The organism is Chryseobacterium vrystaatense (assembly GCF_000737765.1).
GTDB classification, from domain to species: domain Bacteria; phylum Bacteroidota; class Bacteroidia; order Flavobacteriales; family Weeksellaceae; genus Chryseobacterium; species Chryseobacterium vrystaatense.
Genome location: NZ_JPRI01000001.1, coordinates 288,357 through 403,699 on the forward strand (window position 1 = coordinate 288,357; position 115,343 = coordinate 403,699).

The 115,343-nt window shown below is 36.9% G+C and carries 100 protein-coding genes and 1 riboswitch (2 of these 101 cut by a window edge); of the genes, 60 read left to right on the plus strand and 40 right to left on the minus strand.

The features are described 5' to 3' along the window. The 7 genes from IW16_RS01355 to IW16_RS01380 all read right to left on the minus strand — a co-directional run. A protein-coding gene (locus IW16_RS01355) for a Fur family transcriptional regulator (RefSeq protein ID WP_034740450.1) crosses the window boundary here: on the minus strand, window positions 1–190 show its beginning. It extends 230 nt beyond the left edge of the window; 190 of the gene's 420 nt are visible here — the first part of the coding sequence; its start codon is at window positions 188–190; its stop codon lies beyond the left edge, outside the window. Window positions 191–205: 15 nt separating this feature from the next. Further along, window positions 206–1,102: a cation diffusion facilitator family transporter gene (locus IW16_RS01360; protein WP_034738920.1), complete on the minus strand. Its 897-nt coding sequence runs from the start codon at window positions 1,100–1,102 to the stop codon at window positions 206–208. Between the two features lie 20 nt (window positions 1,103–1,122). Then, the gene (locus IW16_RS01365; protein ID WP_034738923.1) at window positions 1,123–2,004 is read right to left on the minus strand and encodes a bestrophin family protein; all 882 of its coding nucleotides are present in this window, start codon (window positions 2,002–2,004) and stop codon (window positions 1,123–1,125) included. Further along, window positions 1,961–2,125 (minus strand): hypothetical protein, encoded by a 165-nt coding sequence (locus IW16_RS26495; protein ID WP_165571939.1) that lies wholly within the window; start codon window positions 2,123–2,125, stop codon window positions 1,961–1,963. Before IW16_RS26495 ends, IW16_RS01365 begins: the two co-directional genes overlap by 44 nt. A gap of 9 nt (window positions 2,126–2,134) precedes the next feature. After that, window positions 2,135–3,394, minus strand: a complete 1,260-nt coding sequence (locus tag IW16_RS01370; RefSeq protein ID WP_034738926.1) for an efflux RND transporter periplasmic adaptor subunit — start codon at window positions 3,392–3,394, stop codon at window positions 2,135–2,137. A 1-nt stretch (window position 3,395) separates the two neighbouring features. Beyond that, the gene (locus IW16_RS01375; protein ID WP_084694477.1) at window positions 3,396–7,757 is read right to left on the minus strand and encodes a CusA/CzcA family heavy metal efflux RND transporter; all 4,362 of its coding nucleotides are present in this window, start codon (window positions 7,755–7,757) and stop codon (window positions 3,396–3,398) included. Between the two features lie 134 nt (window positions 7,758–7,891). Beyond that, window positions 7,892–8,215: a DUF6660 family protein gene (locus IW16_RS01380; protein WP_034738928.1), complete on the minus strand. Its 324-nt coding sequence runs from the start codon at window positions 8,213–8,215 to the stop codon at window positions 7,892–7,894. Window positions 8,216–8,351: 136 nt separating this feature from the next. On the opposite strand from IW16_RS01380, the gene IW16_RS01385 reads away from it, so the two are divergent. The 9 genes from IW16_RS01385 (at window position 8,352) to IW16_RS01430 (ending at window position 15,389) form a co-directional block, all read left to right on the plus strand. Next, entirely contained in the window at window positions 8,352–8,825 is a 474-nt protein-coding gene (locus IW16_RS01385) for a hypothetical protein (protein WP_131327820.1), read from the plus strand. A gap of 605 nt (window positions 8,826–9,430) precedes the next feature. Next, window positions 9,431–9,994 carry a hypothetical protein gene (locus IW16_RS01390; protein WP_034738934.1) on the plus strand — a complete coding sequence of 188 codons (564 nt, stop codon included), beginning with the start codon at window positions 9,431–9,433 and terminating at the stop codon, window positions 9,992–9,994. An 84-nt stretch (window positions 9,995–10,078) separates the two neighbouring features. Next, window positions 10,079–10,549, plus strand: coding sequence for a hypothetical protein (locus IW16_RS01395; RefSeq protein ID WP_051889826.1), 471 nt, complete (start codon window positions 10,079–10,081; stop codon window positions 10,547–10,549). Window positions 10,550–11,442: 893 nt separating this feature from the next. Then, window positions 11,443–11,799 carry a hypothetical protein gene (locus IW16_RS01405; RefSeq protein ID WP_131327821.1) on the plus strand — a complete coding sequence of 119 codons (357 nt, stop codon included), beginning with the start codon at window positions 11,443–11,445 and terminating at the stop codon, window positions 11,797–11,799. A 16-nt stretch (window positions 11,800–11,815) separates the two neighbouring features. Next, window positions 11,816–12,631 carry a hypothetical protein gene (locus IW16_RS25525; RefSeq protein WP_051889828.1) on the plus strand — a complete coding sequence of 272 codons (816 nt, stop codon included), beginning with the start codon at window positions 11,816–11,818 and terminating at the stop codon, window positions 12,629–12,631. A gap of 154 nt (window positions 12,632–12,785) precedes the next feature. After that, a complete protein-coding gene (locus IW16_RS01415; RefSeq protein WP_034738942.1) occupies window positions 12,786–13,271 on the plus strand; it encodes a hypothetical protein in 486 nt (161 codons plus the stop codon). A gap of 35 nt (window positions 13,272–13,306) precedes the next feature. Further along, complete coding sequence (locus IW16_RS01420) at window positions 13,307–13,702, plus strand: RHS repeat protein (protein WP_034738944.1); 396 nt, start codon at window positions 13,307–13,309, stop codon at window positions 13,700–13,702. A 562-nt stretch (window positions 13,703–14,264) separates the two neighbouring features. Continuing rightward, a complete protein-coding gene (locus IW16_RS01425) occupies window positions 14,265–14,735 on the plus strand; it encodes a hypothetical protein (RefSeq protein WP_034738946.1) in 471 nt (156 codons plus the stop codon). Window positions 14,736–14,954: 219 nt separating this feature from the next. Further along, window positions 14,955–15,389, plus strand: a complete 435-nt coding sequence (locus IW16_RS01430) for a hypothetical protein (RefSeq protein WP_034738949.1) — start codon at window positions 14,955–14,957, stop codon at window positions 15,387–15,389. Window positions 15,390–15,467: 78 nt separating this feature from the next. Here IW16_RS01430 and IW16_RS01435 read toward each other — a convergent pair whose 3' ends face one another. Further along, window positions 15,468–16,961 carry a RagB/SusD family nutrient uptake outer membrane protein gene (locus IW16_RS01435; protein WP_034738951.1) on the minus strand — a complete coding sequence of 498 codons (1,494 nt, stop codon included), beginning with the start codon at window positions 16,959–16,961 and terminating at the stop codon, window positions 15,468–15,470. Between the two features lie 18 nt (window positions 16,962–16,979). Continuing rightward, window positions 16,980–19,913: a SusC/RagA family TonB-linked outer membrane protein gene (locus tag IW16_RS01440; RefSeq protein ID WP_034738953.1), complete on the minus strand. Its 2,934-nt coding sequence runs from the start codon at window positions 19,911–19,913 to the stop codon at window positions 16,980–16,982. An 83-nt stretch (window positions 19,914–19,996) separates the two neighbouring features. Next, a riboswitch (SAM riboswitch) is annotated at window positions 19,997–20,093 on the minus strand. Between the two features lie 243 nt (window positions 20,094–20,336). Between IW16_RS01440 and IW16_RS01445 the strand changes: the two genes are divergently transcribed. Continuing rightward, complete coding sequence (locus IW16_RS01445; protein WP_034738955.1) at window positions 20,337–20,747, plus strand: type II 3-dehydroquinate dehydratase; 411 nt, start codon at window positions 20,337–20,339, stop codon at window positions 20,745–20,747. 114 nt (window positions 20,748–20,861) lie between these two features. On the opposite strand, the gene pckA is transcribed toward IW16_RS01445, so the two are convergent. The 11 genes from pckA to rimP form a co-directional block, all read right to left on the minus strand. Beyond that, a complete protein-coding gene (pckA, locus tag IW16_RS01450; protein ID WP_034738957.1) occupies window positions 20,862–22,478 on the minus strand; it encodes a phosphoenolpyruvate carboxykinase (ATP) in 1,617 nt (538 codons plus the stop codon). 127 nt (window positions 22,479–22,605) lie between these two features. After that, on the minus strand, window positions 22,606–23,511 hold the full coding sequence (locus tag IW16_RS01455; RefSeq protein ID WP_034738960.1) for a GYDIA family GHMP kinase: 906 nt from the start codon (window positions 23,509–23,511) through the stop codon (window positions 22,606–22,608). A gap of 9 nt (window positions 23,512–23,520) precedes the next feature. After that, the gene (gene fabD, locus IW16_RS01460; RefSeq protein ID WP_034738963.1) at window positions 23,521–24,396 is read right to left on the minus strand and encodes an ACP S-malonyltransferase; all 876 of its coding nucleotides are present in this window, start codon (window positions 24,394–24,396) and stop codon (window positions 23,521–23,523) included. Between the two features lie 70 nt (window positions 24,397–24,466). Next, the gene (locus IW16_RS01465) at window positions 24,467–26,410 is read right to left on the minus strand and encodes a LysM peptidoglycan-binding domain-containing protein (RefSeq protein ID WP_051889829.1); all 1,944 of its coding nucleotides are present in this window, start codon (window positions 26,408–26,410) and stop codon (window positions 24,467–24,469) included. Window positions 26,411–26,447: 37 nt separating this feature from the next. Continuing rightward, the gene (gene bshC, locus IW16_RS01470; RefSeq protein WP_034738968.1) at window positions 26,448–28,034 is read right to left on the minus strand and encodes a bacillithiol biosynthesis cysteine-adding enzyme BshC; all 1,587 of its coding nucleotides are present in this window, start codon (window positions 28,032–28,034) and stop codon (window positions 26,448–26,450) included. Window positions 28,035–28,047: 13 nt separating this feature from the next. Next, a complete protein-coding gene (locus tag IW16_RS01475) occupies window positions 28,048–29,988 on the minus strand; it encodes a putative porin (protein WP_034738970.1) in 1,941 nt (646 codons plus the stop codon). A 112-nt stretch (window positions 29,989–30,100) separates the two neighbouring features. Then, window positions 30,101–31,654, minus strand: a complete 1,554-nt coding sequence (locus IW16_RS01480; RefSeq protein ID WP_034738972.1) for a RagB/SusD family nutrient uptake outer membrane protein — start codon at window positions 31,652–31,654, stop codon at window positions 30,101–30,103. Window positions 31,655–31,665: 11 nt separating this feature from the next. Next, window positions 31,666–34,677: a SusC/RagA family TonB-linked outer membrane protein gene (locus IW16_RS01485; RefSeq protein WP_051889833.1), complete on the minus strand. Its 3,012-nt coding sequence runs from the start codon at window positions 34,675–34,677 to the stop codon at window positions 31,666–31,668. A 675-nt stretch (window positions 34,678–35,352) separates the two neighbouring features. Continuing rightward, complete coding sequence (gene infB, locus IW16_RS01490; protein ID WP_034738974.1) at window positions 35,353–38,322, minus strand: translation initiation factor IF-2; 2,970 nt, start codon at window positions 38,320–38,322, stop codon at window positions 35,353–35,355. Window positions 38,323–38,402: 80 nt separating this feature from the next. Beyond that, window positions 38,403–39,638, minus strand: coding sequence for a transcription termination factor NusA (gene nusA / locus IW16_RS01495; RefSeq protein ID WP_034738976.1), 1,236 nt, complete (start codon window positions 39,636–39,638; stop codon window positions 38,403–38,405). Window positions 39,639–39,653: 15 nt separating this feature from the next. Beyond that, window positions 39,654–40,121 (minus strand): ribosome assembly cofactor RimP, encoded by a 468-nt coding sequence (gene rimP / locus IW16_RS01500; protein WP_034738979.1) that lies wholly within the window; start codon window positions 40,119–40,121, stop codon window positions 39,654–39,656. A gap of 217 nt (window positions 40,122–40,338) precedes the next feature. Between rimP and IW16_RS01505 the strand changes: the two genes are divergently transcribed. The 25 genes from IW16_RS01505 (at window position 40,339) to IW16_RS01625 (ending at window position 65,543) form a co-directional block, all read left to right on the plus strand. Further along, on the plus strand, window positions 40,339–41,655 hold the full coding sequence (locus IW16_RS01505; protein WP_034738982.1) for a UDP-glucose dehydrogenase family protein: 1,317 nt from the start codon (window positions 40,339–40,341) through the stop codon (window positions 41,653–41,655). After that, entirely contained in the window at window positions 41,656–42,735 is a 1,080-nt protein-coding gene (gene rfbB, locus IW16_RS01510; protein WP_034738983.1) for a dTDP-glucose 4,6-dehydratase, read from the plus strand. It abuts the gene before it with no gap. Next, the gene (locus IW16_RS01515) at window positions 42,728–43,195 is read left to right on the plus strand and encodes a hypothetical protein (protein WP_223878113.1); all 468 of its coding nucleotides are present in this window, start codon (window positions 42,728–42,730) and stop codon (window positions 43,193–43,195) included. Before rfbB ends, IW16_RS01515 begins: the two co-directional genes overlap by 8 nt. Before the next feature lie 3 nt (window positions 43,196–43,198). Continuing rightward, on the plus strand, window positions 43,199–44,062 hold the full coding sequence (rfbA, locus tag IW16_RS01520; RefSeq protein ID WP_034738985.1) for a glucose-1-phosphate thymidylyltransferase RfbA: 864 nt from the start codon (window positions 43,199–43,201) through the stop codon (window positions 44,060–44,062). A gap of 192 nt (window positions 44,063–44,254) precedes the next feature. Then, window positions 44,255–44,668: a sugar 3,4-ketoisomerase gene (locus IW16_RS01525; protein ID WP_034738988.1), complete on the plus strand. Its 414-nt coding sequence runs from the start codon at window positions 44,255–44,257 to the stop codon at window positions 44,666–44,668. A 31-nt stretch (window positions 44,669–44,699) separates the two neighbouring features. Next, window positions 44,700–45,479, plus strand: coding sequence for an acyltransferase (locus IW16_RS01530; RefSeq protein WP_034740458.1), 780 nt, complete (start codon window positions 44,700–44,702; stop codon window positions 45,477–45,479). Then, complete coding sequence (locus IW16_RS01535; RefSeq protein ID WP_034738991.1) at window positions 45,472–46,572, plus strand: DegT/DnrJ/EryC1/StrS family aminotransferase; 1,101 nt, start codon at window positions 45,472–45,474, stop codon at window positions 46,570–46,572. The genes IW16_RS01530 and IW16_RS01535 overlap by 8 nt, the downstream gene beginning before the upstream one ends. A 258-nt stretch (window positions 46,573–46,830) precedes the next feature. Continuing rightward, the gene (locus tag IW16_RS01540) at window positions 46,831–47,679 is read left to right on the plus strand and encodes an ABC transporter permease (RefSeq protein ID WP_034738993.1); all 849 of its coding nucleotides are present in this window, start codon (window positions 46,831–46,833) and stop codon (window positions 47,677–47,679) included. 16 nt (window positions 47,680–47,695) lie between these two features. Further along, the gene (locus IW16_RS01545) at window positions 47,696–48,952 is read left to right on the plus strand and encodes an ABC transporter ATP-binding protein (RefSeq protein WP_034740460.1); all 1,257 of its coding nucleotides are present in this window, start codon (window positions 47,696–47,698) and stop codon (window positions 48,950–48,952) included. Between the two features lie 260 nt (window positions 48,953–49,212). Continuing rightward, on the plus strand, window positions 49,213–50,190 hold the full coding sequence (locus tag IW16_RS01550) for a hypothetical protein (protein WP_131327822.1): 978 nt from the start codon (window positions 49,213–49,215) through the stop codon (window positions 50,188–50,190). Window positions 50,191–50,205: 15 nt separating this feature from the next. Next, window positions 50,206–51,102: a glycosyltransferase family 2 protein gene (locus tag IW16_RS01555; RefSeq protein WP_034738999.1), complete on the plus strand. Its 897-nt coding sequence runs from the start codon at window positions 50,206–50,208 to the stop codon at window positions 51,100–51,102. 1 nt (window position 51,103) lies between these two features. Further along, entirely contained in the window at window positions 51,104–51,973 is an 870-nt protein-coding gene (locus IW16_RS01560; protein WP_051889835.1) for a glycosyltransferase family 2 protein, read from the plus strand. Between the two features lie 3 nt (window positions 51,974–51,976). Further along, window positions 51,977–52,909: a glycosyltransferase gene (locus tag IW16_RS25530; protein ID WP_051889837.1), complete on the plus strand. Its 933-nt coding sequence runs from the start codon at window positions 51,977–51,979 to the stop codon at window positions 52,907–52,909. A gap of 86 nt (window positions 52,910–52,995) precedes the next feature. Next, a complete protein-coding gene (locus tag IW16_RS01570; RefSeq protein ID WP_034739001.1) occupies window positions 52,996–53,664 on the plus strand; it encodes an NAD-dependent epimerase/dehydratase family protein in 669 nt (222 codons plus the stop codon). 6 nt (window positions 53,665–53,670) lie between these two features. Then, complete coding sequence (locus IW16_RS01575; RefSeq protein WP_034739003.1) at window positions 53,671–54,591, plus strand: glycosyltransferase; 921 nt, start codon at window positions 53,671–53,673, stop codon at window positions 54,589–54,591. An 83-nt stretch (window positions 54,592–54,674) separates the two neighbouring features. Further along, the gene (locus tag IW16_RS01580; RefSeq protein ID WP_034739005.1) at window positions 54,675–55,592 is read left to right on the plus strand and encodes a glycosyltransferase family 2 protein; all 918 of its coding nucleotides are present in this window, start codon (window positions 54,675–54,677) and stop codon (window positions 55,590–55,592) included. Then, window positions 55,582–56,271, plus strand: a complete 690-nt coding sequence (locus tag IW16_RS01585; RefSeq protein ID WP_165571945.1) for a GNAT family N-acetyltransferase — start codon at window positions 55,582–55,584, stop codon at window positions 56,269–56,271. The genes IW16_RS01580 and IW16_RS01585 overlap by 11 nt, the downstream gene beginning before the upstream one ends. After that, window positions 56,258–57,379 carry a dTDP-4-amino-4,6-dideoxygalactose transaminase gene (rffA, locus tag IW16_RS01590; protein WP_034739009.1) on the plus strand — a complete coding sequence of 374 codons (1,122 nt, stop codon included), beginning with the start codon at window positions 56,258–56,260 and terminating at the stop codon, window positions 57,377–57,379. The genes IW16_RS01585 and rffA overlap by 14 nt, the downstream gene beginning before the upstream one ends. 22 nt (window positions 57,380–57,401) lie before the next feature. Beyond that, entirely contained in the window at window positions 57,402–58,205 is an 804-nt protein-coding gene (locus IW16_RS25535) for a class I SAM-dependent methyltransferase (RefSeq protein ID WP_084694478.1), read from the plus strand. Continuing rightward, window positions 58,202–59,779, plus strand: a complete 1,578-nt coding sequence (locus tag IW16_RS01600; protein ID WP_034739011.1) for a hypothetical protein — start codon at window positions 58,202–58,204, stop codon at window positions 59,777–59,779. Before IW16_RS25535 ends, IW16_RS01600 begins: the two co-directional genes overlap by 4 nt. A 5-nt stretch (window positions 59,780–59,784) precedes the next feature. Then, on the plus strand, window positions 59,785–61,581 hold the full coding sequence (gene asnB / locus IW16_RS01605) for an asparagine synthase (glutamine-hydrolyzing) (protein WP_034739013.1): 1,797 nt from the start codon (window positions 59,785–59,787) through the stop codon (window positions 61,579–61,581). Next, the gene (locus IW16_RS01610) at window positions 61,581–62,519 is read left to right on the plus strand and encodes a glycosyltransferase family 2 protein (protein WP_034739015.1); all 939 of its coding nucleotides are present in this window, start codon (window positions 61,581–61,583) and stop codon (window positions 62,517–62,519) included. Before asnB ends, IW16_RS01610 begins: the two co-directional genes overlap by 1 nt. Beyond that, on the plus strand, window positions 62,516–63,514 hold the full coding sequence (locus IW16_RS01615) for an acyltransferase family protein (protein WP_084694479.1): 999 nt from the start codon (window positions 62,516–62,518) through the stop codon (window positions 63,512–63,514). The genes IW16_RS01610 and IW16_RS01615 overlap by 4 nt, the downstream gene beginning before the upstream one ends. Window positions 63,515–63,560: 46 nt before the next feature. Further along, window positions 63,561–64,511: a glycosyltransferase family 2 protein gene (locus tag IW16_RS01620; protein ID WP_228376893.1), complete on the plus strand. Its 951-nt coding sequence runs from the start codon at window positions 63,561–63,563 to the stop codon at window positions 64,509–64,511. 90 nt (window positions 64,512–64,601) lie between these two features. Next, on the plus strand, window positions 64,602–65,543 hold the full coding sequence (locus IW16_RS01625) for a glycosyltransferase family 2 protein (protein WP_034739022.1): 942 nt from the start codon (window positions 64,602–64,604) through the stop codon (window positions 65,541–65,543). On the opposite strand, the gene IW16_RS01630 is transcribed toward IW16_RS01625, so the two are convergent. From IW16_RS01630 to IW16_RS01675, 10 genes are all read right to left on the minus strand, one after another. Next, window positions 65,535–66,461 carry a hypothetical protein gene (locus tag IW16_RS01630; RefSeq protein WP_228376894.1) on the minus strand — a complete coding sequence of 309 codons (927 nt, stop codon included), beginning with the start codon at window positions 66,459–66,461 and terminating at the stop codon, window positions 65,535–65,537. The two genes, IW16_RS01625 and IW16_RS01630, sit on opposite strands and share 9 nt — an antisense overlap. 1 nt (window position 66,462) lies before the next feature. Beyond that, on the minus strand, window positions 66,463–67,878 hold the full coding sequence (locus IW16_RS01635) for an MBOAT family O-acyltransferase (RefSeq protein ID WP_034739024.1): 1,416 nt from the start codon (window positions 67,876–67,878) through the stop codon (window positions 66,463–66,465). 21 nt (window positions 67,879–67,899) lie between these two features. After that, complete coding sequence (locus tag IW16_RS01640) at window positions 67,900–68,613, minus strand: SDR family NAD(P)-dependent oxidoreductase (RefSeq protein ID WP_034739026.1); 714 nt, start codon at window positions 68,611–68,613, stop codon at window positions 67,900–67,902. Continuing rightward, window positions 68,610–69,008, minus strand: a complete 399-nt coding sequence (locus tag IW16_RS01645) for a MaoC/PaaZ C-terminal domain-containing protein (protein WP_051889841.1) — start codon at window positions 69,006–69,008, stop codon at window positions 68,610–68,612. Before IW16_RS01645 ends, IW16_RS01640 begins: the two co-directional genes overlap by 4 nt. Continuing rightward, window positions 69,008–69,244 carry an acyl carrier protein gene (locus IW16_RS01650; protein WP_034739028.1) on the minus strand — a complete coding sequence of 79 codons (237 nt, stop codon included), beginning with the start codon at window positions 69,242–69,244 and terminating at the stop codon, window positions 69,008–69,010. Before IW16_RS01650 ends, IW16_RS01645 begins: the two co-directional genes overlap by 1 nt. A 20-nt stretch (window positions 69,245–69,264) precedes the next feature. Continuing rightward, window positions 69,265–70,989, minus strand: coding sequence for an HAD-IIIC family phosphatase (locus IW16_RS01655; protein WP_034739031.1), 1,725 nt, complete (start codon window positions 70,987–70,989; stop codon window positions 69,265–69,267). Between the two features lie 178 nt (window positions 70,990–71,167). Beyond that, entirely contained in the window at window positions 71,168–72,196 is a 1,029-nt protein-coding gene (locus IW16_RS26020; RefSeq protein WP_084694481.1) for an acyltransferase family protein, read from the minus strand. 96 nt (window positions 72,197–72,292) lie between these two features. Next, on the minus strand, window positions 72,293–73,141 hold the full coding sequence (locus tag IW16_RS01665) for a hypothetical protein (RefSeq protein ID WP_131327823.1): 849 nt from the start codon (window positions 73,139–73,141) through the stop codon (window positions 72,293–72,295). Window positions 73,142–73,258: 117 nt separating this feature from the next. Next, window positions 73,259–74,692: an MBOAT family O-acyltransferase gene (locus IW16_RS01670; RefSeq protein ID WP_034739036.1), complete on the minus strand. Its 1,434-nt coding sequence runs from the start codon at window positions 74,690–74,692 to the stop codon at window positions 73,259–73,261. 30 nt (window positions 74,693–74,722) lie between these two features. Continuing rightward, window positions 74,723–75,493: a class I SAM-dependent methyltransferase gene (locus tag IW16_RS01675; protein ID WP_034739038.1), complete on the minus strand. Its 771-nt coding sequence runs from the start codon at window positions 75,491–75,493 to the stop codon at window positions 74,723–74,725. A gap of 99 nt (window positions 75,494–75,592) precedes the next feature. On the opposite strand from IW16_RS01675, the gene IW16_RS01680 reads away from it, so the two are divergent. Together IW16_RS01680 and IW16_RS01685 are read left to right on the plus strand one after the other, a co-directional pair. Further along, complete coding sequence (locus tag IW16_RS01680; RefSeq protein ID WP_034739040.1) at window positions 75,593–76,432, plus strand: glycosyltransferase family 2 protein; 840 nt, start codon at window positions 75,593–75,595, stop codon at window positions 76,430–76,432. A 2-nt stretch (window positions 76,433–76,434) separates the two neighbouring features. Beyond that, window positions 76,435–77,598 carry a glycosyltransferase gene (locus IW16_RS01685; RefSeq protein WP_034739042.1) on the plus strand — a complete coding sequence of 388 codons (1,164 nt, stop codon included), beginning with the start codon at window positions 76,435–76,437 and terminating at the stop codon, window positions 77,596–77,598. Here the strand turns inward: IW16_RS01685 and IW16_RS01690 are convergent. Genes IW16_RS01690 through IW16_RS01700 form a run of 3 tightly spaced genes read right to left on the minus strand, consistent with a single transcriptional unit; the run spans window position 77,595 to window position 79,605 of the window. After that, window positions 77,595–78,353 carry an SDR family NAD(P)-dependent oxidoreductase gene (locus IW16_RS01690; RefSeq protein ID WP_034739044.1) on the minus strand — a complete coding sequence of 253 codons (759 nt, stop codon included), beginning with the start codon at window positions 78,351–78,353 and terminating at the stop codon, window positions 77,595–77,597. The two genes, IW16_RS01685 and IW16_RS01690, sit on opposite strands and share 4 nt — an antisense overlap. Beyond that, window positions 78,353–78,586 (minus strand): phosphopantetheine-binding protein, encoded by a 234-nt coding sequence (locus IW16_RS01695; RefSeq protein WP_073171393.1) that lies wholly within the window; start codon window positions 78,584–78,586, stop codon window positions 78,353–78,355. Before IW16_RS01695 ends, IW16_RS01690 begins: the two co-directional genes overlap by 1 nt. A 44-nt stretch (window positions 78,587–78,630) precedes the next feature. Beyond that, entirely contained in the window at window positions 78,631–79,605 is a 975-nt protein-coding gene (locus IW16_RS01700; RefSeq protein WP_034739048.1) for a 3-oxoacyl-ACP synthase III family protein, read from the minus strand. 43 nt (window positions 79,606–79,648) lie between these two features. Between IW16_RS01700 and IW16_RS01705 the strand changes: the two genes are divergently transcribed. From IW16_RS01705 to IW16_RS01735, 7 genes are all read left to right on the plus strand, one after another. Then, the gene (locus tag IW16_RS01705; RefSeq protein WP_034739050.1) at window positions 79,649–80,218 is read left to right on the plus strand and encodes an acyltransferase; all 570 of its coding nucleotides are present in this window, start codon (window positions 79,649–79,651) and stop codon (window positions 80,216–80,218) included. Window positions 80,219–80,265: 47 nt separating this feature from the next. Then, window positions 80,266–81,417, plus strand: coding sequence for a glycosyltransferase (locus IW16_RS01710; protein ID WP_034739053.1), 1,152 nt, complete (start codon window positions 80,266–80,268; stop codon window positions 81,415–81,417). An 11-nt stretch (window positions 81,418–81,428) separates the two neighbouring features. Then, on the plus strand, window positions 81,429–81,980 hold the full coding sequence (locus IW16_RS01715; RefSeq protein ID WP_034739055.1) for a serine O-acetyltransferase: 552 nt from the start codon (window positions 81,429–81,431) through the stop codon (window positions 81,978–81,980). 410 nt (window positions 81,981–82,390) lie between these two features. Continuing rightward, window positions 82,391–83,059, plus strand: a complete 669-nt coding sequence (locus tag IW16_RS01720; RefSeq protein ID WP_034739059.1) for a carbonic anhydrase — start codon at window positions 82,391–82,393, stop codon at window positions 83,057–83,059. A 22-nt stretch (window positions 83,060–83,081) separates the two neighbouring features. Then, window positions 83,082–83,381 carry a hypothetical protein gene (locus IW16_RS01725; protein WP_034739061.1) on the plus strand — a complete coding sequence of 100 codons (300 nt, stop codon included), beginning with the start codon at window positions 83,082–83,084 and terminating at the stop codon, window positions 83,379–83,381. A 140-nt stretch (window positions 83,382–83,521) separates the two neighbouring features. Then, window positions 83,522–85,114, plus strand: coding sequence for a SulP family inorganic anion transporter (locus IW16_RS01730; protein ID WP_034739063.1), 1,593 nt, complete (start codon window positions 83,522–83,524; stop codon window positions 85,112–85,114). A 42-nt stretch (window positions 85,115–85,156) separates the two neighbouring features. Beyond that, window positions 85,157–85,792, plus strand: coding sequence for a carbonic anhydrase (locus IW16_RS01735; RefSeq protein WP_034739065.1), 636 nt, complete (start codon window positions 85,157–85,159; stop codon window positions 85,790–85,792). A 142-nt stretch (window positions 85,793–85,934) separates the two neighbouring features. On the opposite strand, the gene pth is transcribed toward IW16_RS01735, so the two are convergent. The 7 genes from pth to mfd form a co-directional block, all read right to left on the minus strand. Then, a complete protein-coding gene (pth, locus tag IW16_RS01740; RefSeq protein WP_034739068.1) occupies window positions 85,935–86,498 on the minus strand; it encodes an aminoacyl-tRNA hydrolase in 564 nt (187 codons plus the stop codon). An 85-nt stretch (window positions 86,499–86,583) separates the two neighbouring features. Further along, window positions 86,584–87,522 carry a hypothetical protein gene (locus IW16_RS01745; protein ID WP_034739070.1) on the minus strand — a complete coding sequence of 313 codons (939 nt, stop codon included), beginning with the start codon at window positions 87,520–87,522 and terminating at the stop codon, window positions 86,584–86,586. 97 nt (window positions 87,523–87,619) lie between these two features. Then, complete coding sequence (locus tag IW16_RS01750; RefSeq protein ID WP_034739072.1) at window positions 87,620–88,492, minus strand: hypothetical protein; 873 nt, start codon at window positions 88,490–88,492, stop codon at window positions 87,620–87,622. Window positions 88,493–88,646: 154 nt separating this feature from the next. Then, window positions 88,647–89,384 carry a hypothetical protein gene (locus tag IW16_RS01755; protein ID WP_034739076.1) on the minus strand — a complete coding sequence of 246 codons (738 nt, stop codon included), beginning with the start codon at window positions 89,382–89,384 and terminating at the stop codon, window positions 88,647–88,649. Window positions 89,385–89,392: 8 nt separating this feature from the next. Further along, window positions 89,393–90,208, minus strand: a complete 816-nt coding sequence (locus tag IW16_RS01760; RefSeq protein ID WP_034739078.1) for a hypothetical protein — start codon at window positions 90,206–90,208, stop codon at window positions 89,393–89,395. 3 nt (window positions 90,209–90,211) lie between these two features. Beyond that, complete coding sequence (locus IW16_RS01765) at window positions 90,212–91,033, minus strand: hypothetical protein (RefSeq protein ID WP_034739080.1); 822 nt, start codon at window positions 91,031–91,033, stop codon at window positions 90,212–90,214. 345 nt (window positions 91,034–91,378) lie between these two features. After that, window positions 91,379–94,747 (minus strand): transcription-repair coupling factor, encoded by a 3,369-nt coding sequence (gene mfd / locus IW16_RS01770; protein WP_034739083.1) that lies wholly within the window; start codon window positions 94,745–94,747, stop codon window positions 91,379–91,381. Window positions 94,748–95,001: 254 nt separating this feature from the next. Here mfd and IW16_RS01775 point away from each other — a divergent pair, with 254 nt between their 5' ends. The 16 genes from IW16_RS01775 to IW16_RS01850 form a co-directional block, all read left to right on the plus strand. Continuing rightward, complete coding sequence (locus IW16_RS01775) at window positions 95,002–95,394, plus strand: hypothetical protein (protein WP_034739085.1); 393 nt, start codon at window positions 95,002–95,004, stop codon at window positions 95,392–95,394. Between the two features lie 182 nt (window positions 95,395–95,576). Then, the gene (locus tag IW16_RS01780) at window positions 95,577–95,822 is read left to right on the plus strand and encodes a hypothetical protein (protein ID WP_034739087.1); all 246 of its coding nucleotides are present in this window, start codon (window positions 95,577–95,579) and stop codon (window positions 95,820–95,822) included. A 129-nt stretch (window positions 95,823–95,951) separates the two neighbouring features. Next, on the plus strand, window positions 95,952–97,451 hold the full coding sequence (locus IW16_RS01785) for a GH3 auxin-responsive promoter family protein (RefSeq protein WP_034739089.1): 1,500 nt from the start codon (window positions 95,952–95,954) through the stop codon (window positions 97,449–97,451). A 69-nt stretch (window positions 97,452–97,520) separates the two neighbouring features. Then, window positions 97,521–97,883 carry a hypothetical protein gene (locus tag IW16_RS01790; protein WP_034739091.1) on the plus strand — a complete coding sequence of 121 codons (363 nt, stop codon included), beginning with the start codon at window positions 97,521–97,523 and terminating at the stop codon, window positions 97,881–97,883. Window positions 97,884–97,976: 93 nt separating this feature from the next. Next, window positions 97,977–99,212 (plus strand): MFS transporter, encoded by a 1,236-nt coding sequence (locus IW16_RS01795; protein WP_034739093.1) that lies wholly within the window; start codon window positions 97,977–97,979, stop codon window positions 99,210–99,212. Window positions 99,213–99,303: 91 nt separating this feature from the next. Next, window positions 99,304–101,442, plus strand: coding sequence for a T9SS type B sorting domain-containing protein (locus IW16_RS01800; protein WP_034739095.1), 2,139 nt, complete (start codon window positions 99,304–99,306; stop codon window positions 101,440–101,442). A 104-nt stretch (window positions 101,443–101,546) separates the two neighbouring features. Continuing rightward, window positions 101,547–103,664 (plus strand): T9SS type B sorting domain-containing protein, encoded by a 2,118-nt coding sequence (locus IW16_RS01805; protein WP_034739098.1) that lies wholly within the window; start codon window positions 101,547–101,549, stop codon window positions 103,662–103,664. A 271-nt stretch (window positions 103,665–103,935) separates the two neighbouring features. Next, window positions 103,936–105,525 (plus strand): replicative DNA helicase, encoded by a 1,590-nt coding sequence (dnaB, locus tag IW16_RS01810; protein WP_034739102.1) that lies wholly within the window; start codon window positions 103,936–103,938, stop codon window positions 105,523–105,525. An 86-nt stretch (window positions 105,526–105,611) separates the two neighbouring features. Further along, entirely contained in the window at window positions 105,612–106,088 is a 477-nt protein-coding gene (gene rnhA / locus IW16_RS01815) for a ribonuclease HI (protein ID WP_034739104.1), read from the plus strand. Window positions 106,089–106,247: 159 nt separating this feature from the next. Continuing rightward, window positions 106,248–108,500 carry a T9SS type B sorting domain-containing protein gene (locus tag IW16_RS25540; protein ID WP_051889843.1) on the plus strand — a complete coding sequence of 751 codons (2,253 nt, stop codon included), beginning with the start codon at window positions 106,248–106,250 and terminating at the stop codon, window positions 108,498–108,500. 243 nt (window positions 108,501–108,743) lie between these two features. Continuing rightward, window positions 108,744–111,002 (plus strand): T9SS type B sorting domain-containing protein, encoded by a 2,259-nt coding sequence (locus IW16_RS25545; protein ID WP_051889845.1) that lies wholly within the window; start codon window positions 108,744–108,746, stop codon window positions 111,000–111,002. Window positions 111,003–111,133: 131 nt separating this feature from the next. Then, window positions 111,134–111,760 carry an NAD(P)H-dependent oxidoreductase gene (locus IW16_RS01830; protein WP_034739106.1) on the plus strand — a complete coding sequence of 209 codons (627 nt, stop codon included), beginning with the start codon at window positions 111,134–111,136 and terminating at the stop codon, window positions 111,758–111,760. Window positions 111,761–111,790: 30 nt separating this feature from the next. Continuing rightward, a complete protein-coding gene (nadB, locus tag IW16_RS01835) occupies window positions 111,791–113,362 on the plus strand; it encodes an L-aspartate oxidase (RefSeq protein ID WP_034739108.1) in 1,572 nt (523 codons plus the stop codon). 91 nt (window positions 113,363–113,453) lie between these two features. After that, window positions 113,454–114,023 carry a hypothetical protein gene (locus tag IW16_RS01840; RefSeq protein WP_131327824.1) on the plus strand — a complete coding sequence of 190 codons (570 nt, stop codon included), beginning with the start codon at window positions 113,454–113,456 and terminating at the stop codon, window positions 114,021–114,023. A gap of 10 nt (window positions 114,024–114,033) precedes the next feature. Next, entirely contained in the window at window positions 114,034–114,894 is an 861-nt protein-coding gene (gene nadC, locus IW16_RS01845; protein WP_034740474.1) for a carboxylating nicotinate-nucleotide diphosphorylase, read from the plus strand. Between the two features lie 209 nt (window positions 114,895–115,103). Then, a protein-coding gene (locus IW16_RS01850; protein WP_034739111.1) for a TonB-dependent receptor crosses the window boundary here: on the plus strand, window positions 115,104–115,343 show its 5' end (the start). Its footprint extends 2,334 nt past the window's final position; only the first 240 of its 2,574 coding nucleotides appear in the window; it begins with the start codon at window positions 115,104–115,106; its stop codon lies beyond the right edge, outside the window.

Below are 115,343 nucleotides of genomic sequence, written 5' to 3' on the forward strand. Positions count from 1 at the left end.
CAATTCCTTTTTCTTCAAAGGTCTTCAGGGTCCGGTAGATAGTAGTTCTGTCTGCATTGTCAAAATGATTTTCCACTTCAGAAAGGGACAATGCCGCTTCCTGTGTACTCAAAAAATCATACACCAATATTCTCATGCTGGTAGGCTTGGTGTTTTTATCGATAAGTTTGGTTTCTATGTCTTTTTTCATTTTTAACATTCATTTTTAAAGATGTACTTCCTGTTCTTCATAGCCTTCCTCTTCAATCTGAAAAGTAGTATGACTGATTTTAAAATTTTGAGTTACTGCTTCTGTTAAGGTTTTCAACAATTGATTCTGAACAGTTCCCTGATCCTTGACAATATGCGCACTCATTGCATTAACACTTGATGTCAGGGACCATACATGAAGATCATGAACGTCTTTTACTCCCTGAACTTCTTCTAATGATTTCCGCAACTGGTGGATATCAACATCTCTCGGAGTTCCCTCCAATAAAACATTAACGGCTTCTTTGAGTAAACGCCATGTTCTGGGGAAAATCAGAAGTCCAATAGCTGCTGAAATGATCGGATCTGCATAATACCAACCTGTTGTCAGCATAATAACTCCTGCAATCATCACTCCAATAGAAGTTAGCATATCAGAAAGTACTTCAAAATAAGCACCTTTCATATTCAGGCTTCCTTCAGAGTCTTTTCTCAGGATCATCATTCCGATAATGTTGACAACAAGTCCTATTCCTGCTACAATCAACATTGTTTTACTCTGAACTGCCGGAGGATTCTGAAATCTTTGGTATGCTTCATACAGCACATACAGTGAAATACCAAGCAATACAACAGCATTGATTACTGCGGCCAATATTTCCGTTCTGTAATACCCGAATGTTTTAGAAGTATCTGCTTTTCTTTCTCCTATTTTAATGGCGATCAGTGCCAAAAGTAACCCGACCACATCGGTCAGCATATGTGCGGCATCAGCCATTAGTGCCAGGCTTTGAGTGATTACACCTCCAATAACCTCAGCAATCATATAAGTTCCGCTTAGCAGCAGGACAAAAATGAGATTCTTTTTATGTCTGCTTGCGGGTGAACCTGTCTGTGTTTTTATTTCTTCCATGTTTTTGAAATTTTAATGGATCACATTTCGTAATACAAAGAATTATCTTTTTTGGCAGGAACATTCTCGTCTCCTGTCATCTGTCTGATATTAATTTCGATGGTCTGTGCCAAAGCGGTCACAGGTGTATCGACAGGTCCGTTTTCAAATGGATCCTGCATAATGATGGATGTTTTCTCGATGGCAAGAAACATTACCGGAATAAGGAATGTTACAATGATTTCAACGGCCAACTGGGAATCGTCCAGTCCAAAAGGAAGTATGGCCGCAAAAACGTAGATCAGGGTATGCAGCAAAATACTGTATGACCTTGGAAAAACTGTATTTTTCAGTCTCTCACATTTTCCCATACTGTCACAGAGTCTGGTGATAATATCATTCAGCTGCATCTGCTGAAAGTCTGTTAAGCCTTTTGACGAAGCAGCCTCTTTAAGCTGTTGAGAATGGGCATCTAAAAGGGCATTCGGAATATTGGCCGCTTTGATCTGATGCTCATCCAGGTATTTCTGAACTCGATCTGAGAATGGCTGTCGTCTCAAAGACTGTCCGAGTGCATAAGTCCAGATAATCTGTCGTTCTGCAAATTCCTTTATCATTTTATCTTCTCCTCCAGGAAAAAACTGAATAATCAGTCTTATCAATGTCCTTGAATCATTCACTATAGCCCCCCAAACCGTTCTCGCTTCCCACCATCTTTCATAGGACTGCGAAGTCCGAAAAGCGAGTAGTAATGAAACTGCCGTTCCTAAAAGAGCAGGAATATTGAGCGGAAGGGAAATCTTGCGGAACCATGGGAGAAGGTCTAATAGTCCTATGGATACAGCAAATATTCCCATATACAGGATCTGGTTTTTTATTTCACGGATGAAATACCAGATGGATATTTTCTTGTTTAGCAGCATAAGTGAATAAGGTATTAGATTGTTTCTTGCCTATCTGATCCTGAACATTTACCGTAAGTACCTCTAAATTAAACATAAAAATCGGTACTTCTTCCGGTCTGCTTCTGTAATCAGTAATCATTTCCCGATTTTAATGCTCATGCTCCCCTGAATTGGAAAGTTTTGCGTTTACAAAAAAGGCTCCTTTTACTACAATTCTTGCATCTGCAGGAATTTTCCCAACAGGCGTTATCGCCGTATATCCCATATCGGATGTTCCTTTTATCACTTCTATCTTTTCGAAGTTCAAAGTCTTTTTATGTTCGGCAGGTTCTTCTTTTTCATTTTTATGATCGTCTCCGGACTCTTCTGCATGCTCTTCAGCTTTTTTATCTGTGCGGATAAAGACATAATATTTTCCATCGGCTTCTACGATAGCTTCGGCAGGAACAGCAGGTGTTGTATTTTTATCAAGACTTACGATACCGGTGATATTCATTCCGTCGATCAGACCCGCCTTGTTTCCAGTCACCGTGCCGTGTACAGAAACCGTTTTACTTTCGTTTTCAAAAGAAGATCCTACACTGTATACCATTGCATCATATTCCGTTTCGGGATTATTGGTCAGTTTGAAATGAACAATCTGCCCAACTCTCATTTTGGGAAGATCTTTTTCAAAGACCTGCAGATCCAGATGGATGGAATTGTTATCAATAATCTCAGCCACAGGTGACGAAACATCGACATAACTTCCAATCTGTGCTGAAATACTGCTGACTGTTCCACTGATCGGTGCTGTAATAACCAACCCTGATCTCATATTTGAATTATTAACTTTGCCGGGGCTTATTCCCATCATCTGAAGCTGTCTTAGAAGAGAGGCTCTCCTTGTTCTCAATGTTTTCAGTTCTGCATCTGAACTCTGAAGATTTTTCTTTGCCCCTGCATCATTGTCGAACAGTTCTTTTTGTCTTCTGTATTCCTGTTCTGCATAGGTAATTCTGCTGTTCGTCGTCAGATAATCTTCCTGAAGCTGGATAAACTCCGGATTTGCTATGGTTGCAATTACCTGTCCCTTTTTAACAATGCTTCCTACCTGTACATTAAGGGTTTTGATCACTCCTCCATACAGGGAAGTGATGGTGGCTTTATTATTATTGGGAACTCTCAAAAGACCGTTCGCTTTGATTGTGGAAGTAAGTTCTTTCATTTCCAGCGGGCCCAGAGATATCCCAACCGACTTGATCTGTTCTTCCGTTAATGAAGCAATAGTCTGTGGTGATTCTTCATGACCGGCTTCCGTTTTTTCTGTTTTTACTTCGGGAGTTTCTTTCGGCGTTTCTTTTTTTCCACAGCTTATGAGTAAAAAGGCGGTGACGGTCAGATATATGATATTGTGCTTTAGTTTCATGTTATTTATTGATGATTGAATTAATGGTAACCACAGATTGATTAACCTGTTGAATGGATTCTAAGTATTTTAACTGAATATTGGTGGCGGTCTGCAGGGCAAAAAGATATTCTACATAAGAGATCTCCCCTGTTTTGTACCCTAACTGAGCTGCTTTTACGATTTTCTCTGCGTTAGGAATAGCCTGACTTACATAATACTCATACTGCTGTATATCCTGCTGATACTGACCAAGAGCATTATCCAATTGTGTTGAAAGTTGCTTTTGCTGCATTTTGGCATTGGTTTCAGCGGCTAGCTTTTCATATTCCAAAGACTGCATTCTTGCTTTTGTGGCTCCGAATGTCAAAGGAATAGCAACGCCAACAGAGAATGAATTGAATCGATCGCCTGCATTATAGAATTTCTCCTGTCCGTTTTTGGTATGAAAACCAATCAGTGACTGGCTTGTCAGTCCCAAACTGAATTCCGGAAGCCCCTGTGATTTTTCTACATTTTTATTCTTTTCGGCGATTTCCATTTCATGATAGAAAGCTTTAACGGACGGATTATTTGCTACAGATGAACTGTCAAGAATATTTTCTGTTCTCAAAGGCTCGTAGTCCCTTTTAAAAGGAACTTCAAGATCTTCAGAAGTATTTAGCAATGTCTTTAAATTCTTATAGGCATTCTTTAAATAGACCTCATTCTGTTTCAGCAGAAGGTTGATCTCTCCCTTTTGAGTTTCTGCGGTATTAATTTCAATCTTCTTGATATCTCCTGCTTTAAATCTTACACTGGCAATTCTGATAAAATCCTGATAAAGACTGTCGAGATCTTTCAGTTTAAATTGATTGTACTGAAGGTATTCGATCTGATAATAATAGCTCCTTACCTGTTTGGTCAGCTCGTTTGCCGACACTTCTTTATCGATCTGTCTGCTTCTGATATTTTCTGTAATCAATTCTCGCCTTGCTTTGAATAGTGTGGGAAAAGGAATACTTTGTGAAATGGCAAATGACTGGTCGAATTTAGGACTGTTGTACTGTCCCAGCTGCGCTTCAAAATTCAGCTTGGGAAGTTCTTTTGCTGTTCCTTTAAGCGCTTCTGCAGATTTTATATTCAGTTCTTTTGACTTTAACATTAAATTATTTTCAGCTGCCATTTCTACTGCCTGTTCCACAGAAACCTGACGGGTCTGGGCTTTAAATGTCTGTCCAAACATTAAAACCCCCAAAATAAGAATGGTCGTGACCGGTTTGATCTTATTCATCTTTCCTGAAATCTTTGAATTAAAGATAATATAGAGCATTGGAAGTACAAATAAGGTTAGGAATGTAGCGGTTACCAATCCTCCGATGACTACGGTTGCCAAAGGTTTCTGTACCTCAGCACCAGCTCCCGTAGAAATCGCCATCGGCAGAAATCCTAGTGAAGCCACCGTTGCAGTCATCAGAACGGGTCTCAATCTTGTTTTTGTTCCTTCATATACTCTTTTCAACACATCTGTTTCCCCATCTTTTTCAAGCTGGTTAAAAGTTCCGATCAAAACAATTCCGTTAAGAACTGCGACTCCGAAAAGAGCAATGAACCCGATTCCGGCACTGATACTGAACGGCATATCTCGTAAGAGAAGAGCAAACACGCCTCCGATGGCACTCATTGGAATGGCTGTAAAGATCAATGCAGCCTGCTTAAACGAGTGGAAGGTGAAATAAAGTAACATAAAGATCAGAAACAGGGAAACCGGAACAGCGATCATAAGACGTTTGCTGGCTTCCTGCAGATTTTCAAACTGTCCTCCGTACGTAAAGTAATATCCTGAAGGCAACTTGATCTGTTGATCCAGCTTAGTCTGAATATCTTTCACGACACTTTGTACATCACGACCTTTAACATTAAAACCTATAACGATTCTTCTTTTTCCCTCTTCACGGCTAATCTGTGCAGGTCCCAGTTTATAGCTGACGTTAGCAACCTGAGAAAGCGGGATCTGCGCTCCCGTACCTGTTGAGATCATTAAATTATTCACATCATCGATATTGGTTCTGTGAAGGCTGTCAAGACGGACCACAAGATCGAAGCGTCTTTCATTTTCAAAAACCTGACCGGCTGCTTTTCCGGCAAAGGCTGTACTTACGGCATTATTGACGTTTTCTATATTTAAACCATAGTTGGCCATTCTCGTTCTGTCATATTCTACATTGATCTGAGGAAGGCCACTTATTCTTTCGATCTGAGGAGGAGTGGCTCCGTCAACGGTCTGAATGATTTTCCCTACTTTATCTGCATAAATGGATAATGAATCCAGATTTTCACCAAAAATTTTAACAGCAACGTCCTGTCTGATCCCGGTCATCAGCTCATTGAAACGCATCTGGATAGGCTGGTTCTTTTCAAAAAACACACCTGGAATCGTTTCTAATTTCTCACTTATTTCATCGGCCAGTTCTGTATAGGATTTTTTCGATTTCCATTCGTTTTGTGGTTTTAATACCACAATCAGGTCAGTTGCTTCAGGAGGCATAGGATCGGTCGGAACCTCAGCGGAACCGGTTTTTCCTACTACCATTTTCACTTCATCAAATTGTTTGATAATTCTTGAAGCCTGCATGGAGGTTTCGATACTCTGGCTGAGTGAACTTCCCTGCGGCAGGATACAGTGGAATGCGTAATCCCCTTCCTGCAGCTGCGGAATAAATTCGCCCCCCATATTTTTGAAAATAAAGGCACTGATGACGAAAATGAAAATCGTGGCAGAAACGATGATGTATTTTACTTTCACCGCTTTCTGCAGCATCGGTTGATAGATCTTCTGAAGGAAGTTCATCATTTTATCTGAAAAAGTTTCTTTATGTGAGATTTTTTTAGACAAAAACAAAGCACTCATCATTGGAATATAGGTCAGTGAAAGGATCAAAGCCCCTAAAATCGCAAACCCAACAGTTTTCGCCATCGGTGTAAACATTTTTCCTTCTACTCCTGCTAATGTAAGAATCGGAATATAAACGATAAGGATAATGATTTCCCCAAAAGCGGCACTGCTTCTTATCTTTGATGCCGAAAGGAAAACTTCTTCATCCATTTCATTCTGAGTAAGATTTCGCACTGATTTCCTTAAACCTAGATGATGTAAAGTGGCTTCGACAATAATCACCGCCCCATCTACGATCAGGCCAAAATCTATAGCTCCAAGGCTCATTAGATTGGCACTTACCCCAAAAACATTCATCATTCCCAAAGCAAACAACAGGGACAGCGGAATGGCAGAAGCCACAATAAGTCCTGCTCTGAGGTTTCCAAGGAAAACGACCAATACGAAAATAACGATCAGGGCACCTTCTATCAGGTTTTTCTCTACCGTATTGATGGCTCTTCCAACCAGATCTGTTCTATCTAAGAAGGGCTCTATGACCACATCATCAGGAAGCGATTTCTGGATGGTTGGGATTTTAGCTTTAATAAGGCTAACCACATCGTTACTATTGGCACCTTTCAACATCATTACAACCCCACCTACCGCATCTACCTTTCCGTTATAAGTCAGTGCTCCATAACGAACAGCACTTCCAAAACGTACGTCTGCCACATCTTTTATAAAAATAGGAACGCTTCCTGTTTCATTTTTGACAGAGATATTTTTAATATCTTCCAACGAGGTTACAAAGCCAATTCCTCTGATAAAATAGGCATTCGGCTTTTTGTCTATGTAAGCACCTCCGGTATTTTGGTTATTCTTTTCTAAAGCTGTAAAAATATCGGAAATACTTACGCCCATTGCTTTAAGGCGGTCAGGATTTACGCCTACTTCATACTGTTTCAATTCTCCTCCGAAACTGTTGATTTCAGCAACCCCCGGTGTTCCGTTCAATTGTCTGCGGACAATCCAATCCTGCATGGTACGGAGTTCTTTCGCTGAATATTTTTTTTCACTGCCTTTTTTGGGATGGAGAATATACTGATAAACTTCTCCAAGACCTGTACTTACAGGGGCAAGCTCAGGAGTTCCAACTCCTTTAGGAATCTCTTCCACTGCCAGTTTCAACTGTTCATTGATCAGCTGTCTGGCAAAATAAACATCTACATTTTCTTTGAATACTACAGTGATTACGGAAAGTCCGAATCTGGAGATACTTCTAGTTTCCTCGATGTCCGGAACATTGGCAATACTCTGCTCTATGGGAAAGGTCACAAGCTGCTCTACTTCCTGTCCTGCCAGTGTAGGACATGCAGTAATGATCTGTACCTGATTATTGGTAATATCAGGAACAGCATCTATAGGAAGTTTTGTGGCACTCCACACTCCCCATATGATCAAAAGCAGGGTCATTATACCAACGACCACCTTATTTTTGATACTGAATTTTATGATTTTATCTAACACGATCTGTATTTAATTTTTATGGGTAATAACTGTACACGGCAATAATGCCGGCACAAAAATATCACGGGAATCTCTGCAATGAAATTGCAAAGTTCAATGAATAGAAAGCGGGGCTTTCTAATACTCAATAAAAATTAAATTTTAGGAGGCTGCCAGATATGATCATACATCTGGTACGCAAAATTGTTTTTCTGAAAAAGAATTTTCTTGGAAAAGTAAACCTGAACCTGGTTGGGGATCTCTAATAAAGGATTCATTTTGAAAGAAGATACAGTCATCTGACAACAGCTGCATGTACAAAGTGGTGAACAGATATCTCCTTTATCTTTTGAGTGGGAGTCCTGAGTACTGAAGGATAACATTGTGTCTGCCGGTCCTGAAGGACCGTGCACATCTTCGCAGGGCATCAGTGACAATGCCATGAAATAAAATGCTAGTATCCATCTTAACAGGTTCATATCGACAAAGGTAAAGTTTTTTTCTAAAATGGAAAGGCTACATGCTGCATTTAATATATTCCTGACATTGCAGTCTTATTTGAAAGGTTGGCATATTTTCTTTATTTTTGAGTGTAGGACCCGCATGATACAGCTTATGAAAAAACTGTTTTTAATTCCTTTATTTTTAACTCTGTTCTCCTGTATAGGTTCTGATACTGAATTTTTGCCAGGTACTATTTCAGAAGCTAATAGTAAAAAGCTTTTAATCAAAGAATACCGTCCCACTTATAATAAAGTGACCATTAATCAGGGAGAGTATGAGATTGTAGAAGCGTTTACTACTTTTAAGTTGAATTCAAAAAATGATCAGACGATCAATAAAAGTTTTTTTGCCTTCAGTATAAGAATTAAAAATCTTAAAACCGGTGAGGAAGGCCTTTCCCTTGAAGACAGTGATCATAGTGAATTTCTTGATTTTCACTGTGATTTCTGCGGAGGTATTAACAACGATAATTTTGTACTCTATTATGATGACATCAGTAAAAGAGAAAGCCTGGACAGCATAAAAATCGGTTTTAAAGACCGGAATAGAAATGAGAAGGTTGTTTATTTTATTCAGAAAAAATAAGTGGGAAATATTTACTTATGCTGTTTTACTATTCTTTTATTGATGTTATATTGTGATAACAAACAAAAATCGGATGAACAAATTGCCATCAATATAATCAATCAAAATTTTGAAAGATTTTCCGTCCCTTTTACTTACACATCTTAGAATCTACGATAATCAGAATTTGTTACAGCCAAATTCAAGGTCAGATGCTCTTCAGAAACTTCCAAAGAAATAAGTTTACCTTTATACAATTCCGCATCAGATATAGGGTTTTTACTGTACGAATTAAAAAATGACAAAAAATACACTTTGCAACTGCATTTTACTAGTACCAAAAAATACTACAAAAATATTCAAGTATTTTCAGATAAATACAAACTGTTTTCGGGAACTATTGTATCAAATAAAGCATCTTTTATCCTTGTAGAAAATTCTTCAGAGTAGAGCTCTAAGCTTGATCAAGCCCATCATTAATTCATCGGTGATTTCATTAAAATTTATATAGAGAACTCTTCAGGACTTTATGATCGTTGATTTGCCGAAAATAAAATCACAAAATCAGATTGACAAAGCACAAGATTTAAAATCTGGTTTCAAGATAATCTAAATTACTAACTATTATGATTGAATTCAAAACAGAAGTTAAAGAACTTCTTCCTTACGATAGAAAACAATATCTATTATTAAACAAATGGTATGGTGCATCATTTCAATTATCTAATGATGCAAAAGAAATAACATCACCAGAATTTATTCTTAATTATGAACCTCTTCTTAAAAAATTGATAGAACAACTTGATAATGGTTACGCATGGATTGCCAATCATGATTATAAGTACAAAAATTGGTTTCCTAATGAGGATAACACCTTAATTTCGTTACGGGATTTATTCAAAAAAAACAATATCCCCAATACGTTTATAGGTGCTTTAGTCTTTTCAAAGGATGAGCTGTTGAAATTTACTAGAGATTTAATTTCGTATCCTCATGCTGTATTTGATCAAAAGGAGATTTTATACAATGATATCGATATTTCAAATAATAAAATACCGTTTGTTATCAAAATATCAGGGCACATGAATATAGATCTATTAAGCACAGATATGGAATTATTAAAAAAAATTGTCAATTCTAATTCTTCAGGTAATTTTATTATAAAAGAATATAGAGGAACTCAACTATAGCAAGATAGCTATATAGCAGTATTCTTTTTGATGATCATAAATATTATAGTGAACATAAGATAGAATAAATTTTGAAAATGTACCATGGTAAAGGAAAATCAAAATATTGACATTCTAAATCAGGATGATTTAAATGGTCACAGCACTTATCAATTAATCGACTGCTTTATCAACACTATTGATTTAGTTGGAGTATTCGAATTAAATGTTAATTTAATCATTGAGAATTGTATCATCAATAATTTGCAAATTCATTCGTGTTGGTTTGTAAATGGATTATCAGTAAAAAACACTATTGTCAAAAATTCTGTTGATTACCAAATGGGAGGTCATAATATAAAACCTATCATCATTGAAGGAAGTATTTTTAAAAGTTTTTTTAGTTTCTTTGATTGTCAGTTTGAAAACGTTATTGAATTAAAAAATAACATCTTCGAAAAAGGAACTAACCTAATAGGTAATAAAGGAGAAGGTTTTGAAAACAGTTTTGCAGCTGGTTTCCTGATTGATAATAACATAGGAAAAATTGATGTTAGTGAGGTTGGAATTTTATAATATAATGACAAATATCAGGAATCTCAAACTGCAAAACATGAATATTACTTTCAAATTCTTAATAAAGAATGAAAAAATAGCAGTAGTATTGATACTTTTTTGTTATTTCTACAGACACACAAAAATCGTTTATACTAAGTATTAGTGACCAAAAATTCCATAAACAGCTAAAAAATGATACAGCCATAATCAGGTATCAAAAAAATAAGAAATGGTTCATGGAAAAGTTCGTGATCATAAATGACAGTAAGCCCTTAATTAATAGTTAAAATTTTAATTTTGTGAACTAAATGAAGTATCTCTTATTTATGCCTTTTACCATATATCAGTTTTTGAAGAAGCGAAATAAAACTGATAGTGATGCCTATATGATCGCCAAATATGATGTTTTACCAGTTTAAAGATAATTCTGGGGGGAACTGAATACACCGTTTAATAAGATTGCTACTGATTTGTACAATTCTTATAAGTTGCACAAATGAAAAGATCAATGGAGACAATACAAGCGATTCAATTGCTGAAGTAAAAAAGAATAATGTTTTTCTTCAAGAATTGACACCTCAGAATAATATAATTAATCAATTAGAAAATTATATTTTAGAAGAGTGTGTTGGTTATAGCAACGATGGAATTATAAAAATCAAAAATTGGATATTCGTAAATTACCAAACTATCGATTAGTTTTAAAAGTTAACAATAAAGATGAAAATGTATTTATAGATCTTCATACAAATGAAAATGTTGTAAAAATCAATTCCGATTTTGGATATAGAATCCCTTTCCTACGAACAATGGATCTAAAAAATTTCAATATCAAGGATTCTCTAATATTAGATTTTCGTTTTCAAGGAAAGAATAGCAGAAAAGTTTTACTCATTAAAAATACAAAATAAATGAAAAATCACACATTATTTACATTCCTTATTTTCATATTAACACTTCATTCTTGTTCAATAAAGATGCACAATTTTGAAACTCTTAATAGCAATAAAGACAACGCTAATTTAAGTGTAATTTCTTCCTTGAGATATAAGGAGTTTATTTTAAGCGGACTTGAAAATAATAACAAAGAAGAAACTTACATAACTCTTAAAAAAAAGGGGTCCTATCAAATGGTATATGATGACAATAGAAAGTCTTTTATATTGGGCTTAGAAATAAGTGATTACAATTTCTATAAAAAAATAGTAATTGATACCATACTTATTAAACAAGGAGATAATAAAATAAAATTTAAATTCATAAAGTAGAAACACATACTATTATTTGAGCAGCCTGTTTTATTATTCTTCTATTAAAATTGATATCTCTTCATCACAAAAAAAAGCCACCATATTTGGAGCTGTTTCAGGAGCCGTCACTTTTGGTATTGGTCAGCTCTTTCAGCCTGCCCTGCAGGCGGCAGCTGGTTTTTCAGGAGCTATGATGGAGGCAGGCCTAAGTGTTGCACAGGCAGGTTTACACGGTTACGCACAGGGAATATTATCTTTAATGCAGGGTGGCACTTTTAAACAAGCCTTTGTAGCAGGAGCATTAGGAAGTTTAGAAGCATCTGCCTTCAGAGTTGCAGCAGGTAGCTTTTCAAAAAGTGCTGTTGGAACAGTATTGTTTGGAGCTGTTTCAGGAGGAATCGGTTCGGAACTTTCAGGAGGTAACTTTTGGCAGGGAGTATTGATTGGAGGTATTGTTGCCGGATTGAATCACGTGGCGCATAAACCCAAGACTTCTTTTAAAGTTTATGATGATGATGGTAATTATGTTGGTAAGATGAGAATTGAAGAATATAGGACTGTTAAGTATGACGACGGTTCTATGTCTACTGAAATTGATTTACGTTTTACTCCTACAAAAAATAGTGGCTATGATTCTTTTCAATGGATACAAACAGTGTTTAAAAATGAATATGGAAAGTATACTGTATTTAATGATCCGTTACCAACAAGTAGTGGTCACGATTCTTCTCCTTATTACTGGAATAAAACATATCAAGCAGAAATGTATAATGCAAAAACAAATACCTACCGATTTTATGATAGCCCTAGAAGAGAAGTTAATAGTATGTATAATGCTTATTGGCGTTGAGAAGTATCACTTGTCGGTATAAATAGCTCCGGAGCACACGCTTTGAGCACTTTCAAATGGGGTTTCAATTATTACCAAAATAATCACTATTTAAGCATGCCACTTATGTCAATTTCATATTCGGGAAGGTACAAATGGTTAAAATAAAGCAACTATGAAGAAAATTTTAATATTAGTTTTGAGTGCAATTTTCCTTTTAGGAGGTTGCCAAAATAAAACAGAAAATATATTGATTAATATTAGATATATTGGAAATTATGATCGCGCAATGGATATTTTTTTATCAAACTATAAACCCAACATTAAAATAGATAATGCTTACCAATCAATTTATGAAGTGAAAAATGAAAAAATTTTAGAAGAGGTAGAAAAATATATAATCAAAAATCAAACGGAAAAAACTTACAGAACTAACAAATTAAAAGTTACCATAATAAAAAATAAGAAAGCAGAAATATTTTTTTTCAATTCTGAAAAAGGGATAAACTTTATTGATTATTTAATAGAAAATATAAAAGTTAAGAATAGTGAAACTAATAAATATAAAACGAATCAATACTTTATTGAATCTGAATTACCTCCTTTTAGAAATCAATTAAAAGTCTACTCTGGTAGAGAATGGATGAATGAGGAAAAGTAGGAATTATAGTTGCTGGATTTAACCATACGATGCACATGGATGATATGCAGCCGGACAATGGCTATGATAAAAACGGTAAGAAGATCAATAATAATGGTGGTGATACGACGGATTATAGATATGACGATAACGGAAATGTTATCTCGTCTACGAATGTAAAAATAAGCACTTTTGAAGCCGGAGAAGTAAGCTCTAATATGGAAGGCTACGGATATAGGATGAGAACTATTGGAAGTGGTGGTGCTTTGTATGACCCAAGTATGGATATGTTTCAACTTTATGTAGGTGCAGGTGAGTTGAAAGCAGGTTATGGTTTGTTAAAAATGGGAGTAACGAATCTTAATAAAGCAAAATTAGGTATGCTCCTGACCATGTTGCAATTCAAAAGATGGGGAGTGAGTTTTTGCAAAAAAACAACTGGGGGAATTTGAGTTTAAAAGGAGTTTTTGATGTTTTTTTTATTGGTGGTAACACTCCTGAGAACGAATTAATGAAGCTACTTAAAAATTAAATTATCAAAATAAAATATGAAAACATTTAAAATATTATTTATTCCAATCATATTCTTATTCATAGCCTGTAAGGAAGAGAATTTAATAATAGTAAAAAAATAAGTCAGGATAAAACAAATAACGAAGTAAATGTCGAATTAGAAAATCCAAGTAATAAAAACTACTATGTACTAGCCCCTCAATGCCAAATTGAAGGTAACGGTTATTATTTTCATGGGAAATTATTATGTGAAACAAGATGTCTTCGGGCATGAATATATTCACGCGTACATAGATATATTGGTATAGTGGCAAAATATGGAAGTAAGTATTCAGGTTATACAGAATCCTCTGCTTATGATTTTACAATTAATTAATTGAAATCTCATGGACTTCATTTTAGTGGACATTTACATGGCCTTTCTGCATATGGTACAAAATTTCCAAGGATTTTTAATTGGAGGGACGCAATTAAGGATATAGTTAATTTTAAAAATAAATAATGAAATATTTTATATGTGTATTTTTTCTTCTTTTATTAAATTGTAAACAAGAAAAAAACGAATTAAATGAGAATGATATTATAGGTGTTGTTCATAAAAGTAATAATATTGTTAATAACGTTACAGATAATTATTATATCCTTGATAATAGATTTAAGAATCCGGGAAAACATAGTTTAGAGATGACTTCTAATGACATTACAACAATTAAGAAAAAAATTATTGAAGAAGGTATTGACAAATTAGATAGTAATCTGAAATTTATTAAATCATGTAAAAAAGTTTGTTTATCAGAAATTACTATAAAATACAAATCAGGAAAGGTACAGCATTTTATTTTTGATAATTATCTATATAAATCTCAAATTAATAATAGAGTTTACAAAAAGATAGCTAGTCTTGAAGAGGTTATAGCAGAAATTATCATGAAAAAGAAAATTGATCCTGAATCTGCTAATGTAAATATTTGAATTCATCATCTATTTTTTGAATGAATCTAATATTGGTACTAGTTAAAACCAAATGGAATGACTTTAAGCTATAGTTTTTAACACTAACTTTAATATTCTTCAAACTCCTGTATCAATTGATGCAAGAGTTTTTCATTGTAAATTCGAGCTCTAACTTCAAGATGTACAATCAACAAGTTTGGAACAAACTAAAAGGAACTGATATAAATTTTAAATAATATGAAAAATATTGTAATAGTATTTCTACTATTAATTTTAACTTCCTGCTCAAAAAATGAGGATTATCAAATTATTAATGATTTTTTAGAAACTGATAACAGCAAATTAAAAAATCTTTCTAACGAACCTTATTATTTGGAAAAATCTTTAAAGCATTGGAAAGAAAAAGAATTTGCAGATCTACATTTTACTATTAAGAGAAATGAAAATTATACAATTGACACTTCTTTGATAAAAAATAAACTTTCAGATAAATCTACATTTAAAACTAAAATATCTCGCCCATTAATATCTAATGATGCAAAGAAAGCATTAATAGGTGTAGAAAAGACTTGGGGATCATATGAAGATTTAACAATATATCTTTTGAAAGAAAGTGAAAACGGTTGGGTTTTAGAGACAAGTATAACTTCTACGAGGACACTTTCTCATTAATGATAAATTGATGTTCCTCCATCACAAAAATAGCCACCGCAAACACGGTGGCTTTTCAAAAAAATCAAATCTAAATAATTACAGGTTCGGATTATTATCAAACTCCTTCTGAGGAATAGTGAATAACAAATATCTGTTATTGGGGGCAAAAGCCTCCTGTTCCGGGAAAGTAAAGACTGTATGCCCTCTTCCGTTCACTGATTTCACCGTCCCATCAGGAGTAGTAATCTGTACTTTTATAGGTTGACCATTGGCATCTACAAATGGTTTTCTTACTACTGTACCCTGTGTTCTGATAATATCTGAAAGTGAGAATCCTTCTCCAAAAAGCTCTTTTCTTCTTTCGATCAATATTTCTTTTACAACATCATTTTGAGCAAGAGGACCTGTGTAAAGATTAGCATTTCTTGCAGTTTTCAATTGGTTTAAAACGGTTATTGCATTAGTAACATTTCCAATTCTGGCTTCTGCCTCAGCTTCGATCAAGTACATTTCGGCTGCCCTCATTAACACAATATCTGCGATAAGACCAGTTTTAAATTTAAACTTGGAATATCTTAACAGACCTTCCCTACCCTGCAGACCATCCCACTGAAAAAGCTGAGATCTGATATCATTAGCATCAAACAGATCTTTGAAAAAAGGATCCGCCATAAAGCTGTAGTAATAGCTACCCGAAGAAGATACATCAAGAAAGTGGAAAGCATAGCTGGCTCCCGACTGCTCCTGAGTTTGTCCATGTCCCCAAATCCATTCTCCGTTACTGATATCATTGAAACCTTCTTTGTATTTTTCAGCAGTCATTAAAGGATAACCCGCCCGAGCTATTTTTGCAGCAGCAATCGCTTTGCTCCATTCACCTGTATTCAGATAAGTTCTGGCTAAAAGTCCATTGACTACAGCTTTGTTGATTTTATCTTTATTATTTCTTGTATAATCCACCAGAAGGTTGTCTGCTTCGGTAAGATCACTTTTGATCAGCGTATAAATTTCTTCAAGGCTCGCTTTTTTCTTTGGAACAGAACTGATTGTGGATGGCTCTGTATAAATAGGTGCGGTAAGTGCTGTTTTATCTTTCAGGTAACTGAACTGATAAAAGCTTGCCACATTTAGATAACAGAAAGCACGCAAAGCTTTAGCCTGTCCTTTTACCTGGTCTTTTTTTGCCTGGCTCCCCTCTGTCTGGTCAATACGGGCAATCACATTATTCATATTATTGATCGTAGAATATAAAGAAGACCATATATATTGTGGACGGGAGAGGGTATTGTTCACCATCTCTGTGAAAGCATAAGTAGATGCAAAACCATATTTGTTGGTAAGAACGGCAACATCACTTCCCATCGCATCACTCGCTCTTAAAACAGTTGAATAACCGAGATTAGCATAAGTAGGACCATCATCGTTGAATTTTGCCCAAGCTCCATTAATCACCGTTTCGGCACTTTCGGCCGTTTTGAAAACCTCCGCACCATTAGCCTGATCCGTGGGAGCTGTTTCCAGTTCATTGGCACAGCTTGTCAGCGACCATGCGGCAATCAGGGCAATAGATATATATTTACATTTTTTCATTGTTTCAATTTTAAAGGGTTAAAGAGTTGCCTGAAGACCGAAAGTTATCGTTCTCATGGCAGGATATCTGTAATACGTGGTTCCATCCAGTGCCTGCTCAGGATCCATTCCTTTATGTTTGTAGAAAGTCAAAAGGTTTTCTGCCTGAACATAGATCCTGAATTTTTTTAGTCCCAGTTTTTCAAAATAGTCCGAAGGAAGCGTATACCCCAGACTTACATTTTTAAGCCTTGCATAGGTTCCGGAATATAAGAATCTTGAGGAAGATGAATTCCAGTTATTCGTTGTAGTACTCAGTGCAGGTACATCTGTATTGGGGTTTTCCGGAGTCCACCTGTTCAGCATTTCTACACTCCAGGCACGTCCTGCAGCACTTCCGTTAGACATCAGCGATGTGTAATCTGTATCAAGGATCTTTCCACCGATACTGAACGTCAGCAATCCGGAAAGGTCAAAGTTTTTATAAGCAATACTTGTGGTAACGCCTCCTGTTACCTTAGGCAATGCAGATCCCTGTAAAGTTCTCGTAGCTTTCGAATACTCAGAAGTCGTTCCATCTACCGTATTTCCCTTTTCATCCTGATAAATACGTCTCCATAAAGGTTTTCCATTGGAAGGATCTACTCCCATCCATTCCTGAAGATAAAAATCATAAACAGACCCACCTACTTCCAGACGTTTCGTTCCGGATATCACAGCTCCTTTCGGCAGCTTGGTAATTTTATTACGTAAAGTACTCAGGTTGACATCTACATTCCACTGGAAATTATCATTCTTGATTGGTGTGGTAAACAGTGAAAATTCAAAACCTGTATTCTGTATTGTTCCTACATTAAATGGGAAATCACTGATTCCTAACGATGGAGCAACCGGCATATTAAACAGAAGATCCTGGCTTTGACGTTTAAAATATTCCACATTACCTTTCACCCTGTTATTAAGAATGGCAAACTCCAAACCTACATTTAAATTAAGATTGGTTTCCCATTTAACATCGTTTGTCTGTACTTTTTCAAGAACAGTTCCCGGTTCCCCAAGATTATTATAAAATTTGTACAATTCCTGATAAGCGTAATAAAGTGAAGATCCACCTGGTTTACGCAATTTATCATTACCCTGCCCACCGTAACTAGCACGTAAGGTCAACTGATTGAAGAAATTCAGATTTTTAACAAATTCTTCGTTTGAAACTTTCCATGAAGCTCCTACTGACCAGAACTTCCCCCATCTGTTATCTTCAAAGAATCTTGAAGAAGCATCTGCTCTTCCTGATACCGATAAAAAGTAAGTATTGTTAAAATCATATTCTGCTCTTCCCAGGAAACTTAACAGAGAAAGCTTATCACTGTTTCCACTAAAACTTCCTAACAGCGCCGCTGCATCAGGTTCATAGTAGTAGGGAAGAGAAAACTGGCTTCTGGAGCCTGAAATTGTCTGATAATCGTATTTATAAAATTCCTGTCCTCCTAAAATGTTGATATGATGCTTTCCAAATTTTTTGTCATACGTTAGAATATTACTCGTGGTATAAGAAAGTGTTCTGCTGTTTGATCTCGTTACTGAACCCCCGATTTCACTACCCTCTCCAAGAAGTGGATTCGAATAATAGTGTCCGTTGTAATTCACTAAATCAACAGAAAAGCTGGTTTTAAATTTAAGTTCCGGAAGGAAAGTAAATTCTAAAAATCCTTTTCCGGAGAAGTTATCTTCTTTATTTTCATTTTTATCCAAAGGCAGTGTGGCTGCGGCATTCTGGTTCTGCAATGCACTGGTAGGTCTGTATTTTCCGAAATCATAAATCATGTTTCCGTTTGCATCCAGTCTGTAGCTTCCATCATCATTTCTTTCATAGTAAGGATAGAAAGAAGGAACAACTCTCGCTGCCTGAATAATATTATCCTGTCTGGAATCTGAGGATGGCGGTGCATTTTGGATACTGTTGGTATAACTTAAATTAACACCGGCATTCAGCCATTTTTTAACTTCTGAATTCACCTTTAATCTGGTGGCAAATTTTTGAAATCCGGACTGGATCGCAATTCCCTTATCATCCAGATACCCCAATGAAAAGAAATAATTGCTTTTTTCGCTTCCTCCGCTGATATCAAAATCTACCTGACTTCTCGATGCTGTTCTTTGAAGAATATCTCTCCAGTCGTCATTCCATAAAGGTTTGGCCCCCGGGAGAAGTTTTCCGTCCGATCCTACAGGGTTGGGATATGAACTTCCGTAAGGGTTGATACCAAGAGCATTCACAAGATTATCACTTGCCATCTGCCCTGCCTGCTGTAAAGAAATCTTATCAGATTTATATCCGTTTCTTAGTGCTTCCCAATACAGCTGAAAATACTGATCTGTACTTACCTGCTTATAATCTTTTACAGCTCTGCTGGAAAACCCCTGGCTGATATTAAAATTTACTCTTGATTCTCCTTTCTTACCGGATTTTGTTGTAATGATAATAATCCCATTAGCACCTCTTGAACCGTATAATGAACTTGCGGTAGCATCTTTCAAAACACTGATCGATTCGATATCATTAGGACTGATAGAGTTGATGTTTCCATCAAAAGGAATTCCATCAACAACATAAAGAGGATCACTGGAAGCACTTATCGAACCTACCCCCCTTATTCTCACTGAAGCTGTAGCTCCTGGCTGTCCGGAAGCACTTACTGCCTGAACGCCCGGAACCTGTCCTTCCAATGCTTTTGTAATATTGGTAACGGGCCTGTTGTTGATCTTATCACTGGAAATAGTGGCTACTGAACCGGTATAGCTAGTTCTTTTAGCCTTACCATAAGCAATCACGACTACTTCATCAATTTCTTTTTCGTTGATTGTATCTTTTTTGGGCTTGATTTCCTGTGCCTGCACGCTGATGATCCCCAGGAAAAATACAGCAACAGATGGAATCCAAACTTTAGAATTAATTAAATTTTTACTAATCATAATCAATTTTATTTATCATATATTAAAAATTAACCCTTTGCAGAAAAGTCAGCAAAGGGCATCGATAAATACGATTAACCAAATGCTTATTTTTCCTTTAAGGCTGAATGTAACACCTTGCGCAGGGGCAGGTTGTTAAGATTTCACTGGGTCAGTTCCCTCCATCTTTCTTTATAAGCCGATCGAAATATGTCTGCAAATCTAAAAACAATTAGTCTACAAAACAAGTAGACTTTAAAGTTTTTTATGATATGTTTTCAAAAATTAAGTTAATTTTTAACTAAAACACGCTCCAGTAAAGCATTACATCATTATGACATCGACAAACATGATAAATATCATTACAGATACTACAATGAAACAAAATTGAAATTAATCTCAAAAAAAATATTATTATACTTCTAAACTTTTTAAATTTATATCATGAAAGTTTTAATTGTAAACGGCCCCAATTTGAATCTTTTGGGAACAAGAGAACCTGAGATCTATGGAAACACCTCCATGGAATCCTGCATGGAAAAGCTGAGATCTGAATTTACATCTGATGAGCTGGATTATTATCAGTCCAATATTGAAGGAGAAATTATTAACAGACTTCAGGAGGATAATTTTGACGCTTTAGTAATCAATCCCGGTGCATATACCCATTACTCCTATGCTATTGCAGACTGTTTAAAGAATATCAGGAAACCGAAGATCGAAGTTCACATCAGTAATATTTACAAAAGGGAAGAATTCCGTCAGAAATCTGTAACAGCAGCAAATACGGATGCAGTCCTGTCTGGTTTTGGGATGAATGGATACAGACTGGCTTTGCTAAGTTTAAAATCTTAGTTACATTCTCTGATTCCAGAGATTGATGCAGCCTTCTGGATGGTACTTCCTATAATAAGTAATGGACAGCTATAGAAATAAAAAAGCCTCATCGATGATGAGGCTTTTGTTTTATTAAGTAGTTTGCTGTTGAAGCTGAGGTCCTGAAGAAATTAATTTCTTCCCTTCTTCAGTATCACAGTACTGTTCAAAGTTTTTGATATATCTTGCAGCAAGATCTTTTGCTTTTTCTTCCCATTCTGCCGCATTGCTATATGTTTCTCTAGGATCTAAGATACCTTCAGAAACATTTGGAAGCTGCGTAGGAATTTCAAGGTTCATGATTGGAACCTGAGTTTTAGGAGCATTTTCGATAGACCCGTCAATGATCGAATCGATAATCGCTCTTGTATCTTTAAGAGAAATTCTCTTCCCTGTTCCATTCCATCCTGTATTTACTAAATAAGCTTTAGCTCCGTGTTCCTTCATTTTTCCGATCAGTGTCTTAGAATACATCGTCGGGTGAAGGGTAAGGAAAGCTTCTCCAAATGCAGGAGAGAAAGATGGTTCCGGTTCAGTAATACCTCTTTCTGTACCGGCCAGTTTGGAAGTATATCCACAAAGGAAGTGATACTGAGCCTGGTTTTCATCTAAAATTGAAACCGGAGGCAATACTCCGAATGCATCAGCAGAAAGGTAAACGATCTTCTTAGCATGTCCGGCCTTAGAAGGAAGAACAATCTTATTGATATGGTAAATTGGATAAGATACTCTTGTATTTTCGGTAATAGATCCGTCAGTATAATCAGCAACTCCATCGTTCACCATTACATTCTCAAGAAGTGCATCTCTTTTGATTGCTCTGAAAATATCCGGCTCTTTCTCTTCAGAAAGATCAATTACTTTAGCATAGCATCCTCCTTCATAGTTGAATACTCCATTATTATCCCAACCGTGCTCATCGTCACCAATCAGGAATCTTTTTGGGTCTGCAGATAAAGTTGTTTTTCCAGTTCCTGAAAGACCGAAGAAAAGAGCAACATCTCCTTCTTCTCCTACGTTTGCAGAACAGTGCATAGAAGCCATCCCTTTCAATGGAAGGTAATAGTTCATCATGGCAAACATTCCCTTTTTCATTTCACCGCCGTACCATGTACCTCCGATGATCTGTATTTTTTGGGTAAGATTGAACATAATGAAGTTTTCAGAATTCAATCCCTGAGCTTCCCAGTTAGGGTTGGTTGTTTTAGAACCGTTGATCACTGTGAAATCCGGCTCTCCGAAGTTTTCAAGTTCGTAATGAGACGGACGGATAAACATATTAGTAACGAAATGCGCCTGCCACGCTACTTCAACGATGAACCTTACTTTAAGTCTTGTATCTGTATTGGTACCACAAAAAGCATCAACAACATAGATTTTTTTAGCCTCAGAAAGCTGGTTCAGCACTAATCCTTTACAAGAATCAAAAGTTTCTGCTGTGGTAGGAAGGTTTACTTTCCCGTCCCAGAAAATTGTATCTCTTGTAACATCATCCTGAACTATATATCTGTCTTTAGGTGAACGACCTGTGAAAATTCCAGTTTTAACTGATACTGCACCGGATTCCGTAAGTTCAGCTTTCTCAAAGCCTTGATTTTCAGGAGACACTTCAGCCTGGTATAACTCTTCGTAAGATGGGTTATAGACTAATTCATAATTTCCTTTAATCCCTAATTTTTCTAAATCCTGGATGATTTTAGCGTGTTTCATTTTACTTATATTTTCTATTTCTTTATTGGGTTCAACAAAATTAATATTAATTATTTGTTAAAGGTGGTTTAAATATAATGATATAAGTCAGAATGACAAATAAAAAAAAAGGATTGTAAATTATTGATTATAAATTAATTATATCAGACCATTGAAAAACCGCATTAAAACCTTTTCCCCAAAAATAGTCCTCATAGCCGTGAAATTTGGTACTCATTACAAAATCTCCGCCCCAGGCTCCTAAACTTTTAACAAAAACCGGGCAGTCTGCAAAAAACCTGTCTTTAACTGTAGAAATTTCAAGGAATTTTGATATTTTTTGTTCATGAATCAACATGAGCTCGGAAAACATTTCCAATTCGTTGCATAACAAAACTTTTTTTGTGATATCCGAAAATTCGTCAATGAGAATTTGAGACTTAGGTTTTGACTTGTAAAAATTAATCCCTTCTCTACTGTCCTGTTTCTGATTTAAATGAATAAAGATCAGTTCATTTTTAAACGGTGGATCAAAGACTACCGTTTCATAAGAGATCTCAGGCTTACTTCGGAAAATAATGGCTGTTTTTTCTCTGGCAACAGCAATATCATATCCACTGCCTCCTAAACTAATACTGTTGAGATGGAAGGGATCGATACCTGCCCATTCAGCCAGATTGTTCATTAGGGTAGAACTGCTGCCGAGTCCGTAATCTGCAGGAAACTGAAGATTGGTCTTCAGATGGTATGTACAGTTATTTTTGAATTTGATTTGAGAAAGCTGCTGAACATTTTTTAAAGTTTTAAGAATAAATTCAGCGCTTGAAAGAATATTGGACTCTACAATCTGCCAATTGTTATAATCAATGACAGCCTTAAGCCATAATTTGTTTTGATGATAAGCCTCCCAATAGATCAGGGATCCTGTATCATCTTTTTCTTCAAAAAAAAACTCTTGTCCAAGCTTGGTAGGTACCGCCAGGACAAGAGCTCCGTCTATTGCGAAATATTCTGAAGTAAGCATAAGCTTTCCCGGTGAAAATATTCCGCTCATATTTTTTTATTAGATTGCTGAAGCAACATCTACAGAACCGTCAATTTTCTTGATCAGTCCCTGAAGTGTTTTTCCTGGTCCTACCTCCACAAAGTTAGATGCACCGTCTTTGATCATGTTCTGAACAGACTGCGTCCATTTTACAGGACCTGTAAGCTGAGCGATCAGATTTTGTTTGATCTCTTCAGGATTGGTCACCGCTGTAGTCGTGATATTCTGGTATACCGGAATTGTTGCTTTTCTGAATTTCGTTTTTTCAATGGCTGCTGCGAGTCTTTCTTGTGCAGGCTGCATCAGTGGAGAATGAAACGCTCCGTTTACAGGAAGTAACAATGCTCTTTTTGCACCTGCTTCTTTAAGTTTTACACAGGCTTCTTCTACTGCAGAAGTTTCTCCTGAGATCACCAATTGACCAGGACAGTTATAGTTAGCCGGTACTACAATACCGCTGATCTGTGCACAGATCTCTTCAACTTTTGCGTCTTCAAGACCTAAAATTGCGGCCATAGAGCTCGGATTTGCATCACAGGCTTCCTGCATCGCTTTTGCTCTTTCGAATACCAGTTTCAGACCGTCGTCAAAAGATAAAACTCCGTTGGCAACCAGTGCTGAAAATTCTCCTAAAGAATGCCCTGCAACCATTTCGGCTCCAAGACCGTTCACTGCTTTTAGAGCAGCTACTGAATGTATAAATATTGAAGGCTGGGTAACCTCTGTTTTCTTAAGGTCTCCATCCGTACCGTTGAACATCAAGGAAAGAATATCGAAACCTAAAATTTCATTGGCAGATTCCATTAAGTCCTTAATGTCTTTTCTAGAATCGTACAATTCTTTTCCCATTCCTACGAACTGAGAACCCTGCCCAGGAAATACAAGTGCTTTCATGTAATGAATTAAATATTATGCAAATATAAAGATAATGTTAAAAATATTCCTTTAAAAAGGCATAAATCAGTTAAGGTACTAATCTAATCACGCGATAGCCAGTATTTACATACGCCCCGTTTGCTTTAGATTTTACAAACTCAAACTTGGTAGCAAGCTGGGTCTGCACTTTATTCATCTGCTTAAAAATCTCTCCTTTTTTATTTTCTCTGGTTAGCATGTCATTCACAACATCAAAACCAACGATGGCATATTTGGGAGGTATTTTGCAGTATTTACTTTTATAAGCGGCCAGAATTTCTTTTTCGAAACTACCGTCTGCATTGATCTTTCTGTCCATAAGATAAACAAGGCTTGCCTGGCTCAGATCGTCTACTTTCTTCTCGAAAACCGAAGAATAATACATACTGAAAGCTTTCACTCCCTGTACTTCTTTGGAAAGCGCTATCACTTTATTGGCAAAAGCTTCTCCGGCAGCATCATTATCACTGGCTAAGATCGCAATAACCGGAGCAGACTGCCCAGTCATCATGTTCTTATCCAGCTGAATCTCTGAAGGAGAATTTACTATAATAATATTTGGATTTTTAACTGCTTTTTCGAGACCGCTTTTGATGTACCCGGCAATTTCTTTTTTGCTGTCTGCTACTACATAGATTTTCTGATCTGAGTAAATTCCTTTTACTTCTTCAACGATTTTATCTGCGTAGGTCTGATCATTGGTTTCAACAATAATCAGGTTGCTGTAATTGTACAGTTCCGGAGAGTTGGCAAATGGTGCTACAACCGGAATTTTCTGATTTTTGGTAAAATCAAGAACATCAATCACATTTGACTTGAAGAAAGGACCAATAATCAAATCTGTGTTATCAGGATTGATCTGAGCCATTGAATTTTTAAACGAAGCTTCATTTCCTGAATCAACAATTTTGATATCAAGCTTCTGTCCGCCTCTTGCATTTCTTTCGATAGCAAGTTTTGCTCCTGTCAGGAAATCCAGTGCCATTCCTCTGTATTGAGTTTCGTTGGTACTGTATCCGAAAGGAAGCATTAAAACAACGCTCAATGCATCACCGTTTTTCTTCACATATGCAGGATCCTGTTTTTTGATCTTTAAGACCATTCCTGCTTTCAGTCCTTTTGAAAGATCGGGATTCAGAGCAATTAATTCATCGATTGAAACTCCGAACTTATTAACGATAGAGAACACGGTGTCTCCCTGTTGAACGGTATAAGTCACGTAGTCATCAACTACAGCAGTTGATGCTGCAGTCGTAGATCTATCGTTTCCTGAATCTATTTTAGTTTTTGGATTCACAGGTTCAGAAACTGAAGCTGTATCCGTTTTTACTTTCTTTACTTTTATGGTTTCACCAGGTTTCAGTCCTTTTTCTTCCAATCCCGGATTTAAGGTATACAATTCCTGTTGGCTGATTCCAAACTGTTTTGTAATTCTGTAATAATTATCTTTTGACTGGATCACATAAGTTTCTCCCTCAGCTGCTGCTGGTGAAGAAGTTTCCGTATGAGTTTCTGTCTGTTTAGGGGTTATCGCTGCAACAGGAGCAGTCTGCTGATCTCCGCCATATTTTTTGATACTGTCTAATGGCAAAATGATCTCATCCCCAATTTTCATATGGGTATCAAGTTCAGGATTCAGTTTTCTCAGATCTGTTTCTGAAATATGGTACTGTTTTGTAATTCCGTAAATCGTCTGCTTAGGCTGAAGAATAATTTTTCCGGCCTGAGCACTTGAATGATTTGATTTTGCTTTTTCAGCGACTGCAGGCTTAGAAACGGGAGCGGTCTTCTCAGCTTTCACTGTTACTACATCTCCTATCGCCAGCTTACCGTCTTTGAATTTTGGATTCAGCTTTAACAATTCATCTACAGTTATCCCGTATTTCTTTGCAATATTATATGGATTATCTCCTTTTACTACGGTGTGCGAGTTCTGGGCAGACACCCCCAAAACCATACATAAACTGGACAAAATAAAAAACCTCTTTATCATACTCGATAATTATATTTACAAAAATACTTCTTTAAAATTAAATGGCAACAATTATTAATTTGGATTCTTGAACCACCATTTCTTCCCAACAATTTTCAAGCCATGAATAGCCATAATCTGAAAAGAAAACACTGAAGTTATACACTCTTTCCTGCCATGTTTTGGAAGGGTGAACATCTAAAAACAATTTTTCCAATCTTTCCAACAGCTCACTCTGTTTTATCTTTTCTGCATGAAGCAGACGCTTTTTCATTCTTTTAAATGATTTCAGCTGCCTTACTTCTTCTGCTGTCACCATATCCCCGAAAGAACGTTCTGTGGTTTCTGCTATGGATCTCAATTCGGAGAATCCTTTTTCCAAAAGTATTTCTTTTTCCTCAAGCAGTGATAATATACTGTTGTTTTTTAGAATTTTCTGATTGGTAATTGCTGTAAAACTTCCGAAGAAGTCTTCAATATTCAAATCAAGTTTCTCAATTTTTCCAACCGTTTTTTCTTTGATAAAAAGCATGGAGTTCCTTGGAATCAAAACCGGAAAAGGAATATTAACTGCTGCGAAATAATCTTTAAGTTCCAGCCAGTACATGATCTCAGCATTTCCTCCGATATAGGCCAGATTGGGAAGTACCTTTTCCTGGTACACGGGACGCATTAATGCATTAGGACTAAATCTTTCCGGATTATGTTCCAGTTCGTGAAGTATTTCTTCCCTGCTAAATCTTTTATCTGTATCTACAATATTATATTTTTCTCCGTCAAAATCGATCCTGTCTCTGGTTTCAGAAAGATAAAAAAGATTGATTTCTCGTGGATTAACCTGTACTTTTCCGTATTTTTCAGTGAGAAAATCTACTTTTTCTTTTGAATTTTTCTGTAAACTGAAATGCATCAGTTCATCCTTGAAAATATCTTTGATCTGTTCTTTAAGTTCTTTGGAATCACCATCCATGATAAGCAGGCCAAATTCAGAAAAAAGTCTGTTTACTAAGGTCTTAATAGCCTCCGTAAGTGTATTTCCAACTTTATAAGCTTCTTTCATCATCAGGATCAACTCTGTTCCAAATACGGAATCTTTAAATTCCTTTTCAAATTCAGAGATGAAAAAAGTATCACTGATCGTGATCCTGCCTACCGGCCCGCCAGACTTTTCATTGATCTCATAATAATTGTTTTCCGTCTTAAAATGATTGATCTCTGCAAAATCATGATCTTCCGAGGCCATCCAATATATGGGAACAAAATTAAAATCAGGAAAATTTTCCTTCAGGTAAGCACATGTTTTAATGGTCTGTAATATTTTATAGACAAAGAAAACCGGACCTGAAAATAAATTAAGCTGATGTCCTGTCGTTATGGTAAATGTATTGGGTTGTTTAAGGTTTCCAAGATTTTCCTTCTGCTTTGACGAGAGGGTAAGAGCAGAAAGCTGTTCTTGCAATACATCCGATAAAATCTGCCTCTGACCTAAGGTAAAAGAATTTTGTTTAAGGTTAATCTGGTCTTTAAAGTGGTCTAAAGAAAAGGTGCTGTTTTCAAATCCTTCAATTTTTTGGTTCAGAAAATCCTTTACCAATTGAGGAATGCTTTCTATATCGTTAAATGATATCTTATTTATTGTTTTCAACTTCGTTTGGCTTTTAGTTGAACAAATACCACACAATTCCGATGTTTAGTCTAAAATCATAAACCGGATAATGTGGAAATGCATATGCTTTATTAGTAGAGATAAAAGTTCCTATTTGCTGCCCTTCTACATAGAAGAACATTTTTTTAACCTTCATATTAATATAAAGATCCGCGACAGGCTGTCCTCCGATAGAAAATGAATCTGCCCTAGGCATAATATATTCGTTGAGAATTGGAAAATACTCTCTCGACGCAAATTTTGAGAAGTAATAGATCTTAACCCCCATTTGAAGTTCAGCTGCATCTTTAAAGGCTTTACTCTGGAAGAAGAAATTGGCTCTTCCGATGAAACTTGGCATTGGAAGAAGTTCTTTATTTGTCAATGCATTCTGGAAATGAAGTCTTGTATTCAGATGGAATTTTCCAAAACTGAATGTAGCGTCTCCACCGATCTGAGAAATGTTCAGCGAGCTGCTGCTTTGTTGTGGTGCTCCGTCTGAATTGAAATACGTGTAATTATCGATTCTGAAATAGTTGGCAAAAATCTCTGTTTTAAACCATTTCAGATTAACACTTCCTCCGATTTCCGTTACTGTCTGGTTTTTGGCATTTTCGAGGTAGTAATTATATTTATTGTAAACCGAAGTATTTAAAAGGTAGTTAAATGAAGGATAGGCACTCTGGAAATTTACTTTTGCGTTGACAAAGTAATCTTTTATTGGCTCGAACTTGATGTTGTTGGCTGTTCTAAGATAACTTCCAAACTGGCTTCCATTTGAAAATTCTAAAAATGATTTCAACTGGAATTTGTCCCAAAGTTTAATCTGTAAATTTCCTACAGCTCCGATTCTGTTTTCTTTAAATTCACCGGGAAGGGCTACCCCATTTACCGTAGCAAGATCTCTAACTCCAAATTTCAGCATCTGATATCGTACGCCCCCATCAAGTTTGAATTTCTCATTATTGAAAACAAGGCTTACGGTATTGCTGAAATTATCTGAATATTTTTTGGTGGTAAGTGGAAAACCGTTCATCAGTTCTGTAGCGGCATCATCATACCAATAAGGTTCTACACTACTTTGATTGTAAAAATATTTATTTCCCTGATGAGACAGCGTATGTCTGATGCTGAAGGGAAACTTTTCTGAATTAAATGGTGTGAACTGATGGGTAAGGTAATATCTTCTGTAAGAGTATTGTGAACTTGATGAAGCCAGATTAACCTGAGCATTCTGTCTGTTTTTATAGTTACTGTCACCGCTCTGGAAAAGATCATCTTCAAGGATTCCTCCACTTTCCTGATTGTTTACATTCTGATGAAGGTAGTGGGCAAACAGCTCATAGTTTCCACTTTTAGACACATAATGTCCTGAGAAGAGCGTATTGTTATTCGATGCTAATGAATTTCTGTAAAATCCCTGAGACCGAAGCCCCATATACTCGATGGCAAAATTGAATCTTTTCCCGATATTCTGTGTATAGGTAGATTTCAGTGCAGCCCCGTTTTTCATAGCAGTATGGTAAACGAAAGTGGCAGTAGGTGTTTTTACATCATAATATTTTATTTCATCAGCCCCCATGATCATGTATGATTTATTGGAAGGCAATAAAGACAGATTCTGTTCCGGATTCACTTCATAAACGAGAGGATTGAATCCTGCTCCGATATTGGCTACCTGAGCTCTACCAAAGTTATCGGTATTATTATATTGTGAAAAGATATGTGTTTTTTCAAAAGTCATTACGGTATCAAAGATTTTCTTTTCAGAAAACTGGGTCTGATACAGATAATCATTAATGGTAGGTTTAAAGATTTTAAGGGAATCTTTTCTTCCCGTGTCTATGACAAGGGTGTCTTCTTCTTTCTGTGGACTCTTTATATCTGTTTTATTCACGACTTGAGCCTTCGAGACAAAACCGAAGAAGATGATTATAAAAAGGATGTACTTCATTATAGATTTTTGTACCGCAAATTTAATAAAAAAAAGCGGTCCTATTTTTTGGGACTGCTTTTTAGTTTAATAAAAAAAGAGACTGTCTTTTGGACAGTCTCTTAAATATTTATTAGAAGTTTGGATTGTTATCCACTTCTGATTGTGGTATTTTAAAATACATACGATTGTCATCATATTGAATTGGAACACCTACTAAGAATTTGTGGTTAGCACCTCTAACCATTGTTCCTTGGTTTCTCTTCATGGCCATGTAAGCTTTTCCTTCACCCCATAACTCAAGTCTTGTCTGCTTATAGATTTCTTTCTGAAGAGCTACACCAGATAATGCGTTTATATAACCAGTTACCTTCTCTTCTGTACCAGCAGCATTAAATCCATACATTTTCACATCCAACAATTGTTTAAGGATTGTCTTAGCTTCCGCTTCCTGTCCACTTTTTGCAAGAGTTTCTGCTGCAAGCAAATAAAACTCATCAACTCTCATAAATAAATAGTCATCACTGATCTGTCTCTGTCCCTGCTCTATTCTTTTTGCGTTAAAGAATTTGTTCATAGGAATATAATCACTATAATCACCATTGTCTGTATTACTGAACTGAAGTTTCCTAACATCTACTATTGGATTACCTTGAGAATCCAATATAGGATTACCAGCAGCATCCTTACCGATAGAGTCATATAAATTTGCATCGATTCCTTTAGCATCACCAACACTAGCATATCCGTAAGTGAAAATATCTATCATACCCCACCAGCTTACAAGATCTAAACCGTTAAGGATAACAATATCATACCCCCACATCCAGCTCTTTGTATTGACATCATTAAATCCACCACCACCACTGGTAGCTACATCATAATAAGTTTCAGTTCTAGTCGTAAGTGGATAACCATAATCACTAATTACAGACTTAGCCAAAACAGCAGATTCTGCATTTTTCCCCATAGCAGCATAAACATATGCTAATATTCCTTTAGCTACACCCTGATCTATCTGTCCTTTAAATTCTCTTGTAAATCCATTAAAATAATCAATAGACTTGGTAAGATCATCTACTATTTGAGCATATACTTTTTCCTGAGTAGCCTTTGGTCCTGCCTGTGGATTAAAACTTGTATAAAGAGGAATTGACTCTGCTGTTGCATTATATTTAGGCGTATACATCTGCAAAAGGTTGAAATAAGCGTATGCTCTAATCGCCTTAGCCTGTGCCATCTGCTGCTTTGTTTCAGCTGTTGTAGGCACTGCATTGGTTCCTCCTAAAATATCAATAATTTCATTGGCAGCATTGATCATTCTGTAATAAGATCTCCATACTTGTCTGCTGTCATTATTGGTTGGATTCACCTGACCATCTGTACTTGCTATCGTTGAATACCATCCGTAATTCAAACCTTCCAAAGCCATATCACCAGACATCATATCTGTATAAATATCCCAGCCTTTCTGTCCAAAATCCGTATGGTCAGGACTAGCACCAGTATAGTTAATCTCATTATTCCCCGTATTCATACGGATCATCAATGTGTAAAGTCCTTTAACCTTTTGCTCTACAGTCGCCGTAGAAAGAGTTTCCGTCGGACTGCTCTCTAAAAAGTCATCTTTACATGACACTAAGCTTAAAGTTGAAATAGCTAATAGACTATATAATATTTTCTTCATTTTTCTAAATTTTAAAAGTTAATCTTTGCACCAAAAGTAATTGTAGATAGAGGGTTATAAGTATACTGGCTTGTACCACCTGTTTCAGAAACCGAAGGATTATACCCCTTTCTCTTACTACCGATCCATAAATTATCTCCACTTACATATAAAGTAAGTCCTGTAATACCAATGCTCTTAATATAATCCTGTGACAAATTATAAGCAAGTCTCACATTATTAAGCGCTAAATAGTCTGATTTAGTTAAGAATCTGCTTGAAACAGAGTTATATTGAGTATCACCAGCTCTGTTTGAAGTAAGTCTTGGTACATCTGTAATATCACCAGGGTTCTGCCATCTGTTAAGGATATCAGTACTCCAGTTATTTCCTCCTACCTGTCTGTTATGCATCAACCCTGCGTATGTAGAATCATATCCATAACCTCCCATACTGTACAGGAACTGAGCACTCAATTCAAATGCTTTGTAACCTACACTTAGGTTAAATCCTCCACTGATATCAGGAATAGCAGATTTACCTACAAACTTTTGCGTTGCAAGAGCATAGTTTTCTGTTTTTCCTTCTAATATATTAGCTCCCGGATTGTTCGCCATATAATCAGTTAAACTTGTGATGTTCTCACCAGCATCCATTACACCGTTTCCGTTACCATCTACCCAGTTTACAGTCCATTGAGCAGCACCTGTTGCAGAATTAACACCCGCCCAGTCTCTCATATAATAATCGTACACTGAATGTCCAACCGCTCTTCCGTATCCACCAGAAATATCTACGATTTTATCTCTTCCGGTAGCAATATCAATTGGCATTGCTGTCAGTTTGTTTTTCATCAACTGTCCGTTAATACCAAAATCAATGAAGAAGTCATCTTTGTTAATGATGTGCGCCTTAAGATCAAATTCAAGACCTCTGTTCACCAATACTCCACCATTTAGTTTATCAAATGTATTACCTGTAGAAGGAGCAGTACTTGCGTTAAATATCAGATCAGTCGTTCTCTTTTGATAGTAATCAACATTCAACTCAATGATTTTCTTTTTAAAGAATGCTAATTCTAAACCTCCCTGTGCAGTTGTTGTTCTCTCCCAACCTAAAGCAGGGTAACCTCTACCTAACAATGGTGCTCCTGCAGTGTCATAGAAGTTATCTGCAACTGATACAGTATAACCAGGATAGAAACCTACTCCTGCCTGATCACCAACAGAACCATAACTTGCTTTAACTTTTAAGAAGCTAATGACTTTATTATCAGCAAGGAAATTTTCTTTAGATGCTAACCAAGAAGCACCCACTGATCCAAAAGTTCCCCATTTATTATTTAAGAATCTTGATGAACCATCTCTTCTTACCGTACCTGTAAGGAAATACTTTGATTTATAGTTGTAATCAACTTGTCCAAAGTAACTTTCAAGGGTATATCCCTCTTTGTATGAGCTTGCCTGAATCGCTCCGATACCCTGATTAAGTTCCGGGATCATTTGAATAAGATTCGCTCTTCCTGCGTTAAATGTACTTAATTCCCAAGTGTTACTTTCATGAGCAGCAAATGCATGAATACCATGGTCTCCAAACTTTCTAACGTATCTCAACATCTGCATCCAGTTATACACCATCAATTCCTTCTTCTCTTTGTATACATAACCATTTGAAGATGCCTGCGAACCATAATATTGGTTATTAAGCTGATCCTCGCTTTGGTTATAATACTGTCCACCAATTCTGGTTTCAAAGCTTAATCCTTTAGTAATATCAGCCTTCCAGAATGAGTTCGCATTAATTTCGTGCTTGTATCTGTTATTCTGATCGTAGGTAGCATCAGCAATTGCATTCGTAAGAGCACCAAATCCTCTTCCTTGTCCGTAATCATATTGATTACCTCCAAAATATGGATCAGGAACCATACCTCCCTGTGCATTTCTAAGGAACAACGGATAGATTGAAGGGATGTTGTCTACAAACCAGAAAATACTTCCAGAATCCGCTGACTGTCCATTTCTTTTTGTCTTAGCATAAGTATACCCTAAGTTAAATTCTCCTTTCAACCAAGGTTTAGCCTGATGAGATACATTTAATCTTCCTGTATATCTTTCATATCCTGAATTGATAGAATATCCTTCATCTTTCAGGTAACCGATATTGGTATAGTATGTTGTTTTATCAGAACCTCCACTTATTGTAAAGTTATTTTCAGTTCTTACTGAAGTCTGGAATGCATAATCTTCCCAGTTTTCAGGGTCATATCTACGTCCAACACCTGGTCTTACTTGTTTAGTATTAGGATCAATTAAGTTAGCGGCAGTAAGCCCCCACATATTGTATTTGTTGTTAATACCCGCACTACTGAATAATCTTGCATTAGCATATGCAGTAGGGTTAGCATTACCATTGAATTTACCTTGGTTATATAAAGCTTCCCAGCTTAAACCAATATATTCTTCAGGAGATTTGATTACTTCATATCTTGGAAGTAATGACATATTAAATCCAACTTTAGATTCAATCTGCACTACGCTCTTATTAGCCTTACCTTTTTTAGTGTTAATAACGATTACACCATTCGCTCCTCTCGCACCATAAATTGATGTCGCAGTAGCATCTTTCAATACTACCATTGATTCGATGTCATCAGGGTTGATCGCTGAAACATTTCCTAAGTATGGCATCCCATCTACAACATATAGTGGGCTTCTGTTACCATTTACAGAACCAAAACCTCTAATTCTGATTGTACCTTCCGTACCTGGCTGTCCGGAAGTATTAATTACTTTAACACCCGCTACTTCTCCAGCTAGAGCTTGTGAAACAGTAGAAACGCTTTTCGCGTTAATAGATTTCACATCTACTTTGGAAGCAGTCCCAACATAAGTATCTTTAGGAACGGCACTATATCCCACAATTACTACCTCATCAATTTCTTTTGTTGTAGGAATTGTGTCTTTACCATTTTTTTGTGCGGACAAAGTTTGGGCTCCTATAAAGAACAAAACTCCTGCACTTAATACACGTAGTTTAACATTCATATTAACAAATTTTAATATATTTAATTCGCAAATATGTTAATAAATATTAACACTCACAAATATTACACTTATGTAAGCATCTGCTTTCTTTTGTATATTGTTTTTAACTATTCCGTGATATAATACAGATTAAACAATTATATACAGCTTTATTTGCAGAAAATATTTTTTTTTCACCCTTGTTATTTTTTTTAACAAATTATCGCCAATACATGAAAAATTATTTAGAACCATTATAAATTAAAGAAAAAAAATTATATAAAGAAAAATATTATGTAAAAAAGTGATTTTCATGTATTTATAACTATTATTTTCATTGTACACTTTCTTATAATAACTACTCGTATAGGTGCACTGAAGGGCTAAAACTCAACAATTTGACCTCTTTCTCTTCATTCATTATTTGTAATGCCTCATATTTCAATCACTTTAATTTTAAGATATTCATCATCACTTATTTCTTTCTCTTATTTACATTCATCATCTTAACTCAAAGAAATTAAGAATTCACTATGTTATTTTGGTATATGGGTTAAAATTTACATACATCAAATGTTAAAAATTACAGATATGAAAAATATTAAGCTGGAAAAGTAAAAAACACATAAATAAATACAACAAAAAAAAACCACTTTTTACAAAGTGGTTTTCATTATTTAAATAGTTAAAAAACTACTATTTCAATTTCTTTTTAACAGCTACCTGTTCGTAAACTTCAAGAATATCTCCGATCTCAATATCGTTGTAACCTTTCAGGTTCAATCCACATTCGTAACCTTTGGTTACTTCTCTTACATCATCTTTGAAACGTTTCAAGCTTTCAAGTTCTCCGTCAAATTTAACAATACCGTCTCTAAGTACTCTCACTTTCGAGCTTCTCGTTACTTTTCCTGAAAGAACCATACATCCTGCAATTGTTCCAACTTTAGAGATTTTAAATACCTCTCTGATCTCAACGTTACCCATTACCTGTTCTTTGATCTCAGGAGAAAGCATACCTTCCATGGCTTCTTTAACCTCATCAATAGCAGCATAAATTACTGAATATGTTCTGATCTCGATTTCCTCTCTATCTGCCAGTTCTTTAGCATTAGCACCGGCTCTTACATTAAATCCGATGATAATAGCATCCGAAGCAGTTGCTAAGTTAACGTCAGATTCAGTGATCTGTCCAACTCCTTTATGCAGGATATTTACATTGATCTCTGCTGTAGACAATCTTTGTAACTGATCAGATAATGCTTCTACAGAACCGTCCACGTCACCTTTAAGGATAATATTCAATTCCTTGAACTCTCCTAAAGCAATTCTTCTTCCAAGTTCTTCCAGCGTAGTATGCTTTTTAGTTCTTATCGAAAGTTCTCTTTGTAGCTGCTCTCTCTTATTAGCAATAGTTTTAGCCTCTCCTTCATCTGCATATACTTTAAACTTATCACCAGCTGTTGGTGCTCCATCTAAACCTAAGATCGTAACAGGAATTGAAGGACCAGCTTCTTTAAGGTTTCTACCTCTTTCATCAAGCATTGCTTTTACCTTACCGTGGTTTTTACCGGCAACTACATAATCTCCAACCTTTAATGTTCCTGTCTGTACTAACATTGTAGCAACATATCCTCTTCCTTTATCAAGTGAAGCCTCAATAACAACACCCTGAGCTGCTCTATCCGGATTCGCTTTAAGATCAAGCATTTCTGCCTGAAGTAATACTTTCTCCAATAGAACATCCATATTATTACCAAACTTCGCAGAAATTTCCTGCGCCTGAACGTTTCCACCCCATTCCTCTACAAGGATATTCATCCCAGAAAGCTGTTGACGGATATTATCAGGATTAGCACTTGGTCTGTCCACTTTGTTTAATGCAATGATCATTGGCACTCCTGCAGCCTGCGCGTGAGAAATTGCTTCTCTCGTTTGCGGCATTACATCATCATCCGCTGCAATCACAATAATTGCAATATCGGTGATCTGAGCACCTCTGGCTCTCATCGCGGTAAACGCTTCGTGACCCGGTGTATCTAAGAATGTAATTCTCTGTCCGTTTTCTAATTTTACGTTATATGCTCCAATGTGCTGCGTAATACCTCCTGATTCACCAGCAATAACATTTGTCTTTCTGATGTAGTCAAGCAGGGACGTCTTACCGTGGTCAACGTGACCCATTACTGTTACAATTGGTGCTCTGGAAGAAAGATCTTCCTCAGTATCCATATCTTCTTCAGACTCGACTTCTTCCAAATCAGCATCTGAGAATTCAATTTTAAAACCAAATTCATCTGCAACCAATAATAAGGTATCGGCTTCCAGTCTTTGGTTCATTGTTACCATTACTCCAAGGGAGAAACAAGCAGAAATAACTTCTGTAGGAGAAACGTTCATTAAACTTGCCAATTCACCTACTGTGATGAATTCAGTTACTTTTAATGTTCTGTCCTGAGCATCAATCTCCTGCTGGCGTTCATCCTGTTCTCTACGGTAAGTTCTCTTGTCTTTTCTGTGCTTAGCAGATTTAGACTTACCTCCTTTGTTAGTAAGTTTTTCAAGAGTTTCCTTGATCTGGTTTTTAACCTGTTCATCGGTAAGCTCAACAGGCATTGTTCTTTGCCCTGGTCTGTTGTTGTTTGCTCCTCCCGGACCTTTTTTGAATCCGCCTCCCTGACCTGGTGGACGATTTCCTTGGTTGTTTCCAAAACGGTTACCTCCTGGGCCTCCCTGTCCTGGCGGACGGTTACCTCCCGGACCTCCCTGTCCTGGTGGACGGTTACCTCCCGGACCTCCCTGACCTTGCGGGCGGTTCTGACCACCTTGGTTATTGTTATTATTTCCAGAGTTTTGATTATTCCCTTGGCCCTGTTGGTTTGGACCTCCCGGCTTTTCAATTCTCTTTCTTTTCTTTTTAGCGCCTGAACCAGGTTTTGGTGCAAATTGCGTTAAGTCTATTTTTTCACCTACGATCTTTGGACCGTCAAGTTTCTGATAAACAGTTTCTATTTTCTGAGGTTCCTGAGATTCAGGTTCAGCTGGTTTTTGAGGCTCTGCCTTCTTTTCAGCAGCGGGCTCTGGCTGCTTTGGAGTTTCTTTCACAGGTTCTGCCGGTTTTTCCTCTTCTTTTTTCTCCTCCATTTTGGGTTTATCTTTTTTTACAGGTCTATTTCTAGATTCTATTTGGGACAGATCGATTTTATCCAGAACCTTAAATTCCTGCTTTTCAGGAGCAGCTTTAACTTCCGGTTCAGCCACCACTTCTTCTTTCTTTTCTTCAACCGGTGGTGCCGCCACAGGTACTGGCGCAGGCGCTGGTACAACAGGCACTTCTTCCACTTCAGGAGCTTTAGATTCAAGATCTATTTTACCTAAAATTTTAGTTTCTGGTTTATTTGCTTTAGCTCTTATTACTTCAGGGGTTTTCTTTTCCTCAATTTCCAGTTTTTCTTCCGGAACTTTCGTGATCACCACCTCATGGGAAGCCTTTCGTTGTTCACCGTCTTTGGCAAACTCAGCCTCCAATGCAGAATATGCCGCTTCTTCTAATTGAGCGTTAGGATTGTTTTCAACTTCGAAATCCCTTGACTGTAAAAACTCTACTAATCTGGACATCGAAATATTGAATTCCTTAACCGCTTTATTTAATCTTATTTTTGGCATCTATATTATTTACTATTTTTTTTAATTCTTAAAATTAAAGTATTTCCTTTTTACTGTTTATTAAAATTTATAAAAAAATCTTAATCTTCAAATTCTTCTTTTAGAATACGTTTTACGTCTTCGATAGTTTCCTCTTCAAGATCCACCATATTTAAAAGACTCTCTGTATCCTTATCCAATACTGATTTCGCAGTAGTAAGACCTACTTTCTTAAATTCATCCAAAATCCACTGCTCGATATCGTCGTTAAATTCTCTCAAATCAACATCGTCATCCTCGCTAGCTTCTCTATACACATCAATTTCATATCCTGTTAACCAAGAAGCCAGTCTGATATTCTGACCTTGTTTTCCGATTACTTTAGAAATCTCTTCAACTGGTGTATAAACTAAAGCATAGTTTGAATCCTCGTTGATGTCAATTTTGTTGATGGTAACATTTCCTAAAGCTCTCTTTACCAAAATTTCAGCGTTTTTAGACCACTGAATAACATCGATGTTTTCATTTCTCAACTCTCTTACAACTCCGTGAATTCTGGATCCCTTCACACCCACACAGGCACCAACAGGATCAATTCTGTCATCGTAAGCATCTACTGCAATCTTCGCCTTTTCTCCAGGAATTCTCACTACTTTTTTAAGCATAATCGTTCCATCCTGAATCTCAGGAATTTCCAGCTCTAATAACTTCTCTAAGAATTTAGGTGCAGTTCTGGAAATAATAATTTGTGGTTTTGAACCTTTAAAATCTACTGTTTCAACAATAGCTCTGATATTTTCGCCCTTTTTAAAGAAGTCAGACGGGATCTGATTTTCTTTTGGCAAAATGAATTCATTTCCTTCATCATCCAACAAAATCACATGTTTGTGACGGATGTGGTGAATCTCTCCAATAACAATTTCCCCGATCTTGTCTCTGAACTGCTCATAAAGCATTGCATTGTTATGCTCCTGAAGTTTTGTAGCCAGGATTTGCTTTAAGGTAAGGATATTTCTTCTTCCCAATTGGGCAACAGGAATCTCCATTGTAAAATCTTCACCCACTTCAAAAGTAGGGTCAATTTTCTTAGCTTCAGAAAGTTCTATTTCCAGATCATCATCTTCAGACATTTCGTCTTCTACAATCGTTTTATTTAAAAATATCTGAAAATCTCCTTTATCAGGGTTCACAATTACATCAAAATGATCATCTGAATCAAATCTTTTTCTCAAAAGTGTTTTCAGTGAATCTTCAATAATTGCCATAAGATCAATCTTACTGATCCCTTTTTCGTCTTTAAAATCACCAAAGGATTCAATCAACGCTATATTATCCATCTATTCTTTTTTCTTTTAAAATTTAATTACTACTAACGCCTTTTTTATCTCAGAGTAAGGAATTTCCTTTTCCTCCTCCACATCCACTTTCCCTTTTCCGATATCTTTCGGTTTTCGGTAGCGTAAAATAAGTGTGATCTTCTCATCATCTACTTTGGCCAGTTCACCTTCAATTTTGGTAGAATCATTCAGCAATACTTCAATCTCTCTTCCAAAATTTTTCTTGAACTGTCTGGGAGCCGAAAGTGGCTCGCTCAGTCCTGCAGACATCACCTGAAGGCTAAAATCATGCTCTTCACGGTCCATATTAAACTCTATCGCACGGCTTGCATCAAGGCAGTCCTGAAGAGTCACCCCATTATCACCATCCAAGATCACAGTAATATCATCTCCTGCAGAAAACTTTAGGTCAACAAGAAACAAATCCTCTCTGGTACCAAGGAATTCGTTTAATAATTCTTCAATTCTTTTTCTAAACTCCATACATTAAATATCTTGATTTACCAGTACGAAAAAAGGCTTTCTTCCGAAGCCTTCCCATTTTTTCCTGTAAATCCACTGCAAATATACGTATTTTTTCTAAAAAAGCAAAATCCTCTTAATTATCAAGTAAATACCCTGAAATTTTCATTAAAGTAAATTAAAGAAGCAGGTGAAAGTATTTTTATTATTTTTGTCTTAAAATTTAAAAACAGACATTTTGAATATAACAATTGTAGGAACGGGTTATGTAGGGCTGGTTACAGGTACTACCCTGGCAGAACTTGGCAATTCAGTATACTGTGTTGACATTGATGAAAAGAAAGTAGAAGGTATGAAAAACGGCATTGTTCCCATTTATGAGCCGAACCTTGAAGAAATGTTTTTAAGAAACATTCAGTCGGAAAGATTATTTTTCACCACCAATCTTAAAGAAGCTTTAGATAAAAGTGAAGTCATTTATCTGGCATTACCAACACCTCCGGGTGAAGATGGCTCTGCAGATCTTTCATATGTCATTCAGGTTGCCAACAATATTGGAGAAATGATGACGGAATACAAAGTGATCGTCAACAAAAGTACCGTTCCCGTAGGTACTGCGGATAAAGTAAGAGAGGTAATTGCTTCGAGAACGAACCTTCCGTTCGACGTCGTTTCCAATCCTGAATTCTTAAGAGAAGGCTTTGCTGTAGAAGACTCCATGAACCCTTCAAGAGTCGTAGTCGGTGCAAGCTCTGAAAAAGCAAAAAATATTATGGCTCAAATTTATCAGCCATTTACCAACACAGGAATTCCTATCATCTTTATGGATGAAAAATCCTCAGAACTTACAAAATATGCCGCCAACTCTTTCCTTGCCGTAAAAATTACGTTCATGAATGAGATCGCCAATTACTGTGAAAAAGTAGGTGCAGATGTAGACAAAGTAAGACTGGGAATGGGTAGTGACGACAGGATCGGCCACCGATTTTTATTTCCCGGGATAGGATATGGAGGAAGCTGTTTCCCGAAAGACGTAAAAGCGCTTATCAAATCCGGAATACAGGAAGATTTCAATTTTCAGATTCTTGAGGCTACAGAAAAAGTAAACACAACTCAAAAAGTAATTCTTGTTTCAGAAATAGAGAAGTACTTTGGGGGGAATATCAAAGGGAAGAAAATTGCCATGTGGGGTCTTGCTTTTAAAGCAAACACAGATGATATCCGAGAAGCTTCATCGCTGGATAACATTGCTCTTTTATTAGAAAAAGGTGCAGAAATTGCTGCATATGATGCGGTAGCAGAACGTAATGTACAGAAACTTCTTGGCGACAAAATACATTACGCAAAAGGAATGTATGATGCTCTTGAAGATGCGGACGCTTTGTTCATTGCCACTGAATGGCCTGAATTTAAAAACCCTAACTTTGAACTGATGGCCAAAAAGATGAAAAACAAAGTCATTTTCGACGGAAGAAACATGTATCCACTGGAGATCCCCGAACAAAACGGATTCCATTATAAAAGTATAGGAAGAAAGACCATAGAAAATAAATAGATGAAAAATATAATTATTACCGGAGGAGCTGGATTCATAGGCTCTCATGTCGTTAGAGAATTCGTGAAAAACAATCCGGATACTACGATCATTAATCTTGACGCCCTCACTTACGCAGGAAATCTGGAAAATTTGAAAGATATCGAAAATGAGCCTAATTATGTTTTCGAAAAAGCGGACATTACAAAACCTGAAGAATTAAGAAAAGTATTCGAAAAATACAATCCTGACGCAATAGTTCATCTGGCAGCAGAAAGTCACGTAGACAGAAGCATCACAGATCCTATGGCATTCATCAATACCAATGTAAACGGTACAGCCAATCTTCTTAATTTATGTAAAGAATTCTGGACAATGAATCCTGATCATACCCACGGAAGATTTCCTGATGAAAAAAGGAATAATCTGTTCTATCATGTTTCGACAGATGAAGTGTATGGAAGCCTTGGTGAAACCGGATTTTTCCTGGAAACAACGGCTTATGATCCACAATCTCCGTATTCAGCTTCAAAAGCAGCTTCTGATCACTTGGTAAGAGCATATGGAAATACCTACGGAATGCCGTTCATCGTATCCAACTGCTCAAACAACTACGGGCCGAATCATTTCCCTGAAAAATTAATTCCACTTTGTATTTCAAATATCATTAATGAAAGACCATTGCCAATTTACGGCGACGGAAAATATACAAGAGACTGGCTATACGTGATCGACCATGCCAAAGCAATCCATCAGATATTTAACGAAGCAAAAACCGGAGAAACCTATAACATTGGAGGTTTTAACGAATGGCAGAATATCGATCTTGTAAAAGAACTGATCAGGCAGATGGATGAGAAACTGGGTAAACCGGAAGGCTATTCTGAAAAACTGATCACCTTTGTAAAAGACAGACCTGGGCATGACAAACGTTACGCTATCGATGCTGATAAACTCAATAAAGCTTTGGGTTGGAAACCATCCGTAACTTTCGAGGAAGGTTTAGGAAAAACCATCGACTGGTATCTTGAAAATAAAGAATGGCTTGAGAATGTAACCAGCGGCGATTATCAGAAGTATTACGAAAAACAATATGACTAAGGGTCTTATGAAGCAGGTTCTTCTATTTCTTTCGATTACGCTTTCTTCTCTGGCAGGAGCTCAGACACTCCCTCCACCTCCTGCTATGGCCAATTTAGCTCAAAAAAGTCTCATCGACGAATTTATAAAAGTTTCGCATTACCGGGAAGCGCTGATTAATTATGCCAAAGACTATATTGAGCTTAAAATGTTTGATTACAGTGTAGATCCTCCAAAGGAACTGCTTACTGAAGAACAGGCCATAAAGATCATTGAGAATTTTGATTTTGACGCATTTAAGGTTTCATTATACAGCTCGCTCTCTTTTATTTCGGATGCAAACTTAAAACAGCTGATCAAATTTCATAAGAGCATAGGAGGCCAACTGTCGAAAAACGACTCTATTCTTTTAATGAATTCAACTATTGATCTGAATATCAAAAATCAAATAGACTACGCAATAGAAAACATAAAAAAATAACTGATGAAAGGAATCATATTAGCCGGAGGATCCGGAACAAGACTTTACCCTCTTACAATCGCAGTAAGCAAGCAGCTGATGCCTGTTTATGACAAACCGATGATCTACTATCCTCTTTCAACGCTGCTTTTGGCAGGGATTAAGGACATCCTGATCATCACCACACCACATGATCAACCGGGATTCATTAAGCTTTTAGGCGACGGATCTCAGATCGGCTGCAATATAGAGTATGTGGTACAGCCAAGCCCTGACGGGCTGGCACAAGCCTTTATCTTAGGAGATACATTTATTGGAAATGATCCTGTCGCACTGGTACTGGGAGACAATATCTTCTATGGCTCTGAAATGGGTACATTACTAAAAAACAAGACTAATCCTGATGGAGGTGTCGTTTTTGCTTATCATGTTTCCGACCCTGAAAGATATGGTGTCGTAGAATTTGATGACGATTTCAAGGCTGTTTCTATTGAGGAAAAACCTTTACATCCAAAATCAAATTACGCTGTTCCGGGACTGTATTTCTATGACAATGAAGTCGTTGATATCGCCAAAAATATTCAGCCTTCTGCGAGAGGAGAACTTGAAATTACTGATGTCAACAATGTTTATTTAAGCAAAGGAAAACTTGAAGTAGGCGTTCTGGACCGTGGTACTGCATGGCTTGATACGGGAACTTTCGATTCCCTGAATGACGCTTCTGAATTCGTGAGCGTTATTGAAAAAAGGCAGGGCTTCAAAATTGGATGTATTGAAGAAATAGCCTTCAGAAATAAATTCATTAACGAAGAAAAACTTCTCGAAACTGCTGAAAAATATGGCAAAAGCGGCTACGGTGAATACCTGAAGCAACTGGTGAAAAAATAATAATATTATCCCATAATTTCAATGACTATTGGCTTTATAGCCGATAGTTTTTTAATATAAAATCTTCCGCCACCTTATCATCTGAATTTTAATATAAATTTTTAGGCACCTGTATATAATAATAACACGCTTCTTTCCGATAGTAATTTTATAATTAACTTTGAAGACTGTAAGAATTATTTAGAAACATTAATGGAATACAATAAACCACAAATCATCACATTCGACAAAATAGGATCATCACAACTTGGCTATATTACTATTGCTGAAACGCAGAAAAATGTTCCTTTTGAGATACAGCGTGTCTATTGGACTTATTACACTCCCCACGATGTGACAAGAGGCGGACATGCCCATAAAGAGTTGCAGCAGATCATATTTGCTGTATCCGGGACTATTGTCTTTAATACGGAAGATAAGAATGGGCATAAAGAAACTTTCACATTAGATCATCCTACGAAGGGGCTGTACATTCCAAAACTGGTGTGGAGGGATATTCAGTTTTCGCACAACGCGGTACTGCTGTGTCTTGCTTCGGAATTATACGAGGAGGAAGATTACTTCAGAGATTTTGAGGAGTTTAAAAAGGCTGCAGAAGAAAGGTAAAAAATTCAAAAATCATAATAACAAAAAATATATGAAGTTCAATAATAGGAATGTATATATTAGTGAAAAGGCTACAATAGGTAAAAATGTAAGGATTGGTGATAACACTGTTATATATGACAATGTAGTAATCGGTGACAATTCTATTATCTCCAACGACTGTGTGATCGGTGAACCTGTCAATGACTACTATTTTACTGAGGGGTATGAAAATCCCGAAACAGTTTTAAAGGAAGGTGCTTTTATCAGAAGCCACAGCATCATTTACGCTGGTTCTTTTTTTGGAAATAATTTTTCAACAGGACATCGAGTTACTATAAGAGAACACTCAAAATTCGGAAACAACTGCAGAATTGGAACAGTTTCGGATATTCAGGGATATGTAGAATTTGGAAACAACTGCTGGCTGCACAGTAATGTACATATAGGACAGCAATCTAAAATAGGAAATTTTGTATTTATCTACCCTTATGCGGTCTTTACGAATGATCCTACTCCACCTTCGGATACGTGTATTGGTCCTACTGTGGGCGATTTTTCACAAATTGCTGTAGGAACAGTTCTTCTGCCTGCTGCAGAAATCGGTAAACACTGTCTGGTGGGTGCTCAGTCTCTGGTAGGAGGAAAATATGACGATTACTCTCTGATCATTGGAAATCCTGCAAAAAAAATCAAGGATGTACGTGAGCTTAAATCGAGAAATGCAGATAAATCTCATTATCCATGGCCTTATAGCTTTTCAAGAAATATGCCTTGGGAGGATGAAGGTTTCGAAAATTGGAAATTAAAAAACGGTTACGAAAATGATTAACTTTTTAGATTTAAAAAAAATAAACCTTCAATATCAGGAAGAAATAGAAAACAAACTTCTGGAGGTTTTCCGAAGCGGATGGTATTTATTGGGTAGTGAGCTTAAAAATTTCGAAGCCAATTTAGCCGCTTATATCGGTTCGCCATATGCGTTAGGAGTAGCCAACGGTCTTGATGCACTTCGTTTGATCTTCCGTGCCTATATTGAACTTGGCATTATGAAACCCGGCGATGAAGTTATTGTCCCAGCCAATACATACATCGCTTCAGTTCTTGCTTTATCTGACAATGGTCTGGTGCCTGTGTTTGTAGAACCGGATGCCAATACCTATAATATCGACATCGCAAAAATTGAAGAAAAAATAAGTCCGAAAACAAAAGCGATCATGATTGTTCACCTTCAGGGAAGAATTGTTTTCTCTGAAGAGCTTAAAAATATTGCCCAAAAGCATGATTTAAAAATCGTGGAAGATAACGCACAGGCTATTGGAGCAGAATGGAACGGTATCAAGTCCGGAAACCTTGGTGATGCTGCAGGGTTCAGTTTTTATCCCGGCAAAAATCTTGGAGCTTTAGGGGATGCAGGAGCAGTAACAACCAACGATAAGGATTTGTTTGAAGCTATCCGTGCGATCGCCAATTATGGTTCCAATCAGAAATATGTTAACATCTATAAAGGACTGAATTCAAGGTTAGATGAAATTCAGGCTGGTGTTTTAGATGTGAAACTAAAATATATTGGTCATGAAAACGGAACACGAAGAGAAATCGCTAAGAGATTTATCGCAGAGATCAATAATCCCAAGATTACCCTTCCTGAAAATCCGGCGGATGAAAACGAACATGTATGGCATGTCTTTGTAATCAGAACCCAAAACAGAGATCAACTTCAAACTTATTTAACGGAAAAAGGAATCCATACCATTATTCACTATCCTACTCCACCACACAAGCAGGAGGCTTATAAGGAATATAACGGTCTTTCATTTCCTATTACTGAAAAAATGCATAACGAAGTACTGAGCCTTCCTATTTCTTCTGTTTTGGAGGAAGAAGAAATTCAGACTATCATTAAAGCAGTCAACGAGTTTTAGTTTGATATCAATCATACCTGATATACATTTTCACATCAATGAAAAAAGTTGTGGTAAATATTCTAAAAATGGCATCAATAAATAAATATTATTATTATAAATTTTAATGACTATTGGCTTTATAGCCAGTAGTTTTTTGTTCATAATAACAAATAGTAATATATTAGTAACTGTTTTAAGCCATACATGAATAATTATTCACTATCAAGAAAATTTGAATAAGATTAAAATATTTTAAATTTGCATAAACTTACACAAATGAATGAACCACAACAGAAGTGGACAGAAACGATTGATGCCGACCATTCTCTCTTCGATCTAAGGCTTAAAGAGGTATGGAGATACAAGGATCTTATATATATGTTTGTCAAAAGAGACTTTATTTCAAGTTTCAAACAAACTATTTTAGGACCGGTATGGTTTTTTATCAATCCCATTTTAACAACAATTGTATATCTGATTGTTTTTGGTAAAATCGCCAACCTACCCACCGACGGTGCTCCGCCAATACTTTTTTATCTAGCTGGAGTCACCCTCTGGAATTATTTTTCGGGATCGCTCACCGGAACATCCAATACATTTGTCGGAAATGCAAATATATTCGGAAAAGTATATTTTCCGAGACTCGTCACTCCCATTTCCATTGTTATCTCAAATTTAATGCGACTGGGGGTTCAGATATTATTATTTATAATCGTCTGGGCATACTATTTGTCTAAGGGTGAAATCCATCCTAATATCTGGGTATTGGCAACTCCCTTTTTAATTGTATTAATGGTAATTTTTGCTTTAGGTGCAGGAATGATTTTTTCTTCGCTTACGACAAAATATAAAGACCTTGGAATGCTGCTAGGCTTTGGTGTAAGTTTATATATGTACGCAACACCGGTGATTTACCCAACCTCTTCCCTGTCCGGACCGTTCAAAAAGCTGGCTTATTATAATCCTCTGACGGGAATTTTTGAATGTTTCAAATATGGCTGGCTGGGAGCTGGAGATTTCTCTCCTCTTATGCTGGGAATAAGTACCGCTATTATCCTTATTCTTTTCGCTATAGGACTTGTCATTTTCAATAAAGTTGAAAAGACATTCATGGATACTGTATAATTTAAACTTAAAAAAAATGCTAGCTCTAAAAGCAGAAAACATATCAAAACAATACCGTTTAGGACAAGTGGGAACAGGAACGCTTTCTCATGACCTCAACAGGTTCTGGCATAAAGTAAGAGGGAAAGAAGATCCTTATCTTAAAATTGGTGAAGCCAATGACAGATCAAAGAAGGGAGACTCGGAATATGTCTGGTCACTAAAGAATATCGATTTCGAAATCACACAGGGAGATGCTGTAGGAATTATAGGAAGAAACGGGGCAGGAAAATCTACGTTGCTAAAACTGTTAAGTAAAGTGACCAAACCTACTACAGGGAGAATTTATACCAAAGGAAGAATTGCATCGCTGCTGGAAGTAGGAACAGGTTTCCACCCTGAAATGACGGGGCGCGAAAACGTATACCTTAATGGTGCAATCCTGGGAATGACCAGAAAAGAAATCACAAGAAAATTTGACGAAATAGTAGACTTTTCGGGTGTAGAAAGATATATTGATACTCCGGTGAAAAGATATTCTTCAGGAATGTATGTGCGCCTTGCATTTGCTGTAGCAGCCCACCTGGAATCCGAAATTCTGATCGTTGATGAAGTGCTTGCTGTAGGAGATGCAGAGTTTCAAAAGAAGTGTCTGGGAAAAATGGGTAGTGTAACAAAAGGAGAAGGCCGAACTGTTCTTTTTGTAAGCCACAACATTACGGCAATCAAAGAACTATGCAACACCGCATTGCTGCTTGACAAAGGCAGCCTAATCTCTCAGGGTGATGTGAATAAATGTATCATCGATTATCAGAAAAACAGCGACACCAAACTGTCTTACAACTATCTGGAAGATCCTGTCGTTCTGGAGAATAAAAATATTTTCATCAAGTCTTATAAAGCTTTGCCTATAAACGGAGATATGATTACTACAAAATCCGGTATTAGGATCACTGTAGGGTTCACTTCGAAGATGGAGGGTGTGGATATCGACCTGTCATTTTTTCTTAAAAACAGCCATGATCTTACAATAATGAGTACCGGCTTAATGATCAGCCAGAATAAGGATACAGAAAAAAGGGATTATACGGTAAGTTTTGAAATACCACCTTATACTATTAATGAGGATTCTTATTATTTTGATTTTTTCTGGGGAGTAAACAGAACAGATATCGCATTCAGAACAGAATTATTTGGTTTTGAAGTGCATGGAACACAGAATGAATTTGGAGAGATTGTAAAGTCGCCGGGAATCCTTTTTCCGAAAATTACACATTCCATAGATAAATTATAACACAAGACTAAACCTTGCTTTTATGGCACAGGCTTTACATAAATAATTTCTTAAAGCCTGTGTTTAACACAAATCAATGATCATAAAATTTTAAGCCTTTTAATAATATGTTCTAAGTATGTAAGTCGCGTTACCGGATACTTAAACTTATTAAAAATTGAACTTTGAAAAAATTATAGGATATATATTAAAATAATCCTTTAAGTCATGACAGATAAGAATATAACCAAAGTACTACACCTATTAAATTCCCACAACTTATGATACTTAACGTAATATTTTCTTTCAATCGGGTAATGCAGCTGGACTATTTGCTGCAATCTTTCTTAAAACGTTTTAAAACAGATTCAAAGGTTGTTATTCTATACCATACCACCGGAGCCCATAAACAGGGGTATGACCTTTTGAAAAAAAAATATTCCGGATATAAGAACATCTCTTTTGTTGAAAGGAAACATGTCCTTTTTGATCTTTCTTACAGACACGCTCTCAATACAAAAAGAGACTGGGAGTTTTTTAAAGAAAGAAATCTGTTTAAGAAAAATGGAGACAATTTTAAAGGTGCTTTGCAGAAAATCATCAGAACCAGCGGGTGTGAGTTTGTAATGTTTAATACCGACGACAGCATTTTCTTCGAAGATGTAGAGATTCCGGATGAAATATTAAATATCATAAGAAGCAATCCTGAAAACACCTCCTACCGCCTATATGTAGGAGAAAATCTTGAGGGGCAGCCCGATTATGTTGAGAAAAAAAACAATTACTATCAATGGGACTATTATGCAGACACTAATTTCCATCACTGGTCTTATCCTTTTGCAGTAGATGGTACAATCTACCATTCTGAAGCGCTCCTTAAGCATATGAAACCAATGGTTTATCACAATCCGGTCACATTGGAACATAATGGTTACTCCTACATCCGATACCGCAAGCTGTTCCGTACCGGGATGAGCCCGATCACATCAAAATTAGTGGCTACCAAACTGAACAGGGTATCTGTAGACAGCCTCAATCCGACCTTGCATATCCAGCCTGATTTTCTTAATGAAAAATTTGTGGATGGATATACACTGGACCTTGCCATTCCCGAACATATTGATAATTCAAACATCGTCCCTTCAGAGATCTATTTGGTAAAAGGAGAGATTCGGGAGCTTATTTATTCGATGAATGAAGAAGGAAAAAAAGTACAGAGCCTGCTGGGTATTGAAGGTGCAAAAGAACAGTTAGATTAAATATTGAGCATAGCAATGGAGCAGCCGTTAGTAACCGTCATAGTCATTTCCTATAACCATTCAAAGTTTGTTAAGGAAAGTCTGGACAGTATAAAAAATCAAACTTACAAAAACATTCAGTTAATTGTAGGTGATGACGCTTCACCTGACCTCTCGGCTGAAGTTATTAAGCAATGGCTGCAGACGAATTCATTTTCTGCAGAAAAAAATTTCCATACCCAAAATACCGGAGTGGCTGCGATGCTTAATGAATGTATTGCTCTCGCCAAAGGAAAATATATTAAACTCATTGCAGCAGATGATTTTCTTCATCCCGAAGCTATCGAAAAATCTGTTCGTAAACTGGAAAGTTTAGATAACGAATACGGTATGGTCTTTACCAATACACATACAATAGATAATGACAGTCTGATTATAGGTGATATTGCTGATTATGATGCGTTAGGAAATGTAGATCCGTATATCTTCAGAAAAGAATTGATCAAAGGCAATAGAATTCCGGCTCTGACAGTATTATTAAGAACGGAAGCTTTAAAGGAAACCGGGGCATATGACACAAAATTTATTGTGGACGACTACTATCGCTGGTTGAAAATCAGTGAAAAATATTTAATTGCCTACATTCCGGAGAAGCTTGCCTATTACCGGATGCATGCCGAAAACATTTCCAAGATTAGAAAAGAAAAAATCGAAATAGAGACTACCCTTCTGCAAATGACATTTGATAAAGAAGGATTGGTCAAAGAAAGAGTGAACGGGCTGACCCAGAAATATTATTTCTCAGACCTACAACTTCCTTCTGAATATAAGAGTGCTTACCATCAATATCCTTTTCGGGTAAAAAGACTGGATCTTGCTATACAAAACAGACTCCCGGTCTTCTTTTATAAACTTTTAAATAAAATCATTTAAGATGAATCCTAAAATTTCTGTCATCGTTCCCTGCTATAATCAGGCTGTCTATCTGGACGAGTGCCTGCAGTCTGTCCTGGATCAAACCTTTCAGGACTGGGAATGTATCATCGTTAATGATGGTTCTACAGACCAGACAGAGGAAACAGCAATCAAGTGGACAGAAAAAGACAAACGATTCATATATATATCGAAAAAAAACGGAGGACTGTCTTCCGCAAGAAATGCCGGACTTGAAAAGGCTTCAGGAGAATATATTCAGTTTTTAGATTCGGATGACATGATACACCGGGAAAAATTCTCAAAAAGTCTTTCCGGAACTAAGGAATATCCATTGGCAGTAAGCCAGTTTACAATCTACAAAAACCATACACAGCATCCCGGATATAACCGCGTTGAACAGAATTTCCTTTCATTTGAAGGAATAGTATTGGGTTGGGATCTGAAATTCAGTATCCCTATTCACTGTGCCCTTATTTCGAGAAAACTTCTTGAAGGTTTCCGGTTTGACATTACCTTAAAAAGCTGTGAAGACTGGCTGATGTGGATCTATATCACTCAGAACAATCCGGAAGTACTTCTCATCAATGAACCACTGGCACATTACCGTAAAGAAGATAACAACAGCAGTATGTCATCTGATTTATATAAAATACTTCAACAGAGAATCAAAATATTCCCGATACTGAAAAAATTATACGGTGATGAAATCCATGATAAACTTGTCTATCATATCATAGAAGTGCGCTCTACCCAATTCATACAACAAAGAAGTGAATTTAATAAAATTACGGGAGGCAAAGCAATTTCAAGCTATCTTGCCCTGAAAAGATATTATTACAATCTTTTCCAGAAAAAAAACAAGAAATAGACTATGACCTCATCTGTAGCACTTTGCACCTATAATGGACATGCCTATATTGCCGAACAGCTGGACAGCATTCTGAACCAGACCCAACCGGTATCTGAGATCATTCTCTGTGATGATGGTTCCACGGATGATACCTGGCCAATCATTTCAGGTTATACCGAACAATATCCAGGGTTGATCAAAGCTTATCAAAATCCTGAAAACCTGGGTTATATAAGTAATTTTGAAAAAGCTATGAGCCTGTGCTCAGGTGACATTGTACTTCTCTGCGATCAGGATGACCGCTGGCACAATAATAAAATTGAAGTTATCACCGAGATTTTTGAAAACCATAAGAACATTAATGTTATCGGTCATAATATCAGTCTGTTTGGAGAGTCTTTAAAAAATGCTCAAGAAAAGGAAATGGTATATTGGCAGATAGAAAATTTCGATCCTGAAAAATTCACACCACCGGGTGATCTGATCAAAAGGCTTCTATACGAAGGAAATGTATTTCCGGGAATGAGTATGGCTGTCAGAAATACATTTCTTAAAGCTCATTTACCTTTAAAAAGAGTAAATCCGGTGATCATTCATGATTATGAACTTCTCCTTATTGCCGCCAATCAAAATTCTTTATGGATTGAAAAAACTGTTTTAGGAGAATACCGCATACATCCCAAGCAGAATATTGGATATAAAGCATTTTCTGAATTCGATGATTCTGCAGTAAAAACATTGTCACGAGACGATCTTTTCAACATATTCCGAAGATATTCTTTCGTGAAAAAAGCCGTCGTTGGATTGAACCTTGATAAAAATCTTGATGCCGGTTATATACAATACTGTCATCAGAAATATAAAGATTATCTTCAAAAGCTTTCCCTTCCTGATCGTCTTGTCAACCAAATAAAAATGACATACTATTTTCATATATTTGATTACCTGAAATAAATAGCATTGCTGATTTTAAGCTTCACAGGCGAAGTGCATGATATAGCAATTTTAATGAGACACAATTAATTGAAAACACTTAACACATGATTATTGGAAATGGTATTATAGCCAACGCTGTAAAATCTTATGACGCGGACGATACCGTCTTCTTTGCTTCAGGAGTCTCCAATTCACTGGAAACAAGACCTTCAGAATTTGAAAGGGAATTTTCTCTTCTGAAATCTGCAATTGAAGAAAATAAGAATAGAAAACTAATTTATTTTTCTACCCTAAGCATTCATGATCAATCTAAACAAAACAGTCCGTATGTCCTCCATAAAAAAGCAATCGAGGACTATATAACAACCTTTTCTGATCATTTCCTAATTCTAAGAATAGGCAATATCGTAGGAAAAGGCGGAAACCCAAATACCCTTTTTAATTTCCTCGCGGCCCAAATCAATAGTAACAGCAAATTTACGCTTCACCTAAAAGCGAGAAGGCTGCTTTTGGACATTGAAGATATCTCCCGCTTTCTTGGCTCTCACTGTCTGGATATACAAAACAAAACGATTAACCTGGCCTTTCCATATTATTATGACTTGAAAGAGATCGTCAATGCAATAGAAAAAAAGGCCCATAAAAAGGCTCATTTTTCAGAAACAGACGAAGGTGATTTTTATAAGATAGATTTTGATAAAGATATCACTGCTTTTTTCTCAGGAATACAGCCGGCAGAATACCTGGAAACTTTAACCCAAAAGTATATTTAAATTAATATGTTTAATATTCACATTATTATTGTTACGTACAACGCCATGAAATGGGCAGAAAGGTGCTTTACCAGTTTAAGGCATTCTTCAGTTCCTGTAAAATGTGTTGTTATAGACAATGGATCCACAGACGGAACTCAGGAATATATTAAAACCCATTTTCCCGAAATCGATTTTATGCAGTCTGCCGAAAATTTAGGTTTTGGAAAAGCCAATAATCTTGGAATAGAAAAAGCATATAAAGAAGGAGCTGATTTTTTTTACCTCATGAATCAGGATGCCTGGATTTATCCTAACACGATCGCAACTATGCTTCAGGTATATAGTGACAGCTCTGAGAAGGAAGAAATTGGAATTATAAGCCCCGTTCACACAGATGGTACAGAAAAAAAAATGGATATATTTTTAGATAAATACATCGCCCAAAACTGTGATACAACCAGACTTATTTCCGATCTCTATTTCCAGACATTAAGCCCATATTATGAGCTTGTTTTTGTAAATGCCGCGCATTGGTTTATACCCAAGAAAACCATAGAAATTGTAGGAGGATTCAATCCTTTTTTCTTTCATTATGGTGAAGACAATGAATATGTAAACAGACTTCACTTCCATAAAAAGAAAATAATTCTTGTCCCAGGCAGTAAAGCCGTACATGATGGAAAGCAGTTTTTAGACAAAATAGATTATACTAAATATAAGGATCTAAGTATTGAGACCAAGATTTTAAACCCCAGTTATCCTAACTCTTTACAACAGGAAAAGAAAGCTCTGCTCCAAAGTATTGTAAAAAACTTTCTTACGGGCAACATAGAAACCTGCAAAAAGCATTATAAACGTTATAAAAGTATAACCAAAAACACTTCTGAACTGTTAAAAATAAAAGAAAAATTAACGAAAGAAAGAAACTGTTTCCTTAATATATAAGTAAAAAGGATTATTTTTATAATCCGGCAAAGCTATATTGTTTATTTATATCTTTGAAAAAAATTTATTATTCCCAATAATTCATGATTAGTATAGTTAGTCCTGTTTATCGTGCAGAAAAAACACTTCCCTCTTTAGTCTCCGAAATCGACAGAGTCTGTGAAAAGATGGGTATCGACTATGAAATTATCCTTATAGATGATCGAAGTCCAGACCACTCTTGGGACGTCATGAAAAGCCTTGCCGAAAAAAATAAAAATCTTAAAATATACAGATTAAGCCGAAACTTTGGTCAGCATCCCGCTATTATGGCTGGGCTCAGCAAAGCAACGGGTGAATGGGTTGTTGTCATGGATTGCGATTTGCAGGATCAGCCTAAAGAAATCGAAAAACTTTATCATAAGGCTCTTGAAGGTTATGAGGTCGTTTTAGCAAGGAGAGAAATCAGAATAGACTCTTTCTTTAAAAGATGGAGCTCTAAAATATTTTATAAGGTTTTTAATTATCTCGCAGGAATTGAGATCAATAATGAGATTGCTAATTTTGGAGTTTATCATAAAAAAGTGATCCAATCTGTGTTAAATATTAACGATAATATCAAATTTTTCCCATTGTTTGTGAACTGGGTGGGATACAAGTCAACAAGTGTTTCTGTTGAGCACAGTTCCAGAGAAGATGGAAAATCTTCATACACCCTCTCAAGACTTATTTCACTTGCTTTCAACGTGATCGTCTCGTTTTCGGATAAGCCTTTGAAAATCTTCGTTGGCTTTGGTGCTGCCATTTCCTTTTTGTCTATTTTGGTTGCAGCTTTTTTTGCCATCAGATATTTTGAAGGAAAAATCACTGAACCCGGTTTCAGCTCATTAATATTATCCATTTGGTTTTTATCAGGTGTTATAATCAGCTGTATCGGAATTGTAGGAATTTACCTTGGAAAGACTTTTAACCAAACCAAAAAAAGACCTGTCTTTATAATTGATGAAGCTTATGAAAATTAATTTTTTACAGTGGGACAGCGATTTTTTCAAAAAAAAAATTGGAGATATTACTGTTGGCAAAGAAGAATATATAGACACTGAAGATTATGATCTGATTGTTGTAAAACAACCTTTCGCATTTGATTTCGGATTAAATGGGTATCAGCTTTCTTTTACAGAGACAAAACTTAATTTTATCAAAGCTTTAAATCTGCACCACCATCAGGATTTTGCGATGGTAAAAAATACAGATACAGATGAAAGAAATGCAGACTATTTCAAGGAATTAGCTTACGAAAGCGGAAAAAAAAGCAGGTTTTTACTAGATGAAAAATTTGGTGAAGAAAAATTCCGAGAATTATATGATATGTGGGTCATTAACAGTCTCAATAAGAAATTTGCTTTAAAAATATTTTATATCGAAGAAGATGGAAAAGCAATAGGCTTTGTAACCCTTCAACAATATGAACGCCTCGGAAAAATCGGATTAATTGCCACACACCCTAATTTTCAGGGCAAAGGCTTCGGTAAAAAATTACTGGATAAAGTGGAAAGCTTTTGTGTTAAAAATGAAATGACGCATTTGGAGATTCCCACTCAAAAAGAAAATATCCAGGCCTGTGGTTTTTATAAAAAACAAGGCTATACCATAAAAGATGAAATAATTATAAAACACTATTGGAAAGATGATTCCCTTTAATAAACCATATCTTACAGGAAAAGAAACAAAATATATTGAAGAAGCTGTAGCTACCGGGAAAATTTCCGGGAATGGAATGTTTACACAAAAATGCCACACCTTTTTTGAGGAAAAATACGGTTTTAAAAGAGTTCTGCTTACGACATCCTGTACAGACGCTCTGGAGATGTGTGCCATCCTTGCAGACATACAGTCAGGAGACGAAATCATCGTTCCAAGTTATACTTTTGTATCATCGGCTCTTGCTTTTATAAGACAAAATGCCAACATTATTTTCGCAGACTCATATTCTGACAATCCCAATATTGATGCGGACAAAATTGAGAGTTTAATCACAGATAAAACCAAAGCCATAGTGGTGGTTCACTATGCAGGAATTGCATGTGACATGGAAAAAATTCTTGAAATTGCCCAAAAACACAACCTCATCGTTATTGAAGATGCCGCTCAGGCAATTGACAGTTATTATACCTTCAAAGACGGAACAAAAAAAGCATTGGGAAGTATTGGCCACCTGGGAGCATTTTCTTTTCATGAAACAAAAAACATTATTTCAGGAGAGGGCGGAATGTTGACCATTAATGATGAGCGATTCATTAACAGGGCAGAAATTATTTGGGAAAAAGGGACCAACCGTTCTATGTTTTTCCGTGGCGAAATTAATAAGTACGGATGGGTAGATACCGGATCTTCCTTTCTTCCAAGTGAGATCATTTCGGCTTTTCTTTGGGCACAGTTAGAAAATATAGATGATATTCAGGAAAAGAGGCGGGCAATCTGGAACCGCTATTATGAAGGGCTAAAAGGCAACAAAAACATCTCATTGCCAGTCATTCCGGAATATGCGACCAACAATGCACACATGTTTTATATTGTTTGTAAAGATTTAGACGCGAGAACAACACTTATTAAAAAATTGAAAGAAAATAATGTCTTGGCAGTATTTCACTATCTTTCTTTACACAAAAGTGAATTCTATACAAAAAAGCACGGTAACAGAGAACTTCCCAACTCTGATCATTTTGAAGAATGCCTATTAAGACTCCCCTTCTATTTTGAACTGACAGAAATTGAGCAACAAAACATAATCAACATCATTAATGAATAGTATAATTTCATAGTGAGAAATCATGAACACAACGATGAAAGATATAGACAAAGACATATTTAAAGACGAATATCAGTTAAAAAACGGAAAATATATTTTCATTCCGGTTCAGGAAGAAGTTGTAACAGATTTTCTTGATAAAATAAAGTATAAAATAAAGAAATTCAATAAAATATACAGTGCTCTCATTGAGATCATCAGTCCTGTTTATCCCCAACCTTTTTTTGATGCAAAACGTATCATCCGAAACGAGATCAAAGGAAAAAATGTAGTCGCTTTAAATCTTGGAAGTGGAAATTCAGATTTTGGCGATGACCTTTTGAATGTAGACCTTCTTCCTTACCAAAATGTAGATATAATCTGCGATATTGAGAATATTCCGTTTAAAGATAATTCGGTTGATTATATCATCAATATTGCTGTTCTGGAACACGTTCCAAATCCTCAAAAAGTAATTTCAGAAATTAACAGAATTTTAAAACCAGGAGGGAAAATTTATTGTTTCATCCCGTTTATGCAGCCTTTTCATGCATCACCATATGACTTCCAAAGGTTTACTTTTGAAGGAATGAAACATCAGTTCAGAGAATTTGATATTTTAAAATTGAAACCCATTGGTCCTACATCAGGTATGCTTTGGGTTGTTCAGGAGTGGTTTGCTCTGGTTTTTTCTTTTGGAATCAAACCTCTTCATACCATTCTTTATTTACTTTTTATGGTTATTACCTTTCCTATTAAGTTTTTAGATGTTATTTTTCAGTTCTATCCGATGAGTAAAAATGTAGCATCCGGATTTAGTATTTGGGCTCAAAAAAATAATTCATGAAAAAATTTCAATTCAAATATGCAAATATACTAAGCTGGATTATTGTTATTGGCTCAGTATTTATGGGGTATATTGTTTATTCAAATCTCGATAAAGGTTTCATTTTTAACGATGAAGCTTTCTATCTCTTCCATTATAGAAATCATGACAGTTTACCCACCATAGACTCTACCAATTTTTACAGAATTTTCAAATTTCTTTATACCGAAAATATATATCAGTTCAGAGTAACAACTTATATTTTATTAAACACTTCTACGTTCCTCCTCTACTTCTTTGCAAGTAAATATTACCAACTTAAAGTCAATCCTTTTTTAATTAGTTTTCTTGGAATTACAATTAATTTTCTAAGCTGGGGAATCAGTAATATCGTTTTGCATCAGTATATTGGTAATACAATACTCATCAATCTTTCCTTAACACTGCTATTGGCTTACCTCATTTACAATAAATTAATTCCCCTTATTATCTCCGGATTTTGCCTGGGAATACTACTGTTTAACGGCATTCCGCATACCATCGTAATTATTCCAATTACAGCCTTTTTATTATTTAATTTTTGGAAGAAAGACAAAAGAGTACTCTTTTACATGATCGCAGGAGGTTTGTTGGGGATTGCTTTCTACTTCATGTTTATTGAAAGCTTTTCAAAATTTATTTCGCAATTTGAATGGATCAAATATTACAAACAATTCCACACCAAACAGCATCCCAAAAGATTTTATATATTGTGGATTTTAAAAGTGACAGGATTTATATTTGTCCCTACTTTACTGCTCATCGGATATTTACATAAATTTTCAAAGAATAAGATCCAACACACCAACTACATCCTGATATTTTTGGGATTTGTCTTTGTTATCTCATTCCTTTTCTATTCTTCAGTTTATATCAATTACGTTCTTTTGGCAGTCCTTATTTACAGATATTTTCTGGAAGATGTAAGTATTGAAAAGAAAACAATGCTTGTTGTTTTTTCTCTGATTCCTTTCGGACTTTCTTTTGGATCGGGAGCCTACTTTGAAGTAAGAGGTACCTTATATAATATCTACCTGTATCTTGCTCTGGCGATTATTATTTTATCCATTTATAAAGTAAAAGTATATGCTGTTTTAGTGGTTCTTTTTGTTTATCAATATTTGGTTTTCCCCAATATACTGACGGAAAGAGGCTGGAAAAATTTCATTTTTACAGAACAGACGGAAAAAATTCAGATCAGTGGATATAACCTGTTTATAGATAAAGAAAGGAAAAAAGATATTGAAGACCTTCGCCCTTATCTTCAAAATCAGGAAGACGTTATTTATTCACATAATCAACTGATGGGTTATTTATATATTTTAAAGGCAAAGCCACCCATTTATTATTATTTTACTTTAAAAGATTACGTTAAATTTATTCTGGAAAAGGAACATAAAAAACCAGATAACTGTATTTATCTCGAAAGTAATGACTATCCTTTCCAGTCTAAAGAAATTGTACCTCTACAATTTGTAGAGCATCCGGAAAAATTTAAAATAGTAAAAGCAGGAAGATTTACATTATACCTTCCGTCAAATTATCAAAAAAAATAAAATACATGTGTGGAATAGCCGGAATTATTGCTGACAATGCAAGAAACTATCAGGAAGAAATTCAGAAAATGACGGATTCTATGATCCATCGTGGTCCTGATTCTTCGCACTATGAATTTTACGACAATGCTGCGTTAGGCCATCGGAGGCTCTCAATCATAGATCTTTCTGACAATGGTAAACAACCGATGTTTTCCAATACAAAGAATGAATGCATTGTTCTTAATGGCGAAATCTATGGATACCTGGATATCAAAAAGAATTATGCAGAATATCCTTATCATGGAAGTTCAGACACAGAAGTAATTCTGGCCATGTATCAGAGAAAGCAGGAAAACCTCATCCACGACCTTCCCGGAATGTTTGCCTTTGCCATCTGGGACGATCAGAAGAAACAGCTTTTCTGTGCAAGAGACCGTTTTGGCGAAAAGCCTTTCTACTACGCGATAGGAAATAACAATGAATTTATTTTCGCGTCAGAAATAAAGGCTATTTTAGCTTCCGGACTTATCCAGCCAAAAGTAAGTACGGATGCTGTCGCTCATTATCTGCAGTACGGCTATGTAAGTACATACCAAAGTATTTACAGTAATATTTTCACACTCCCTCCTGCTCATCAACTGACGTGGCAAAGTGGCAAAGTTACAGTTTCAAGGTATTACAGTCTTCCTTCGAAAGACAGGGTACTCAGTCTCTCTGATGCTAAAGAAGAATTTATGTATCTTCTTAAAAATGCAGTCAAAAAACAGCTCATTGCAGATGTAGAAGTGGGAAGCTTCCTAAGCGGAGGTTTAGATTCTTCGTCTATAGTAGCTTTGGTGGATGAATTTCTGCCACACCAGACCACCATCAGCTTTGGATATGATCACAAAGACAGCGAACTTAAATTTGCAAAGGAAATTGCAGATAAATACAATACCAATCACCGCGAAGTACACGAGCAGAAGGGTGATCTGGCAGAATCATTACTCAAAATATCTCCATTCTTAGACGAACCTTTTGCTGACACTTCTTATCTTCCGCATTACGAGATCTGCAGAAATGCAAAGAAAAGTCTTACTGTAGCCCTTTCAGGAGATGTAGGTGACGAGCTGTTCGGAGGTTATCATTTCTATACTGTCGAAAATAAATTAAAAAATCATTTCAGCTATAGAAATATCATAGCCCAATTTGGACTGAAGCTGTATCAAAAGGCAAGACAAACCTCCTTTCTTACCCAGCAGAATATAAAATTCTCCTCCATTCTGGATTTTCATCTTAATTATGTAAGAAATGACTTCAGTAAAGAAGAACGGAATCTACTGGGATTGACATCCGATTATAAGCAAGGCTATAGTTTCAATCCAAATCCTGATTCGTTAAATGATATTATGAGAGTGGATCTGGAACATTATGTACCTGGAAATATGATGGTGAAGTCCGATAGAATGGCTATGGCCAATTCTCTGGAAGTGAGAACACCGTTCCTTGACCTGGATTTTGCCGAATTCTGTATTCAATTGCCTGATCAACTCAAACTGACAGATGATCATGATAAAATCATTCTGCGGGAAACGATGGGAAGCTATTGGACAGAAACGATAAGAAAACGTCATAAACAAGGTTTCGGAATGAGCGTCAAAAGCTGGTTTTCCGAAGATAATCTGGTCAAACTTTCCGATGACCTTCTTAAAAACCGCGATCAGAAAATTTTCAATTACGTTGATTTCGATGCCGCTCAAAAATTTCTTGTCAAAGACCATAAACACTGGAATCTTCTTCAACTTGCTCTTTGGGCCCATAACAACCAATCTGTATTATAATGCTTGATATTTCCGTAATCATCCCCGTATATAACGCTTCGGAATTTTTAGAAAAATCTGTGGCTTCTGCATTGCAGTTTGACGAAGTAAAAGAAATCATTTTGGCCGAAGATCAATCTACGGATAATTCACTGGAAATCTGCCAAAAATTAGCAGACCAATATACCAGAATAAAACTGTTTCAACATCCTGACAAAGGAAATCACGGAGCTGCTGCCACAAGAAATCTGGGTATCGAAAAATCATCAGGGAGCTTCATTGCCTTTCTTGATGCTGATGATTACTATCTTCCCAATAGATTTGAAGCAGAAAAGAAAATATTTGGCGACTCAAAGGTTGAAGGTGTTTTCGGTGCTGTTTCCATTGAGTATTTAACCGAAAAAGGTAAGCAGGAATTTCAGTCTAAATTTAATAATGCTTCTCTTACTACAGTTAATTATCCAGCTGAAGGGCAAGACGTATTTAAAGGACTTTTAGGTTTAACACCTAAAACTTTCGGCACCTTTTTTCACCTTAATGCGCTTACCGTAAGAAAATCAACTCTACAAAAAAACAAGTTAAAATTTAATGAAATTCTGCGTGTTCACCAGGATTCAGATTTTATTATTAAACTGGCTTACCACTCTTACCTGAAGTCGGGAATTATAGATGTGGCAACCGGCGTGAGAGGTATTCACGATGACAACAGAATAACCAAGATCGTCAAATATTCTCCGCAGTATAACGAAAGACAGTTTCTTTTTTGGAACTCTTTATATGAATGGTCAAAACAAAACAAAATAGATCATGATGCAGCTCAGCACATTGATCTTCAGAAAAAAGCTTTTGAACTTTCTGTAAAAAAGGGATTTTCAAAAACAGCGGCAATTTTCATGGCAATAGTCAGAAATCCAAAGATTCTGAAAACAAAATACCGATTCACTTATACCCACTCATGAAACTCAATAACCTACAGATATTAAGAGGGATATCGGCCCTTCTAGTGTGCTGTTTTCATTTCTCAGCATATCTCAATTTTGAGGGATTTCCTCTTGGAGATATTTTGTTCAGAAGAGGCAGCATAGGAGTCAGTATCTTTTTTGTAATCAGTGGGTTTATCATGGCCTTTACGACTCTGAAAAAGGATTTCAGCATTAATACGACCAAAGAGATTATTTTATTTTATAAACGTCGAATCATCAGAATTGTTCCGCTTTATTTTCTGCTTTCCGCAGCCTGGATGATTATAGGAGGCAGCCTGATGCTTTACTTTCATGGAGAAGGCTTTAAAAGGTTTATCCATTCAGTCTTTTTTCTTCCACAAAAAAACACATTTCCAGTCCTTTATTTGGGGTGGTCTCTCAATTACGAAATGTTCTTTTATCTGATATTCGGTTTGTCGTTACTTTTTAGAAAGACACGATATACTTTTATCATAGCATTTTTTACTTTAAGTTATATCACAGGACTTATGTATCCTCCATCAAGTGCCTACCTGCAGATGGTTACCAGCCCAATGAACTTATATTTTGTGATAGGTATAATGTTTGCCCTTTTACTGAATAAGGTTTCCGTCAATAGAAACTGGGCAACGGTGCTTTCCAGCATTGGTATTTTATCGTTTACAGCTATTTTATTCAATATTATTCATGTGTCCGATACCTTGTGGATACTATTGATCGTTTCACTATTTGTTTTCTCTTTTTTGCTGTTTGACTACACCTTTCATTTTAAAGGAAATCGGTTTTTGATTTTCTTAGGAGACATCTCTTACTCATTATATCTTTCACATCCTTTTGTAGAGCTTTTCTTTCGAAAATTCAAAGTGGATGGCTATCTTAATATTCCCTACTTTATAGTAAAAATTATTATCGTAATTGGTTTCGCAGCATTTTTATATTATTTCGTAGAGAAAAAAATAACCGAATATTTAAAAATAAAATTAAAAGCTTAGGCTAAATATAGTATAAAAACACAACTGTAATTTAATTAACAGACAGATGAAGATGAAAATATCCGTAATAATTCCCGTTTATAATGCAGAGAAATTCGTTTCTCATGCTGTAGAATCTGCCCTTCAGTTTGAAGAAGTATATGAAGTGATTTTGGTGGAAGACCAATCTCCAGACAATGCTCTCCAAATATGCATTGGGCTTGCAGAAAAACACGACAGAGTAAAATTTTTTCAACATTCCGACAAAGGGAACCATGGTGCCAGTGTCAGCAGAAATCTTGGTATGGAAAAGGCTTCCGGTGATTTTCTGGCTTTTCTGGATGCTGATGATTATTTTCTCCCTAACCGCTTTGATGCAGAGAAAGAGCTTTTCAAAAATCCTGAAGTAGAGGGTGTTTACGGCGCCCTTGGTGTACATTATTATTCTGAAAAAGCCAGAGAGCAATATTACAGAGTATTCATGGATAAACTTACTACAGTGTACAAAAAGCATAGTCCTAAAGATGTTTTTTACGGACAGATCCACATGCTTGGTACCTTTGGTCTGTTCAGCATTGATACACTTACTCTCCGCAGAGAATCTCTGATTAAAAAAATGGATATCCTTTTTAAAAGCCATTTGAAACTTCATGAAGATACCGAATTTCTGCTTCGTCTTTCTTACTACCTTGATCTGTATCCGGGAAGCATTGATAGAGCGGTTGCCATCCGGGGAGTTCATGAGCATAACAGAATAACCAAAGTGGATACCCGAGTGGTAGATCCCGCGATCTCCAGAACTTTATTATGGAAAGAAATTGATAATTGGGCGCAGACTGAAGACTCTATTCCTGAGGAAGCTAAAATCCACATAAAAAGAATGCTGCGCAGTTTTGAAATTGCCAAAGCTCCCACTTTGAAAAAATGGGGAATGGTAATCAAATATTTGATCACCGATTACAGAAGTATAAGATCCGGTTTGTATAATGTTAATTTTAAACGTTCTTTAATTCCTTAACATAATACACACTACCTAACATAATGAAAATAAAACACATATCAAAAATTATACTTCGCTATATTTGCCATTGAAAATTTCAATAATAAAATGAAAATCTCAGTAATAATCCCCGTTTATAATGCTGAAAAATTTGTTTCTCAGGCCGTAGAATCAGCACTGCAATTTGATGAAGTGCATGAGGTGATCCTGATAGAAGACAAATCCCCGGATAATGCACTCCAAATATGTATACAGCTTGCCGAAAAACACAGCAGAGTGCAGCTCTATCAGCATCCGGATAAGGAAAACCATGGAGCAGGTCCCAGCAGAAATTTGGGAATAGAAAAATCTACAGGAGATTTCATTGCTTTCCTTGACGCAGATGATTATTTCCTTCCCAACCGATTTGATGCAGAAAAAGAACTTTTCAAAAACCCTGAAGTAGAAGGTGTTTACGGTGCCCTTGGTGTACATTACTACTCACAAAGAGCAAAGGAGCAGTATTACAATTTATTTGAGGACAAGCTTACTACTGTTTATAAAAGACACAGTCCAAAAGATGTTTTTCTTGGACAAATCTATATGCTCGGAAGTTTCGGGCTTTTTACCATTGATACGCTGACGATCCGTCGTGAGTCACTCATGAAAAAAATGCAGGTTTTATTCAGAACAAATCTCAGGCTGCACCAGGATACTGAATTTTTTTTCCGGCTCTCCTTCTATCTGGATCTTTATCCCGGAATTCTGGATGAAGCTGTTGCTATAAGAGGGGTTCATGAAAATAACCGCATTACTCAGGTAGATTCTAAAAAAATAAATCCCGCCAGTACCAGGGTTTTGTTATGGAAAGAAGTGTACACATGGGCCAGTCATGAACAAAAAATACCCGATAATGTAAGACAACATATCAGAAGGATGTATCAAAGCTTTCAGATTGGTAATGCACCTACCGTGAAAAAATGGGGAATGATTCTGAAATATCTGATCACAGATTATAAGAGCATCCGTTCGGGGCTTTATAATATTAATTTCAGAAAGCGCTTATTTTGATTTTTTTCGGTCTGCTGCTATAATAGAATCTGCGATTTGTGAACTAAGTACTTTACTGGATTCTTTATACATATGATTTCCGTCTGTATAAACATAATCATCAGGACGGTTAGAAAAGTCATAAAATTTTATCTGCTTTTTCCCGGAGAGCTCTCTCATCAGTCCGTTGAATTCCGGAAATCTTTCATTTTCAAGAGCTGTAATGTTTTTAGAAGTAGGAATGCGAACCAGGTATACTGTCCCTTTAGGCTGTAGATAGTCTATGATCTCATTCAGAGCTTTCATCCGTTTCTCAGACAGTGTATAACCATTCAGCATATCTTTATACTCCTGAGTTTTCTGAGCCGTTCTTGCCGCGATAGAGTCTTTGTTCATATCAATATTGACTTCCATCCAACCGTCTTTGTGAAGAAAGGTATTTGACCTTCCTACAGCTTCCCTGTCAAGATATATTCTAAACCAGCTTTTGTTTAGATTTTTCAGAAGATACTCATAATTGGGAGACATATTATAAAAATACATGTTCCTGAACGGCGAACTCTCTTCAGGAAAGTCCTCTGCCTTTTTCACAATATTCCTCAGTGCCAGATTCCAGGGATTCACCGTTAGAATGAAAATGCCATTTTTAGTGTCCGGATCCAGCTTTCTTTTTAAAGCTTTGAGATAAATTTCTCCATAAGGAGACTGTACAATATTCAGTGAAAAATTATCAAAGGGAACTGATAATTTTTGTTTCAACACCTCTGGAACAACTCCCTGTACTCCTCTTGAATCTCCCAAGATAATATTCTGCGGCTTTTCAACAGCAAAATGCATGTAATTGTCATCCGTATTACCATCAGCATAAGAGCCCAAAAATAACAGGACAGCAACAATCCCGATGATATAGAATGATATTTTAAATAAAAACTTTCCCATATTAAAACTGTTCGTAGATATAGCTGCCGTTGGAAAACACTCCGTAATACATGATGATAAAGATCAGAAAAACATAAAAGGCCCTTCTCAAAAGAGGACGAAACCGCTTGATATCAAGGCCGTGTTCCTGATCCTTATTGATCCAGTCGATTAAAATAACAATTCCTATTAACCCTAAAATTTTAATTTTGATAAACTGAGGGATTGTAAACAAAGAAAAGCTGAAAATTCTGCCATACATTCCCAAAGCACTTTTGAGATCCGGAGCTGCAAAAAGTACTAATGCAAAACATACCATCAACATTGTCAATACCATGTTTCCCACTTCTTTAATGGTAGGAAAATTCCCCGCAATTTTTTTCTTTTTGTTCAGTTTATCCTTTACAATCAATGGAATATAATAAAGTCCGTGAAGCAGTCCAAAAAGCACGAAGGTAAATCTTGGACCATGCCATGCCCCAATCAGCACAAAGTTGAGAATAATAGCCGCAATAAGACCTCTTTTCCCGTGATCTCTGAACTGGATCACTAAGGGTGTAAAGACATATTCTGTAAGCCAGGAAGTAAGCGAGATATGCCACTTCCTCCAGTATTCTGCAATATTCTGTGCAAAAAGTGGAAATGCAAAGTTTTTGGTAATTTTAAATCCAAGGAGTCTTGCAAAACCTACTGCCATATCCGAATATCCCGAAAAATCAGCATACAGTTCAAAAAGAAACAGAACAGCTCCCAGTGCAACCGTACTCCCCGACAGATGCTCATAGTTTTGGAAAATGTTTTGAGTAATGGGTGTGATACTGTTTGCTACAACCAGTTTTTTAAATGCCCCGTACAAAATCTGTCTTGCAGCGTCTGCACCAGCTTCTGCTGTGAAAACTCTTTCTTTTTTTAACTGAGGGAGCAATAATCCTCCTTTATCAATTGGACCTGAGGTCATGCTCGGAAAGAAAGCAATATAATTGAAAAGAGCCAAAGCATCTTTTTCAGGTTTCAGCTTATTATTCTTAATATCAAGAAAATAACTTACCATCCTGAAGGTATAAAAACTGATTCCCAAAGGCAAAATAATGTGAAGGGTAAGTTTGTTTTGAATACTGAACAGTTCTGCAAAGGACTCAACAAAAAATCCAAAATATTTAAAATAGAAAAGCGTTCCAATGGCTAAAATCAGACCTGAGTTGATATAAATCTTCTTCGCTCTGCCCTGGCTTTCACCAATTTTAAGCCCCAAATAATAGGTTACCGCAGAACTTCCGGCCAAAAGAGCCATAAATCTCCAGTCCCAGAAACCATAAAAAATATAGCTGGAAACTAATAACAGGATATTCTGCAGTTTCAGATTCTTTTTGCATACCAGCCAGTAAAGACCGAAAACGGCTATAAAAAAAAGGAAAAAAGCAATAGAGGTAAACTGCATTGATCTTTGTTTAAAATATCATTAATAGTGGGAAGCATCCACAAAAAGATGGTTTCCGTTAAAATGTTTTCCGCCATTAATGCAGAGTTCTATGATAGTGGCAACATCCCCGCCTTCGAGCTTATCTTTCAGCGGATAGCCTGAGGCAATCATTTCCTTCATTCTTTCGTCCATATCTTTATGGAAATCTGTAGGAATAAAAGATGGAGAGACTGAATTGCAGGTAATGCCGAATTTTACATTTTCCAATGCCCAGCTTTTGCTCATCTGAAGGAGATAGGCCTTGTTGGAATTATATACAGAAGTTCCGATCGCCGGAGAAACCATTGATGATGACAGGATATTGATAATTCTTCCAAGCTTTTTCTTTCTGAATGTACTGATACATTTCTGGGTAACCTGAAGAGCAGGCATCACATTATTTCTAAAATCTTCAAAGATTTTTTCAGCTTCTGTTTTATGGAAATAAGTTCCAATAAATGTACCGCTGTAATAATTATTGATTAGAATATCCGGATCAAAAGTCTCTATTTCCGACAGAAAAGCCTCCATTTGACCTTCTGATGTGAAATCGATCTGAAATGCTTTTGCTCCAGAAAAATTATTCTCAATTTCGCGGGCAGAATCTTCCGAATGACAGTACGTAAACAAAACTTCATATCCTTTTTCCAAAAGAAAAAGATTAATCTCCTTACCAATTCCGGATGAACCTCCGGTCAAAACAACTTTTTTCACTGGAATTCTTTAATTTGTATTTTACCTGAAGCTACCGTTTTAAGGTCAGCATTTATAAATTTAAAGCTCAATGTATTCACCTGGACGGCCTCCGACTGATCTGTAACAACCGCTTCAAAATTCAAAACATCATCCAGATATACCGGATTTTTGAAATTGATGGTCTGTGAAAGAATCATCACCTCTTCAGTTGGAAGAAGCTCCCCAATAAAATAAGATAGAAAACCGTTCAGAATATTGCCATGCATGACTTTTGACTGAAAACCTTTATTTTTTGCAAATACCTCATCGGTATGCAAAGCATTACGGTCTTCAAAAACAGAGATAAAACCGTTGTAAATACGGTCATCTACTTTGAACTGATGCGTAAAAGCCTGATTTTCCTGAAGTATCATTACTTGGTCAATATACAGTCTATCATTTCCCCTACATTATTCCAGCTTTGGATTTCTGACGACGTAAAGCGTACTCCAAAAGCTTTTTCCACCGCTACAATAAGCTGAATATGAGAAAGAGAATCCCATTCTTCTATATCATCTGCCGTTGTTTCAAAACTTAATACTATGGTATCGTTATCCAATTCGTCATGAAAAATACCTGTAAGCTTTGCTAAAATTTCATCTTTGTTCATAATACTGTACTTGTGATTTATTATTTATTGTTGATATATACTTGTTTAGATTGGTAATGGTCGACATCCAGAACCCATTTCTGATCCTGTTTGGTAAAGCCCAATCTTTCGTAATGGTCTTTTACCATCTGGTTTTTGGCTGTCGGAAGATATTCTCCAACGACATATTTATAGCCCTTTTTTCTGGCAGATTCCACGATCGTGTTCAGGGTAAAGTCTTCCATCCCTCTTTTCAGAACACGGCAGCTCATTAACCAGGTATCGATGAACAATGTTTCTGAATCTTTCTTTTCCAAAACGATCACGCAGATCAATCCGTTGTCTCCATACTTATCTTCCAATGTAAAAGAAAAGGTATAATGGTCCTCAGAATTAATCAGGCTGTCTACGTCCTGTTCCGTGTACCGAACTGTTCTCAAATTAAACTGATTGGACCTCTGGGTAAGCTGGGAAACCCGTGGTTTTGAAAAACTGTTGAAAGATTTTACATCAGAAGTCATATTCATGCTCTTCAGAAAATCTTCCACATTGGTAAAGCTGTCCAGATCAACGGCTCTCTGTGCTTCCACCTGATACTGTTTTGTACGTTCTGCATCATTTTCAGAGAAACTGGCTGTTTCGAAAAGATTTAAACTGTATAAATATTCAAGATATTCTGCAGGATCTTCCGGCAGTTCGGGAACGCATACCTCAGGAAGGTTTTCGCGAACTAAATTTCTTTCAAACGGATTATCATCAAGAAATACCATGGAATCAAATCCAATGTTCAGGATCCCCTGAATTCTTCTGATATTGTCAGCTTTATTATCCCAATTGGCCACGAAAACAGCAATATCATCCATTTTAAGGACCATATCGGGATGTTTTTCAAAAGGTTCTTTAGCCTTATCTTCGTCGTTTTTGCTGCACACTGCAAGGATTACTCCTCTTTGCTTAAGTGCCTTAACCCAATACTGAAACTCAGTGAATGCTTTACCAATTCCCAGACTTCCAAGTTGGATTTTTTCCAGTCCGTCATCACCAATAATTCCTCCCCATGTTGTATTGTCCAGATCCAGGATCAGACATTTTTTAAATTTACCTTCCAGAGAAGAAATAATACTGGTTATATAATGGGCTACAATCGGCAGGCTGTCCAGCGAAAGCACCATTTCTGTATTGATATATATGCTCGGTGAGAACATAAAGTTTCTCCCCCATTTATTTTGTATTGAAAGAAGATCTGCTATAAAGAAATTATCATTAGCAAGAGCTATTTGTGCAGAAAGCAGATAATTCAGTTTATTCAGCTGGAAAACAAAGGAAGATTCTACTTTATTCGAAAAATTTCCAAAAACCTGATTATCGATTCCCGGAAAATTACAGTAAATAACCCTGCTTTGGGTTCTCTTCTGTATATTCAGGTAAAGATCCTCAATATAGGAGATTTTATTCTCTGCAAATACATTTTGTGTATCGTAAGCTTTGTAATACTGGCTTAGTAATTTATGCGTAGATTCGAATATAATGGTATAATCTGCATTAAACTCATAATATTCTGAAGAAGGATCTAAGATTTGTCGTGATATCTGACCGAAATCGGCTTCAAAAATTTCAAATTCAATACCTTCATTCATCGCCGTTCCTCTCAAAGCAATATTGAGAAACTGAGTGGCGGTATCACCTAGTAAAGCAACCTTAATTTTTTTAAGCTGAGGGATATTTCTGCGGAGTTCTTTCTTAAGTTCCGAAAACGTTTTGTACATGAATTCTTTTATTTTATTAAAATATGAATGTACCTGTTCTCCAATCTTTCTGTTCTAAGTTAATCTTACTACAGGTTTTCCGAAATACCGGCTCCTGACTGTAAATGCATGTAATATCTGTATTGGGAACATTTTTTATAATCATCATTGTGTTTGTTTAGTTACAAAAATAAAGATTTTATCTGATATTTACCTTTTTAAGATAATCTCTGAGTGGCTTTTCAATAAACTGGTAAAATAGTATAGACATCAAAATCAGAATAAGCAGATAAATCCAGAATACGGTATTAATATCAAGTTTATATTTCTCCCACTTCAAAAGCTCTCGTAGAATATATAAAACAGGAATATGAGTGATATAGACTGCATAGCTTGCTTCCCCAAGGTACTCAAGAGGTTTTAAGGAAAAAAGCTTTGTCACAAATCCATTATTCCGTGAAAGTAAAATAATAAGTGGAATAAAAAGTACCGCCATAAGTCCATTATGGTAAAAAAGAGGAACAAAAATCAGAGCAATCATGATTGCTGCGAAAATAAGGATTACAGGAATATCGTAATTCCTCTGTTTAAAATTATTAATGAAAAACAATCCGGCAAGATTTCCTACCAAAAATTCACTGACGTGCATCAACGGAAAATAATAGAGAAACTCATGACTTTCTGTATGAGGTCCTTTATACGATGGTGAGGCCACAAACAAATGGGAAAACACTTGGGTAATGACCCACAGAACTATGGCTGCGATCCAAATACTCTTATTCTTTTTGGAATAGAAGTAATTATAAAGTAACGGAAAAATAAGGTAAAAGAGAAATTCAACCGAAATAGACCATCCTGGGAAATTTAAGATCATAGCCTTTCCCGGGATCCAGCTCTGGAGCCCAAGCAGGTACAACAAAGCATTACCTACGCTGAAACCTGAATATCTCGTGACCAGATAAAGCAACAATCCCAACACATAGAGTGGATAAATTCTGGCAAATCTGTTTTTATAATATTCTAAGTATCCGATTTTTTGTTTTTTGTGATAGGCCACGATCATGATAAAGCCAGAGAGGATAAAAAAGTAGCTCACTCCCACATTCGCTTTTAAAAAGATATCTGCAATATAATCTGTCTTATACACAAACATATCTTTATTGAAATGAGATATGACAATAGCTAAAGCCGCAAGAAATCGGGTAAAGGTAATCTGGCTGATTTTCATTCATGAAAGCTGTTCAACAGCATTTATATAGTTTTTAGTCAAATATAATAACTTTCAGATATTTACATGATACCTTAGGTTCATCATGGTAATCGTCTACTTTTTATTCAGTATACCGTTCAGGAGAGGCGCTAATTTCGTCGAAAGAATTTTTGAGCCTTTCTCATTCAAGTGTCCATAATCCCATCTGTTTTGATACAGATAAAATTCAGGATAGTCCTCAGGATTTACCATACTTATAACCGGAACACTCAATGCCTTCTGATAGACCAGCAGCTTTTTTGCATCTGGTTCTGCCGGCCCCGGAATAAACATGATGAGTTCAATATTTCTCTTTCTGCATTTCTCAGCAAGTGCATTGATTTTTTCAACCAAAGCTCTGTTGACACGATACTTTTTATGATCTGCATGATATCGCTCCAGCCTGTCTATAACGACCGCTTTAAGTTTACCTTCTTCTGTTTTGGGAACGCTGCTGTATTCCAGCGGCGAAAAGCCCTGCCCTTCATAGACAAATTGATTGTGGTTTTCCTGAACAGCCCTTTCATCACAATGCTTATTAAAATGAAAAACATTGAGAATGAAGGATACCCAAGAAAGAACAACCTGTTTGTAACTGCCGTTATCTATATGAAATTGGCTTGCAAAAAGCGTATTTTCATAATTAAAAGCCCCAAAACTCCTCTCTGTCTTCAGATTCAGTTTGGTAATATTTATTTTATCCTGAAGTTCAAGAACTATATACTTTGGCTTAAAGGATGGGGTTTCAAGTATTTTTTCTAAAGTCTGGAAATTTTCCAGATTGAAACTTGCATTGGCGCCTAAATTATATGATTTTAAACCTTTACTGTTTTCATCAAGTAATTTACAGTCAATTTGATTATTGATTTTCGAACTTCCAATGAAATAAAGATTATACTCAGGATGCTTTTTCAGGTATTCCATCTTTGCATTTAAAAATGGATAGGAATAATTGCTGTTCGGATTAAAAGCAAGTTTTATTAAACCAATAATGAACATTATGGCTAGAAATAAAGACAATATTGAAATAAATCTTCTCATTTAAAACTGAAAATATATAAATTCATTACTCCCGAAATTCGCAAAGTTTAAGGTTAAATAAGCGACCAAAATATAAATTACAGCCTGAATCCAGGCTTTTCTATCCTGAATTTTCAATCCATAATCATGGGTTCTGTTCATCCATTCCATTCCAAGCATGAAAATAATCAATCCAAATAAAACAGGTCTGAACTCTGATGGAAATGAAAATAAACTCTGACTGAAAATCCCTTTAATATATCCAATGGCATCTGAAACGCTACTTGCACGGAAGAAAATCCAGGCGAAACAGGTCAATCCAAAGGTGATCAGAATACTGAAAACTTCTTTAAACGAAGGAATAATTTTACCCATCGCTACGACTTCCAGATGGTGTCTGTTTTTCTCAGCAATTAATAACGGAAGGAAAAATAAAGCATTCAATCCGCCCCAGATGATAAAAGTCCAATTGGAACCATGCCAGAAACCACTGACCAGAAAGATGATGAAAGTATTCCGGATTTTCATCCACAATCCCCCCTTGCTTCCCCCTAAAGGTATATAAAGATAATCCCGGAACCACGAAGAAAGTGAAATATGCCATCTTCTCCAGAACTCTGCAATATCACGCGAAAAATAAGGGTATGAAAAGTTTTTCAACAGTTCGATTCCAAATAACCTGGATGTTCCCAGCGCAATGTCAGAATATCCTGAGAAATCTCCGTAAATCTGGAAAGCAAAGAGAACTGCTCCAAATACGAGATTGCTGGCACTTTCAGTATGATAATTACTGAATATTTCATTCACAATAGGTGCACAGTTATCTGCAATCACCATCTTTTTGAAAAACCCCCAGAGAATCTGCGCCATTCCGTCTTTTGCTTTCTCATAATCAAAAGATCTTTTCCGCTGAATCTGTGGAAGGAGATGGGTTGCTCTTTCAATAGGTCCTGCGACCAATAAGGGAAAATAGCTTACAAAAACCGCATAATCCACATAGTTTCTCTCTGCGGGAATCCTTTTTTTGTAAACATCTATAACATAGGAGAGACCGTGGAACGTATAGAATGAAATACCTACCGGTAAGATCACCTTTAGCAACCACATATTAACACCCAATCCAAATGTTCTCAGCAATTCTGCAAAGTTTTCAATGAAGAAATTGTAATACTTAAAGAAACCCAGAAAACCCAGGTTGATAGCAATACTCAATACAAGCCAGAATGTTGCCTGCTTCTTCGTTTTACTGTTTTCAATCTGAATCCCTGAAAAATAATCGAGCAGAATAGAAAACATAAGAAGAAACAGAAAACGCCAGTCCCAGCAGCCATAGAAAAAAAAACTGGCAGCCAGCAAAAGCATATTCTGGAACTTATAATTCTTATTAAATACACACCAGTATAAAACAAAAATGACAGGCAGAAAAATAAGAAAGGCAATAGAATTAAAGAGCATAGAGTTTTCTTTAATGTAATAAATACAAAATTACTTTATAAAAACTCCAATATACTTCCCTTCATATTCCACCACTGTTGTTTCTATATTATTTTTTTCACAGAAGTCCTGATAAGCAGAATTATCCCCAATATCATCACTGATGAATACACCTCCTTTTCTAAGATGTTTATATAACTCATCATAAGCCCACATTCTTCCGTTATAGCTTTTATCCGAATCATAGTGAAGAACATCAAAAACTGAATTTTCGGCAAAAATCTTAGGCAGTGATTCTTTATCCGCGAACCTGAATAATTTCCAGTTGCTCTTTAAGTTTTCAGGAACAACATACCCTACATACTGATCCCCATCCTGTGCCAGATAAGGCATATCAGAGCTGTATAGTGTTCCATTTCTTTTTGACAAAGAAAGAAGTGAAGCCAATGATGACCATCCGTACGCAACACCAGTTTCCACCACATGCTTTGCATTGGTGAATTCACACGCATAATAGATCAGTTCAAGAGCTCCCGGACCTCCCATTTTCACGGGGCAGTCTTTTTCTCTTTGCACAGCTGTTTTCAGCGCATCGGAATAGTCACTTCGAAAAGCATCCATCTCAAGCCCGAACAGCTTTAAAATAGACTCTTTTTGGGAAACAGATCTTTCTGCAGCCCATGAATTGGTTTTATCTTTTCCTTTAAAGGCATTGCCTCTATTGACTGTATTTTTAATGATTTTCCGGCCAAGCTCCGGATAAAGATCGGGTCTTTTCAGATACCCTATAAAAGTTTTGAGAACTCTTGCTATTTCACTCACTGTGTTAAAGTTTAGTCTGCAAAAATAATTATTTTTCTGTAATGTTTAATTTTTATCTTTGTCAAAAATTTATTAATTCAAAAAACGCATATATGTCCAATGAGGTTTTCTATCCTGATAGCTAATTATAATAACGGTAAATTTTTCAAGAACTGTTATGATTCTATTATTGCACAGACGTATGATGATTGGGAAGCTGTCATTCTTGATGATGCCTCGACTGATGATTCTTTGGAAGTCATCAAAAAAATAATAGGAAACGATTCCCGTTTCAAAATACATGAGAATGTCAAAAACAGTGGTGTAGGCGTTACCAAAAGTAAACTCATTGAACTTGGAACCGGAGATATCTGCGGTTTTGTAGATCCTGATGATGCTATTACTCCCAACGCATTACTTTCAAGCATTGATGTTTTCAAAAAAAACAGGGATGTAGTTCTCACCTATTCCCAATATGTAAAATGTGATGAAAACCTGATCCCTATAGAAATTCCAAAACTAACGATGAGGGTTCCTAACAATGATCCTTACTTCTTTAACTGTCCCGTTCATATTGTTCATTTCGTATGTTTCAGAAAAAACATTTATGACCAGACCGAAAAGATAAACACAGTTATGAGAATTGCCGAAGACCAGGATCTTTATTTAAAAATGTACGAAAAAGGTAAAGTGCAGTTTATCAATGAACCCAATTATCTGTACAGAACCCATTCCGGAGGAATTTCGCAAAATGAAAACAGACCGAAATCCCGTGAGTATTTTGCAAAGGTAATTTTCAATGCTATGAAGCGCAGAAATCTTAAAACGATAAACGGAAGGCCTGTTCCCAACGAATATCATAACTCTGCCGAAATTTATAGTTTACTGGAATATCAGAGTTCTATTAGTTTTAGAATAAAGAAAAAACTAAAAATATTTGCACAACAAATCTTTAGTTAATCATGGAGAAGAACAATAAAATAAAAGTCCTTTTCAGACACCGTTCCATGGAAATGGGTGGCGTGGAGAAAGTGATTCTGAGTATTCTAAATAATCTTGACCGTGATAAATTTGACATCACAGTCTGCCTGAATCTGAATCAGGGTGAGCTAAGAAATGAGTTTCCTAAACACATTAAAAAGATCTATCTCACCGACGGAAAAGAGGATTTTTCTAAAAACCCGCTGATCCACAAACTGCAGCTGCTCCGCAGAAGGCTGAAGCTTTCCCGTGCTCTGAAGGATCACAAAATTTCTGACCGTCTTTTGGGAAATAAAAAATTCGACATCGAAATTGCTCCTACCTATTCTGCATTTTCATCTGTAATCAATTCCAGCAACAAGGCTTCCAGGAAAATAGGATGGTTTCATTCCGAGATCAATGTTCCTACTTTACAGCCTCTGGTGCCGGATATCCTTAAAAACTTTCCCCAATTTGATCATATGATCTATTGCTCGCAAAAGATTAAAGATCTGATGCACAATTATTACCCACAACTTCAATATCCTGAAGAAAGCGTGGTCATCAATGCCATCCCCATTGAAGAAATTAAAAGAAAAGCAGAAGAAAAGATTGAAGCTCTCCCCGAAGGACCTGTTTTTGTTTCTGTAGGACGTCTTCACAACCGAAAAGGATACCACAAGCTGATTGATGCTCATAAAAGACTCATCGATGAAGGTTTCCACCATACCATTATCGTAGTGGGAAGTGGTGAAGAAATGAAAAACCTTACTGAACAGATCCGTGTGAATAATGTTCAGGATACTTTTATTTTAAGCGGTAACAGGATGAATCCTTATCCGTACGTTAAAAATGCAGATTATTTTATTCTTCCTTCCGAGTCTGAAGCATGGCCACTGGTAATTGCGGAAGCATTAATTCTTCAAAAACCCATTATCGCTACCGATACCGGAGATGTAGGTGTAATGATTAAAGATCGGGAAACAGGTTACCTCATCAATTATGAGACTGATGAAATGTATTCCGCCATGAAAACTTTTCTAACGGATCCTGAGCTTATTGCCCGAATCAGAAAGAATCTGGAAACCATAGAGGACCAGTTTGACAATCAGAAAATTTTTGATACGGTGGAAGGAATTCTTGAAGATCTTCACCGAAAAAGTTAATGTGCAGAATATCCTCCGTCTACCACAAGATTTGATCCCGTAATCCATTTTGCGCCATCTGAGAGTAGAAAAATACAGGCATTTGCCACATCTTCTGGCTGCCCTATTCCCAGAGGATGTTTTTTAAGAATCTCTTCAGCTGCTTCTTCACCAATGTTTTCAAACATTTTCTCAAGGATTGGTGTATTGACCATGGCCGGGCTTACACTGTTGACCCTGATACCACTTCTTGAGAGCTCCATAGCCAGAGAACGTGCTCCTGAAACGACAGCTCCTTTGCTCGCCGAATAGGCGGCCTTTCCGATCTCACCTACCATTCCCGCAACTGAGGAAATGAATACGAAACTGGAGTTCTCATTTTTGTATTTCTTAAGGGATAAGATTTTGGCAATTTCAAAACCTGAAATCACGTTAACAGCAAAGATATCTGAGTAAAGCTGAGGAGTATGTTTCTTCAGCGGAAGCGTTTTTTCTATGCCCGCGCAGTGGATAAATCCTGAAACCTTTCCTAGTACAGTCACTTTTTCAGCGATCAGTTCTTCGAGATTTTCACAGCTGGTAATATCAGCAATAATAGTTTCGGCTTTAGTATCAGGAGCCAGCATTGAAATAGTTTTTTGCAGTTCCTCTTCGTTTCTTGCGATAAGGATAAGATGAGCTCCACTTGTGCTGCATTCTACAGAACAGCTTCTCCCGATGCCGGAAGAAGCTCCTGTAATAAGAATGGTTTTATCTTTTAAAGAAAACTGATTCATTAATCTTCAAAATTTTCTTTACCAATTGCATTCATCAGATCAGAAACAGTTTCTATATCTTTAAAGTGCTTGGTGTCGATTTTCTTATCGAAATTCTCATCAACAAATGCAATAACGGAAAGCAGACTGATGGAGTCATAGCTTTCCAGACTCTTTAAATTTGTTTCAACGGTAAGCGTTTCGTCTTCCTCTAATTCTTCCTGTAATTTCTCTAAAAAAACGGATGTCTTCATATATTTTTTATTTATGGCTTTTATATTATTATTTATTTTATTATTTAAATGTCCAGCACCGTTGCTCCCCATGAATACCCTACTCCGAATCCGGCCATTAAAACACGGTCTCCATCTTTAAGTATTCCCCGATCCATCATATTTTTGAGGGCAATTGGAATGGTTGCAGACACTGTATTTCCAGTATTTTCCATGTCAATGTAAAACTTTTCTGCCGGAATCTTAGTCTTTTTTCTCAAATAATTCAGCATAAAAGAATTGGCCTGGTGAAAAACAAAGTGATCAATATCATCCATAGTCAGCCCGTTAGTCTCCAAAGTCTGCCTTACCAGTCCAGGAATATTTTCAATTGTAAAATTAAAAATTTCAGGACCATTCATGTAAAGGTTTTCAGGTTCAAAATCATTTTCCGGATTTAGTTCAAAATCTGTTTTGAACGCCCCTTTCTTTACAATAAGATTCTCAGCACCACTTCCATCTGTTCCCAGACAAAACTGATATTCCTGTGCGTTTTCATCTTTCTCAACAATCGCAGAAGCTGATGCATCACCGAATATACTTCTGTTCCCTTTATCTTTGGGATTAATATGCTTTGTATATGTTTCTGATGTAATCAATAAAATACTTTTGGCAATACCTGAAGCTATTAATCCTTTAGCAAAAGCCAGTCCATAAACGAAACCGGAGCACCCTAAATTAAAATCTACAGCACCAATATTTTTTCTTAATCCCAGTCTGTCCTGAAGAATACACGCCGTCGTAGGAAGGAAATAATCAGGGCTTTGAGTACAGAACAACACAAAATCAACTTTGCTTCTGTCGTAGTTTTCAAAAAGCTTTTCAGAAGACTTTACAGCAAGCTCCAGTACAGTCTCGCTTTCTGAAGCAATATGACGCTGCTTGATCCCAACTTTTTCGTGAATTCTATCAGAACTCCATTCGGGAAACTCTCTCTCAAGATCCTCATTGGTGAGAACCTGTTTGGGCAAATAATATTCTATTTTGGAAACTTTTATCATATAAATTCTTTTCTTTGCAAAAGTAAAAAACAAAATCACAATAATGATCTTCCTGTTCAGAATCGTATTAAAAATACATTCCGTCTATCACGCATTTCTCAACAAAGCCAGCCTTGAGGCAGCAAAATACCGCGGTATGAAGGTCGGGAAAAATTTCAATATGCCGGACAAAATTTATTTTGGAACCGAACCTTACCTGATTGAAATAGGTGACGATGTGAATATTGCTGCCGGAGTGAGATTTGTAAATCACGGTGGGACGACCACCCTTCTCAGAAAACTCCCGGGCTACGAAGATGCCCGTATTTTCGGAAGAATAAAAATCGGAAACAATACAACTATCGGAATTAACTGTGTTATCACCCATGAAGTACAGATTGGAAACAACTGTATTTTGGGAGCCAATTCTGTTTTGTCTCAATCGATGCCTGATAATACCGTTTTTATCGGAAACCCGGCACAATTTCTCTGCACTATAGAAGATTATGGGGATATTGTTCTAAAAAGCAGTCCCGAGTATCCAAGAGAACTGGAAAACGACAGAAAGAAACTGGATGAATATATAAAGGCTAACCTCCCTTATAAATTCAAAAAAGCCAGAAGAATAAAATAAACACACAGACTGAAAAAAATTTATTAGCGTTATTTAACTGACATTCTATGCCCCAAAAGAAAAAAATACTGATCAGAATTGGCTCTCTCCGACATGGAGGTGCAGAAAAAGTGGTGGTCAATTTCCTCAAAAATCTTCCTAAAGACAAATACGAAGTTGATTTGCTGATCAATCTTTATACTGGAATGTATATCAAAGAAGTTCCGTCATGGGTGAATCTTCGTTATCTGCTGAAAGGCGAAATGATTACCACGAATAAACCTCACGAAATTCCGGTAAAAGCATTTCGAGTGCTTTACCAGAAAATGTTTCTGTGGTTTCCTTCCCTGCTTTATAAGTTTGTCCTGAAAAATAAAAAATACGATGTAGAAATAGGGGCTATTCATGGTATGTACAGAGAATTGTTATCCAGCCCTCAGAAAGATTCAAAAAAGATTATCTGGATTCAGAACGATATTTTTAATCTGAAAGAATATACACCGGATGTCATCAGACAGCTTTTCAGATTCGACAGAATACTGGTGATCTCTAATAAACTGAAGGAGGAAATGCAAAAGGTCTCTCAGAATGACAGAGAGAAAAAAGCAGTTGTTAAAATTTTCAATCCAATAGACAAAAAGGATACTTTAAATAAAGCGAACACACCAATTGATGATTATCCTTTTTCGAATGACCTCCCTACTTTCATTACCATTGGAACAGTGTATCCACAGAAAGGCTATGACAGACTCCTGGATGTTCATAAGAAACTGATCAATGAGGGACTGAAACACCAGATCATCATTATTGGTGACGGTTTTGAATTTGAGAAAACTCAGACAAAACTTAATCAGTTAGGTCTTCAGGACACTGTAAAAATGCTCGGTTTCAGAAGTAACCCTTATCCCTACTTAAAAAAGGCCGATTTTTATGTGATGTCTTCGAGGCATGAAGGCTTTCCTACTATCATTGCAGAAGCATTGATTCTAAACAAACCTGTTGTATCTACTGATGTATCAGGAATTAAAGATCTTCTTCAGGACGGACAGCTAGGACTTATCACCCCAAATTCAGAAGAGGGGATTTATGAGGGAATGAAGAAATTCCTTTCTGAGAAGGAACTCTCTGCCCGTTATGAAAACGAAATCAAAACGGCGGATCTGCCATTTGTACTGGAGAAATCTGTAGCACATCTTCAGGATATTATAGACGAATTATAAATAGTTTAAGCATGGGTTATACAGTTATACAAAAAGATTTTTACAGAGAAAGCGGAAAATGGCTCTCTTCATTTGAGATCTGGAAAAAATGTATCAATCCAAATCTGCATTTTATTTATGTTTTAAGAAAAGCCCAGAAATATAGAAACCAACCTGTATTGGGAATATTCTGGAAGTTTGTTCTAAGACATTATCAGATAAAATATGGCTATCAGATCTATCCTGAAACTGAAATTGGAGAAGGTTTTTATTTAGGGCACTGGGGAAGCCTGGTCATTAATCCTAAGGCTAAGATTGGGAAAAACTGTAATATTGCACAGGGAGTCACTATCGGCCAGCAAAACCGCGGCAAACTACAGGGTTTCCCAACTATAAGTGATGAAGTATGGATTGGAGCCAACGCTGTCATTGTAGGTGGAATTACGATTGGACACAATGTATTGATTGCGCCCAACTCTTACGTCAATTTTGATGTTCCTTCCAATTCCGTAGTCGTTGGAAATCCCGGAACCGTATATCCTACCGAAAACGCGACAGAATCGTACATCAACCACAAAATCTAATACATCCTCTGCCCGGCAGGACAAATAAACAGCGTGGAACGCCATATAAAGCTGATTATAGAATACTGTCTAAACGATATCAAATTTAAGGACTCTCTGTATTGAAGCGTTTTTTCATATAATTAAGAATATTTTAATCTTCAAATTAAATTTTTCCGTTAATAGTTTGTAATTTTATCTTGCTTTTTGAGTTTAGATTATTAAATTTTCAACCGAATTCATCCGGAAACGGCATGTATCAGTCATTTTAAACATGATTTTAAGCATATTTTAATATTAAATATTGTTAAAAGTGATTGCCTTTTCCGCAAAAATTATATTTTTGCATGATTATTGATTTGATCTATTGAATTTGAAAATAATTTAAACGAAATAAATAATTATAAACCTTTTTTTAAATTTTTAAAATTATGTCACAATCGTACGAAGTTATTTTCGAAAACAATAGAAAGTGGGTAGAGTCTAAAATTTCCCAAGATCCGGAATTCTTCCATGAGCTTGCCAAAACTCAGAATCCTGATTATCTTTACATTGGATGTTCAGACAGCAGAGCGACAGCAGAAGAAATCATGGGTGCAAAACCGGGAGAAGTTTTTGTCCACAGAAACATTGCTAATGTCGTGAATACTTTAGACATGAGCTCCACAGCAGTGATTCAATACGCTGTAGAACATCTTAAAGTAAAACACATTATTGTTTGCGGACATTACAACTGCGGTGGTGTAAAAGCAGCGATGACTCCTCAGGATTTGGGATTATTAAATCCATGGCTGAGAAACATCCGTGATGTTTACAGATTGCATCAAACTGAATTAGATTCTATCGAAAATGAAGGAAAGCGTTATGACCGACTTGTAGAACTTAATGTTCAGGAGCAGTGCATCAACGTGATCAAAATGGCCTGCGTACAGGAAAGATATATTATTGATGAATATCCTATTGTACACGGGTGGGTATTTGACCTTAGAACGGGTAAGATTATTGATTTAGAGATCGATTTTGAGAAAATTCTTAAAGACATCCAAAAAATCTACAACCTTACAAGTTCTGATTGGGTAATGAGTAGAAAAACAGATTAGTTTTTCTCAAAATGAATGTAAGATGAAATTCTGGAGTATTATTGTATTGACCTTCTTTCTCAACTTCACAGCACTGCCCGGCATTGCTGCGATTGCCGGTTGGGATATTGCCAGGACCAATGTAATAATCAATGAAGAAGAGCCTCATTCTCACCCATCATCTTTTATTGTATATGAAAAGACACTTCCGAAACCTTTGGACGTATTCGATTACCTGAAGTTTTCCGAGCCAGTTCCTCAGGGTATGTCTTTTGAGCTGATCGATGATTCCTTTCATCTGTCGCCCTTACTCACCATATTTTCTCCGCCTCCGGAAGCTTAATTTTAAGTATAGTTAGATTTTTTAATAGTATTCTATATCAAAATTGATATCGGATACCCATGCTTTAAAATTAAATTTCCAATCTTCTATAATTGACTATCTAAGAATAGATCAATCGGTTATAGTATTTTCAAAACATCATGAAAAAAACATCATTCATAGGAGGAATCAAGGAGAATTTCCCTTCTGGACTCGTTGTATTCTTAGTAGCGCTTCCATTATGTCTCGGAATCGCTTTAGCATCAGGAGCACCGCCATTGTCAGGGGTGATCTCAGGTATTGTAGGAGGATTAGTCGTAGGATTTCTAAGTAATTCAAATATATCAGTATCGGGTCCTGCAGCAGGGCTTACAGCCATTGTTTTAACGGCTATTACAGATCTTGGAGCTTTCGAACTTTTTCTTTGTGCAGGAATTATTGCAGGCCTTATCCAATTAATTTTAGGATTCATAAGAGCCGGAAGTATCTCAAATTATTTCCCGAATAACGTTATCGAGGGAATGCTTGCCGCCATCGGTATTATTATTATTTTAAAACAAATCCCTCATGCGATGGGATTCGATAAAGATTACGAAGGGCATGAGTCTATATTTGACAACGGCCTTAACTTCGGATATTTTACAGAATTATTTGGAGCAGTGCACACCGGGGCTATCTTGGTAACACTGTTTTCAGTAGGTATTCTTATTGCGTGGGATAAAATTCCGGCTTTAAAAAGAATGAAAATGCTTCCCGGAGCATTGGTAGCAGTAGCGGCAGGAATACTTCTTAATGAGTTGTTCAAACTGTCCGGAAGCTCATTGGCGATCGGTACACAGCACCTGGTTTCACTACCCGTTCCCAAATCATTGGATGATTTCAAAAATCTTGTTACGATGCCTGATTTTGGAGGATTCACCAATCCTAAGGTATGGATAGTAGGGGCAACCATTGCCATTGTAGCTTCTATTGAAACACTGCTTTGTATTGAAGCTTCAGACAGATTAGACAAGCAGAGAAGAATTACCGACACCAATCTTGAACTTAAAGCTCAGGGAATCGGGAATCTGATTAGCTCATTTATCGGAGGACTTCCAATGACCTCTGTCGTGGTAAGAAGTTCTGCCAATGCCAATGCAGGCGCTACGTCAAAAATGTCTGCGATGATCCATGGTGTCCTATTACTGGTATGTGTACTTACGATTCCATTTATCCTTAACCTGATCCCTTTGGCGACACTTGCTGCAGTATTGATCCTGGTAGGATACAAACTTGCGAAACCTGCTACCTTTAAGCATTTCTGGCATTTAGGCAAGTTTCAGTTCATTCCGTTTGTTGCAACAGTTGTCGCTGTTGTCGCTACCGATCTTCTGAAAGGTGTAGGTATTGGTCTGGCTATTTCTGTATTTTATATCCTTCAGGGAAATATGAAAAGGGCATATTACCTCAGCAGAGAAAAGCTGAATGATGCAGACGAAATTAATATTAAACTTGCCGAGGAAGTTTCTTTCCTGAATAAGGCAGCAATCAAAAAGACATTGAAAAACGTCAAGTCTAATTCTACCGTGACCATTGATGCACGGGGAACCTCATATATTGCCACAGACGTACTGGAAATGATCCAGGACTTCGCCAATATCCGGGCAAAAGAAGAAGACATTAATGTGGAACTTTTAGGCTTCAAAACTTCATATAAAGACTATGAAAGGGATGAAGACTCTCACATCCTAATCACCCACAGAAGGGCTATGTAAGCCCATTACAATAATTTTTAATTTTAAAAAGAATAAACCCATATGAAAGCACATACATACGAAACTCAATCCACAATTACCCCTGAAAAAGCATTAACTTTCCTAAAAGACGGAAATCAAAGATTTGTAAATAATCTAAAAGCAAACAGAGATCTTTTAGAACAAGTCAATGCAACTCGTGAAGGTCAATGGCCTTTTGCCGTAGTTTTAAGCTGTATCGACAGCCGTACTTCTGCAGAACTTATTTTTGATCAGGGATTAGGAGATGTTTTCAGTATCAGAATTGCCGGTAATTTTATCAATCAGGACATTTTAGGTTCAATGGAATTTGGCTGTAACGTTGCAGGCTCGAAGCTTGTTGTAGTTTTGGGACACACTAAATGCGGTGCATTAAAAGGTGGTTTGGACGCAGCCCAAATCCAGGGAATGGGAATGGATAACCTGAACCATTTAATTAATCACTTCGACCCAATCATTAATGAAATCATCGAAGAAGGTGAAGAACGTTCATCCAAAAATGGCTCGCTTCTGGAAAGACTGAATCAGCAAAATGTAAAAAGTGCCATCGAAGATATCCGTACACAAAGTTCAACACTTAAAAAACTTGAAGAAGAAGGTAAGATAAAAATAGTTGGAGCCAATTATAATGTTGAAACCGGAGTAGTAACCTGGTTGTAAAAAAACATTTTTATTACACCTGCATAAAAAAATCATGTTATAGTTAGATTGGAAATTGATTTTTAAAGTGTACAGCAAAGACCATCGAAATATCGGTGGTCTTCGTTTTTTAATATGATCATTTAAAATTTCTGAACCTTGATTACTTTCCGTTAAATGAAGACATGGTATTCCCTATTCCTGCAAAAACAAATGATAAGCTGGCTTTGGAAAACTTCTCAATTCTTTCACCAAGTTTCTCAGATTCTTCTTCATTCCATGTTCCAAGAACATAATCCACCTGACGCCCTTCCGAGAAATCTGCAGAAATTCCGAAACGAAGTCTCGCATAATTCTGAGTCTGTAATACTTCATTGATGCTTTTCAATCCATTGTGGCCGGCATCAGAACCTTTCATTTTCATCCTCAGTGTACCAAAAGGAAGCGCAAGATCATCGGTAATAATCAATACATTTTCCAGAGGAATATTTTCTTTCTGCATCCAGAACTTCACGGCATTTCCCGAAAGATTCATATAAGTATCCGGTTTCAGGACCAGGACTTTTCTTCCCTTGTATTTCCCTTCTGCCATCCATCCAAAATTGGTGGTATTAAATGAAGCTTCAAGTGTTTCTGCTATTTTCTCTGCTACTTTGAAACCTATATTGTGTCGTGTATTTTCGTATTCCGGACCTTTGTTTCCAAGGCCTACTATTAAATATTTCATTAGAAATTTTTTGCAAAATTAAGAGATAAAAAATAAAAAAGCCCAATCTCAGAAAGATCGGGCTGTATATTTTAAAAATTCTTTTTTAGAAAGGCTTATAAATGTAATTAATACCGAATCCTTTTGTCATGTAAGTCTGCGGATCATAATTATAGTTGGTTGTTCTCGTAATAGGAGAAGGAATTGGAGGTATAAGATCTGTTAAAGATACTTTTTTCGGATTGTTTGGAGATAAGATATGGCTTTCTCTCTCGTTGAAATCCGTAGATACCAGTCTTGAAATTTTATAGGCAACCGGAATAAGCGTGAATGGGCTGATCTCCGTATCATAATCGAAGAAGTCATATGCCAGTCTCGTAATAGGTCTTTCAAATACACTGCCATTTCCAGTGATATTCCCATTGTGTTTTACTACTCTGGATACATTATCCCCTAAATAAGTATATCCTGTTCTCGAATACTTATTGTACACAAAATTAGTTCCGGAAACATCAGTCCCGCTTCTCATTTTTATAGAGTCCAGTTTGGCAGTAGAACCATTATATACTAATTCGTAAAGGGTTTTTGTTTTTTTGAAAAGAGTCTGAGGTCCTGGAGGAGTTCCCGGCAGTACTGGCGGAGTTCTTCTGAAAACAGTTCTGTTTTCAGAAATTTTTTCCAACTTGTCATTGGGACCATAGCTAAATAATTGAGTGTAAGAAACACTGTCTTTATCCAGTTTACCATTTCCATCAAGGTCTAAAAATCCATTAAAGACAACCTGACTTACTTTGTCACCACTGTATGCAATATCTGTAATTGAAGCACTGTCTGTGATTACTTTCGTTGCCAAAAGTCCACTATAGTGATATTCTGCTAATGTATCTTTATCTGTAATTTCTCTGTATAATGCTCTTGGACCTTTGAGGCCTTCGGTGTTGTTCAGATCCAGTAATGGATCTCCATTTTCGTCTAACATGTCTTTGCATGAATGTATAGAAGAAAATCCTGCTATTAATAAAATAAAGTAGAAAAGTCGTTTCATTTCCAGGTAATTGTTTATTTTTTGACAAATATAACTTTTTTCTGAATAAAAGTTATGTTTTTATTTATATTCAAGTAAAACCGATAATTAAATATGCCTATAAAGTTCTGTAAACATATTTAAGCGCCTGATCCTTGTCCGAAACAGGATAATTGAAGCCATCGTACACATAAGTCATTGGTGTATTCACTCCAGCGGCAGGAGCCGGTGGCTGAACAAATACTGATGTAGGATTATTCGGAGAAATCCTGTAGAAATTCTCAGGACGGAGTAAGCTCCATGCGGCAAAGAATGTTTTCGGGAGTGTAGAGTACGGATTGACTTTAGCATCATAATTCTGATAGCTGTAAACGGTCATTTTAGCCGTTGCTAAATTTGGTGCTCCTGTTGCAGTAAGCGTTCCCTTTGCACAATCTGCCTTAAAAATATTATCTCCATTATAGGTAAAGGTACTTTCTGTGAATGAGATATACGCGCTGTTTCCAGCTACTTTTCTTTTTTCCAGAATTTTAGAAATTTTCTTGCCCGTAGCATCATACGTAAATGTGTAATCACTTACAAAAGAATTTATGGCCTGTGCTGCCGTAGCAGTACATGTTGCATTGTATACATTTCCTTTACTGTCTTCGCTGATGCTAAAATCATAGGTTGTAGATCCTGTCAAACTTCCCACAAATTTTATTTTCGCTATTTTATTATCCACATACGTCACTGTACCTGTATAATAGTTATTGGTAGTTCCGTCTCTCAGCATTCCCTTTTGGAAAAGAGTTCCGTTCACGGTATATTCCTCCTGTACAGCAGAATTCAGTGTAATCTTTTCCAACACTCTGGCTGGTGGAGGTGTTGTATTTCCATTACCGCCATTATTGGCACTAGGTTCAAATTGATCAGAAGAAGAGTTGTCACATGAAACAAGAAGTCCGAAAAACACTCCTGCAATGACTTTAAAAATATAGTTTTTTCCCATGAAAAAATATTTTAGTGAGTTCACAAATATAATTCATTTTTTTGATGAAAACATTCACTTATTCAACAAATCGATAATAATCTCTGTATTTTTTCAAAAAAAACCTAAAAACATGAAGCTTTTAGGTTTTTTATTATGATAAAAATTATGAAAATTAATACGGTTGCAGTACGGATGTGGTCAATACCGACTGAGCCATTTCATTATTCAGGAAGTTTGAGTTTACCGCTCGTCCTATACCCAGGGTATTTGAATTTAAATTTCTTTTTGTACAGGCTACCTTTACCGCATAATTATTCTTACGGGCAATATTGGTAAGTGTAGCATTAAGATTAAAAATCTTGTAACTTCCTTCCGAACCAATTAAAACGTCAGTTCGAACAGCTCTTAATTTATTATCTACAAAAACCCCACAGGCAAAACCGGCAGAACTCGCATTCCCTGTTTTCTGGGTAGTCGTCTGGAAGGTAAAAGCTACTTTATTCACGTCATTGGTAACAGAAAATGTATCAGCAGTTCCCGGCAAAACAACCCAGTCACTATTAATAGTAATACCTTCGGAGTAGGGATCAGTAGATCCATTATCCGTGAAAGAAGCTCCCGTCTGATCTGAGACTGTGTTTAATGAAAACACAGACATACTTCCCTGCCCATCAGCAATTTTAATGCTCTTCCAGTCATTTACATTCAATTCTGAATTGTTATGAAACATGGTCCCCGCAGCTCCGGCGGATCCTTTCAGCAGATTGGTTCCTCCTGTTCTGATCTCTTTTCTTGCGTTCAGGTCGCCATTTACATCCAGCATATTGACAGGATTAGCGGTATTTATTCCCACTTGCGCATTCACACATACGGCAAGCAGTAAAGTTTTTATAAAAATAATTTTTCTCATGCTGTATTTTAGTTTGTAATAGAATTAAACACCTGAGGAATTTCGTATACATCCACTTTAAGAGAGGACTGGGTAATGAAGCTGTTGATATTATCCGCTGCATAGGTCCCGATAGCCAGTACTACATTACTCGCTGTTCTATACGAACCTAACCTTGAACATGCAACACTTACTTTATGATCTCCTTTTGACAGATTGGATATAACTCCGATCTGATTGTGAGTAATAAAGGTACTGGATGCACTACTTGCCTTCAGGTTTCTCTGTCTGAGATTCACCAGCTTATCATCCACAAAAATACCACATGCATAATCTATCGATATATCAGTAGTTCCATTGCTGGGAAGATTAGCCTGTACTACGGTTTCAAATTGAAAATACGTCTTGCTGTTATCACTGAATATACTGAGATCCTGTGTAAGACCTGTAATTTTTTTGAATCCCGGAAGACTTGTAATACTTGCCCCTTTGGAAAAAGCTAAATTTCTACCGGAAATAGTTGACTGCTCACTATCGCTAAATTTCACACCTGTTCTGTCCGAAAAGGAGTTATTGAATATTAAATAAAATTTATTCGGTTCATATTCCGGGATACGCAGAGATTTCCAGATTGGAGGATAACCTTCACCCTGAGAAACAAGAAGCTGATCATTATTTCCCTGTGAAAGACTATTGTCTGTGACATTAAGGACAACTACTTTATTTCTTAAATTGACATCCCCGTTAACATCAAGTTTTGCTTTGGGTGAATTGGTGTTGATTCCCACCTGAGCGGAAAGAGACAGTCCTGTCATAAACAACAGGATTGATATAATATTTTTCATCAATTAATTGCTTTTATAAGTTACATACTCAATAACATCAATCTTCATAATCGACTCAAGGGTAAATGCATTTGAAACCGTATTGGTATCTGATACATTGCGCCCAACAGTAAACTGCGAGTTAGCATTGGATGTATTGATCTTTCGGCAAGCTACTTCAAGTTCCTGTACACCTACCGGAACGTTCTGTTCTGTGTAATTAAGTGTAAAAATATAATCCTGAATACCGGACTTTTCTGAATTATTATTTGAAACGATTTTATCAGGACGTACCGCTACCAGCTTTCCATTTCTGAAAACACCGCACGCAAAAGTTACAGACTGAGAGGTCGTAGCTGCTGGAGCCTTCATTTCGACACCCGTCTGAAACTGGTAAGTAAGCCTGTTTTTTCCGTTTTTGATTGTAAAAGTATTTTTAAGTCCATCAATTTTGACCCACTTCCCTTTCGCTGTATTGGTAATATCATCCCCAACATTATTCAGATAAATACCATCTGCTGTGACAGTGTTTGAAAGCCCCGTAATTCCGTTTTGATCGGATGACAGGTATGAATTGATCAATTTGTACTGCCCCTCCTCCATAAAGGAAACATTCAGTGATTTCCAGACAGGAGGCAAACCTTCTCCCTGAGAAACCAAAACCTGGCCGTTTAGCCCTGGATTTCCTGGTACGTCAGAGGTACCGCCTACTCTAAGTTCTTTTCGTAAGGTGGTCTTCCCATTGATATCGAGAGTAGATTTGGGAGAAGTAGTCCCAATTCCCACCTGCGCGTTGACACAAAGCGATAAAAGCCCCGTTGCGCAACTATAAATAATTCTTTTCATAATAAGGTTTGCAAAGTTAATAATTTAAATCACAAAAAACCATTTACACCTACATAAACCTTTAGAAATAAATCGATTACGCTATAGAATTAATTGGATGCAAAAGTAGAATTATTACTACAAAGCATGCGATTTTTATTCAATTTTAATGACGAACATCATTCAAAGCCAATAACAGAGGCAGATGCCGCATAATTTTTTATCATTTTATAGTGATTTTCAAGTGCTTTTGAATTGTGTTTTTTAATTATAATTCCCCTTTTTTCAAACAAAAAAAAAGATCTAAAATTTAAATTTTAGATCTTTTTCTATATTCCAATGACAATAATTGGGGTATTTTATCTCTTAATTATGTCCGATAATTGTTTTCAAAAGCACATTGACCTCATCTACATTTTTCACTTTTTCCTTTCTCATCATAAGAAGATTCCCTTCTTTACCCACCTTTTCTTTAAGCTGAGCTTCAGCAGGATTCTGTGTTAAATAACTGATAATATGTCTGAATCTGTCGGTCTGATAAAACTTATCCTGAGGATTAGCCGGGAAATACCCCAGAAAAACGCCATTCTTCATGACAATCTTTTCAAATCCAATTTCTGAAGCAAGCCATTTAAGTGCAACACTCTTTAATAAATTAACAGCTTCATTAGGGAGCGCACCAAAACGGTCGATCAGTTCAAGCTCGAACTTATGAAGATCTTTCTCATTATCTATTTCCGCAATTTTCTGATAAAGAAGTAGTCTTTCTTCCGTATTTGAGATATAGAAGTCAGGAAGCATCAGCTCTAAGTCAGTATCAATATTGACATCTTTCACAGACTTGAAAAGCTTTTGCCTGTCCTCTTCATTGTCGAACAAGTTTTCAAAATCTGCATCATCTTTCAATTCTTCCAAAGCTTCCTGCATCAGCTTTTGATAGGTCTCGAAACCCATTTCATTGATGAATCCGCTCTGCTCTGCTCCCAGGAGATCTCCCGCTCCCCGGATTTCAAGATCCTTCATAGCGATTTGGAAACCACTTCCAAGATCTGAGAACTGCTCAATGGCTTCCAGTCGTTTCCTCGCATCAGAAGTGATCATATCATACGGAGGTGTGATCAGATAACAGAATGCCTTTCTATTACTACGTCCCACTCTTCCCCTCATCTGGTGAAGATCTGCCATGCCGAATCTTTGGGCATCATTGATGAAAATAGTATTGGCGTTGGGAACATCTACCCCACTTTCTACAATGGTGGTCGCCACAAGGACATCGTATTTCCCTTCCATGAAATCAAGTACATTCTTTTCCAGCTGCTTACCTTCCATCTGCCCATGTCCTGTAATTACTCTTGCATCCGGGACCAGCCTTTGGATAAGTCCGGCAATATCTTTAAGATTCTCAACTCTGTTATTAATAAAATAAACCTGCCCGTCTCTCTGAAGTTCGTAAGAAACAGCATCTCTTAAAATTTCTTCACTAAATCCAATCAGCTGGGTATCCACAGGCTGCCTGTTTGGCGGAGGGGTTTTAATAACCGAGAGATCTCTCGCCGCCATCAGAGAAAACTGAAGTGTCCGTGGAATAGGAGTCGCTGTCAATGTAAGTGTATCAACATTACTTTTCAGTGTTTTGAGTTTATCTTTCACTGAAACTCCAAATTTATGCTCTTCGTCAATGATCAATAATCCAAGATCTTTGAACTTAACAGAACTGCTTACCAACTGATGCGTTCCGATAATAATATCTACTTTACCATTTTTCAGACCATCCAAAGCTTCTGCTTTCTGCTTGGCTGTTCTGAATCTGTTGACGTAAGAAACATTCACCGGAAAGTCTTCAAGTCTTTCTTTGAAACTTCTGAAATGCTGGAAAGCCAGGATGGTTGTGGGAACCAGTACAGCGACCTGCTTTCCATCTGTTGCTGCTTTAAAGGCAGCCCTGATGGCAATTTCTGTTTTACCGAAACCTACGTCTCCGCACACCAGCCTGTCCATCACCGTGTCGGCCTCCATGTCTTTCTTCACATCAATAGTTGCCTTTTCCTGATCCGGAGTATCTTCATAAATAAAGCTAGCTTCCAGCTCATTCTGAAGATAAGAATCCGGGGTATAAGAGAATCCTTTTGCTGTTTTTCTTTCTGCATAGAGTCTTATAAGATCAAAAGCAATCTGTTTTACTTTCGCTTTCGTTTTCTGTTTTAAGGACTTCCAGGCCGGTGAACCGAGTTTGCTCAACACGACCTCTTTTCCATCCGGACCATTATATTTTGAAATTTTATGCAGTGAATGAATGCTTACATATAATAAGTCTCCATTTTTATAAGTCAGTTTAAAACATTCCTGAATTTTCCCATCATTGTTTACTTTCACAAGCCCCATAAATTTTCCGATTCCATGATCGATGTGGGCAATGTAATCTCCGATCTTCAAAGACATTAAATCCTTTAGAGTAAGCTGTTCAGATTTCGCAAAGGTGTTTTTTGCTTTGTAACGCTGATACCGGTCAAAGATCTGATGATCGGTATATACCAAAAGCTTGTGGCCGTTATCTACAAACCCTTCATGCAGTTCGGAGCGGAAACTTTTAAAAGGAAGTTCATTTTCCAGTTCTTCAAATATGGATTCCAGTCTTTCTTTCTGTTTCTCTGTAGAAAACGAAATCCAGGTATCAAAACCTTCGTTCTGTTTTTCCTCCAGATCTTCGATCAACAGTTCAAAATTCTTGTGAAAAGAAGGTTGAGGAAGCTGTTCTACTTTTACTTCAGTTATTTCTTTTAATCCTTCAATAGGGGTTCCGGCAAAATCAATTGTTTTAAATTTTTTAAAATCAAATAGAAATTCCTGATCAGAAATGAAGAGTTCCTGAGGTCTTCTGTGGGCAATATCTTTACTTAACGTTTCATATTTCTCCAGTGACTTTTCGTAGAAAGTTCTGATCTTGTTCATGCCAACAGCTCCATTTCTGGAAACAACAAAACTTTCTACCGGCAGGAGCTGCAGTAAAGAAACTCTTGTACCGGTAACTGAAAAATTCATATTGGAAACCAGTTGAAAGTCTTTCACTTTATCTATAGAAAGTTGGGTTTCTATGTCAAAGGTCTTGATATTTTCAACTTCATTTCCAAAGAATGTGAGACGGTAGGGCTTTTCATTAGCATATGAAAATACGTCAACAATCCCCCCTCTTACTGAAAATTCGCCGGGTTCAGAAACGAAATCAGCCTGTTGAAAGTTATAATGATTCAGCAGTTCATCAACAAAATCAAAGTCCAGCTGATCACCTACTTTTATATGATGGGAAATGGCTTTAAAATCTTCTTTCTTTAACACTTTTTCCGATAAAGCTCCTGCATAAGCGACAACGACCTTGGGAGATCTTCCGGAATTGATCTTGTTTAAAACCTCTGTACGAAGAACAAGATTGGCATTCTGTGTTTTCTCAACCTGGTAAGGCTCCATATGGGTAGCAGGAAAATACAGGACTTTTTCTTTCCCAAGCAAATCCTCCATTTCCGTATTGGCATACAAAGCATCTTCTTTGTCATCTACAAGATAAAGGACCGTTTTCTTTTGGGTTAAAAAAAGTTCGGCCACAAAAATGGATACTGAAGATCCTGCACTTCCCTTCACGGAAATATGCTGGCTGTTTTCTAACTGAGTAAAGATTTCTTTCCCAAATTCTTTCTGAAGCAGATCGGGAAGAAACTTTTCGTGAATAGGTTTTAGCTGCATAAATAGTAATGGTATAAACGACAAAAGCGATTTCGGGAGTGTTCCGAAACCGTTTATTTATAACAAAGGTAAGGATATTTTTTTCGTTCAGCTAAAATCCAGGATTAACTAAAACACAAACAAAACAATAATAAAATTGAATAAATCTTAATTTTCTGCTAATTAATTTAATTAAAAGTTAAAAAAACAAAGATAATATTACGTGGCATAGTGTTTGGAAATTTAACCGTATCGAAATTTAAATAAAAAATATTATGAAAAAAGCAATCAGAATCTTAGGAATTTTCATGCTGGTATTTGTTGCCACATTATCTTTTGCAGCGTGTAGTGATGATGACGATCCTGTAAACAACGATTTCTTCGCAGGAACTTATAAGGGAAGTATTTCTTATAGTGACGGATCTACCAGCAACAGTGCAGAAAACGGAAGTGTATTTGTAACAAAAATCGCAAGTGGTACGAAATATAATTTTGCATTCTCAAACGGTATTCCGGATCTTAATGGTGTTGAATTTCAGCAGTCGGGAGATCATACTCTTATAATGGTTGGCGGAACGGCTACATCTTACATTAGAATTGACAATAATGAATTGAAAATTTTATACATCAAGGACGGAAAAACATGGACAGCTAACTGTACACGTTAAAACAAACATTCATATTTACATTCAAGCCTGTTTTCGTAATGAAAGCAGGCTTATTTTATGCTTAAATCTCTGGCTTTAAGTTTTTTTTAAGCAGTAATAAACTTTAGTTAAGGTTGTAAAACCCGGTTTTTCAGCCCGTTTTTTGTATATCTTTACTTAAGAAAAATAAACAATACACCCTCATGAAAAAATTATTAACAGCAATGTCTCTGGCACTAGGACTGGGATTTGCAACCGCACAGCAAACTGCTCCTGCTACTACTGCAGCACCGCATCCAACAACAAAAACAGTTAAAGCTCCGGCAGCTAAAACTGCTCAGCCGGCAGCCAAAATGAAAAAAGACGGAACACCGGACAAGAGGTATAAAGAAAACAAGAATCTTAAAAAAGATGGCACTCCTGACAAGAGATACAAAGCCAACAAGTAAACTTTAACATATAGTTGTTATTTTCATAATCAAATTTCGAAGAACCGATGAACTCATTCATCGGTTTTTTTTATGTTTATGTGAGGTGAAAATGATTCCATATTCTATACTTATTTATAAATTTGAAGCATGTTAAATTTCTTCAAGAAAAAAGCGGCACTTGTCTGGGCAAAAAAGCATGTTCAGAAAACCTCTGAATTCAAAAAAAACTCAGAGAAAAACCAGGAAAATCTTTTGCTGTCTCTTGTAAAGACAGCCCAGAAAACTCTTTTTGGAAGAGAACATGATTTTGAAAACATTCATTCTGTCAAAGAATTCCAGGAAAGAGTTCCTGTTGCCGATTATGAAGATCTAAAGCCCTATATCGAAAGGGTAAAAAAAGGACAGGCCAATATTCTGTGGACCGATACTCCTGAATATTTCGCAAAGACTTCAGGAACCACTTCAGGTTCAAAATATATTCCTATTTCTAAAGAAGGAATGCCATTTCAGATTGCAGGTGCCCAGAGCGCTTTATTCCATTATATTGCCCAGAAAAACAATGCAGACTTTGTGAATGGAAAAATGATCTTCCTGCAGGGAAGTCCTGAAATGGAGGAAGTTTTCGGCATCAAAACAGGAAGGCTTTCCGGAATTGTAGCACATCATATCCCAAGCTACCTTCAAAAAAACCGTCTTCCAAGCTGGAATACGAATATTATGGAAGACTGGGAAGCTAAAGTAGATAAGATCATTGAGGAAACAGAACATGAAAACATGACGCTGATCTCAGGAATTCCGCCATGGCTGATTATGTATTTTGAAAAACTTACCGAAAAACACGGCAAAACAATCAAACAACTGTTTCCCAATCTTCAGCTTCTCGTAACAGGAGGAGTAAATTATGAACCGTACCGGGATAAAATGGAAGATCTGCTGGGCGGAAAAGTTGATATCATCCAGACATTTCCTGCATCTGAAGGCTTTTTTGCTTTTCAGGATGATTATACAAAAGAGGGACTTCTTCTTTTAACTGATCACGGAATTTTCTATGAATTCATTCCTTTGGAAGAATACGGTAAACCCGGTGCCCGAAGATTAACTTTAAAAGATACAGAACTTCATAAAGATTACGCTCTGATCCTCACTACGAATTCAGGTTTGTGGGGTTATTCCATAGGGGATGTGGTACGATTCATTGATAAGAATCCTTACAGAATTCTTGTGAGCGGAAGGACGAAACATTTCACATCGGCTTTTGGAGAACATGTGATCGCCTTTGAAGTGGAAGAGGCGATGAAGGCTGCTGTAGAAAAATATCCTGCACAGATTACAGAGTTTCATCTTGCCCCACAGGTCAATCCTTCTGAAGGGCTTCCGTATCATGAATGGCTGATAGAATTTGAAAAAGAACCTGAAAATCCAGAACTTTTCAGAAGCCAGCTGGACACTGAACTTCGAAAGAGAAATACATATTATAATGATCTGATTACAGGAAATATTCTTCAGCCGCTTCATATAACGGCATTAAAAAAGAATGCGTTCCAGGAATATGCGAAATCACAGGGAAAGCTTGGGGGACAGAACAAAACTCCAAGACTTGCCAATGACAGAAAAATTGCAGATTTATTAGAATCTTACAAACTTTAAAGATATTTTTTCAATTCAAAAAACATATATTCGAAAAAAATTATAAATTTGGAAAAATAAAAAATAATAATGAGAGCATCTGTACTTTTAAAATCATCTTTACTCACTTCTTTATTTGTGATTTCATCCTGCGCTACCACAAAGTACAGCGAGGACATTTCAAAAAATAATTATTCTAACCTTCAAGCTGGAAAAGTTTATGTTGTTACCATGAAAGATGGTTCTCCGAAACAGAAAATGCTGTTCCGAAATACTGACGGTGAAAACCTTATAGGAACTGCAGGAAAGAAAGACAGTGCTGAAGTAATCATTCCAAAATCTAATGTTGCGGCTGTAAAAGACAGGTCTAAAGCAAGGGTAACTGCAGGTGCTGCCGTGATTGGAGCTGCAGGTGTTGCCGCTATCGTGATCAGCTCATTAAGAGCAGACTAAAATAGATTTTATCTTTCGAAACCTATTTGATTTATCATTTAAAAAAACATCATATAAACAGCCCTAAATAAATATTTAGGGCTATTTTTGTGCATGATTTCCTTTACTCCGTTAAAAACATTGCAAAATGTTGAATTCAGGAATCTTCTTACCGGAAGATTTTTTATTGTTTTAGCCTTTAGAATGCTTGCTACTTTATTAGGATGGTGGGTATATCAATTAACAAAAGATCCTTTTTCAATAGGCCTGATCGGACTCTCAGAAGTAATTCCTGCCGTTAGCTGTGCCCTGTATGCCGGTCACGTTATTGACATGAATGAAAAAAAGAGACTGCTGCTGATCTGCAATTATGCCTATATTTTCCTGATCGGTTTGCTTCTTATTCCAGCCTTTCTCAATGTACAAATGCATTTTACCGGACATGAAACCACATACTTTATATATGGTGTCATATTTTTCACAGGGATAGCAAGGGCGTTTATCGGTCCTATTGTTCCCTCTATGATCCCGAAAATTGTGAAGAAAGAGAATCTCCCAAATGCAGTGACGCTGAATCAGGCTACATTTCTGATATCTTCTGTATGCGGACATGCTGCTGGTGGGCTTCTTATTGGCTACTTTGGAGTAAAATGGACGTTACTCGTTATTATTTCTTTAATATTCATTGCGTCATTATTCTTCTGGCAATTGAGACAGCAGCATTCAGAATATAAAAAAGAGGATGTGAATGTTATGGACAGTATGCGTGAAGGTATTTCCTATATTTTTAAGACAAAAGAAATTTTAGGGGCTTTATGCCTTGATATGTTTGCGGTTCTATTTGGAGGAGCTGTGGCTATGATTCCGGTGTTTGCTACTGACATTTTAGATGCAGGAGCAGAAGGTTTCGGTCTTTTGAATGCGGCTTCAGATATAGGTTCTATGTGCATTATTACGCTTCTGGCAATTATACCGTTACGAAAGAATCAGGGAAAAATCCTTCTGGTCGCTGTTGCGGGCTTTGGGCTGTGCATCATTGGCTTCGGACTTTCTAATCTTTACTGGCTTTCATTTATATTTCTTGTCATGAGTGGTATGCTTGACGGCATTTCGGTGGTGATCAGGGGAACCATTGTACAGCTGAAAACACCGGATCATATCAGAGGACGTGTACTGAGTGTGAATTCTATATTCATCATGTCGAGTAACGAAATGGGTCAGTTTGAAAGCGGTCTTATGGCAAAATTACTAGGTGTAGTACGGTCTGTCGTCTTCGGAGGGAGCATGACTGTTTTGGTTGCACTTCTGGTAGCAAGTACAAATCCCAAGCTGAGAAAAATGAATTATTAGTCAATAATATGCTGATTCTATTAAATATATCACAAATTCTTTAAATTAACTTTAATAATTTTTTATATTTGTCTTTTTTAAATCCCCCTTTATGAAAAAAGCATTACTCGTTTTTCTAATCATCTGCTCACGCATCTTATATGCTCAATCAGATTGTATTAGCGCAATATCTATCTGTGGAAACTCAGATATTTCTTACACCCCATCCGGCCCGGGGAACATTCTCGAAGGAATTGGTGCAAATTCCTGTCTGAGTTCTACTGAAAATGAGCACTTTTCGGTATGGTACTCTTTTACAGCAGCCACTTCGGGAACATTAGCATTTGTTATTAATCCGGTTATTGACACCGATGACTATGACTTTGCAGTTTATGGCCCTACTACCAACGGCTGTACCTCTTTGAATAACAATAACATTTTTGTAACTCCTATAAGATGTAATTTCACTGGTACAGGTTCATCACAGGGAAATACAGGCTTAAAGCTAACAATACCTCCGCCGCCACCGCCAAACACCAACGGAAGTGCCGGAAACCAAGCTGAATGGAGCCCGCATATGGTTGTTCAGGCTGGTGAAACTTATTATCTTGTTGTAGATAACTACAGAAGTTCACCGGATGGATTCTCATTAACCTGGACAGGTACAGCAAGCTTAAGTTCTGCATTTAACGATCCCGCACTTGCCCCTTTCCCATTTGTTACTCCAGGACTTCCTGCAGCGAATCCAGCAGATCCAAATGAAGTAACTGTATGTTCAGTAGGCACTGCGTTCAACTTTTTATCACTTTCTACAGGAATTATTAATGGCAACAGTACTAATTTTAAAGTAAGTTATCATAAAAATACGAATGATGCGATTACAGGAGGAAACCCTGTCGGTACAGAAGTCGTTAACCTTGCAGCAGTTTATTATTACAGAATTGTCTACCAGGATCCTCTTAATCCTACGAATCCAATGAATGGCTGTTTCATTACAGGAAAATTCAAATTCAGGGACGGCAGCTTTACCTTAACCAACGCGACACTCACCAGCTGTAGCAATAATTATTCAGGAACAGCAACTTATGATCTTACAACAGCAGCGATAGGAGCCGGACCAACCCACGTGCTGAAATACTATCCTACTATGTTTGACCTGAATGCAGGAACAAATGAAATCACAAGCCCTGCTATATATCAGTTTGTATCAGCTGAAGGAAAAATTTTTGTAAAGGCAACCAATGAATTCGGATGTACAGCAACAGCTGAAATTACATTGAAATTCCATCCATTGGTAGTTGTTACAGACGCATCCTTAAGAACATGTTTCCTTGAGACCAATCATTCGCTGGGAATATTTAACTTAAACAATGCACCGGTAACCACATTAGCAGGAGCAATTAAAAAATATTATCCATCTCTTGCTGATGCAGTAAGTGGAACGAATGAAATCTTAACACCTTTAACCTATACAGCACCTACCGGTGTAATCTACATCAAGGTAAGTAACGGACAAGGATGTTATTCTATCGCAAAAGTGACACTAACAGTAATATCCCCTGTTTACTCTAATGTTTTACAGGACAAGATCATCTGTATGGAAGACAAAACAACTCTGGATGCCGGACCTGGGTTCACTGGTTATGAATGGAGCACCGGAGCAACAACACAGTCGATCAGCAATGTAGCAGTAGGAACGTATTGGGTTAAGCTTAAAACCGGTGACTGTATTGCATTACAAGCAGTAAAAGTATACGCTTCTGAACAACCTGTTATTTCAAGTGTGGATATCTCAAACACCAGTATAACAGTGAATGTTATCGGAGGAGCACCTGACTACAAATACTCTATGGATAATATCAACTGGCAGGACTCTAACGTGTTTACCAACATTTCAAGAGGTGATCACAAAGTATACGTAAAAGATGCATATGACTGTGACCCGATTGATATTACCGTTATCGTACCTAATCTTATCAACGTTATCACTCCTAATGGAGACGGTGTGAATGATGTGATAGATTATTCAGCATTATCAGGCAAAAAGGGTCTTGTACTAAGCATTTTTGACAGATATGGAACTAAAATCCACCAGGCTGATAAATCTAACGGATATAAGTGGGACGGAACAGTGGCCGGCAAAAAGATTCCTACAGGAACATATTGGTATTCTGTAACATGGAATGAAAATGATAAGAAAAATACACCATTCAAATTCTCAGGATGGGTAGTGGTAAAAAACAGAGAATAATTTCTTGTTAAAAATAGAAAACCGCTCTACGGGGCGGTTTTTTTCAACATAAATGCTGATAACTTTATTCACTCAAATCTTGTTTCACAAAAATCATTTTAAACATGAAAAAAACATTACTTCTTTTAATTCTATTTATAGCACAGGTGTTCTACGCACAGTCAGACTGTGTTTCTGCTATTCCGATTTGCGGAAACTCGGACATCAGCTACACGCCAACGGATCACGGAAATATTGCTGAGAACCTTTCAGCAAACGGATGTTTGGCAATCAATGAAAATCGCTCAGTATGGTATACTTTTACGATAGCAACACCCGGAACATTAACCTTCGTGATCGATGCTAACGTTGATACCGACGACTACGATTTTGCAGTATATGGGCCGACCTCCAACGGATGTGCTTCGCTACAGTCCGGTAATGCTTTTATAAAGCCACTTAGATGCAATTATACAGGTAGCGTTGCCAGTGGAAATACCGGGTTACTCATTACCATACCTCCTCCCGCGACTCCCAACAATAACGGAACCGCAGGAAACCAGTCGGAATGGAGCCCTTACATGCAGGTATCGGCAGGAGACACGTATTACCTTGTCGTAGACAACCACAGAAATTCTGATGACGGATTTAAATTGATATGGGGTGGTACCGCTACCTTAAGCTCCGCATTTAATGATCCTGTTCTGGCACCAAATCCATTTATTCCACCGGGCATCCCTGGCGCAACTCCAACAGATCCTACAACGATCATGGTGTGTGGTATACCTTCACAATTCAATTTTGATTCTCTTACTGCCGCTATTATTAATGGAAATAACCCTAACTTCCTTGTTACCTACCATGACAATACGAACGATGTGGTTACAGGAGATGATCCTATCACTATTGCTACAGTAAATGCAACTACGACCTATTACTATAGAATCAGATATTTCGATCCAAACAACCCGGACAGCGTTATCAACAAATGCTTCATCAGTGGTAAGTTTAAATTTAAAGATGGCAGTATTACAGCAAACAATGCTACTATTCTTGCCTGTAACAACAACAGCGAGGGAACAGGAAAGTTTGACCTTACAACCGCAAATGTATTTACCGGTGGTACAAAAAAATACTACCCTACACTTGCCGACCTAAATGCTGATACCAATGAGATCACCAATCCTACCAGCTATATTTCGGCTCAGAAAACAGTCTATGCAAAAGTAATTTCCGAATTCGGATGTACGGCTATAGCCAATATTACATTAACATTCCACCCTGTCGTAACACTTAGAGATGCGGTTATTGAAGAATGCTACATCGAAAATGATATTACCCAGTCTAAGTTTGATCTTACCCAAGCTGAAGTAGGAGCTGTTGTTGGGCAAACCAAAAAGTTCTATAAGACATTACAGGATGCCAAGGACGAAACCAACCCAATTGCAAATCCTTCTACCTATCTTACAATAAGCACAGAGGTATTCGTGAGAGTAACCAATGCTAACCAATGTTATGATATCGCCAAGATCACATTAAGGGTACTTCCTCCGGTAAAATCTTTAGTATTAAAGGATAAAACAATCTGTACTGAAGCTAAAACAACATTGGATGCAGGACCTGGATTTGACGGATACGAATGGAGCACCGGAGAAACAACACAATCGATCAACAATGCAGGCATAGGTGTTTATTGGGTAAAACTGAAGACAGGAAAGTGTTTCACTCTTCAGACTGTAACGGTTTATGCTTCCAAGCAACCGGTGATCTCAAGTGTTGAAATCAGCAACAACAGTATTACAGTAAATGCTTCAGGAGGAATCCCGCCTTATATGTATTCAACAGACGGCATCACCTGGCAGGCAACCAATACATTCAGTGGACTTCCAAGAGGAGAGAATAAGATTTTCTTAAAGGATTCGTATAACTGTACACCTATTCAGATCACAGTAACAGTACCGAACCTGATCAACGCAATTACTCCGAACGGAGATAAAGTGAATGATGAGATCGACTACTCTGCACTGGCTTATAAGAAGAATCTTGTCTTTATAGTATATGACAGATATGGAAACAAACTTTATGAAGCAAATAAAATGAGGGATTACAAATGGGACGGAACCGCTTCAGGCAAGAAGATTCCTACAGGGACTTACTGGTATACGATCTCATGGAACGAAAACGACAAGAACAGTACTGAAACCAAATATTCAGGATGGATATTGTTGAAAAACAAAGAATAAGTTCAATTTTATTATACCTAAAAAAGACTATCGTAAATGATAGTCTTTTTTTGTGCCTTCTAATTAATTCAGCAATCCTTCTCCAATCCTTTAAATTATCAAAAAAAACAATCTGTATTTTCACCTTACTTATTAAAAATTTTCTATTTTTGAACCCCATTTTTTACTAACATTTTAATACTTCCTGTCCATTATACCTTATGGCGAATTGCTGATAACTTGTTAGTTACTATTTTTTAATTATTTTTTTTAAATAAACTATCTTTGCATCATGGCGCAGAAAGAAACATTATCATCCCTTACACACGGAAACTTTGCAAGAGAGCTGTCTATTGCGGATGGAAAAATGCCTCCCAATGCTGTAGATTTTGAAAGACTGGTTATCGGAACTTTTTTGATAGACAAGAAGGGACTTGATCACTCGATTGACCTCCTTACTCCGGAAGTATTTTATGACCCGAGACATCAGGTTATTTTTGCTACAATTTTAAAATTGTATGAAGGAAACCACCCCGTGGATCTGATGACGATCATTCAGGAATTAAAAAAAGAAGACAAGCTAAGCCAGGCTGGCGGCGACCATTATATTATTGACCTTACGATGGGCGTAAGTTCATCTGCCCATATAGAATATCACGTACGCGTCATTCTTGAAAAATATATTTTAAGAAGTCTGATCAATGTATCAGCCAATGTCATTGATTCTTCTTATAAAGAGTCTACTGACGTATTCGAACTTTTAGACAAGGCCGAACAGTCATTCTTTGAGATTACCAACGGAACGATTAAAAAAGGTTTTGACACGGCCAACTCATTGGTAAAACAGGCTATTGAAACCATTAAATCACTAAAGGATAAAGAAGGACTTTCAGGAGTTCCTTCAGGATTCCGGGATATTGATAAAGAAACCGGGGGATGGCAGAATTCCGACCTCATCATTATCGCAGCCCGTCCGGCGATGGGAAAAACAGCATTTCTTCTGTCTATGGCACGAAACATTGCCGTAGGCCACAAGATACCAATGGTACTTTTCTCGCTCGAGATGGCATCTGTGCAGCTTATCACCAGAATGATTGCTTCCGAAACGAAAATTTCTTCTGAAAAACTTAGAAAAGGAACTTTGGACGATGAAGAATGGCAGAGACTTTTCTCCAACGTATCGGAACTTGAAAACGCACCACTCTTTATTGACGAAACTCCTTCCCTTTCCATATTCGACTTCCGTGCAAAATGCCGACGACTGGTAATGCAGCATGGAGTAAGACTGATCATGGTCGATTATCTTCAGCTGATGACCGCAGGTGGCGGCGGAAAAGGAGTTGGAAACCGTGAGCAGGAAATTTCTATGATCTCACGTTCACTAAAAGCGATTGCCAAAGAACTTAATGTACCGGTTATTGCCCTGTCACAGCTATCGCGAAGTGTGGAAGCCCGTCCAGGAAAAAGACCTCAGCTTTCTGACCTTAGGGAATCGGGAGCGATCGAGCAGGATGCCGATATCGTATCCTTTATTTTCAGACCCGAATATTACAAAATTGCAGTATGGGATAATGATGAAGAAGGACAGGAAACCCCAACGGAAAACCAGGCAGAGCTGATTATTGCAAAACACAGAAATGGTGCTACAGCCGATGTAAGATTATCATTCTTAAAACATTTTGCTAAATTTGGTGATATTGAGGCCGCACTTGACGGGGGAATGGGTGGCTATCCATCTAATTTCGGATCTAATGAACCAAGCGGTTTTGACAAGATCAAGACGACCATCCAACCGGGTGCTGCGTTTGACCTGCCGGACAGTTCTAAACTTTCGGGATCTTCCATGAATGATTTTGATGATGATGATGACTTCCCGTTCTAGAAACGTCTGCATTTTAAATTAAATAACAGCTTAGTATGCCTTAAGCTTTCTTAGGAGACATACTAATTTCATATATACCTGAACTTTTGAGAATAGAAATATATACCGACGGTGCATGCAGCGGAAATCCGGGAAAAGGAGGCTACGGCATTCTCATGCGCGTTCCTGAAAAGAACTATCAGAAAACATTTTCCAAAGGTTTCAGGAAAACCACCAACAACAGAATGGAACTTCTGGCTGTCATTTCCGCTATGGAGAAACTAAAATCTTCGGAGAATGATATTCACATTTATACAGACAGTAAGTATGTAGCTGATGCTGTCAATCAAAAATGGATTGCAGGATGGATCAAAAGAGGATGGAAAAATGTAAAAAACCCTGATCTTTGGAAAAGGTTCATTGAAATGTACAATAAACACACGCCAAAATTACACTGGGTAAAAGGTCATGCCGGGCATTTTGAAAATGAGCTGTGTGATAAGCTTGCCGTCGCTGCTGCAAATTCTCCTGACCAGGAAATCGACACTTATTTTGAAGGACTTGAGAATAACTCTCTTTTTTAATCAATCTAAACTTAATACTTACTACATACGATATTCTTGCATTTTCCTTATCATCATTGAAAAATTACCATCATATTCAGTAAAATTAACATTAAACACATATTATTTAATTGGGATTTAATATATTTACACCATCTAATTAAAAGTAATCCCAATTAAATGAATAAATTTTTACTGTCTTATATTTCGCTTCTTCTTATATTTTTGTCAGGAGGGCTGTTTTCTCAAACTTATCAACTAGCCGGAAACCCAGTAAATACGACAGGATGGACAACCGTCTCACCTACACAGGTAAACGGTGATTTTGTTCAGCTTACTCCCGACACCAATAACCAATCAGGGTCGATCAGACTGAATGATCCGATCAACTTAAAATATTGCGACAAGTGGAGAGTAGAATTCGATTTCAGAATGGATTCCAACCAAACGTCCAATGGAGACGGAATTGCATTCTGGTATCTGGCTAATCCTCCCATTGCAAGTGTACTGGGGTCTGGTCTTGGAGTTTCTCAGAACGCCGTAGGATTTATTGTAGGATTTGACACCTACAACAACACAACCACTGCCACAATGAGTAAGGTACACGTTGCTTACGGACAGGTAGCGAATACAACCGACAACAACAACGTGGAATTTTTCAACACCGTCGGAAGCTCTTTCCACTCTCCGGATTTGAACACCACCCAGCCTTTCCAGGGAACCACCTTTAAACACGTAGAAGTTACCGCTCAGGTAGATCCAGCTATTCCCACCAACTGGATTGTAAAAATAACGATTGACGGAACGGTCATTTGCAATCAATCTTTCGCTCCAGCGGGTACAGCTGCTGCGATGACTGTAGGATATTTCGGATTTTCAGCTTCTACCGGAGGAGCAAGATCGAGACACTCTATTAAAAATGTTAAAATTTATACAGATAAAGTTCCCATCTTACAAAATACGGTTACCCAGTCTTTTTGCCCAAATCCAGCTACAGGATCCGGATCGGTAAATTTAACAACCTTCAATTCTCAGTTTGTAAGCAACCCTTCCAACTACACCTTTACCTACCTTCAGGGCTCAACTCCTATAACAAATCCGACGAATTTCCAATTTAATGCCAATACCACGGTTACCATAATCGTCAAAGACACAGCAGGCATATTGTGTGATAATCCTGACGGAAAAATACAGTTAACGCTAGCCCCTTTAACCCTTACTGACAAGACCTTAACTGCATGCAACAACAATAAAGAAGGAAAAGGCTTATTCAATCTTAATCAGGCAGACGTAGCAGGCGGGCTCAGTGCCGTTAAGAAATATTACAGAACCCTGAATGACCTGAATACCGGAACCAATGAAATTCTAAATCCAGCTACCTACACTTCTGCAGCAGGAACAGTATACGTAAAAGTAACTACCCCACTTGGCTGCACAGGCACAGCCAAGATCACTCTGACATTTTACACAGAAACACCAACAAAAGAAGCTACACTGCGCTCATGCTTCATTCAGAACAATATCACAAGTGCCATATTCGATCTTACTTCTGCCAGCGTAACAACACTGACAGGCGGATTCACAAAAAAATATTACACAAGTACAGCTGATGCTTTAAGCGGAACCAATGAGATCATGAACCCGTCTCAATATATGTCAGTAAGCACAGCCGTATATGTAAAAGTAACAGACTCCAATGGCTGTTTCGCCCTGGCAAAAGTTAATCTTATTGTGTTACCCCCTGTAACATCACCTGTTTTAAAAGATAAAATCATCTGTATCGACGGAAAAACCAATCTGGATGCAGGTCCCGGCTTTGCCAGCTACGAATGGAGCACTGGCGCTACAACATCTTCCATTCAAAATGTTGGTGTCGGCCTTTACTGGGTAAAACTACAAACAGGAGACTGTTTTACAACACAACCCGTAAAAGTTATTGCCTCCGCCAATCCTGTGATCACAAGTATCGACATCAATAATACAACAGTAGCCGTAAATGTCTCAGGAGGAACACCACCTTATCAATATTCACTGAACGGAATCGACTGGCAGGACTCCAACACTTTTACAGGACTTCACAGAGGCGAAGCAAAAGTATTCGTTAAGGACTTTTACAACTGTGCTCCTATCGAAGTCCAGATCACGGTTCCAAACCTGATCAATGCCATCACACCCAACGGCGATAATATCAATGATGTGATTGATTACTCAGCTCTGGCTTACAAGAAAAACTTGGTTTTTATAGTGTATGACAGATATGGCAACAAACTTTACGAAGCAGATAAAATAAGAAATTACACTTGGGATGGAACCGCCTTCGGCAAAAAAATTCTTACAGGAACTTACTGGTACTCCATCTCCTGGAACGAAAATGACAAAAATAACACAGCAACCAAATACTCGGGCTGGGTATTGGTGAAAAACAGGGAATAGCCCTTTATAAAAAAATCACTCTTTTTCCTGGAGTGATTTTTTTATAACATTAACTACATACTGAATATTGGTTTATTTTTTTATCCAATACAAGAAAAACTCAATATTTGTTTAACATGTTTTAGCAATAACTTTAAATTAACTTAAAATTGACAATTTAACCCCAACAATTGACAATTATTCATTATACCCTCTCAAACAAAATAAATATATTTATATCAATAACCTTAAACCAACTCGCTCATGAAAAGAAAACTACTCATTTACTATTTAACTATTCTTATTAGCTTTTCCGGACAACTGCTTGGCCAAACCTACCAACTCGCAGGAAACCCAGTTAACACAACCGGATGGGACCTCGTTTCAAATGCGGCCGTAGACACAGACTTTGTCCGCCTTACCACAGACAATACCAGCTTATACGGAGCTATAAAACTGGCTACCCCAATCACATTAAGTTATTGTGACAAATGGAAGGTAGAATTTGATTTCAGGATTGATGGAAACGGAACCGCACAGTTCGGAAGAGGAGATGGATTTACCTTCTGGTACCTCGTTAATCCCCCAACTGGCTTTGTGTCCGGAGGTGGACTTGGAATTCCCGGAAACGCATCCGGACTGATGGTAGGATTTGACATTTTCAACAATACCACAGAAGGACAGATGAGCAAAATACATCTCCTTTACGGAACCAATGATACAGCAGGAAACAATATTGAATACAACAATACCCCAGGCAGCACATTCCACTCTCCTGATCTTATCACCAGTCAACCTTTTGTAGGACCCGTGTACAAACATGTAGAAGTAAACGGAGAAACAGACCTTACGAATCCTACCAACTGGATTATCAAAATTAAACTTGACGGTGTACTTATTGTCGATCAGTCATTTGCTCCTTCAGGAGCTGCCATAGGAATGACACAGGGATATTTTGGCTTTTCAGCAGCTACCGGAGGCGCAAGTGCAAGACACTCCATCAAAAATGTAAAAGTGTTTGTAGATAAAGTTCCTATCCTAAATGCTACGGTTACTCCGTTTGTATGTACAAATCCTACAACCGGTACAGGAACCGTGGACTTGACTTCTTTCAATGCACAGTTTGTCAATAATCCTGGTAACTATCAATTTACCTATTATGTTTTAGGAAGCTCAGTTCCTATTGCAAACCCCGCCAGCTTCCCTTATTCAGGGAATACAACCATTAAAGTCGTCATTAAAGATCCAAGTTCAACGCTCTGTGACAATGGAGACGGAGTTATACAGCTCAATCCAACACCTTTTGCTGCAACGGACGCTTCACTGTCCGGCTGCAACAACAATAATGCAGGCACTGCCACATTTGATCTTACCACAGCAGCCTTGACAACTGTATTAGGCTCTACAATGCAATTCTACAACACCATGCATGACCTGAATGCTGGAATCAACGAGATTCCAAATCCTACGGCTTATGCATCAGGAGCAGCGGTATTATTTGCAAAAGTTACCACGCCTCAGGGATGTGTAAGCACAGCAAAACTAACCCTGAATCTCAATCCTGTTGTAGTAGTTACCGACGCTAACTTAAGATCATGTTTCCTGGAGACCAATCCGTCACTGGGAACATTCAATCTGAATAATGCCCCTGTAACAGTTGGTACATTAACCAAGAAATATTATCCTTCCCTTTCTGATGCAGAAAATGGAACGAATGAAATTTTAAACTTTTTAAATTATACTGCTCCATCCGGAGTCATCTATGTAAAGGTATTCAATGCACAGGGATGCTATTCTATTGCAAAAGTGACACTTACTGTTATAGCTCCGGTTCTGTCAACTGTCCTAAAAGACAAAATCATCTGTATTGAAGACAAAACCACACTGGATGCAGGACCTGGATTTACCTCATATCTGTGGAGTACAGGTGCAACTACGCAGGCGATAACCAATGTGGGAGTAGGAACCTATTGGGTAAAGCTAAAGTCCGGAGACTGTACCGCTATACAGGCAGTAAAAGTATATGCTTCGGAGCAGCCGGTGGTAACCAATATTGATATTTCAGGAAATACTGTAACGGTTTTCACAAACGGAGGAACTCCAGCATATCAATATTCAATGGATAATATCAACTGGCAGGATTCAAATGTATTCAACAATGTTGCCAGAGGAGAAACCAAAATCTATGTAAAGGACAGCTACGATTGTGAACCTATCGAGATCGATATTACTGTTCCTAATCTGATTAATGTAATCACTCCAAACGGAGACGGAGTCAATGATGCAATTGATTATTCTGCACTTTCCAATAAGAAAAATCTACAGATTGGAATTTTCGACCGTTACGGATATAAACTTTTCCAGGCTGATAAATCCAACAGATATACCTGGGACGGAACGACCAACGGAAGCAAGAAAGTCCCGACCGGAAACTACTGGTATTCTATCACATGGAATGAAAACAACAGCAAGAATACTCCAATCAAATTCTCAGGCTGGATCATGGTGAAAAACAGAGAATAAAATTAAATTGATTATTTTTTTAAATACCCCGGGATCACTTCAAATTTGAAGTGATCCTTTTTTGTTTTTTCCAACAAGAGATATTTCATTTTAAACACCCTTTATTCGTATTCAATTCTTAAATTTGTGTTATGAATTATTTGGAAGCTTTAAGCAGAAGATATTCTGTGAAAAAATTTAATCACGAAATCATTCCTCAAGACACCCTGTACAATATTCTTGAGTCAGGAAAGCTGTCTGCCAGTTCACTTGGACTTCAACCGTACAAAGTATTGGTCGTTGAAAGCGAGGCTATGAAACAGAAATTAATTCCGGCATTCTATAATCCCTCTCAAATCTCTACATGCTCGCATCTTGTGGTGATCGTTTCCAAGAAAACCATCGACGAAAGCTACATTCACGGGTATTTTAATCATATCTCAGAGGTAAGAGAAACTCCTGTTGAAAAACTTGATCTCTTCAGAAAAAGTATCAATCAGCATATTACTCAAAAAACAAAGGATGAGATTTTCAACTGGGCAGAAAAACAGTCTTATATTGTATTGGCTAATCTGATGTACGCCGCTGCCATTGAAAATATAGATTCATGTCCTATGGAAGGCTTCCGGCAGGACCTGATAGAAGAAATTCTTAATATCAATCCCGAAACAGAAAAAGTAACCGTCACCCTCGCTTTAGGTTACCGCTCAGAGGAAGACCATTTCCAGCACATGAAAAAAGTAAGAAAACCAAACGAAAAATTGTTTAAATTTATTTAATATTTAAATGATCGTACCTAAAGCAAGCATATGATAAAAGCGGATGTATTAGTAATCGGTTCCGGCATCTCGGGACTTTCCTATGCCATTAAAGTTTCTGAACAGTTCCCTGATGCCAAAATCATCATTGTAACAAAATCTGATGAAGACGAAAGCAATACAAAATATGCACAGGGAGGACTGGCAGTAGTCACCGACTTCAAAAATGACAATTTTGAAAAACATATCGAAGATACCATGCGTGCCGGAGATGGTGAAAACAAACGTGATGTGGTAGAAATGGTGGTTAGGGAAGCTCCTGCAAGATTTAACGAAATCGTAGAATGGGGTGCCAATTTCGATATGAAAAATGGTGAATTTGCTTTAGGAAGAGAAGGCGGCCACACCGAAAACCGTATCGTCCATCATAAAGACATTACCGGATTCGAGATCGAAAGAGCTTTACTGGAAACAGCTAAAAACAGCCCGAATATTGAGATTCTTGATCACCATTACGTCATTGATATTATCACCCAACACCACGTTCCGGGGAAAGAAGTCAACGAAGGTGAAATCAACTGCTATGGAGCCTATATTCTTGATGAAAAATCAAAAATAATCAAAAAGATCACTTCAAAAATAACATTGGCAGCTACTGGAGGTGCAGGACATGTATATAAGAACACCACCAACCCCACTATTGCTACAGGAGATGGAATCGCGTTTGTTGCCAGAGCAAAGGGTAAAGTTTCGAATATGCAGTACTACCAGTTTCATCCGACGGCGCTTTACAGCAAAATCAATGGAATGCTTTTCCTTATTTCTGAAGCAGTAAGAGGAGACGGTGCTAAACTAAGAACTAAGAAAGGTGAAAAATTCATGCACAAATATGATGAGCGTGAAGAATTAGCCTCAAGAGATATTGTAGCCCGAGCGATCGACAATGAAATGAAAATTTCAGGTGATGAATATGCCGGACTTGACTGCCGCGAAATGAATCATGAAAAATTCCTGGAACATTTTCCTAATATTTACAAAAAGTGCAGAGAAGAAGGAATCGATCCTTTTACTCAATTAATACCTGTAGTACCGGCTTGCCATTATCTTATGGGCGGTATTGAAGTAGACCGGGACGGGCAGTCTTCTATCAGAAATCTCTTTGCAGTAGGAGAATGTACCAATTCCGGACTTCATGGAGCCAACAGACTTGCTTCCAATTCCTTACTGGAAGGTTTGGTTTTTGGACATAACGCTGCTATAAAAACGATTGCCCTACTTAAAGAGAACAATTTTAATTTTGATGATCTGAAAGCCGTTCCGGAGTGGAATGAGGAAGGAATGAAAATCATGGATGAAATGGTTATCGTCAGCTACCTCAGAAAGCAGCTTCAGGAAATGATGAGTGATCTGGTAGGTATCGTAAGAAGCAACAGACGTTTGAGTATGGCTTTACAGAAACACCAGGAGATCGCAGCAGCAGTTGACGAAATCTATCATTACTCAATCCTCTCCCCACAGTTGTCAGAATTAAGAAACCTTACAACCGTTGCCCACCTCATCATTACCCAGTCTATGGAAATGACAGAAAATAAAGGAGCATTTTACAATAAAGATTTAGCTTAAAAGAAATTAAAGCAAATCAATGGAAATATTCAGCCTGAAGATTCTTACAATTATTAAACTTTTATATGTTCTCAGAGCATTAATTATAATAATGATTTTAGGAATTTTCGGCTTTCTTATTTTTGTTATCAGATTTAATGACCCAAATGATTTTACTTTATGGATATTAGGAATTGTTGCTGTATTTTTCGGAAGAAACCTTTTCAATTACTTAAAGAGAATCATAATTTCGAAAGCAAAGTATCCGCTTCCTACAAATTTATTGTGTAATATTCTGGAATTGGGAAAGCCTTATTATTTCGGAAAAGATCAATTTGACCTGGATGAAATGATTAATGATAATCAATTTCCATTAACATTTTATTATATAAATAATCATCAACATCCGATTCTACAATTCGATAAAGACAAAATTCTTTTTCACGGCCAGGAATATCATTGGGAAAATTTCAATTGGAAATATTTTTTTTATTCAGAAAACCCCAATGCATATAAACCTCAAGGTAAATATTTAATAGAATTTTATGCTTCAAACCAAAACAATACCCGCATAAAAAATAAAATTGAGTTTGAAAAAATAAAAGCTGACGAAAATGAAGTAATTTTGCTTTTTGTGATCCATGATTTGTTATTCGGAACAAAAAAATCATACTATTATTAAAATTAAAAATATGAAAAGACCAGCATACGTTACAGATAAAGTTTTAAAACAATTCATCAACAACGCCCTGGAAGAAGACATTCAGGATGGCGATCACTCTACCCTTTCTACCATTCCAAAAGATTTGGAGCAGAGCGCCAAACTTCTTGTAAAGCAGGACTGTATCTTAGCAGGAGTAGAGCTGGCAGAAATTATTTTTAAAACTTTTGACAAGGATTTAAAAATTGAAACATTCATGAAAGACGGTGACGCAGCCAAAGTAGGAGATATTGCTTTAATTGTAACCGGAAGTGCCAGATCAATTCTTTCTACAGAAAGACTTATCCTGAACTGCATGCAGAGAATGAGTGGAATAGCTACCCTTACTCACGAATGGGATTCCAGATTGGTTGGAACCAAAACAAAGCTTTTAGACACCAGAAAAACAACACCCAACTTCCGCGTATGTGAAAAATGGGCCGTTGCCATAGGCGGTGGAACCAATCACAGATATGGCCTTTATGACATGATCATGCTTAAAGACAACCATATCGATTATAACGGCAGTATTACAAATGCTGTAAAAATGGCAAAGGAATACGTAAAAAACACCAAGAAAAAATTAAAAATCGAGGTTGAAACAAGAAATCTTGACGAAGTAAAGGAAGCCATTAAAGCAAAAGTAGACAGAATCATGCTTGATAATATGAATGTTACCATGATGAAAGAGGCTGTAGAAATGATCAATGGTTCATGTGAGTCTGAAGCTTCAGGCGGAATTACCCGTGAAATGTTAAAAGAAATCGCATCAACAGGCGTTACCTTTATCTCTGCAGGAGCCCTTACCCACTCGGCTGAAAATATTGATTTGAGTCTCAAAGCCGTGAAATAGCGTTGTATTTTTAATAAAAACAACACCCCTTTATTAAAAACTCAATAATATGATTTTTTTCATGTAAAAATTCAATTTTTATACATTTTATTGAATATCAACACTTTAACACTTATTAAGATTGATTAAAAATTAACATACAGTTAATATTAGTTAAAATTTATTTCGCCAATTTTGCAGAAAATTAAATCTAACTATTACTAACGATTATGAAATTAATCAACAAATCGATACTGACTGTAGCTATTACCCTATCTACAGCTAGTGTTTATTACGCTCAACAAGTTCAGGATACTGTATCAAAGTCCAAAGACATTGATGAGGTAATTTTAAGAGGTGTTACTGATATCGCTAAAGATAGAAAAACACCAGTAGCAGTTTCTACCATTAAAGCGGCACAAATTCTTGAAAGACAAGGAAATCAAGAGCTTGTTGAACTTTTAAACACA

Bases quoted from the DNA above. Each gene is read 5' to 3' on its own strand.
- IW16_RS01360 (WP_034738920.1), bottom strand. From the start codon at position 1,102: ATGGAAGAAATAAAAACACAGACAGGTTCACCCGCAAGCAGACATAAA.
- IW16_RS01365 (WP_034738923.1), bottom strand. From the start codon at position 2,004: ATGCTGCTAAACAAGAAAATATCCATCTGGTATTTCATCCGTGAAATA.
- IW16_RS26495 (WP_165571939.1), bottom strand. From the start codon at position 2,125: ATGATTACTGATTACAGAAGCAGACCGGAAGAAGTACCGATTTTTATG.
- IW16_RS01370 (WP_034738926.1), bottom strand. From the start codon at position 3,394: ATGAAACTAAAGCACAATATCATATATCTGACCGTCACCGCCTTTTTA.
- IW16_RS01380 (WP_034738928.1), bottom strand. From the start codon at position 8,215: ATGAACCTGTTAAGATGGATACTAGCATTTTATTTCATGGCATTGTCA.
- IW16_RS01385 (WP_131327820.1), top strand. From the start codon at position 8,352: ATGAAAAAACTGTTTTTAATTCCTTTATTTTTAACTCTGTTCTCCTGT.
- IW16_RS01390 (WP_034738934.1), top strand. From the start codon at position 9,431: ATGATTGAATTCAAAACAGAAGTTAAAGAACTTCTTCCTTACGATAGA.
- IW16_RS01395 (WP_051889826.1), top strand. From the start codon at position 10,079: ATGGTAAAGGAAAATCAAAATATTGACATTCTAAATCAGGATGATTTA.
- IW16_RS01405 (WP_131327821.1), top strand. From the start codon at position 11,443: ATGAAAAATCACACATTATTTACATTCCTTATTTTCATATTAACACTT.
- IW16_RS01415 (WP_034738942.1), top strand. From the start codon at position 12,786: ATGAAGAAAATTTTAATATTAGTTTTGAGTGCAATTTTCCTTTTAGGA.
- IW16_RS01420 (WP_034738944.1), top strand. From the start codon at position 13,307: ATGGATGATATGCAGCCGGACAATGGCTATGATAAAAACGGTAAGAAG.
- IW16_RS01425 (WP_034738946.1), top strand. From the start codon at position 14,265: ATGAAATATTTTATATGTGTATTTTTTCTTCTTTTATTAAATTGTAAA.
- IW16_RS01430 (WP_034738949.1), top strand. From the start codon at position 14,955: ATGAAAAATATTGTAATAGTATTTCTACTATTAATTTTAACTTCCTGC.
- IW16_RS01435 (WP_034738951.1), bottom strand. From the start codon at position 16,961: ATGAAAAAATGTAAATATATATCTATTGCCCTGATTGCCGCATGGTCG.
- IW16_RS01440 (WP_034738953.1), bottom strand. From the start codon at position 19,913: ATGATTAGTAAAAATTTAATTAATTCTAAAGTTTGGATTCCATCTGTT.
- IW16_RS01445 (WP_034738955.1), top strand. From the start codon at position 20,337: ATGAAAGTTTTAATTGTAAACGGCCCCAATTTGAATCTTTTGGGAACA.
- pckA (WP_034738957.1), bottom strand. From the start codon at position 22,478: ATGAAACACGCTAAAATCATCCAGGATTTAGAAAAATTAGGGATTAAA.
- IW16_RS01455 (WP_034738960.1), bottom strand. From the start codon at position 23,511: ATGAGCGGAATATTTTCACCGGGAAAGCTTATGCTTACTTCAGAATAT.
- fabD (WP_034738963.1), bottom strand. From the start codon at position 24,396: ATGAAAGCACTTGTATTTCCTGGGCAGGGTTCTCAGTTCGTAGGAATG.
- IW16_RS01465 (WP_051889829.1), bottom strand. From the start codon at position 26,410: ATGATAAAGAGGTTTTTTATTTTGTCCAGTTTATGTATGGTTTTGGGG.
- IW16_RS01475 (WP_034738970.1), bottom strand. From the start codon at position 29,988: ATGAAGTACATCCTTTTTATAATCATCTTCTTCGGTTTTGTCTCGAAG.
- IW16_RS01480 (WP_034738972.1), bottom strand. From the start codon at position 31,654: ATGAAGAAAATATTATATAGTCTATTAGCTATTTCAACTTTAAGCTTA.
- IW16_RS01485 (WP_051889833.1), bottom strand. From the start codon at position 34,677: ATGAATGTTAAACTACGTGTATTAAGTGCAGGAGTTTTGTTCTTTATA.
- infB (WP_034738974.1), bottom strand. From the start codon at position 38,322: ATGCCAAAAATAAGATTAAATAAAGCGGTTAAGGAATTCAATATTTCG.
- nusA (WP_034738976.1), bottom strand. From the start codon at position 39,638: ATGGATAATATAGCGTTGATTGAATCCTTTGGTGATTTTAAAGACGAA.
- rimP (WP_034738979.1), bottom strand. From the start codon at position 40,121: ATGGAGTTTAGAAAAAGAATTGAAGAATTATTAAACGAATTCCTTGGT.
- rfbB (WP_034738983.1), top strand. From the start codon at position 41,656: ATGAAAAATATAATTATTACCGGAGGAGCTGGATTCATAGGCTCTCAT.
- IW16_RS01515 (WP_223878113.1), top strand. From the start codon at position 42,728: ATGACTAAGGGTCTTATGAAGCAGGTTCTTCTATTTCTTTCGATTACG.
- rfbA (WP_034738985.1), top strand. From the start codon at position 43,199: ATGAAAGGAATCATATTAGCCGGAGGATCCGGAACAAGACTTTACCCT.
- IW16_RS01525 (WP_034738988.1), top strand. From the start codon at position 44,255: ATGGAATACAATAAACCACAAATCATCACATTCGACAAAATAGGATCA.
- IW16_RS01530 (WP_034740458.1), top strand. From the start codon at position 44,700: ATGAAGTTCAATAATAGGAATGTATATATTAGTGAAAAGGCTACAATA.
- IW16_RS01535 (WP_034738991.1), top strand. From the start codon at position 45,472: ATGATTAACTTTTTAGATTTAAAAAAAATAAACCTTCAATATCAGGAA.
- IW16_RS01540 (WP_034738993.1), top strand. From the start codon at position 46,831: ATGAATGAACCACAACAGAAGTGGACAGAAACGATTGATGCCGACCAT.
- IW16_RS01545 (WP_034740460.1), top strand. From the start codon at position 47,696: ATGCTAGCTCTAAAAGCAGAAAACATATCAAAACAATACCGTTTAGGA.
- IW16_RS01550 (WP_131327822.1), top strand. From the start codon at position 49,213: ATGATACTTAACGTAATATTTTCTTTCAATCGGGTAATGCAGCTGGAC.
- IW16_RS01555 (WP_034738999.1), top strand. From the start codon at position 50,206: ATGGAGCAGCCGTTAGTAACCGTCATAGTCATTTCCTATAACCATTCA.
- IW16_RS01560 (WP_051889835.1), top strand. From the start codon at position 51,104: ATGAATCCTAAAATTTCTGTCATCGTTCCCTGCTATAATCAGGCTGTC.
- IW16_RS25530 (WP_051889837.1), top strand. From the start codon at position 51,977: ATGACCTCATCTGTAGCACTTTGCACCTATAATGGACATGCCTATATT.
- IW16_RS01570 (WP_034739001.1), top strand. From the start codon at position 52,996: ATGATTATTGGAAATGGTATTATAGCCAACGCTGTAAAATCTTATGAC.
- IW16_RS01575 (WP_034739003.1), top strand. From the start codon at position 53,671: ATGTTTAATATTCACATTATTATTGTTACGTACAACGCCATGAAATGG.
- IW16_RS01580 (WP_034739005.1), top strand. From the start codon at position 54,675: ATGATTAGTATAGTTAGTCCTGTTTATCGTGCAGAAAAAACACTTCCC.
- IW16_RS01585 (WP_165571945.1), top strand. From the start codon at position 55,582: ATGAAAATTAATTTTTTACAGTGGGACAGCGATTTTTTCAAAAAAAAA.
- rffA (WP_034739009.1), top strand. From the start codon at position 56,258: ATGATTCCCTTTAATAAACCATATCTTACAGGAAAAGAAACAAAATAT.
- IW16_RS25535 (WP_084694478.1), top strand. From the start codon at position 57,402: ATGAACACAACGATGAAAGATATAGACAAAGACATATTTAAAGACGAA.
- IW16_RS01600 (WP_034739011.1), top strand. From the start codon at position 58,202: ATGAAAAAATTTCAATTCAAATATGCAAATATACTAAGCTGGATTATT.
- asnB (WP_034739013.1), top strand. From the start codon at position 59,785: ATGTGTGGAATAGCCGGAATTATTGCTGACAATGCAAGAAACTATCAG.
- IW16_RS01610 (WP_034739015.1), top strand. From the start codon at position 61,581: ATGCTTGATATTTCCGTAATCATCCCCGTATATAACGCTTCGGAATTT.
- IW16_RS01615 (WP_084694479.1), top strand. From the start codon at position 62,516: ATGAAACTCAATAACCTACAGATATTAAGAGGGATATCGGCCCTTCTA.
- IW16_RS01620 (WP_228376893.1), top strand. From the start codon at position 63,561: ATGAAGATGAAAATATCCGTAATAATTCCCGTTTATAATGCAGAGAAA.
- IW16_RS01625 (WP_034739022.1), top strand. From the start codon at position 64,602: ATGAAAATCTCAGTAATAATCCCCGTTTATAATGCTGAAAAATTTGTT.
- IW16_RS01630 (WP_228376894.1), bottom strand. From the start codon at position 66,461: ATGGGAAAGTTTTTATTTAAAATATCATTCTATATCATCGGGATTGTT.
- IW16_RS01635 (WP_034739024.1), bottom strand. From the start codon at position 67,878: ATGCAGTTTACCTCTATTGCTTTTTTCCTTTTTTTTATAGCCGTTTTC.
- IW16_RS01645 (WP_051889841.1), bottom strand. From the start codon at position 69,008: ATGATACTTCAGGAAAATCAGGCTTTTACGCATCAGTTCAAAGTAGAT.
- IW16_RS01650 (WP_034739028.1), bottom strand. From the start codon at position 69,244: ATGAACAAAGATGAAATTTTAGCAAAGCTTACAGGTATTTTTCATGAC.
- IW16_RS01655 (WP_034739031.1), bottom strand. From the start codon at position 70,989: ATGTACAAAACGTTTTCGGAACTTAAGAAAGAACTCCGCAGAAATATC.
- IW16_RS26020 (WP_084694481.1), bottom strand. From the start codon at position 72,196: ATGAAAATCAGCCAGATTACCTTTACCCGATTTCTTGCGGCTTTAGCT.
- IW16_RS01665 (WP_131327823.1), bottom strand. From the start codon at position 73,141: ATGGAATACCTGAAAAAGCATCCTGAGTATAATCTTTATTTCATTGGA.
- IW16_RS01670 (WP_034739036.1), bottom strand. From the start codon at position 74,692: ATGCTCTTTAATTCTATTGCCTTTCTTATTTTTCTGCCTGTCATTTTT.
- IW16_RS01680 (WP_034739040.1), top strand. From the start codon at position 75,593: ATGAGGTTTTCTATCCTGATAGCTAATTATAATAACGGTAAATTTTTC.
- IW16_RS01685 (WP_034739042.1), top strand. From the start codon at position 76,435: ATGGAGAAGAACAATAAAATAAAAGTCCTTTTCAGACACCGTTCCATG.
- IW16_RS01690 (WP_034739044.1), bottom strand. From the start codon at position 78,353: ATGAATCAGTTTTCTTTAAAAGATAAAACCATTCTTATTACAGGAGCT.
- IW16_RS01695 (WP_073171393.1), bottom strand. From the start codon at position 78,586: ATGAAGACATCCGTTTTTTTAGAGAAATTACAGGAAGAATTAGAGGAA.
- IW16_RS01700 (WP_034739048.1), bottom strand. From the start codon at position 79,605: ATGATAAAAGTTTCCAAAATAGAATATTATTTGCCCAAACAGGTTCTC.
- IW16_RS01705 (WP_034739050.1), top strand. From the start codon at position 79,649: ATGATCTTCCTGTTCAGAATCGTATTAAAAATACATTCCGTCTATCAC.
- IW16_RS01710 (WP_034739053.1), top strand. From the start codon at position 80,266: ATGCCCCAAAAGAAAAAAATACTGATCAGAATTGGCTCTCTCCGACAT.
- IW16_RS01715 (WP_034739055.1), top strand. From the start codon at position 81,429: ATGGGTTATACAGTTATACAAAAAGATTTTTACAGAGAAAGCGGAAAA.
- IW16_RS01720 (WP_034739059.1), top strand. From the start codon at position 82,391: ATGTCACAATCGTACGAAGTTATTTTCGAAAACAATAGAAAGTGGGTA.
- IW16_RS01725 (WP_034739061.1), top strand. From the start codon at position 83,082: ATGAAATTCTGGAGTATTATTGTATTGACCTTCTTTCTCAACTTCACA.
- IW16_RS01730 (WP_034739063.1), top strand. From the start codon at position 83,522: ATGAAAAAAACATCATTCATAGGAGGAATCAAGGAGAATTTCCCTTCT.
- IW16_RS01735 (WP_034739065.1), top strand. From the start codon at position 85,157: ATGAAAGCACATACATACGAAACTCAATCCACAATTACCCCTGAAAAA.
- pth (WP_034739068.1), bottom strand. From the start codon at position 86,498: ATGAAATATTTAATAGTAGGCCTTGGAAACAAAGGTCCGGAATACGAA.
- IW16_RS01745 (WP_034739070.1), bottom strand. From the start codon at position 87,522: ATGAAACGACTTTTCTACTTTATTTTATTAATAGCAGGATTTTCTTCT.
- IW16_RS01750 (WP_034739072.1), bottom strand. From the start codon at position 88,492: ATGGGAAAAAACTATATTTTTAAAGTCATTGCAGGAGTGTTTTTCGGA.
- IW16_RS01755 (WP_034739076.1), bottom strand. From the start codon at position 89,384: ATGAGAAAAATTATTTTTATAAAAACTTTACTGCTTGCCGTATGTGTG.
- IW16_RS01760 (WP_034739078.1), bottom strand. From the start codon at position 90,208: ATGAAAAATATTATATCAATCCTGTTGTTTATGACAGGACTGTCTCTT.
- IW16_RS01765 (WP_034739080.1), bottom strand. From the start codon at position 91,033: ATGAAAAGAATTATTTATAGTTGCGCAACGGGGCTTTTATCGCTTTGT.
- mfd (WP_034739083.1), bottom strand. From the start codon at position 94,747: ATGCAGCTAAAACCTATTCACGAAAAGTTTCTTCCCGATCTGCTTCAG.
- IW16_RS01775 (WP_034739085.1), top strand. From the start codon at position 95,002: ATGAAAAAAGCAATCAGAATCTTAGGAATTTTCATGCTGGTATTTGTT.
- IW16_RS01780 (WP_034739087.1), top strand. From the start codon at position 95,577: ATGAAAAAATTATTAACAGCAATGTCTCTGGCACTAGGACTGGGATTT.
- IW16_RS01785 (WP_034739089.1), top strand. From the start codon at position 95,952: ATGTTAAATTTCTTCAAGAAAAAAGCGGCACTTGTCTGGGCAAAAAAG.
- IW16_RS01790 (WP_034739091.1), top strand. From the start codon at position 97,521: ATGAGAGCATCTGTACTTTTAAAATCATCTTTACTCACTTCTTTATTT.
- IW16_RS01795 (WP_034739093.1), top strand. From the start codon at position 97,977: ATGATTTCCTTTACTCCGTTAAAAACATTGCAAAATGTTGAATTCAGG.
- IW16_RS01800 (WP_034739095.1), top strand. From the start codon at position 99,304: ATGAAAAAAGCATTACTCGTTTTTCTAATCATCTGCTCACGCATCTTA.
- IW16_RS01805 (WP_034739098.1), top strand. From the start codon at position 101,547: ATGAAAAAAACATTACTTCTTTTAATTCTATTTATAGCACAGGTGTTC.
- dnaB (WP_034739102.1), top strand. From the start codon at position 103,936: ATGGCGCAGAAAGAAACATTATCATCCCTTACACACGGAAACTTTGCA.
- IW16_RS25540 (WP_051889843.1), top strand. From the start codon at position 106,248: ATGAATAAATTTTTACTGTCTTATATTTCGCTTCTTCTTATATTTTTG.
- IW16_RS25545 (WP_051889845.1), top strand. From the start codon at position 108,744: ATGAAAAGAAAACTACTCATTTACTATTTAACTATTCTTATTAGCTTT.
- IW16_RS01830 (WP_034739106.1), top strand. From the start codon at position 111,134: ATGAATTATTTGGAAGCTTTAAGCAGAAGATATTCTGTGAAAAAATTT.
- nadB (WP_034739108.1), top strand. From the start codon at position 111,791: ATGATAAAAGCGGATGTATTAGTAATCGGTTCCGGCATCTCGGGACTT.
- IW16_RS01840 (WP_131327824.1), top strand. From the start codon at position 113,454: ATGATTTTAGGAATTTTCGGCTTTCTTATTTTTGTTATCAGATTTAAT.
- nadC (WP_034740474.1), top strand. From the start codon at position 114,034: ATGAAAAGACCAGCATACGTTACAGATAAAGTTTTAAAACAATTCATC.